This window comes from Methyloversatilis sp. NSM2, from assembly GCF_038066675.1.
GTDB classification, from domain to species: Bacteria; Pseudomonadota; Gammaproteobacteria; order Burkholderiales; family Rhodocyclaceae; genus Methyloversatilis; species Methyloversatilis discipulorum_A.
Map to the genome: position 1 here is coordinate 1,201,171 of NZ_JBBUKV010000001.1, position 114,902 is coordinate 1,316,072.

Annotated in this window: 105 protein-coding genes (2 of these 105 only partly in view); 54 read left to right on the forward strand and 51 right to left on the reverse strand. The window is 66.4% G+C overall.

Annotated elements, in window-relative coordinates; all coding sequences use genetic code 11:
• The 10 genes from WJU27_RS05455 to WJU27_RS05500 form a co-directional block, all read right to left on the reverse strand.
• On the reverse strand, positions 1–126 hold the beginning of the coding sequence (locus tag WJU27_RS05455) for an EAL domain-containing protein (protein WP_341421378.1). 2,397 nt of this gene lie to the left of the window's left edge; the window shows 126 of its 2,523 coding nt (coding positions 1–126); the start codon lies at positions 124–126; its stop codon lies off the left edge, out of view.
• Positions 127–158: 32 nt separating this feature from the next.
• The gene (locus WJU27_RS05460) at positions 159–374 is read right to left on the reverse strand and encodes a hypothetical protein (RefSeq protein WP_157278169.1); all 216 of its coding nucleotides are present in this window, start codon (positions 372–374) and stop codon (positions 159–161) included.
• Positions 375–531: 157 nt separating this feature from the next.
• Positions 532–732 (reverse strand): CsbD family protein, encoded by a 201-nt coding sequence (locus tag WJU27_RS05465; protein WP_341421379.1) that lies wholly within the window; start codon positions 730–732, stop codon positions 532–534.
• A gap of 124 nt (positions 733–856) precedes the next feature.
• The gene (locus WJU27_RS05470) at positions 857–9,703 is read right to left on the reverse strand and encodes a GH36-type glycosyl hydrolase domain-containing protein (protein ID WP_341421380.1); all 8,847 of its coding nucleotides are present in this window, start codon (positions 9,701–9,703) and stop codon (positions 857–859) included.
• Between the two features lie 109 nt (positions 9,704–9,812).
• Entirely contained in the window at positions 9,813–10,127 is a 315-nt protein-coding gene (locus tag WJU27_RS05475) for a BON domain-containing protein (protein ID WP_341421381.1), read from the reverse strand.
• 314 nt (positions 10,128–10,441) lie between these two features.
• Positions 10,442–12,814: a phosphoketolase family protein gene (locus tag WJU27_RS05480; RefSeq protein ID WP_341421382.1), complete on the reverse strand. Its 2,373-nt coding sequence runs from the start codon at positions 12,812–12,814 to the stop codon at positions 10,442–10,444.
• A gap of 108 nt (positions 12,815–12,922) precedes the next feature.
• A complete protein-coding gene (locus WJU27_RS05485; protein ID WP_341421383.1) occupies positions 12,923–13,225 on the reverse strand; it encodes a glycine zipper domain-containing protein in 303 nt (100 codons plus the stop codon).
• A 61-nt stretch (positions 13,226–13,286) separates the two neighbouring features.
• The gene (locus tag WJU27_RS05490; protein ID WP_304003688.1) at positions 13,287–13,448 is read right to left on the reverse strand and encodes a DUF1328 domain-containing protein; all 162 of its coding nucleotides are present in this window, start codon (positions 13,446–13,448) and stop codon (positions 13,287–13,289) included.
• Positions 13,449–13,759: 311 nt separating this feature from the next.
• Positions 13,760–14,083 carry a hypothetical protein gene (locus WJU27_RS05495; protein ID WP_304003603.1) on the reverse strand — a complete coding sequence of 108 codons (324 nt, stop codon included), beginning with the start codon at positions 14,081–14,083 and terminating at the stop codon, positions 13,760–13,762.
• Complete coding sequence (locus WJU27_RS05500) at positions 14,080–14,259, reverse strand: prenyltransferase (RefSeq protein WP_304003601.1); 180 nt, start codon at positions 14,257–14,259, stop codon at positions 14,080–14,082. The genes WJU27_RS05495 and WJU27_RS05500 overlap by 4 nt, the downstream gene beginning before the upstream one ends.
• Before the next feature lie 374 nt (positions 14,260–14,633).
• Here WJU27_RS05500 and WJU27_RS05505 point away from each other — a divergent pair, with 374 nt between their 5' ends.
• Positions 14,634–15,365, forward strand: coding sequence for a Crp/Fnr family transcriptional regulator (locus WJU27_RS05505; protein WP_341421384.1), 732 nt, complete (start codon positions 14,634–14,636; stop codon positions 15,363–15,365).
• 112 nt (positions 15,366–15,477) lie between these two features.
• On the opposite strand, the gene htpG is transcribed toward WJU27_RS05505, so the two are convergent.
• Positions 15,478–17,406, reverse strand: coding sequence for a molecular chaperone HtpG (htpG, locus tag WJU27_RS05510; protein WP_341421385.1), 1,929 nt, complete (start codon positions 17,404–17,406; stop codon positions 15,478–15,480).
• Positions 17,407–17,521: 115 nt separating this feature from the next.
• On the opposite strand from htpG, the gene WJU27_RS05515 reads away from it, so the two are divergent.
• A complete protein-coding gene (locus WJU27_RS05515; protein ID WP_445928424.1) occupies positions 17,522–19,177 on the forward strand; it encodes a pseudouridine synthase in 1,656 nt (551 codons plus the stop codon).
• Between the two features lie 13 nt (positions 19,178–19,190).
• Here the strand turns inward: WJU27_RS05515 and WJU27_RS05520 are convergent, their stop codons facing one another.
• Positions 19,191–21,008, reverse strand: coding sequence for an EAL domain-containing protein (locus tag WJU27_RS05520; protein ID WP_341421387.1), 1,818 nt, complete (start codon positions 21,006–21,008; stop codon positions 19,191–19,193).
• Between the two features lie 194 nt (positions 21,009–21,202).
• Here WJU27_RS05520 and WJU27_RS05525 point away from each other — a divergent pair, with 194 nt between their 5' ends.
• Positions 21,203–21,817, forward strand: a complete 615-nt coding sequence (locus tag WJU27_RS05525) for a hypothetical protein (RefSeq protein WP_341421388.1) — start codon at positions 21,203–21,205, stop codon at positions 21,815–21,817.
• 133 nt (positions 21,818–21,950) lie between these two features.
• On the opposite strand, the gene WJU27_RS05530 is transcribed toward WJU27_RS05525, so the two are convergent.
• Entirely contained in the window at positions 21,951–23,600 is a 1,650-nt protein-coding gene (locus tag WJU27_RS05530; RefSeq protein ID WP_341421389.1) for an aminotransferase class III-fold pyridoxal phosphate-dependent enzyme, read from the reverse strand.
• A gap of 35 nt (positions 23,601–23,635) precedes the next feature.
• On the opposite strand from WJU27_RS05530, the gene asd reads away from it, so the two are divergent.
• The 4 genes from asd (at position 23,636) to WJU27_RS05550 (ending at position 25,708) form a co-directional block, all read left to right on the forward strand.
• Positions 23,636–24,514, forward strand: a complete 879-nt coding sequence (asd, locus tag WJU27_RS05535) for an archaetidylserine decarboxylase (protein ID WP_341421390.1) — start codon at positions 23,636–23,638, stop codon at positions 24,512–24,514.
• A gap of 109 nt (positions 24,515–24,623) precedes the next feature.
• Complete coding sequence (locus tag WJU27_RS05540) at positions 24,624–24,812, forward strand: hypothetical protein (RefSeq protein WP_296811310.1); 189 nt, start codon at positions 24,624–24,626, stop codon at positions 24,810–24,812.
• 13 nt (positions 24,813–24,825) lie between these two features.
• The gene (locus tag WJU27_RS05545; RefSeq protein WP_296811308.1) at positions 24,826–25,209 is read left to right on the forward strand and encodes a hypothetical protein; all 384 of its coding nucleotides are present in this window, start codon (positions 24,826–24,828) and stop codon (positions 25,207–25,209) included.
• Between the two features lie 121 nt (positions 25,210–25,330).
• Positions 25,331–25,708, forward strand: a complete 378-nt coding sequence (locus tag WJU27_RS05550; RefSeq protein WP_341421391.1) for a hypothetical protein — start codon at positions 25,331–25,333, stop codon at positions 25,706–25,708.
• A 6-nt stretch (positions 25,709–25,714) separates the two neighbouring features.
• On the opposite strand, the gene WJU27_RS05555 is transcribed toward WJU27_RS05550, so the two are convergent.
• Together WJU27_RS05555 and WJU27_RS05560 are read right to left on the reverse strand one after the other, a co-directional pair.
• On the reverse strand, positions 25,715–26,758 hold the full coding sequence (locus WJU27_RS05555) for a response regulator (protein ID WP_341421392.1): 1,044 nt from the start codon (positions 26,756–26,758) through the stop codon (positions 25,715–25,717).
• Positions 26,759–30,094 carry an MHYT domain-containing protein gene (locus tag WJU27_RS05560; protein ID WP_341421393.1) on the reverse strand — a complete coding sequence of 1,112 codons (3,336 nt, stop codon included), beginning with the start codon at positions 30,092–30,094 and terminating at the stop codon, positions 26,759–26,761. It lies immediately after the preceding gene.
• Between the two features lie 156 nt (positions 30,095–30,250).
• Between WJU27_RS05560 and WJU27_RS05565 the strand changes: the two genes are divergently transcribed.
• On the forward strand, positions 30,251–31,144 hold the full coding sequence (locus tag WJU27_RS05565) for a hypothetical protein (RefSeq protein ID WP_341421394.1): 894 nt from the start codon (positions 30,251–30,253) through the stop codon (positions 31,142–31,144).
• 82 nt (positions 31,145–31,226) lie between these two features.
• Here the strand turns inward: WJU27_RS05565 and pqqE are convergent, their stop codons facing one another.
• The 17 genes from pqqE to WJU27_RS05650 all read right to left on the reverse strand — a co-directional run bounded on the left by pqqE (position 31,227) and on the right by WJU27_RS05650 (position 48,361).
• Positions 31,227–32,384, reverse strand: a complete 1,158-nt coding sequence (gene pqqE / locus WJU27_RS05570) for a pyrroloquinoline quinone biosynthesis protein PqqE (protein WP_020164577.1) — start codon at positions 32,382–32,384, stop codon at positions 31,227–31,229.
• Positions 32,381–32,653, reverse strand: coding sequence for a pyrroloquinoline quinone biosynthesis peptide chaperone PqqD (pqqD, locus tag WJU27_RS05575; protein ID WP_341421395.1), 273 nt, complete (start codon positions 32,651–32,653; stop codon positions 32,381–32,383). The genes pqqE and pqqD overlap by 4 nt, the downstream gene beginning before the upstream one ends.
• An 8-nt stretch (positions 32,654–32,661) precedes the next feature.
• Positions 32,662–33,390 (reverse strand): pyrroloquinoline-quinone synthase PqqC, encoded by a 729-nt coding sequence (gene pqqC / locus WJU27_RS05580; RefSeq protein ID WP_296811294.1) that lies wholly within the window; start codon positions 33,388–33,390, stop codon positions 32,662–32,664.
• Positions 33,387–34,304: a pyrroloquinoline quinone biosynthesis protein PqqB gene (gene pqqB, locus WJU27_RS05585; RefSeq protein WP_020164574.1), complete on the reverse strand. Its 918-nt coding sequence runs from the start codon at positions 34,302–34,304 to the stop codon at positions 33,387–33,389. Before pqqB ends, pqqC begins: the two co-directional genes overlap by 4 nt.
• A 141-nt stretch (positions 34,305–34,445) precedes the next feature.
• Entirely contained in the window at positions 34,446–34,520 is a 75-nt protein-coding gene (gene pqqA / locus WJU27_RS05590) for a pyrroloquinoline quinone precursor peptide PqqA (RefSeq protein ID WP_008060142.1), read from the reverse strand.
• A gap of 123 nt (positions 34,521–34,643) precedes the next feature.
• Positions 34,644–35,519, reverse strand: a complete 876-nt coding sequence (locus tag WJU27_RS05595) for a hypothetical protein (protein WP_341421396.1) — start codon at positions 35,517–35,519, stop codon at positions 34,644–34,646.
• A gap of 199 nt (positions 35,520–35,718) precedes the next feature.
• Positions 35,719–36,864 carry a cell division protein ZapE gene (gene zapE, locus WJU27_RS05600; RefSeq protein ID WP_029143678.1) on the reverse strand — a complete coding sequence of 382 codons (1,146 nt, stop codon included), beginning with the start codon at positions 36,862–36,864 and terminating at the stop codon, positions 35,719–35,721.
• Positions 36,865–36,880: 16 nt separating this feature from the next.
• Positions 36,881–38,317 (reverse strand): dihydrolipoyl dehydrogenase, encoded by a 1,437-nt coding sequence (lpdA, locus tag WJU27_RS05605; protein WP_341421397.1) that lies wholly within the window; start codon positions 38,315–38,317, stop codon positions 36,881–36,883.
• Positions 38,318–38,412: 95 nt separating this feature from the next.
• On the reverse strand, positions 38,413–39,702 hold the full coding sequence (gene odhB / locus WJU27_RS05610; protein ID WP_341421398.1) for a 2-oxoglutarate dehydrogenase complex dihydrolipoyllysine-residue succinyltransferase: 1,290 nt from the start codon (positions 39,700–39,702) through the stop codon (positions 38,413–38,415).
• A 28-nt stretch (positions 39,703–39,730) separates the two neighbouring features.
• The gene (locus WJU27_RS05615; protein ID WP_020164569.1) at positions 39,731–42,550 is read right to left on the reverse strand and encodes a 2-oxoglutarate dehydrogenase E1 component; all 2,820 of its coding nucleotides are present in this window, start codon (positions 42,548–42,550) and stop codon (positions 39,731–39,733) included.
• A gap of 185 nt (positions 42,551–42,735) precedes the next feature.
• Positions 42,736–44,028 carry a citrate synthase gene (gltA, locus tag WJU27_RS05620; RefSeq protein ID WP_341421399.1) on the reverse strand — a complete coding sequence of 431 codons (1,293 nt, stop codon included), beginning with the start codon at positions 44,026–44,028 and terminating at the stop codon, positions 42,736–42,738.
• A gap of 50 nt (positions 44,029–44,078) precedes the next feature.
• A complete protein-coding gene (locus tag WJU27_RS05625; RefSeq protein WP_019918352.1) occupies positions 44,079–44,339 on the reverse strand; it encodes an FAD assembly factor SdhE in 261 nt (86 codons plus the stop codon).
• A 2-nt stretch (positions 44,340–44,341) separates the two neighbouring features.
• Positions 44,342–45,052: a succinate dehydrogenase iron-sulfur subunit gene (locus tag WJU27_RS05630; RefSeq protein WP_341421400.1), complete on the reverse strand. Its 711-nt coding sequence runs from the start codon at positions 45,050–45,052 to the stop codon at positions 44,342–44,344.
• A gap of 10 nt (positions 45,053–45,062) precedes the next feature.
• Positions 45,063–46,850, reverse strand: a complete 1,788-nt coding sequence (sdhA, locus tag WJU27_RS05635; RefSeq protein ID WP_296811272.1) for a succinate dehydrogenase flavoprotein subunit — start codon at positions 46,848–46,850, stop codon at positions 45,063–45,065.
• Positions 46,851–47,198, reverse strand: a complete 348-nt coding sequence (gene sdhD, locus WJU27_RS05640) for a succinate dehydrogenase, hydrophobic membrane anchor protein (RefSeq protein ID WP_020164565.1) — start codon at positions 47,196–47,198, stop codon at positions 46,851–46,853.
• A complete protein-coding gene (gene sdhC / locus WJU27_RS05645) occupies positions 47,192–47,578 on the reverse strand; it encodes a succinate dehydrogenase, cytochrome b556 subunit (RefSeq protein WP_019918356.1) in 387 nt (128 codons plus the stop codon). Before sdhC ends, sdhD begins: the two co-directional genes overlap by 7 nt.
• Positions 47,579–47,632: 54 nt before the next feature.
• Positions 47,633–48,361 carry a GntR family transcriptional regulator gene (locus WJU27_RS05650; protein WP_019918357.1) on the reverse strand — a complete coding sequence of 243 codons (729 nt, stop codon included), beginning with the start codon at positions 48,359–48,361 and terminating at the stop codon, positions 47,633–47,635.
• Between the two features lie 223 nt (positions 48,362–48,584).
• On the opposite strand from WJU27_RS05650, the gene WJU27_RS05655 reads away from it, so the two are divergent.
• The 5 genes from WJU27_RS05655 to WJU27_RS05675 all read left to right on the forward strand — a co-directional run bounded on the left by WJU27_RS05655 (position 48,585) and on the right by WJU27_RS05675 (position 53,593).
• Complete coding sequence (locus WJU27_RS05655) at positions 48,585–49,577, forward strand: malate dehydrogenase (protein WP_020164564.1); 993 nt, start codon at positions 48,585–48,587, stop codon at positions 49,575–49,577.
• A 126-nt stretch (positions 49,578–49,703) separates the two neighbouring features.
• Positions 49,704–50,696 (forward strand): HpcH/HpaI aldolase/citrate lyase family protein, encoded by a 993-nt coding sequence (locus WJU27_RS05660; protein ID WP_341421401.1) that lies wholly within the window; start codon positions 49,704–49,706, stop codon positions 50,694–50,696.
• A gap of 6 nt (positions 50,697–50,702) precedes the next feature.
• Positions 50,703–51,596, forward strand: a complete 894-nt coding sequence (locus WJU27_RS05665) for an adenylate/guanylate cyclase domain-containing protein (RefSeq protein WP_341421402.1) — start codon at positions 50,703–50,705, stop codon at positions 51,594–51,596.
• Between the two features lie 198 nt (positions 51,597–51,794).
• Positions 51,795–52,262: a hypothetical protein gene (locus WJU27_RS05670; protein WP_341421403.1), complete on the forward strand. Its 468-nt coding sequence runs from the start codon at positions 51,795–51,797 to the stop codon at positions 52,260–52,262.
• A 155-nt stretch (positions 52,263–52,417) separates the two neighbouring features.
• Complete coding sequence (locus tag WJU27_RS05675) at positions 52,418–53,593, forward strand: trans-sulfuration enzyme family protein (protein ID WP_341421404.1); 1,176 nt, start codon at positions 52,418–52,420, stop codon at positions 53,591–53,593.
• Positions 53,594–53,652: 59 nt separating this feature from the next.
• On the opposite strand, the gene WJU27_RS05680 is transcribed toward WJU27_RS05675, so the two are convergent.
• The 3 genes from WJU27_RS05680 to WJU27_RS05690 are packed head-to-tail and all read right to left on the reverse strand — an operon-like array spanning position 53,653 to position 56,853.
• Positions 53,653–55,212, reverse strand: coding sequence for a cryptochrome/deoxyribodipyrimidine photo-lyase family protein (locus WJU27_RS05680; protein ID WP_341421405.1), 1,560 nt, complete (start codon positions 55,210–55,212; stop codon positions 53,653–53,655).
• Positions 55,213–55,214: 2 nt separating this feature from the next.
• Positions 55,215–55,664: a DUF3429 domain-containing protein gene (locus WJU27_RS05685; protein ID WP_341421406.1), complete on the reverse strand. Its 450-nt coding sequence runs from the start codon at positions 55,662–55,664 to the stop codon at positions 55,215–55,217.
• Positions 55,665–55,671: 7 nt separating this feature from the next.
• Positions 55,672–56,853: an FAD-binding domain-containing protein gene (locus WJU27_RS05690; RefSeq protein WP_341421407.1), complete on the reverse strand. Its 1,182-nt coding sequence runs from the start codon at positions 56,851–56,853 to the stop codon at positions 55,672–55,674.
• Between the two features lie 198 nt (positions 56,854–57,051).
• Here WJU27_RS05690 and WJU27_RS05695 point away from each other — a divergent pair, with 198 nt between their 5' ends.
• From WJU27_RS05695 to WJU27_RS05770, 16 genes are all read left to right on the forward strand, one after another.
• Positions 57,052–58,059, forward strand: a complete 1,008-nt coding sequence (locus WJU27_RS05695) for a sulfate ABC transporter substrate-binding protein (RefSeq protein WP_341421408.1) — start codon at positions 57,052–57,054, stop codon at positions 58,057–58,059.
• A gap of 18 nt (positions 58,060–58,077) precedes the next feature.
• Positions 58,078–58,671: an NADPH-dependent FMN reductase gene (gene ssuE, locus WJU27_RS05700; RefSeq protein WP_341421409.1), complete on the forward strand. Its 594-nt coding sequence runs from the start codon at positions 58,078–58,080 to the stop codon at positions 58,669–58,671.
• 63 nt (positions 58,672–58,734) lie between these two features.
• Positions 58,735–59,709: a sulfonate ABC transporter substrate-binding protein gene (locus tag WJU27_RS05705; RefSeq protein WP_341421410.1), complete on the forward strand. Its 975-nt coding sequence runs from the start codon at positions 58,735–58,737 to the stop codon at positions 59,707–59,709.
• Between the two features lie 11 nt (positions 59,710–59,720).
• Positions 59,721–60,872: an FMNH2-dependent alkanesulfonate monooxygenase gene (gene ssuD, locus WJU27_RS05710; RefSeq protein ID WP_341421411.1), complete on the forward strand. Its 1,152-nt coding sequence runs from the start codon at positions 59,721–59,723 to the stop codon at positions 60,870–60,872.
• Positions 60,873–61,099: 227 nt separating this feature from the next.
• The gene (locus WJU27_RS05715; RefSeq protein WP_020164551.1) at positions 61,100–62,092 is read left to right on the forward strand and encodes an aliphatic sulfonate ABC transporter substrate-binding protein; all 993 of its coding nucleotides are present in this window, start codon (positions 61,100–61,102) and stop codon (positions 62,090–62,092) included.
• A 4-nt stretch (positions 62,093–62,096) separates the two neighbouring features.
• Entirely contained in the window at positions 62,097–62,936 is an 840-nt protein-coding gene (locus WJU27_RS05720) for an ABC transporter permease (RefSeq protein ID WP_020164550.1), read from the forward strand.
• A gap of 10 nt (positions 62,937–62,946) precedes the next feature.
• Positions 62,947–63,675 (forward strand): ABC transporter ATP-binding protein, encoded by a 729-nt coding sequence (locus tag WJU27_RS05725; protein WP_020164549.1) that lies wholly within the window; start codon positions 62,947–62,949, stop codon positions 63,673–63,675.
• Positions 63,676–63,713: 38 nt separating this feature from the next.
• Positions 63,714–64,685, forward strand: coding sequence for an aliphatic sulfonate ABC transporter substrate-binding protein (locus WJU27_RS05730; RefSeq protein WP_029143676.1), 972 nt, complete (start codon positions 63,714–63,716; stop codon positions 64,683–64,685).
• Positions 64,686–64,695: 10 nt separating this feature from the next.
• On the forward strand, positions 64,696–65,925 hold the full coding sequence (locus WJU27_RS05735) for an acyl-CoA dehydrogenase family protein (protein ID WP_341421412.1): 1,230 nt from the start codon (positions 64,696–64,698) through the stop codon (positions 65,923–65,925).
• Positions 65,926–65,934: 9 nt separating this feature from the next.
• Positions 65,935–66,726, forward strand: coding sequence for an aliphatic sulfonate ABC transporter permease SsuC (gene ssuC, locus WJU27_RS05740; RefSeq protein ID WP_341421413.1), 792 nt, complete (start codon positions 65,935–65,937; stop codon positions 66,724–66,726).
• Positions 66,727–66,737: 11 nt separating this feature from the next.
• On the forward strand, positions 66,738–67,562 hold the full coding sequence (locus WJU27_RS05745) for an ATP-binding cassette domain-containing protein (protein WP_341421414.1): 825 nt from the start codon (positions 66,738–66,740) through the stop codon (positions 67,560–67,562).
• An 11-nt stretch (positions 67,563–67,573) separates the two neighbouring features.
• Entirely contained in the window at positions 67,574–67,795 is a 222-nt protein-coding gene (locus WJU27_RS05750) for a TOBE domain-containing protein (protein WP_304001477.1), read from the forward strand.
• A 19-nt stretch (positions 67,796–67,814) separates the two neighbouring features.
• Positions 67,815–68,483 (forward strand): RBBP9/YdeN family alpha/beta hydrolase, encoded by a 669-nt coding sequence (locus WJU27_RS05755; protein ID WP_341421415.1) that lies wholly within the window; start codon positions 67,815–67,817, stop codon positions 68,481–68,483.
• Between the two features lie 114 nt (positions 68,484–68,597).
• Positions 68,598–69,233, forward strand: a complete 636-nt coding sequence (locus WJU27_RS05760) for a peroxiredoxin (protein WP_020164543.1) — start codon at positions 68,598–68,600, stop codon at positions 69,231–69,233.
• A gap of 180 nt (positions 69,234–69,413) precedes the next feature.
• Positions 69,414–69,695 carry a DUF2325 domain-containing protein gene (locus tag WJU27_RS05765; protein ID WP_020164542.1) on the forward strand — a complete coding sequence of 94 codons (282 nt, stop codon included), beginning with the start codon at positions 69,414–69,416 and terminating at the stop codon, positions 69,693–69,695.
• Between the two features lie 137 nt (positions 69,696–69,832).
• Positions 69,833–71,194, forward strand: coding sequence for an FAD/NAD(P)-binding protein (locus WJU27_RS05770; protein ID WP_341421416.1), 1,362 nt, complete (start codon positions 69,833–69,835; stop codon positions 71,192–71,194).
• Between the two features lie 17 nt (positions 71,195–71,211).
• On the opposite strand, the gene WJU27_RS05775 is transcribed toward WJU27_RS05770, so the two are convergent.
• The 13 genes from WJU27_RS05775 to WJU27_RS05835 form a co-directional block, all read right to left on the reverse strand.
• Entirely contained in the window at positions 71,212–72,168 is a 957-nt protein-coding gene (locus tag WJU27_RS05775; RefSeq protein ID WP_341421417.1) for a PEP-CTERM sorting domain-containing protein, read from the reverse strand.
• A gap of 120 nt (positions 72,169–72,288) precedes the next feature.
• On the reverse strand, positions 72,289–74,067 hold the full coding sequence (locus tag WJU27_RS05780) for an ABC transporter ATP-binding protein (protein WP_341421418.1): 1,779 nt from the start codon (positions 74,065–74,067) through the stop codon (positions 72,289–72,291).
• A gap of 118 nt (positions 74,068–74,185) precedes the next feature.
• A complete protein-coding gene (locus tag WJU27_RS05785) occupies positions 74,186–74,932 on the reverse strand; it encodes an ABC transporter permease (RefSeq protein ID WP_341421419.1) in 747 nt (248 codons plus the stop codon).
• The gene (locus WJU27_RS05790; protein ID WP_341421420.1) at positions 74,932–76,164 is read right to left on the reverse strand and encodes an ABC transporter substrate-binding protein; all 1,233 of its coding nucleotides are present in this window, start codon (positions 76,162–76,164) and stop codon (positions 74,932–74,934) included. The genes WJU27_RS05785 and WJU27_RS05790 overlap by 1 nt, the downstream gene beginning before the upstream one ends.
• Before the next feature lie 28 nt (positions 76,165–76,192).
• Positions 76,193–77,008 (reverse strand): ABC transporter ATP-binding protein, encoded by an 816-nt coding sequence (locus WJU27_RS05795; protein ID WP_341421421.1) that lies wholly within the window; start codon positions 77,006–77,008, stop codon positions 76,193–76,195.
• Positions 77,005–78,102, reverse strand: coding sequence for an acyl-CoA dehydrogenase family protein (locus WJU27_RS05800; RefSeq protein WP_341421422.1), 1,098 nt, complete (start codon positions 78,100–78,102; stop codon positions 77,005–77,007). Before WJU27_RS05800 ends, WJU27_RS05795 begins: the two co-directional genes overlap by 4 nt.
• On the reverse strand, positions 78,099–78,659 hold the full coding sequence (locus WJU27_RS05805) for a carboxymuconolactone decarboxylase family protein (protein WP_341421423.1): 561 nt from the start codon (positions 78,657–78,659) through the stop codon (positions 78,099–78,101). Before WJU27_RS05805 ends, WJU27_RS05800 begins: the two co-directional genes overlap by 4 nt.
• 158 nt (positions 78,660–78,817) lie before the next feature.
• A complete protein-coding gene (locus WJU27_RS05810) occupies positions 78,818–79,168 on the reverse strand; it encodes a thioredoxin family protein (RefSeq protein WP_341421424.1) in 351 nt (116 codons plus the stop codon).
• A 152-nt stretch (positions 79,169–79,320) separates the two neighbouring features.
• Complete coding sequence (locus tag WJU27_RS05815; RefSeq protein ID WP_341421629.1) at positions 79,321–81,222, reverse strand: family 2A encapsulin nanocompartment cargo protein cysteine desulfurase; 1,902 nt, start codon at positions 81,220–81,222, stop codon at positions 79,321–79,323.
• A 1-nt stretch (position 81,223) separates the two neighbouring features.
• Complete coding sequence (locus WJU27_RS05820) at positions 81,224–82,153, reverse strand: family 2A encapsulin nanocompartment shell protein (RefSeq protein WP_019918395.1); 930 nt, start codon at positions 82,151–82,153, stop codon at positions 81,224–81,226.
• Between the two features lie 115 nt (positions 82,154–82,268).
• Positions 82,269–82,562, reverse strand: coding sequence for a helix-turn-helix domain-containing protein (locus WJU27_RS05825; RefSeq protein WP_020164531.1), 294 nt, complete (start codon positions 82,560–82,562; stop codon positions 82,269–82,271).
• Positions 82,559–83,524 carry a serine O-acetyltransferase EpsC gene (epsC, locus tag WJU27_RS05830; RefSeq protein WP_020164530.1) on the reverse strand — a complete coding sequence of 322 codons (966 nt, stop codon included), beginning with the start codon at positions 83,522–83,524 and terminating at the stop codon, positions 82,559–82,561. The genes WJU27_RS05825 and epsC overlap by 4 nt, the downstream gene beginning before the upstream one ends.
• A gap of 55 nt (positions 83,525–83,579) precedes the next feature.
• Positions 83,580–84,074, reverse strand: a complete 495-nt coding sequence (locus WJU27_RS05835) for a rhodanese-like domain-containing protein (protein ID WP_029143669.1) — start codon at positions 84,072–84,074, stop codon at positions 83,580–83,582.
• A 257-nt stretch (positions 84,075–84,331) separates the two neighbouring features.
• On the opposite strand from WJU27_RS05835, the gene WJU27_RS05840 reads away from it, so the two are divergent.
• The 4 genes from WJU27_RS05840 (at position 84,332) to WJU27_RS05855 (ending at position 87,567) form a co-directional block, all read left to right on the forward strand.
• On the forward strand, positions 84,332–84,481 hold the full coding sequence (locus WJU27_RS05840) for a hypothetical protein (RefSeq protein WP_198291211.1): 150 nt from the start codon (positions 84,332–84,334) through the stop codon (positions 84,479–84,481).
• Positions 84,482–84,516: 35 nt separating this feature from the next.
• On the forward strand, positions 84,517–85,347 hold the full coding sequence (locus WJU27_RS05845) for an EAL domain-containing protein (RefSeq protein ID WP_020164527.1): 831 nt from the start codon (positions 84,517–84,519) through the stop codon (positions 85,345–85,347).
• Between the two features lie 79 nt (positions 85,348–85,426).
• Positions 85,427–86,431, forward strand: a complete 1,005-nt coding sequence (locus tag WJU27_RS05850) for a sulfate ABC transporter substrate-binding protein (protein ID WP_020164526.1) — start codon at positions 85,427–85,429, stop codon at positions 86,429–86,431.
• A 20-nt stretch (positions 86,432–86,451) separates the two neighbouring features.
• Positions 86,452–87,567: a sigma-54 interaction domain-containing protein gene (locus tag WJU27_RS05855; protein WP_020164525.1), complete on the forward strand. Its 1,116-nt coding sequence runs from the start codon at positions 86,452–86,454 to the stop codon at positions 87,565–87,567.
• Positions 87,568–87,581: 14 nt separating this feature from the next.
• On the opposite strand, the gene WJU27_RS05860 is transcribed toward WJU27_RS05855, so the two are convergent.
• Both WJU27_RS05860 and WJU27_RS05865 read right to left on the reverse strand, forming a co-directional pair.
• A complete protein-coding gene (locus WJU27_RS05860; RefSeq protein ID WP_020164524.1) occupies positions 87,582–88,988 on the reverse strand; it encodes a heavy metal sensor histidine kinase in 1,407 nt (468 codons plus the stop codon).
• Complete coding sequence (locus WJU27_RS05865; protein ID WP_020164523.1) at positions 88,985–89,662, reverse strand: heavy metal response regulator transcription factor; 678 nt, start codon at positions 89,660–89,662, stop codon at positions 88,985–88,987. The genes WJU27_RS05860 and WJU27_RS05865 overlap by 4 nt, the downstream gene beginning before the upstream one ends.
• Before the next feature lie 148 nt (positions 89,663–89,810).
• Here WJU27_RS05865 and WJU27_RS05870 point away from each other — a divergent pair, with 148 nt between their 5' ends.
• The 17 genes from WJU27_RS05870 (at position 89,811) to WJU27_RS05950 (ending at position 110,093) form a co-directional block, all read left to right on the forward strand.
• Entirely contained in the window at positions 89,811–90,437 is a 627-nt protein-coding gene (locus WJU27_RS05870; RefSeq protein ID WP_020164522.1) for a c-type cytochrome, read from the forward strand.
• A 39-nt stretch (positions 90,438–90,476) separates the two neighbouring features.
• Positions 90,477–91,760, forward strand: a complete 1,284-nt coding sequence (locus WJU27_RS05875) for a TolC family protein (RefSeq protein WP_043363837.1) — start codon at positions 90,477–90,479, stop codon at positions 91,758–91,760.
• A complete protein-coding gene (locus WJU27_RS05880) occupies positions 91,757–93,349 on the forward strand; it encodes an efflux RND transporter periplasmic adaptor subunit (RefSeq protein ID WP_020164520.1) in 1,593 nt (530 codons plus the stop codon). The genes WJU27_RS05875 and WJU27_RS05880 overlap by 4 nt, the downstream gene beginning before the upstream one ends.
• A gap of 22 nt (positions 93,350–93,371) precedes the next feature.
• Positions 93,372–96,524, forward strand: a complete 3,153-nt coding sequence (locus WJU27_RS05885) for an efflux RND transporter permease subunit (RefSeq protein ID WP_020164519.1) — start codon at positions 93,372–93,374, stop codon at positions 96,522–96,524.
• A gap of 110 nt (positions 96,525–96,634) precedes the next feature.
• The gene (locus WJU27_RS05890; RefSeq protein ID WP_020164518.1) at positions 96,635–96,895 is read left to right on the forward strand and encodes a hypothetical protein; all 261 of its coding nucleotides are present in this window, start codon (positions 96,635–96,637) and stop codon (positions 96,893–96,895) included.
• A gap of 86 nt (positions 96,896–96,981) precedes the next feature.
• Positions 96,982–97,458 carry a hypothetical protein gene (locus WJU27_RS05895; RefSeq protein WP_341421425.1) on the forward strand — a complete coding sequence of 159 codons (477 nt, stop codon included), beginning with the start codon at positions 96,982–96,984 and terminating at the stop codon, positions 97,456–97,458.
• 23 nt (positions 97,459–97,481) lie between these two features.
• Positions 97,482–97,742, forward strand: a complete 261-nt coding sequence (locus WJU27_RS05900; RefSeq protein ID WP_157257293.1) for a DUF2933 domain-containing protein — start codon at positions 97,482–97,484, stop codon at positions 97,740–97,742.
• A 10-nt stretch (positions 97,743–97,752) separates the two neighbouring features.
• Entirely contained in the window at positions 97,753–98,412 is a 660-nt protein-coding gene (locus WJU27_RS05905) for a methyltransferase family protein (protein ID WP_020164515.1), read from the forward strand.
• Positions 98,413–98,460: 48 nt separating this feature from the next.
• Positions 98,461–98,751: a heavy-metal-associated domain-containing protein gene (locus tag WJU27_RS05910; RefSeq protein WP_081629086.1), complete on the forward strand. Its 291-nt coding sequence runs from the start codon at positions 98,461–98,463 to the stop codon at positions 98,749–98,751.
• 73 nt (positions 98,752–98,824) lie between these two features.
• On the forward strand, positions 98,825–101,200 hold the full coding sequence (locus WJU27_RS05915; RefSeq protein ID WP_081629085.1) for a heavy metal translocating P-type ATPase: 2,376 nt from the start codon (positions 98,825–98,827) through the stop codon (positions 101,198–101,200).
• Positions 101,201–101,558: 358 nt separating this feature from the next.
• Positions 101,559–103,751: a pyruvate kinase gene (locus tag WJU27_RS05920; protein WP_341421426.1), complete on the forward strand. Its 2,193-nt coding sequence runs from the start codon at positions 101,559–101,561 to the stop codon at positions 103,749–103,751.
• Positions 103,748–104,719: a sulfotransferase family protein gene (locus WJU27_RS05925; protein WP_341421427.1), complete on the forward strand. Its 972-nt coding sequence runs from the start codon at positions 103,748–103,750 to the stop codon at positions 104,717–104,719. The genes WJU27_RS05920 and WJU27_RS05925 overlap by 4 nt, the downstream gene beginning before the upstream one ends.
• Positions 104,716–105,447, forward strand: coding sequence for a TSUP family transporter (locus WJU27_RS05930; protein WP_020164511.1), 732 nt, complete (start codon positions 104,716–104,718; stop codon positions 105,445–105,447). The genes WJU27_RS05925 and WJU27_RS05930 overlap by 4 nt, the downstream gene beginning before the upstream one ends.
• A gap of 12 nt (positions 105,448–105,459) precedes the next feature.
• Positions 105,460–106,071 (forward strand): HD domain-containing protein, encoded by a 612-nt coding sequence (locus tag WJU27_RS05935; protein ID WP_341421428.1) that lies wholly within the window; start codon positions 105,460–105,462, stop codon positions 106,069–106,071.
• A 2-nt stretch (positions 106,072–106,073) separates the two neighbouring features.
• Positions 106,074–107,012, forward strand: coding sequence for a hypothetical protein (locus WJU27_RS05940; protein WP_020164509.1), 939 nt, complete (start codon positions 106,074–106,076; stop codon positions 107,010–107,012).
• A 386-nt stretch (positions 107,013–107,398) separates the two neighbouring features.
• On the forward strand, positions 107,399–109,522 hold the full coding sequence (locus WJU27_RS05945; protein ID WP_341421429.1) for a carboxy terminal-processing peptidase: 2,124 nt from the start codon (positions 107,399–107,401) through the stop codon (positions 109,520–109,522).
• 31 nt (positions 109,523–109,553) lie between these two features.
• Positions 109,554–110,093 (forward strand): RBBP9/YdeN family alpha/beta hydrolase, encoded by a 540-nt coding sequence (locus WJU27_RS05950; RefSeq protein WP_341421430.1) that lies wholly within the window; start codon positions 109,554–109,556, stop codon positions 110,091–110,093.
• 12 nt (positions 110,094–110,105) lie between these two features.
• Here WJU27_RS05950 and WJU27_RS05955 read toward each other — a convergent pair whose 3' ends face one another.
• Positions 110,106–111,113, reverse strand: a complete 1,008-nt coding sequence (locus WJU27_RS05955) for a methyl-accepting chemotaxis protein (protein ID WP_341421431.1) — start codon at positions 111,111–111,113, stop codon at positions 110,106–110,108.
• 288 nt (positions 111,114–111,401) lie between these two features.
• On the opposite strand from WJU27_RS05955, the gene cysT reads away from it, so the two are divergent.
• From cysT to WJU27_RS05975, 4 genes are all read left to right on the forward strand, one after another.
• Complete coding sequence (gene cysT, locus WJU27_RS05960; RefSeq protein WP_020164505.1) at positions 111,402–112,235, forward strand: sulfate ABC transporter permease subunit CysT; 834 nt, start codon at positions 111,402–111,404, stop codon at positions 112,233–112,235.
• A complete protein-coding gene (gene cysW / locus WJU27_RS05965; RefSeq protein ID WP_020164504.1) occupies positions 112,235–113,110 on the forward strand; it encodes a sulfate ABC transporter permease subunit CysW in 876 nt (291 codons plus the stop codon). Before cysT ends, cysW begins: the two co-directional genes overlap by 1 nt.
• Before the next feature lie 231 nt (positions 113,111–113,341).
• The gene (locus WJU27_RS05970; protein WP_296811225.1) at positions 113,342–114,406 is read left to right on the forward strand and encodes a sulfate/molybdate ABC transporter ATP-binding protein; all 1,065 of its coding nucleotides are present in this window, start codon (positions 113,342–113,344) and stop codon (positions 114,404–114,406) included.
• Between the two features lie 39 nt (positions 114,407–114,445).
• Positions 114,446–114,902: the start of a CysB family HTH-type transcriptional regulator gene (locus WJU27_RS05975; RefSeq protein WP_020164502.1), read on the forward strand. Its footprint extends 476 nt past the window's final position; only the first 457 of its 933 coding nucleotides appear in the window; the start codon lies at positions 114,446–114,448; its stop codon lies beyond the right edge, outside the window.

Here is a 114,902-nt window from a genome sequence, read left to right on the forward strand (position 1 = left end):
CGGGCGTCCGGTCATCGCGTGCGCCTCTCCACCCTCCAGCGCACTGCGCAGCCGCTCCGCATCCTGCGGATCGGCGTCGACGATCAGTACCCGGGTTCGAGCGGCATCCATGTCATGTGCGTCCATCGAGCGCTCCCGGATCAGGCTGGGCAGAGGTTTCAGGGCAGGCGCTTGAGGCGCACATTGCCTTCCCAGATGCAGCTCATCGAGCCGCAGCGGTAGCGGTGGACGGACACGAACATGTTGATGAACAGATCCATGAAATTGCGTTGTACGCGGTAGGCGGCGCGCCCACAGCGAGGGCACGGGATGCCTTTCGCGTAATGGCCGGAATCGTCGCTGCGTCCGGCCCGGCCGATAGCGGGTGTGTTCATCGGAATCTCCGTCTCGTCTCGAGTGCCGACGGTGGCCCGGTTGGCCGAACCGACCGCCGGCTGCGAAATCGCCGATTCGCCGTCCTCACGGCGCTTCTTCTCCATCACGCCAGTCGGCGCGGCGAAGCTCGGCCCCGGAGGACGATTTTCCCGGCGCTTACTTGTGCAGGATTTCGAAGCGTTCGATCTGCCGTTCCGCCTGCTCCTTGGTAAGGCCGTAGGCCTCCTGGATGCGGCCCGACAGTTCCATGCGCTTGCCGGCAATCACGTCGAGCTCATCGTCGGTGAGCTTGCCCCAGCGCGCCTTGACGGTGCCCTTGAATTGCTTCCAGTTGCCTTCAATAGTGTCCCAGTTCATATCGGATACCCTCTCTCTGATTGACACACCTGCGAAATCGCCGGTGCATGACACGAAGATTAGGACTTCGTGTGCGAAGGGTCGGTACGCTGTCGTACATAGATGCGACATGCCGACGGACGGGTCAGCCCGGCAGGCTCACCTCGACGCGGTGGGGCTGCCGGTCGTCGACCAGCACCACCGCGCCGTCGCGACAGTAGGCGCCATCCAGCGTGACCAGGCTGTCCGGCCGCTCGCCATCTGCCACCGAGCGCTCCACCACGATGTGGTACGCGGTTTCGCCGAAGCGGTAATCGATGACGAAGTCGCGCCACTCCGGCGGCATGCAGGGCTGGATGCGCAGCGTGTCGCCCGTGCGTGTGAAACCGAGCAGCGATTCGAGCAGGAGCCGGTACATCCAGCCGGCGGAGCCGGTGTACCAGCTCCAGCCACCGCGGCCGGTGTGCGGGTCCGCCGCGTAAACGTCGGCGGCCATCACGTAGGGTTCGACGCGATAGATCGCCACGGCCTCCGGCGACAGCGCGTGATTGACCGGATTGATCATGTCGGCGACGGCCCACGCGCGCTCGCCGTCGCCGAGCGCGGCGAAGGCCATCGCCGCCCAGATGGCGCCGTGCGTGTACTGGCCGCCGTTCTCGCGCACACCCGGCACGTAGCCGCGGATGTAGCCTGGATCGAGACCGGCCGTGTCGAACGGCGGGTCGAGCAGCTGCACCAGCGCGTCAGCGCGTCGGACCAGCCGGGCATCGACCGACTGCATGGCACGCCGCGCACGGCTGTGGTCGCCCTCGTCGCCGCCGGACAGCACCGACCAGCTCTGCGAGATCGAATCGATGCTGCATTCGGCATTGGCCGCCGAACCCAGCGGCGTGCCGTCGTCGAACCAGGCGCGGCGGTACCAGGCGCCGTCCCAGGCGTGCTTCTCGATATTGCGGCGCAGACGCACGCGCTCGCTCAGGCACAGGTCGACGACCTCGGCATCGTCGCGTTCCCGTGCCAGGACGGCGAACTGCTGCAGCACCTCGCACAGGAAGAAGGCCAGCCAGACGCTTTCACCGCGCCCCCTGATGCCGACCCGGTTCATGCCGTCGTTCCAGTCGCCGGAGCCCATCAGCGGCAGTCCGTGCGTGCCGAAGTGCAGCCCGTGGCGGATGGCCCGCACGCAGTGCGCATACAGGCTGTCGGCATCGGCCGAACGCGCCGGCAGGTCGTAATAGGCGTCGTCCTCGGCATGTACCGGGCGACCTTCGATGAAGGCGACCTCCTCGTCCAGCACCGCTGTGTCGCCGGTGCTCTGCACATAGCGGCACACGGCCAGCGGCAACCAAAGGTAGTCGTCGGAACAGCGGGTACGCACGCCGCGCCCCGACGGCGGATGCCACCAGTGCTGCACGTCGCCCTCGGCGAACTGGCGGCTGGCACTCAGCAGCAGATGCGCACGCGCACGCTGCGGTTCGGCATGCACCAGCGCCATCATGTCCTGCAGCTGGTCGCGGAAGCCGAAGGCGCCGCCTGACTGGTAGTAGCCGCTGCGCGCCCAGACGCGGCAGGCCAGCGTCTGATACACCAGCCAGCCATTGACCAGCAAGTCGAGCGCGCGGTCGGGCGTGCGCACCTGTACCGTACCGAGCGTGTGCTGCCAGTGCGCACGCACGGCGTCCAGCGCCGCCTGCGCCGCCGACGCGCCGCGGAAGCGCTGCACCAGGCGGCCGGCATCCTCGAGGTCGTGCCCGCTGCCGAGGCGGAACACGAGCTCGCGCGTCTGCCCTTCCTCAAGATCGACACTCACCTGGATGGCCGCGCACGGGTCCAGACCGGCGCCCACCCGACCCGACAGGCGCTGTCGCCGCATCGCGGCCGGCGCGCGCAGACTGCCGTTGCGACCGATGAACTCGGTGCGGTCCGCGGTCACGGTGCGCGCCGTGTCGTCGACGTCGAAGAAGGCGACCCGCTCGGCGAACTCCATGCTGTAGTGGTTGCGCGCGTAGAGCGCACCGCTGCGCGGCACCGTTTCGGTGACCACGTGCATGGCGGATTTCTCCCGCAGATCGCCCAGCACCCAGTCGACATAGCCGGTGGCCGACAGGCTGCGTGGCCGACCGGACACATTGCGCAGGCGGAGCAGCGAGAACTTGACCGGGGCGTCGATGGCGACGAACACCCAAAGCTCCGACTGGATGCCGTCGCAGACGGTTTCGAACACGCTGTAGCCGAAACCGTGCCGTATGGTGAAGGCGCTCGTCGCCGGCACCGGCAGTGGTGTCGGCGACCAGTAGCGTCCGCTTTCCTCGTCGCGGATATACAGCGCCTCACCACCGGTGTCGCTGACCGGATCGTTGTGCCAGGGCGACAGGCGGAACTCGTGTGCGTTGTCGCACCAGGTGTAGGCGCTGCCGCACTCCGACACCACGGTGCCGAAATGCGGATTGGCCAGTACGTTCGCCCACGGCGCCGGCGTGACCTGGCCAGGCGCCAGCGTAACGACATACTCCCGCCCGTTGGCGGAAAACCCGCCGAGGCCGTTGAAATGCGAACGCCCTGCCGCGTCCCCGGCGACGCTGTCCGGCACTGCGGGCGCCTGCACATCGGCGGGCCGGGCCACCAGTCCGGGTACCCTTGCCGGCGCGATGGCTCGCCGTTCGATCTGCTCGGCCAGCGACCCGCCGCTGTCGGATATGACGATGCGCGCGACCGACAGCAGCAGCACCCGGTCCTCGCCCGAAATCTGTTCCGCCTGGCGGACGAAGATGCCACCCGGCCGGTCGATCACGCTGGCTTCGATGCCGGAGGCGATCAGGCCGGTGATCTGGTCCTGCAGCATCTGCCGGTAGCCGGCGTGGTCCTCATTCCAGATCACCAGATCGACCGCCAGCCCCTTCAGCCGCCAGTAGGCGTGCGCCTGCACCATCTGGCGCACAAGATCGATGTTGGCGGCGTCGGCGATCTGCAGCAGCACGATGGGCAGGTCGCCGGAAATGGCGTAGCCCCAAAGCCCCGACTGCCCGCGCCGGTTGCGCATCAGCACCGCCGGGTCGGCGCGCAGCGACGGGTTGGCGAACAGCACCGACGCCGCGAGGCGCGCGTGCAGCTGGGCGTCGGCCTCGGTCGCGTTGAGCTGACGCAGCACCACCTGACCGTGCGTCCAGGTCAGATCGATCACGCGATCGGACAGGTGGCGGTCGCGATACTTGTCGACCAGCGCCAGCGCGATGTCGCGGCTGTCCGCCACGCCGGTCACGATGTCCAGCGTGACCGCCTGACCGGCGTCGAGCGTGAGCACGCTGCGAATGGCGACCACCGGATCGAGCACCGCGCCATCGGTGCCCGACAGCGTGGCCGTGTCCATCGCCCGTGCATCGGCGCAGGTACGGGTACGGCCGATGAAACGCATGCGGTCGGTTTCGCACGACACCTGCTCGGCATCGACGCCATGCACCGCCATCAGGTGCAGCATCCACGGTGATTGCTCGCCGGCCGAGCGCGGCCGCCGGGTGCACAGGATGGCCGGCCGGTCGCGCAGGATTTCGGTCTGCACGAAAAGATTGCTGAACGCCGGGTGCAGTGCGTCGGAGGCCGCCGGGGCGATCACCACCTCGGCATAGCTGGTGACGTCGATGCGCCGGCGTGTCGAGGTCCGGTTGGTGATGCGCACGCGGCGCAGTTCGATGTCGTCCTCGGGCGACACGACGATTTCGGTATGCGTCTCGAACTCGCCTTCGCCGTCGGCGCTGGCATCGCGGCGGCGGAACTCCGCCCTGCCTTCGGAGAAGATCGCCTCATAGGACAGCGCGCGCCCCTGCACCGGCTGGTGCGCGGCAGACCACATGTTCGGCGCGCCGTCGGCGACATCCAGCTCGCGCACGTAACAGAAGCTGCCGCGGTCGTCGCAGGTGCCGTCCTCGCGCCAGCGCGTGACCGCCAGATCCTTCCAGCGGCTGTAGCCGCCGCCGGCCTGGGTCACCATGACGTGATAGCGGCCGTTGGACAGCAGCTGCACCTCGGGCATCGGCGTGTCCGGCGTGTCGAACACGCGGATCGGCGTCTGCGATGTCATTGGCGTCGAGCGCAGCGCGTGCAGCTGTGCCGTGTGCTCGAACAGTGCGGTGGCCTTGGGAATGCGTTCGTGCAGCAGCAGCATGACCGACTGGAACAGCCGGTCGGACGCGAAACGGCGCTGCATCGGTCGGTCGAGCAGCAGCGACGCCAGCGCCAGCAGGCTCATGCCCTGGTGGTGCGCCATGAAGGCCCGCACGACGACGCGCGTCTGGCCGCGCCGCTGGCGGGTCGGCGTGTAGTCGATGGCCTCGAAGAAGCCGTAGCGCCCGACGAAGCCCTCCCCGGCCATCCGCTGCAGGTTGGCGCAGGCCTCTTCCGGCGCCACCAGCAAGGCAAGCACCGACGCATAGGGCGCGACCACCAGATCGTCGGCCAGACCGCGCTTGAGACCCAGGCCCGGCACACCGAAGGCGCGGTACTGGTAGTTCAGGTGCACATCGACCGTGTTGTAGCCGGACTCCGAGATGCCCCAGGGCACGCCGCGCTGCCGTCCGTACTCGATCTGCCGTGCCACCGCGGCGCGGCAGGTCTGGTCGAGCAGCGTGCCGTCGAAGGACGGCATCACCAGCATCGGCATCAGGTACTCGAACATCGACCCGCTCCAGGACAGCAGCACCGGCTCGCCGCCGGCAGCCGTGAGCAGGCGTCCGAGCGCAAACCAGCCCTCCTGCGGCAACTGTCCCTGGGCGATGGCGACGAAGCTGCACAGACGCGCCTCGGACGCCAGCAGATCGTAATAGCTGCTGTCGGCGCGGCGCTCCGGCACGTTGTAGCCGATGGTCAGCAGATGGCGCGAGCTGTCATACAGGAAGTCGTAATCCATGCGCGCCAGAGCGGCCGCCTGGGCGGCCAGCGCGTCGAGCCGCGCCAGTCGTTCGCGCGCCCGGCGGCCGCCCTCGTCCAGATGGTGCAGCAGCATGTTCAGCCAGGCCCGCTGTTCCACCGAGCACTCGTATTCGCCCAACTGGGTGCGGGCGGCAAGCCGGCGCCCGATGTCGGCACCGAGCGTGCGATCCAGGCCGGCCAGCGCCGCCAGCGTCGACATCGCCCCGGGCGACGGCAACAGATCGGTCAGGCCACCCGTCGTCTGGTGCGCCATCGACAGCCAGGGCACCAGCAACGCCAGTTCGTCGAGGGCGGCGGCGCACTGGCGGCGCATTGCTGCAGCCCACGTAGCGGCCTCGGACTCAGCGGCGTCGCCGCCTGGCGCGGGCGGCAGATCCAGCTCGCCGATCAGCACCTGCAGGCGTCGCAGGGCGGTGGCGACGGCGATCAGGCTGTCCGGCGGCGCAACGCACAGCGCCTGCAGTTCGCCGCGCAGCACGGTCACACGCCGTGCTGCGTCGACGTCGACCGCTTCGGCGAGCAGCGCTGCGGTGTCGTCAAGACCGGCGAACAGGCGGACCGGCAGCAGCGGCTGATCGGCCATCGCTGCGAGGCCGGCGCGCAGCGTCAGCAGATGGCCGGCCAGATTGCCGCTGTCGACCGACGACACGTAGAGCGGCGGCATGGGCAGCAGCGTCTGCGTGTCGTACCAGTTGTAGAAGTGGCCGCGGTAGCGTTCCAGCCCCGCCATCGTGCGCAGTGTCGATGCGGTGCGTTCCAGCATCGGTCCGGCGCACAGATAGCCGAAGTCCCAGGCCGACAGGTTGGCCAGCAGCGCCAGCCCCATATTGGTCGGCGAGGTGCGGTGGGCGATGGCGGCGACGCGGTACTCCTGATAGTTGTCCGGCGGCAGCCCGTGGTCGTCGCTGCCGACCAGGTTGTCAAAGTAGGCCCAGGTGCGGCGTGCCAGGCCGCGCAGGAAATCGGTCTGCGCCGCCGTCAGCCGTACTGCGCGCCGTCTGAGCGGCTGGCTTACCCACCAGGCGATCGCCGGCGAGGCGGCCCAGAGCAGGAGCACCGGCGCGGCGGCCAGCAGCAACTGCGGCGCGGCGACGCCCAGGTGCAGCGCCGTCGTTGCCGCCAGCGCCGGCCCGATCCACATCGCCTTCAGGAGGCCGGCGGGCGTGCTGCGCCGGGCCGCCTGACGATCCACCTCGCCGGACGGATTCCATTCCAGCATGCGCCGGTGCGACACCCGCATGCGCCACAGCGTGCGCGCGATCGCGTCCAGGCTGTAGAGCGCCTGATGCGGCAGGCAGGCCAGTTCGAAAGCGGCCAGCCGGAGGTGGCGCAGCGCACCGCGTCCGACCATGGACAGGTGCTGGTGCAGCAGCACGTCGGACGGTTTGCGCAGCAGATCGGTCAGACTCGCGCACAGCGCCGGCAGCAGCACGACGGCGAGCGCGGCGGCGGTCCACATCCAGGCGGAGGACAGCAGCGTCCAGCCGAGCAGCAGCATCAGCACGAGCGACAGCGGTACCAGGCTGCGGCGCAGATTGTCGAACAGCTTCCATTGCGCCAGCAGTGACAGCGGGTTGGGCTGCAGGCGTGTTCCTTCCGCGGCGTCGCACAGGCACATGCAGGGCACGCGGCGCTTCAGCCAGCCGGCAAGCTGCCAGTCGCCGCGTATCCAGCGGTGCCGGCGAGCGACGTCGGCGCCGTACTGCGCCGGATGGTCCTCGAACAGCTGTACGTCGCTGAGCAGCCCGGCGCGTGCGTAACAGCCTTCCAGCAGGTCGTGACTGAGGATGCGGTTCGGCACGAAGCGCCCGCCGAGCGACTGTTCGAAGGCATCGACCTCGTAGATGCCCTTGCCGATGAAGGAGCCCTCGCCGAACACGTCCTGATAGACGTCGGACACCGCCCGCGTGTACGGATCGATGCCCGGCTCGCCGCCGTGCATGCGCGCGAAGCGCGACCGACCGGCAGCCGGGAGGCTGGTCGCCACCCGCGGCTGCAGGATGCCGTAGCCCTCGACCACGCGTCGCTTCACCGGGTCGTAGCGCGGCCGGTTCAGCGGATGGGCCATGGCGCCGACCAGCTGGCGGGCGGCGTCGCGCGGAAGCTGGGTGTCGGTATCCAGCGTGATCACATAGGTCACGTCGCGCAGCGGCGCGGTATTGCCGACGACCAGCGAGAAGACGTCGCCGTCCAGTTCGGGCAGGCGGCCGCGCAGCAGCGCATTCAGCTCCGCCAGCTTGCCGCGCTTGCGTTCATGGCCCATCCAGACGCCCTGCTGCGGATTCCAGCGTCGTGCGCGGTGGAACAGGAAGAAGCGGTCGCCGCTCAGCGGCGCACACGCGTCGCGATACTTCGCGTTCAGTTCCTCGATCCGCAGTCGGGCCAGCGCCAGCAGGGCGGCATCGCCCGGCTGTGTGGCCTCCGGCGCGTCGGCGAAGTCGGTGAGCAGCCCGAAGTGCAGGCGCGGGTCGCGGTTGGCGAGAAAGCGCACCTCCAGCGCTTCCACCAGCGATTCGACGGCCGCCTCGCCGGTGATCATCGTCGGCACCACGACCAGCGTACGGGCACCCTCTTCCACGCCCGCCGAATAATCCATGCGCGGCAGAGGGTGCGCCGTCACAAGCAGCGTCACCAGCCAGTTCACCAGCGAAAGTGCGAGCTGGCTCACGCCCGGCAGCAACAGCAGTCCGAGTGCGTAAAGCGCCAGTCCGCCCGCCCAGCTGGGCACGCGATCGAGCGGTACGCCGGCCAGCAGCCAGGCTTCGACCAGCGCGGTCAGCAGCGCAATGCTGCCAAGATAGGGCAGCAGCGGCACGCGCCCGACGGCCCGGCCCAGCGCGCGGAGGGCCGACAGGCGGATACCGAGCGCGCGCTCCAGTTCGGGCAGTCCGCGGTCGGCCAGGTAGAAGCCGACGTGGCCGATGCGCCCGGGCTGGACCGCGGCACCGGCACTCGCCAGTTCGAGCGCCTTCAGGGCGACATCGCTCTCGCTCACGCCGCCGCGTCGCGCGATGGCTTCGGCGGCATGGCGGTAGTGATCGCGGCTGCAGAAATCCATCCGGCCGTAGATGCCATCCGGGTCCCGGCGCAGGATCTGCTCGACCACGCTGAGGCTTTCGACGAAGTCGCGCCAGTCTGCGGCCCCGAGCACGCGCAGGCTGCCGATGCTGTTGCTGATCGACAGCTGGTCGGCCGCCTGCTGCTGGTTCTCCTGTTGCACGAGCTGTTCGATCGTCAGCGCGGACTCGGACAGATACTGTTCGATCCAGGTCAGCGGCAGCGCCAGCGCCGGACCGCGCCCCTGCAGCCTGCGCGCCAGTTCGGCAACGAAGGCGCCCACCATGGGCGGCTTCGAATGCGCCATGTCGGCGATGACGAGGATCAGTCCGGCCGGGTTGCGCTCGACCGCCTCCGTCATGCGGTCGGCCCAGACGCCGGCCAGCGTGCGCTGATTCCAGCAGGCGGCCACGTGCGCGCCCACCCGGCGCAGATTCTCGATCAGCGCCAGACGCAGCATGATGGGCACCGCCCACAGTTCGCCTATCGTCAGCGGCGATACGGTCTGGTAGGCGGCCACGAAGCGGCCCAGACTTTCAGTGTCGACGCGGCCGTCGCCGTGCGCCACGGCAGCCAGCGCGATGTCGTACACGCGCGGATGCCCGGCCGACGGGCCGCGCGCGAGGCGCGGCAGTTCGCGGCTGTAGCCCTTGGGCAGATGCCGTTCGGCGGCGCGGATGTGCTCTTCGATCAGGTAGAAATTGTCGAGCAGCCAGTCGGCCGCCGGCGTGATGCGCCGGCTTTCGGTCGCCGCCTCGGCCAGCAGGGCGCTGACGCCCGCGAGCACGACTTCGTTCTCGGCCAGTCGCGCCAGCAGGCGGTCCGGCAGGCGAGCGGCGGTCAGTGTGTGCGAAGCGGCCAGTTCCTTGCCGTGCTGCGCCATCTGTTCGGCGCTGAACAAGCCACCGCGCAGCGGCGTTTCGTCGTCGGGCGCGCGCTCAACGCGGCGCGCGTCGTGGCGGCGTCTTCTCCATGCGCGCCATCGCGCGCCGGCAGACAGTTGGGCATTCACGGCTGTGACCTTGCGCCGGCCGCAGCGGCGCCCGCAGGTGCGGGCTGAAGTGTGTATCCGGCCATCGGCCGGACCCTTTTCGGGCCGACGGACTGCAGTCGGCGACCACTCACTTGATGCGCATGTCGTTCTTGACCGACTTCACACCGCCGACTGCGCGTGTCACCGCGACCGCCTTGTCCATCATGGCCTGCGTGCTGACGAAACCGCTCAGCTGCACGACGCCCTTGAAGGTTTCGACGTTGATCTCGGCCACCTTCAGCGTAGGTTCATTGAGGATGGCCGCCTTGACCTTGGTGGTGATGACGGTGTCGTCGACATACTCACCGGTGCCCTCCTGCTTCGAGGTGGATGCGCAGCCGACAGCCGTTGCCAGTGCCACGGCAAGGAAGACTGCCGAGAGGTATTTGCCTGCTTGTTTCATGATGGAATTCTCCTGATGAGGGATGGGGTCGATGGCCTGACGGCACACCGAAGAGACGTCTCTGCACCGTGCAACGCGGGTGCGACGCACGGTGCCGGCAAACTGCAGGCGTGCACCGGTGGCCCGGTCAGCCGGACGCGCCCGATGCGAAAGTCATCGGCGAGATCATCGATGAAGCCCTTCTGCCATAACGGATCCGGAAGAACCCGATACAGCACGAAGAGCATAGCGAGTGGCTGCGCCGGGGTATGTACGGCAGCGCACACAACATGTTTTCAGGCAGGGGCGAGCACTGCGCCCGGACCGACAGACACTCAGGCGAGCGGCGGCGTCGGCCACTGCCAGTTGCGGATCTCCGGCATGTCTTCGCCATGCTCGAGGATGTACTGGCGGTGGGCGTTCAGACGGTCGCGCATGCGCTGCTTGATGTGGGCGGCCTGCGGCTGCAGCATCGGCACGCGGCTGGCGACGTCCATGACGAGATGGAAGCGGTCGAGCATGTTCAGCACCACCATGTCGAAGGGGGTGGTGGTGGTGCCCTCCTCCTTGTAGCCGCGCACATGCAGGTTGCCGTGGTTGCTGCGCCGGTAGGTCAGGCGGTGGATGAGCCAGGGGTAGCCGTGATAGGCGAACAGGATGGGCACGTCGGGCCGGAACAGCGACACGAACTCGTCGTCCGACAGGCCGTGCGGATGCTCTTCGCGCGGCTGCAGCGTCATCAGGTCGACCACGTTGATGAAGCGCACCTTGAGCGTCGGCGCCAGTTCCCGGAGCAGGTCGATGGCGGCCAGCATTTCCAGCGTCGGTACGTCGCCCGCGGCGGCGAGCACCACGTCGGGCTCGCCCGCGCTGTCGCTGCACGCCCACTCCCACATGCCGATGCCGGCCTCGGCATGATCGACTGCGGCGTCCATCGACAGCCACTGCCGTTCCGGATGCTTGCCGGCAACGATGACATTCACCCGGTCGCGGCTGCGCAGACAGGCGTCGGTCACATAGAGCAGCGTGTTGGCGTCCGGCGGCAGATAGACACGGATGATGTCGGCCTTCTTGTTCACCACGTGGTCGATGAAGCCGGGATCCTGGTGCGAGAAGCCATTGTGATCCTGGCGCCAGACGTGCGAAGTGAGCAGGATGTTGAGCGAGGCGACCGGGCGACGCCACGGTATGCCGCGGCACACCTTGAGCCACTTGGCGTGCTGGTTGAACATCGAATCGACGATGTGGATGAAGGCTTCGTAGCAGCTGAACAGGCCGTGCCGTCCGCTCAGCAGATAGCCCTCCAGCCAGCCCTGGCAGGCATGCTCCGACAGCATTTCCATCACCCGGCCATCGGGCGCCAGATGGTCGTCGGCATCGAAGCGCTGCGCCATCCAGGTGCGGTCGGTCACTTCGAACACGGCGCCCAGCCGGTTGGACGCGGTCTCGTCCGGACCGAACAGGCGGAAGCTGTGCGGGTTGTCGCGCATCACGTCGCGCAGGAAGCCGCCCATCACCCGCGTCGACTCGGCCAGTGTCGCGCCGGGCGCCGGCACGTCGATCGCGTGGCTCCGGAAGTTCGGCAGGCGCAGGTCGCGCAGCAGCGTGCCGCCGTTGGCGTGCGGATTGGCGCCCATGCGGCGCGTTCCGTGCGGCGCCAGGGCGAGCAGTTCCGGTCGGGGCGCGCCATTGGCGTCGAACAGTTCGTCCGGCCGGTAGGATTGCATCCACTCTTCCAGCAGGCGCAGATGGTCCGGATTGTCCATGTCGCCGAAAGGCACCTGGTGCGAACGCCAGCTGCCTTCGGTCTTCAGGCCATCGACCTCCTTCGGACCGGTCCAGCCCTTGGGCGAGCGCAGCACGATCATCGGCCACTGCGGCCGGCTCATGTAGGTCCCCTGGCGCGCGCGGTGCTGGATGTCGCGGATGGCGCTGATCGCCTTGCCGACCGCCTTCGCCATCAGATCGTGCATCAGCACCGGATCGTCACCCTCTACGAAGATGGGTGCGTGGCCGTAACCGATCAGCAGGCTTTCCAGCTCGGCGTGACTGATGCGGGCCAGCAGGGTCGGGCTGGCGATCTTGTAGCCGTTCAGGTGCAGCACCGGCAGCACGGCGCCGTCGGTGCGCGGGTTCAGGAACTTGTTCGAATGCCACGAGGTGGCCAGCGGCCCGGTTTCGGCCTCGCCGTCACCGACCACGCAGCAGGCGATCAGGTCCGGGTTGTCGAATACCGCGCCGTAGGCGTGCAGCAGCGCATAGCCGAGTTCGCCGCCTTCGTGAATGGAACCGGGCGTCTCCGGTGCGGCGTGGCTCGGGATGCCGCCAGGGAAGGAGAACTGGCGGAACAGCCGGCGCATGCCTTCGGCGTCCTGCGTCACGTCCGGGTAGAACGCGCTGTAACTGCCTTCCAGCCAGGTATTCGCGACCACCGCGGGACCGCCGTGACCAGGACCGGCGACGAAGATCATGTCGAGGTCGTGGTGGCGGATCGCCCTGTTCATGTGGGCGTAGATGAAGTTCAGCCCCGGGGTCGTCCCCCAGTGTCCGAGCAGGCGCGGCTTGATGTGAGCGCGCTGCAGCGGCTGTCTGAGCAGCGGATTGTCGAGCAGGTAGATCTGTCCGACCGACAGATAGTTGGCGGCACGCCACCACGCGTCCAGCCGCCGCAGGTCGTCCGCGTCGGGCAGCGCCGAAGGCTGGGTCATGTCCTCTCTCCTGGTCATCGCCTGCGCGAAGTCACCGCGAGCGCCCGGGTTCGCCGGCGCCTCGCGGTAGGCCGCTGACCGGACCCGTCCGAATGGATTGAAGATGGCTCAGTGACGCCGGATGAGCAAGGCGGCAAGCAGCCCGGCGGTGGCCGCGAGCGCAATGGCCTTCCACGGATGTTCGGTCACGTAGCCCTGCGTGGCGTCGGCAGCGCGGCGCGTCGTGTCGGCGAGCGCCACGCGTGCCTCGTGCAGGCGGGACTTCGCATCGATCAGATGTGCCTCGACCCGGGCCTGCACGGCGGCGCGGTCTCCCTCGCCGAGGTCGGCATCGGGCGTTCGCCAGTCCTTCACGGTGCTGTCCTTCTTGCCGTCCAGCGGGGAATGCAGCGGATTCGTTTCGATGTTCATCGGGATTCCTTTCACAAGCACGTCCGGACAACCGCGCCCGTGACGGGCGCGGCAAAGAAGTTCAGCGTCGCATCAGTCCCATGATCAGGGTGACGCCGAATACGACCAGAAAGACGAAGAAAAGTATCTTCGCGATATCGGTGGCGCCCGCCGCAATGCCGCCGAAACCGAACACGGCTGCGACGATGGCGATGACGAAGAATATGACGGCCCATCTCAACATGGTGATCTCCTTCCCGGGGGCGGCGATCTGCAACTTTCCCCGAATCAGACTGCAAATCGGGTCCGGCGACGCCGGCCCCGCGACGGCGCGGAACGGCGGCCGCCTTGCGGGCCGTCCATCGGTAAGCGCGTAAGTCCATCGTGTGCCGCGACCGCTGACCCGTCTGTACGCCACCGTACCAATGTGCCGCACGAGGCGTGCCGGCCGGCGCACGACCGAATTCGCGGTCGCGCCTGCTCGACACCAGAGGCGATCGAACGGGCGTCGCACCGCATCGGATGCCTGTGCGTGGTCCATCGGCTGCGCACCCACTACTTTCCGGCCGCGTCCTGGATCTTCTCGCCAGCCCTCTCGATGCTCTCGCCGGCTTTCCGTGTCGCGTCGTCGACATTGTCGCCAGCGCGATCGGCGGCGCGATCCACATCCCGTGATACCTTGTCGCCGGCTTCATCAATGTTCCTGCCGGCGCTTTCCATCGGGCCTTCCTCCTTCTGGCAACCCGACAGCAGGGCAAGGCAGGCCGCCAGCATCCATACGCGGCCGATGCCCTCATGTGCGTTCTTCATCTGTATCTCCTCTCCGGATTCGTGCATGCAGACAGAATGCGCGACCTTCACCGGCCGCGCATCGCTCACTTCTTGTCCTTGCCGACCTCGTGTCCGATGATGCCGCCCACGGCCGCGCCGCCTACTGCGCCGGCCGCACTGCCGCCGGTCAGTACCGCACCGCCCACGGCGCCGGCACCGGCGCCGATGGCCGTACTCCTGTCCTGCGCCGACATGCCGGAGCAGGCCCCGAGCAGAAGCAGCATCGCTGCCGCCACGCTCACCCGGGTACATCCCCGGGTACATCGATTCATCATTTCCATGGTGTCACCTCGTCTGTTCGATCGTGCCTGCCGATCTGCTGCGGGGTCCGGAACGGCTCGGGATCTGCGGCGTCGCGCCGCTTTCGACCGATTCGAAGCGGTCATCCCCGGCGCCACCTGCATGGGTGTCGCGCCCCGGAAACACAATGGAGCCGCAGTCCTTGCCCGTCTGTCTGCTGGCGTACCGAAGCCTCGCGGCAGCGCGTATCGCACAGGCATCCCCTCCGATCGCACTGTGTGCGCTACCGCCCCGACCGCTCGTCGATCGCCGCGTATGCTTGCACTGGCCGGAATTACCCGACGCCAGGAAGGTCGCCGTGCCCACTCACTCCACTGCATCAGCCGGCAACAGCTTCATCGCCGCGCTGCCGCGCCGGGAACGCCAGCATTTGCTGGCCAGTTGCGACACCGTTGAACTTGTCCTGTCCGACGTGCTGGCCGAACCGGGTCAGCGCATACGTCAGGTCCACTTTCCGATCGACAGCTTCATTTCACTGATCACGCCGGTCGACGCCACCGCCAGCATCGAGGTCGGGCTGGTGGGCAACGAAGGGATGCTGGGTGCGACCCTGCTGTTCGGGGTCGATGTATCGCCGCTGCACGCACTGGTGCAGGGCGCAGGGCCGGCGCTGTCCATGGACGCCAGGCGTTTCCGCAACGAACTCGAGTCGGTGCCTGCGTTGCAGCGCGCGCTCGGGCGTTACCTCTACGTGACCATGGCGCAGCTTGCACAGACCGCAGCCTGCCCGCGCTTTCACCTTGTCGAAGCCCGTCTTGCGCGCTGGTTGCTGATGACGCAGGACCGCGCGCACTCTCCGCACTTCCACCTGACGCACGAGTTTCTCGCCTACATGCTGGGCGTCAGGCGCGTCGGCGTGACACACGCGGCCACCGCGCTGCAGACGCGCAAGCTGATCAGTTACCGCCGCGGCAACATCACCGTACTCGACCGCGCGGGTCTGGAGGCCGCGTCGTGCAGCTGCTACGGCGCCAACAATGCCGTCTGGGACAGCGTGATGGGGCGACGCGCGCAGCAGCGCGCCGGTTAGGCCCGCCGACAGCCGCAGATGTAAGAACGGCGCAGTGCGATACCTGCGCCGTTCGTCATGACCTGCACCGAAGCCGCCGCACCGGTCGTCCGGTCGCGGCGGCCTGGCCGGGTCAGCTGCGTTCGCCGGCCATCGCCAGCATGAGCTGGTTCATCCGGCGCACGAAGCTGGCCGGATCTTCGAGCGCGCCACCTTCGGCCAGCAGGGCCTGATCGAACAGCACGCCCGCCCAGTCATCGAAGTGCGCTTCTTCACCGCGCAGCCGCTGCACCACCGGGTGCTGCGGATTGATTTCGAGGATGGGTTTGGACAGCGGCGCTTCCTGCCCGGCCGACTTCAGGATGCGGGCGAGGTTGCCGCCGATGTCGAATTCGTCCGACACCAGGCAGGCCGGCGACTCGGTCAGGCGATGCGTGATGCGCACCTCCTTCACCCGCTCGACCAGACTGGCCTGAAGCTTGTCGACCAGCGGCTTGAACTCGCCCTCGTCGCGCTCCAGCGCCTTCTTCTCTTCCTCGTCGGCGAGCGCGCCGAGGTCGAGGCCCCCCTTGGCGACCGACACCAGCTGCTTGCCGTCGAAGTCGTTCATGTTGCCGACCACCCACTCGTCGATGCGGTCGGACAGCAGCAGCACCTCGATGCCCTTCTTGCGGAACACTTCGAGGTGCGGGCTGTTCTTCGCCGCCTTGAAGGTTTCGGCGGTGACGTAGTAGATCTTGTCCTGACCTTCCTTCATGCGGCCGATGTAGTCGGCGAAGGACACCGACTGCTCCTCGGTATCGAGATGGGTCGAGGCGAAGCGCAGCAGGCCCGCCACCTTTTCGCGGTTGGCCTGGTCCTCGCCCACGCCTTCCTTCAGCACACGGCCGAATTCCTTCCAGAAGGTGGCGTACTTTTCTTTCTGGTTCTCGGCCAGGTCTTCCAGCACCGACAGGATCTTCTTTGCGCAGCCGGAGCGTATGGTGTCGATGTCACGGCTTTCCTGCAGGATTTCGCGCGACACATTGAGCGGCAGGTCGGCCGAATCGACCACGCCGCGCACGAAGCGCAGATAGGCCGGCAACAGCTTCTCGGCGTCGTCCATGATGAACACGCGGCGCACGTAGAGCTTGAGGCCGTGGCTGGCGTTGCGGTCCCACATGTCGAACGGTGCGCGCGACGGGATGTAGAGCAGCTGCGTGTATTCGTGGCGGCCCTCGACGCGGGTGTGGGTCCACGCCAGCGGGTCGCTGAAGTCATGGGCGACGTGCTTGTAGAACTCGACATACTGCTCGTCGCTGATGTCCGACTTCGATCGGGTCCACAGCGCGCTGGCCTGGTTGACCGTTTCGTCCTCGTCGGTCACGACCTGCTTGTGTTCGCCATCAACGTCCTTCCACTCCTCCTTCTTCATCACCACCGGCTGCAGGATGTGGTCGGAATACTCGCGGATGATGGAGCGCAGCTTGAAGCCGGACAGCAGCTCGTCCTGGTCCTCACGCAGGTGCAGCACGATTTCGGTGCCGCGGTCCGCCTTGGTGATGGATTCCACCGAATACTCGCCGGCGGTATCGCCGGTCATCGAGCAGGACCAGCGCACACCCTGGTCAGCCGGCAGACCGGCGCGGCGGGTGTTCACGGTGACGGTGTCGGCGACGATGAAGGCGGAGTAGAAACCGACGCCGAACTGGCCGATCAGGTTGGCGTCCTTCTTCTGGTCGCCGGTCAGGCTGGAGAAGAACTCCTTGGTGCCGCTGCGGGCGATGGTGCCCAGATGGGCGATCGCGTCGTCACGCGACATGCCGATGCCGTTGTCGGTAATGGTGATCGTGCGCGCCGCCTTGTCGTAGGCGACACGGATCTTCAGGTCGGCATCGGATTCGAACAATGCCGGGTTGGCGATGGCTTCGAAGCGCAGCTTGTCGCAGGCGTCTGACGCATTGCTCACCAGTTCGCGCAGGAAGATGTCGCGATTGCTGTACAGCGAGTGGATCATCAGGTGCAGCAGCTGCTTCACCTCGGCCTGGAAATTCATGGTCTGGGCGGTTGCGGTGTCCGACATGACAACTCCGAATCAGTAGACGTGGGGTGGGATGACAACGGCGGGATATGGAGACTTCCCCCCGGCATTTCAAGACCCCGCTATGCTGTCGGGTCCACAGAATGTTTTCACGCCGATGACCACCCGCACCAAACTGGGTTTGCCGCGCAAATCCGACGACGACACGCCGACCGACCGCAATCCGGCCCGCAAGCCGGTACGCAACAGTACGGCCAAGTCACGCACGCTGAGCCGCAACACGACGCAGGTCGCACCGGCCGCCAAGTCCTACGCCAAACCCGCCCCCAAGGACGCTCCCGCGCGCAAGCCGCGTGCCACCCGTCCAGACGGCGACCGCCCGCCGCGCCCGGCCGGCGAGAAGCGCGAGTGGACACCGCGCCCGGACCGCGAAGCCCGCCCGCCGCGCGCCGATTCCGGCGAGCGCAAGCCGTGGGAAAACCGCGAACGACCGGCGCGCAGCGAATCAGGCGGCAGTTCCGGCGACCGCCCGCCGCGCAAGGAATTCGGTGACCGCCCGCCGCGCCCCGCTGGCGAGAAGCGCGAGTGGACACCGCGCCCGGACCGCGACGCCCGTCCGCCGCGCACCGATTCGGGCGAGCGCAAGCCGTGGGAGAACCGCGAGCGCCCGGCCCGCAGCGAAACGGGCGGAAATTCCGGCGAGCGTCCGCCGCGCAAGGAGTTCGGCGACCGTCCGCCACGCCCGGCCGGCGAAAAGCACGAGTGGACACCGCGCCCGGACCGCGACGCCCGCCCGCCGCGCACCGATTCCGGTGAGCGCAAGCCTTGGGAGAACCGCGAGCGCCCGGCCCGCAGCGAATCAGGCGGAAATTCCGGCGATCGTCCGCCGCGTCGCACTGAGGGCGACAGCCGCCCCGCGCGCGCCGGCGGCGATTTCAAGCCGCGTCCGCCCAAGGCGGCGCCAGTGCGTCCGGCCAAGGCCTGGGACGAACGTGAAACCGACAAGCTGGGCCGCGTGCAGGCCGACAAGGGCGAGGACGGCGACGACGCGAAGGACGGCATCCGCGTGTCGCGCTGGCTGGCCGACCGTGGTGCCGCGTCGCGCCGCGAGGCGGACGACTGGATCGCCCGCGGCTGGGTCACCGTCGATGGCGAGGTGGCGCTGCTGGGCCAACGCGTGCTGCCGCATCAGAAGGTCGAGGTGCACAAGCAGGCGCGCGCCGATCAGGCACTGCGCGTGACCGTGCTGATGCACAAGCCGGTCGGCTATGTGAGCGGTCAGGCCGAGGACGGCCACGAGCCGGCCAGCGTGCTCTTCCTGCCCGAGAACCAGTGGGCCGGCGACCGTTCCGGTCTGAAGTTCAATCGCAACCATCTGCGTGGCCTGGCGCCGGCCGGTCGTCTCGACATCGATTCGCACGGTCTTCTGGTGCTGACCCAGGACGGTCGCGTCGCGCGCCAGTTGATCGGCGAGGACTCGACCATAGAGAAGGAGTACCTGGTCCGCGTCAGGGCGACCAAGCCCTTCGGCCGCGGCGCGCTGTCCGAGGATTTCCCCGAGGAATCGCTGAAGCTGCTGAACCACGGGCTGGAGCTGGACGGCGAGGCACTGAAGCCGGCCAAGGTAAGCTGGCAGAACGAGGAACAGCTGCGCTTCGTGTTGCGCGAGGGCAAGAAGCGCCAGATCCGCCGCATGTGCGAACTGGTCGGCCTCGAAGTCGTCGCACTGAAGCGCGTGCGCATCGGCCGCGTTCCGCTGGCCGACCTGCCGGTCGGCAAGTGGCGTTACCTGCGCAAGGACGAGCTGTTCTGAGCGCCTGACGGTCTCACGCGACGTCGAGCGCCGGCACCTCCGGCGCCGCGTCGTTGGCGCTGCAACCGGCGGTCTGCACATGCAGACCGCCTCCGCTGGCCTTGGCCTGCCGTTTGGCGCTGGCTGCGGCCGAAGCGACCTCCTCGGCCGTACGGAAGCCGCCGCCCTGCCCCAGCACCACGCCGGCACACAGCGTGGTGAGCGGAAAGCGCGTGCGGTTGCCCTTGCGGTCCTCGCCCTCCATGTAACCGCTGGCCAGTTCCTCCGCATTGAACAGTCCGCGCGCCTCGGCGTTGAAGCGGGCGATGATGCGCTCGCAGCGCGCCTGCCAGTCCTCGCTCTGAAACAGCACGATGAAGTCATCGCCGCCGACGTGGCCGACGAAGTCGCGCAGCGGGTCCGCCTCATGCTGGATGCTGCGCGCCGCAAGCTTGATCATTTCGTCGCCGCGGTAATAGCCGTAGAGGTCGTTGAAGGGCTTGAAGTTGTTCAGGTCGAAGTAGGACGCCGCGTAGCTGGCCCGCCCCGCCATCAGCCGCTGAAGGTGCTCGGTGATCGGAATATTGCCCGGCAGGAAGGTGAGCGGATTGGCGTGCCGCGCCGCCTCGATGCGCATTTCGGTCACCGCGCGCACCAGGCTTTCGCCGGTCGCCACACCGACGTAACGACCGTGCTCGGTGACCACGAAGCCGTCATACAGATAGCGCTGGTCCTCGCCGGCCAGCACGGTGCTCATCGATTCCAGCGGTGTGCTGCGCTCGACGCGCAGCGGGTTCGGATTCATGAACAGCGCGCATGGCCGCTTGCCGTACACCTCCTTGTGATACGGCTGGGTGTACAGGTCCATGAAGCTGCGCCGGTTGATCAGCCCGACCGGAATGCCCTGCTCCAGCACCGGCAGCGCCAGCAGTTCCGGGTGATCCGCGAACACCTGCACCACCGTCAGATTCGGCGTATCCGGCTCGACCGCGGGCGCCGAGATCGCCAGCCGGCTTACCGTGCCGGTGCTCATGTCGCGATGCGGTGTGTCGGGCAGCACCGCGATCTGCCGCGACTGCATCAGCGCGATCACCGCCGGCCGCATGTGACTGACCGTCTGTCCCTGTGGTCGTCCGAGCAGATAGCCCTGACCGAAGTGCACGCCGAGATCGCGCAGCACCGCCAGTTCGGCCTCATGCTCAATGCCCTCGGCCACCAGTTCGGCGCCGAAGGAGCGCGCCAGCTGCACCGCGGCACGCACGGCTTCGACGCGCCGGCTGTCGGTGTGGATGCCGTGCGTGAAGTAGCGGTCCAGCTTCACCCGCGGCGGCGCCAGTTCGGCCCACAGACGGAGGCTGGAACGACCGTCGCCAAAGTCGTCGAGCGCGACCACGATGCCCAGCGCCGAAAGTCGGGCCTGACTGATGCGCAGCGAATCGACGTCGGTCACCCGTTCGTGCTCGGTCAGTTCCAGCACCAGGCGCGACGGCGACAGCGCGTGCTCGGCCAGCAGTGACAGCAGGCCGACGCAGCCCTCCGAGCCAAGATGACGGATGGTGCCGGCGCTGCAATTGACGTAAAGCTGGCCCGGCGTCGCCGGATCGAACTGGCGCACCGCCGCCTCGACGCAGGCGATCTCGAGTTCGGCTTCGAGGCCGATGGCGCGCGCCGTGGCGAACAGCACCGCCGGCAGGTGCAGCGCGCCGCCCTCGGGGCCACGCACCAGCGCTTCGTGGGCCACGACGGCAGCGTCATCGAGGCGGACGATGGGCTGGAACACCATGCCCAGCGCGCGGCCATCGATCAATGCGCGCAGCGCGGTCTGGTTCAGCTTGTCGGAAGAGGTGTGCATGTCTGTCTGTTGTATTCATGGACCCGAGTGCCTATCGGCAGCGACGCCGCCAGCTTTCGTGAAGCTTCGGTGAAGCTTTCGCTACGTGCAGTGCTTCCGGATCGCGATGCGGATCTGTCACCAATTCTTAGACGAACTGCATTCCGGCCGTAACCCTGTCTTCCTAGTCTTGCCACACTCACAGGAGGACTTACATGCATTCCTTTTTCGAAGAACTGCGCACCCAACGCTGGGACGATCATCGCTACTACCACCACAGCCGCATCAATCAGGCACTTCATCTGCTCAGCGCGCTGAGCTTTCTGTGTGCCTACGTCATGCTTCTCGTCGACCCGGTGATCGCGGCACTGCTGAGCTGGGGCGTGGCCATGGTGTCGCGCCAGGCCGGACACTTCTTCTTCGAGTCCAAGGGCTACGATCACGTCAATCAGGCGACGCACGAGCACAAGGAAGACATCAAGGTCGGCTACAACCTCCGCCGCAAGGTGGTGCTGATGGCGATCTGGGCGGCGTCGCCGCTGGCCCTCTACATCGATCCGACGCTGTTCGGCCTGTTCGAGGCGCACACCGACGCGCGCGGCTTCCTGTACAACATGTCGGTCACGTGGATTGCCATCGGCATCGGCGGCCTCATCTTCCGCACGCTGCACCTGTTCCACCTGCAGGGCGTGCAGACCGGTCTGGTGTGGGCGACCAAGATCGCCACCGATCCCTTCCACGACGTGAAGCTCTACCACCGCGCGCCGCTGGCGCTGCTGCGTGGCGAACTGATCGATCCGATGCACGCGCAGCACGCAGCAAAGGCCTGAATTGCGCGCGGACTTTCTGTTCGGGGACATACGGGGAAGGGCGCTGCCCTTCCCCGTTTTCATCTGCACGGTCAGGATCCTGTGCGCCCAGCAAGGTTGCACCGGACCGGGAGCGAGCCGGTCCCGGGACGGTTCAGCGCTTCCGCGTCAGCATCTCGCGCAGGATGCGTCGGCGTATGCCCTTGTTGCTGGCGCCGGGCGGCGTCCACCACCAGCCATCGGCTTCCATTGTCTTCGCCGCGGCCACGAAGCGTTCGCACACCGCATCGAACTCGGCCTCGCCGTAATTCAGACTGAAGATAAAGCGGCCGGTGCCGACCCAGCTCAATGCCAGGCCTTCCGCGCGCAGGTAGTACTGCAGCATCCAGTTGTAGCGCGACGGCACGGTGTAGGTCACCGTCCAGATCGACTGCATGTGCGCCACACGCACCGGCAGTCCTTCGATACGCAAGCGCTCGTTCAGTCGATCTGCGCGCGCGGTCCAGACTGCGTCGGCGTTGCGGTAAATCTCTTCGATTTCCGGCGTGTCGAGCAGCTTCAGGAATTCGTTCATCGCTGCCATCACGTGCGGATGCGAATTGAAGGTGCCGCGGGCGAAGCAGATGTCGGCCGGCCGGTCGTCGCGGTAGCGCTTCATCAACCGATGCGGGCCGCAGACGACGCCGACGGGGTAGCCGCCGCCCAGCGTCTTGCCGTAGGTGACCAGATCGGCGCGTACGCCGAAGTAGTCCTGCGCACCGCCCTTGGCCAGCCGGAAGCCGAGGAACACCTCGTCGAAGATGAGCACGATGCCGCGCGCCGTGCACACCTCGCGCAACTGCTGCAGCCAGGTGGTATAGGCAGCCCGGTCGTAGCCGGCACGGCGGCCGCCATCCACCAGCGACGAGTCGCCCGGTGCGCCGGCGTTCGGGTGCAGCGCCTGCAGCGGATTGACCAGCACGCAGGCGATGTCCCGGCGGGTGCGCAGCACGCGCAAGGTGTCCTCGTGCATGTCCTTCAGCGTATAGGTGTGCTCGGCCGCGGTCGGATTGCCGACGCCCGGCTGCACGTCGCCCCACCAGCCATGGTAGGCGCCGCAGAAGCGCACCAGATGACTGCGGCCGGTGTGGTAGCGCGCCAGCCGCACCGCCTGCATCACGGCTTCGGTACCCGACATGTGGAAGGACACTTCTTCCATGCCCGAGATCGCGCAGAGCCGCTTCACGTTGTCGGCCAGCAGCGGATGGTAGGCGCCGAGCACCGGACCGAGCGCCTCGACCGCCGCCGCGCCGCGCGCCATGCAGCCCTTGTAGACGTCGTAGCCGAACACATTCACGCCGTAGGAGCCGGCGAGGTCGTAGAACACGTTGCCGTCGAGGTCGGTCAGCGTGACGCCGGCCGACGACTGGACGAAGGAACCGGCCTTCAGATGGCCGCGCACATGGCGGCTGAACTGGAAGGGCACGCGGTAGCTGCCGGTGAACTGCATGTCCGACACCATGGACTGCGTGTCGTCGGTCAGCGCGCGGGTACGCGCGAAACGCTGCGCGTACAGCGCGGCCAGTGCCTCGAAGCCGTTGCGACGCCGGGCGGCCACGTCGTCCGGCGCGCCGTCGGCGATGTAGACACCCGTTTCGTCGAATTCATAGAAGGGCAGCAGCTTCGCCACCCGCCGCGACATTTTCGAGTGGCCGGCGAGGGAGCGGTGCTTGGCCCGCGAAAGCTGGAGCCGGCGGTGCAGCCGCGGCAACAGCGCTGCCAGCGCCGCAGCGCCGGCCACATAGAGAGGAAGGGATTCGTTCATATGTTGCACATGTATCAGCGCGAGGTTACGCAACCGTGACTGCACGCACCCTGTTCCAGCGCCTGCTGGCCAACGACGCGCTGAACTTCGCGCTGACTAACCGCATCCCGCGCGCGGCACTCACCCGCTTCTTCGGCTGGTTCAGCAAGATCGAGCATCCGTGGGTGCGCGACGCGTCGATTGCGCTGTGGAAGGCCTTCGGCGAGGTCGATCTGTCGGAGGCGAAGAAGACGCGCTTCGCCAGCCTGCACGACGCCTTCATCCGCGAACTGCACGACGGCGCCCGACCGATCGACCCGCGGCCCGACACGCTGGTGAGCCCCTGTGACGCCATCGTCGGCGCGCTCGGCCGCATCGACGGCGACACGCTGCTGCAGGCCAAGGGCATGCGCTACTCGCTGGGCGAGCTGCTGGGCGACGAATCACTGGCGGCGCAGCTGCGCGACGGGCACTACGTGACACTGCGCATCACGGCTTCGATGTACCACCGCTTCCACGCGCCGACGGATTGCCGCGTCGAGCAGGTGCACTACTTTCCGGGCGATACCTGGAACGTGAATCCGCCGGCGCTCGATCGCGTCGAGCGGCTCTACTGCCGCAACGAGCGGGCAGTGCTGACGGCACGGATGCGCGACGGCACGCCGCTGGTCATGGTGCCGGTGGCCGCCATCCTGGTCGCCAGCCTGCGCCTGCACTGCATCGACCTGACGCTGCACGCACGCTACGCCGGGCCGCACCGACTGCGCTGCGATTCGACCGTCAGCCGGGGCGAGGAAATGGGCTGGTTCGAGCACGGTTCGACCATCATCGTGCTGCTGCCGGCGCACGCAGCGCTGGCGCCGCAGGTCCGCACCGGCGAGCGTATCCGGATGGGTCAGGCGCTGTTCGCGCCGCCGCCGGCAGACGGCATGTAGGACAGCCCCGACACGCTGCAGCGCGGCGCACCGACGGAACTTTCAGTGCCGGATGCAGAAGATGCTGGGGCGGCGCACGTGCGCCGACCATCACAACAGGGAGCCCGACATGAACATCCATCGCACCGTAGCTGCCACCCTCGTCGCCGTCTTTGCCGTTGCGCTGGCCGCCTGCGAGCAGGAAGGACCGGCCGAACGCGCCGGCAAGGCACTCGACAACGCGGTCGAGCAGGCTGGCGACAAGATCGAGAACGCCGGCGACAAGGCCAAGGACGCGCTGGACGAAGCGCGCAAGTAAGACGCACACCGCCATGCACGCCGCGCCGATCACCCTCGCCGTGCTGTCCGGACTGCTGCTCGGAGCGTGCACGCGCCCGTCCGACACCGCCGCGATCGCCGACAGCCGTACCGCCGAGGCGGCGATGATCGCGGCGGCCACGCCATGGTCCTACGGCGTCGAAAGCCCGTATGGCGAGATCGTCCGTATCGACATGTTGTGGCCGCTGGTCGAGCAGCCGCTGGAGCCGCACTCGGCCGATACGCCGAAGCAGGATGGCGCAGCACCGCCCGGGCGCTACAGCATCAGCATCATGCTGGAGAGCGGCGAACTGCGTACCGTCGTACGTCCGAACCTGGGCAATCTGCGCGTCGGCGACCGGGTGCGGCTGTTCGGCGAGGTAATGCTGCGCAGCTAGGGTCCGGCAGCTGTGCCGCGACTTAACGCATGGACACAAATCAGACATCGGCAGAGAGCATTCCGCCACGGTAAGCGCGCGCGGGATGAATAGAATCCGTCATCCGACCTTCTGACGGACGATGTTCGTGTCCTGCTTCCGCCACGCTCTGCCGCTACTGCTGTGCTCGCTGCTCGCCGGCTTTTCCACAAGTGCCTTGGCCGCCGATCGCCGGGGCTATGCGGACGCACTGCGGCGCGCCGACATCGAGCGCTCACGCACTGACCACGAGTGCGAGCGCGTCGTAGCCGAACTCAAGGACGACTGTCTTGCGCGCAGCAGGATGCGGTACGAAGCGACGCTCGATCAGGCGCGCAAGCTTTTCCCGGGCGAGGCGATGACGCCACTGCAGCCCGACGAGGCGGCGGCTTACGAGGCGGAACTGGCGGCCTGCGGCACGCTCGGCAACAAGGACAGATCGGGCTGCGTGCTCGACGTGAAGCGGCGCTTCAGGCGCTGAACGCGCTCAAGCGGCGTCCGCTACTCGTTCGGGCCAGCGCTGCTTGATTTCCAGCACCTGCGGCAGGCAATCAAGGAAGAGATCGACCAGCAGCGGCTCAAAGTGACGCCCCTTCTGTTCGATCAGCAGCGCACAGGCATCCTCGACCGACCATGCCTTCTTGTAGGGCCGCTCCGAGGTCAGCGCATCGAACACGTCGGCAACCGCAACGATGCGCGCCTCGATCGGGATCGCGGTCTCGCGCAGGCCTTGCGGATAGCCCGAACCGTCCCACTTCTCGTGGTGCCCGCTGACGATGCGCCGGGCCACGGCGAGCAGGCCGCTGTCGTGCTCGCCGATGATGCGCACGCCGATATCGACGTGGCTCTTCATGATTTCCCACTCGGCGTCGTCGAACTTGCCCGGCTTGCGCAGAATGTGGTCGGGAATGCCGATCTTGCCGATGTCGTGCATCGGTGCCGCATGCAGCAGTTCCTGAGCGCGCTGCTCGCTCCAGCCGGCGGCGCGCGCAAGAATGCATGCGTAGTGGCTCATCCTGATGACGTGCAGACCGGTCTCGTTGTCCTTGTATTCGGCGGCCAGACCGAGCCGCTGTATCACCTGCAGGCGCGTCTCGATCAGTTCGCTCACGCTGACCAGCGACAGATGGGTGCGTACGCGCGCACGAACGATGGCTGGACTGACCGGCTTGCAGATGTAATCGACGGCACCAAGTTCCAGTCCGCGCGCCTCGTCCTCGACATCGCTCAGCGCGGTGACGAAGATGACCGGCACGCGCGCCAGGCGCTCGTCCGCCTTCAGCGTGCGGCACACCGCGTGACCGTCCATGTCCGGCATCATCACGTCGAGCAGAATGAGATCAGGCCGCTCGACCTGCGCCAGTTCGATCGCCCGCCGCCCGTCGCGCGCGAACAGCAGACGGTAGTCACCCTGCAGTATCTGCTTGAGCACCTGCAGATTGGATGGTTCGTCGTCGACGCAGAGCACGGTCTGACGTGCGTCGCCTGCGCCGGCGGGGGCATCGGTCGTCAGGGGTTCAAGCCTGTCCATTCAGGCCTCCGCCTCGTGCAGCCGTGTGGCGTCCATCGCCTGCATGCGGGCGATCAAGGTGCGCAGATGCGTCATGGCGAGCGCTCCGTCGAAGTTCTCGATCGCTTCGGCAAGCGGACCGAGCAGCGTGCTTGCGGAATGGCCGCCGACCGCGGCCAGCAGGCGCGCCAGCGTGAGGTCGTCGAACTCGCCCCGCTCCAGCGCCTTCAGCAGCGTGTCGGCGTGATGCAGGACGGCCTGCGTGTCGCATCGTGCTGCCGCCCCTTTCGCCACCGGCCGCTCGACCGAACCCTGCCAACCGGCGACTTCGCTGCGCAAAGCCGACAGCGCGCCCCCGACTTCGGCGATGCGCGCCGTCAGTGCCAGCGGCGCTTCCGTTGTCGCGGCGTCTTCCAGGCCGGCCAGCGTGGCAGCCAGTTGCACGGCCCCCAGATTGGCCGCCACGCCCCGCACGCGGTGCGCCAGCGCACGCAGCCCGTCACGCGCCGACAGCGCGGCGAGACGATCCAGTTCCTGCGTCAGTCCGGCGTTCTCGTCGAGCAGCCGCTGCATGCCCCGTTCGACACGCTCACGGGTTCGCCACAGCGCAAGCGCGCGCTTCATGTCGATCGCCGGGTCATCGGCGCGGTCATCGGCGCCGGCCTTCGTGCTTGCGGTCTGTATGCCGAGCACGCGTGCGATCTCGACCAGCAGTGCTTCGAGATCGATCGGCTTGGTCGCGAACCCGTTCATGCCTGCCGCGCGCGCAGCCTCGCGATCCTCGTCGAGCACGCTGGCGGTCAGCGCGATCACCGGCACCGGCGGTCGGCCGGTACGCAGCTCGGCGGCGCGGATGGCACGCGTTGCGTCGAGGCCGCTCATGCCGGGCATGTGGAGGTCCATCAGGACGAGATCGAAACGTTCGGCGCCGGCCCGAACCACCGATTCGGTCGCCTCGGTGCAGGGCGTCACCTCGTGTCCGTCGCGCGCCAGCAGGGACGCCAGCAGTTCGACGTTCTGGTCGACGTCATCGACCACCAGCACCCGCATCGGCGGCAGTGCCATCGGCGATGGCAACGCGACGACCGGCGCGCTGCCGGGCCGCAACGGCAGCGTGAAGTGGAAGGTGCTGCCCTCTCCCGGCGTGCTGCGGGCGCCGATCCGGCCACCCATCAGTTCGACCAGCTGCCTGCAGATCGACGTACCGAGACCGGTACCGCCGAAGCGGCGGCTCATCGACGCATCGGCCTGGGTAAAGGGTTCGAAGATGGCGTCGAGCCGTTCCGGTGCGATGCCGATGCCGGTATCGCTGACCGCGAAATGCACGCCGTCTGCCTGCGTCCGCACGGTCACCACGACCCCGCCGCGCTCGGTGAACTTGACCGCGTTGCCGATCAGATTGGTCAGTACCTGACGGATGCGCAGCGAGTCGCCGCGATAGTAGCGGCCGACCCCGCGGTCGATGTCGACGCGCAGCGTCAGCCCCTTGTCGGCCGCCTGCACGTTCAGCGTCATCACCAGCTGGTTCAGCAGCTCGGGCAGGTCGAAATCGAGCACTTCGAGTTCGACCGCACCGCGTTCGAGTCGGGCGGTATCGAGGATGTCGTTCAGCAGGCGCAGCAGCGAGCGCGCGGAGTTGCCGACGATTTCCAGCGGACGCCGGTGCTCGGCCGGCAGCTCCCGACCGAGCAGCACGTCGGTAAAGCCGATGATGGCGTTCATCGGCGTGCGTATTTCGTGGCTCATGTTGGCGAGGAAGGCCGACTTCGAGGCGGCGGCCTGTTCGGCGCGCTCCTTCGCCGCGCGCAACTCCTGCTCGATCTCGCGCCGCTCGGTGATGTCGAGGATTACGCCATCTATCCACTTGATGTCGCCATCCTCGTTACGCACCGCCGAGCCGTGTTCCCACATCCAGCGGACGGAGCCGTCGGCGTGGGCGATGCGGTACTCGACGATGAAGGGCCGGTGGTCGCGGATCGACGCCTCGACCACCTTCCAGGTGTGGGCGACATCGTCCGGGTGCGTGATGTCGTTGAAGTTGCGAATGGCGTTCTCACCGACGAAGTCGGAACTCGGGTAACCGGTCAGGGTCAGCGTAGCGTCGCTCATGAAGAGCATGGTCCATTGCGCGTCCATCAGGCAGCGATAGGCCACGCCCGGAATGTTGCCGATCAGCGAACGCAGCTGCGCTTCGCTTTCGCGCACCGCACGCGCCATTTCCTTGAAGCTGGAAATGTCGGCGATGTAGCAGACGAACATGTCGCCCTCGCGCAGGCTGGCGTGGCCGATCGACACATGCATCGGCAGTTCGCTGCCGTCGCGTCGACGACCGGTGATTTCTCGCCTGCGGCCGGACAGCGCAGGCACGCGCGTGCGCCTGAACTCGGCCAGGTAGGCCGCGTAGGTTTCACTCTCGTCGGGCGCCAGCAGCAGACCGAAGTCGCGCCCGCGCATTTCCGACTCGCGCCAGCCGAACATCTGTTCGGCGGTCGGGTTCATCGTCTGCACGATGCCTTCCGCGTCGAGCATGACGACGCCGTCGACCGGCGTGGCGAGCAGCGCGCGCATGCGCGCCTCGCTCGCGCTGAGCTGATCGACCAGCTGCCGGTAGCGCAGCAGCGCATTGGTGCCCATCTCGAAACCGGTCAGACCGATAGTGCCGATCACGACGAGAATGCCGAGCACCAGGGTGTCGACATGCGGCGCACTTTCGGCGACGCCAGTGAAGCGTGCGGCCGCCATGCCTGCGTAGTGCATGCCCGCGATCGCCAGTCCCATCACCGTTCCACTGACCGCCAGGCGAAGCCGGCGACCGGAAATGGGCACGAAGAACTTCACCCACAGCGCCAGCGTCGCCAGCACCACCGCCACCGCGATCGACACCCCGAACATGAAGGGGTCGTAGCGAAGCTGTGCTTCCATGTGCATGGCCTGCATTCCGGTGTAGTGCATCAGGCCGATGCCACCGCCCATCAGCACGCCGCCCGCCAGCAGTTCGCGCGGCGTCAGCGAGGAGCGCGTCATCAGCTGTATGGTTGCCAGCGCGGCGAGCAGGCTGGGCAGCATGGAGGCGAGCGTGATCCACGGGTCGTAGCGCACGGTCACGCACAGGTCCAGCGCCAGCATCCCGATGAAATGCATGGCCCACACGCCGCCGCCCAGCGCCACGCTGCAGCCGAGCTTGATCAGCCACGCCATGCGCTGATCAGGTGTCTGCTCCGATTGACTGACCGTATGAAGGGCAACGATCGAGGTGAGGACGGCCACCAGCAGCGACAGCGCAACCAGCGCCGGATCGTGCGTCAACGGCAGGATCAGCGCAGCGTCGTCGGTGCCGGAGGTGAAGAAGTTCTGCATCGTGCCGAAAGTGACGTATGGTGGGCATTGCCGCTCAGCACGGCATCTCTGTCACTTACGGCGGTTTCGCCTCACGCCTTGATGTTCCGACCCGCTTTTTTTCCGTACTCCGAGGAAGATCGTCACCGTTTGCCCGAAGGGCGCGCCGTCCAGCGCGTGTTCAGACGGCTGAAGCGTTCTCTGCTGCTGCTCGCGGCAGTGACGCTTGCTGCGCAGGCGGACGACCGGCTGTCCTTCGCCGTCTGGGGCGACATGCCGTACAGCCGGGTCGAGCGCGAACTGGCGGTTGACCTGCTGACCGAGCAGTCACGTCAGCCGCTCGCCTTCTCCTTGCACATCGGTGACCTGAAGAGCGGCAACCAGCCCTGCGACGACGCGCTCTTCGCCGACCGGCAGGCGCTGCTGGCGCATTCGCGCCACCCCTTGGTGCTGCTGCCTGGCGACAACGACTGGCTGGACTGCGCTCGGCCGTCGGCCGGCGGCCATGATCCGTTTGAGCGGCTGCAGGCGCTGCGACGGCGCTTCTTCTCGGCGCCTGCCTCGCTTCCGCTTCAACGACAGGAGGGAGCGCCGGAGAACGTCCGCTGGATAAGGAACGGAGTGCTGTTCATCGCGGTGAACCTGCCGGGCAGTCCGCTGCCGGACAACGCAGCTGGACGCGCACTGCGCCGCAATGTGCTCGACTGGCTGGACGAGAGTGCCGCACAAGCCGATCCGCAGACGGTCCGTGCGACGGTGATCGCCTTCCACGCCCATCCGGGCTTCGCGGCGCACGGGCGTGGCGGGGTGTCAGTGCGCCACGCCTGGTTCCTCGACCGGCTGGTGGCCTGGGCGAAACATGACCGGCGACCGCTGCTGCTGATACACGGCGATACGCATACCTACCGGGCCGATAAACCTCTGGTCGATCCGGCCACCGGCGAGCGCTTCGAGCACGTGACGCGGCTTGAATCGCACGGATCGCCGTGGCTGGGCTGGACACGGGTGGATGTGGACAGCGCTGCGCCCGCCCCTTTCCGCTTCCAGCCCTACCGCCTGTCCCGCGACTGACGCGACGCCGCCCTGGCGCCTGAATGAAAAAGGGCGCATCCGGATGGATGCGCCCACAGCGGCGACCTGCGTCGACGCGGGATCAGAACGGTCTGTCGAGCTGCAGCGATTCCTTCGGGCCGCGGTAGATCAGCGGCTTCACCTGCTGCGGATTGCCCGGAATCTGCGCCTGCTCCACCGCGGCGACGATCTTGTGGTGGAAGGGCGACTTGTCGCACACCGGGTCGGCAGCGGCCGGGTCGTTGGCGATCATGTAGGCTTGGCAGCGGCAGCCGCCGTAATCCTTCTCCTTCTCGGGGCAGCTGGAACAGGGCTCCTTCATCCAGCCGGTACCGCGGTAGCGGTTGAATCCTTCCGACTCGTACCACACCTCGCGGATGCCCATCTCGCGCACGTCCGGAAATTCCAGCCCCGGCAGCATGCGCGCAGTGTGACAGGGCAGCGCCTTACCGTCCGGCGTGATGGTCAGGAAGATGTTGCCCCAGCCGTTCATGCACTTCTTCGGGCGGTTCTCGTAGTAGTCGGGCACGACGAAGAACAGCTTCATCTTGTTGCCGTGCTTCTCGCGCCATTCGTTGGTGATCCGCTCCGCGCGTTCCAGCTGTTCGCGCGACGGCAGCAGCTGGTCGCGGTTTACCTGCGCCCAGCCGTAGTACTGCGTGTTGGCCAGTTCGACGTACTCGGCGTCAATGTCGTCCGCGAGCTGCAGGATGGCTTCGATGTGGTCGATGTTGTGGCGGTGGATGGTGCAGTTCATCACCATCGGGTAGCCGCGCGACTTGATCAAATCGGCAGCCCGGCGCTTCAGGTCGAAGGTGCGGGTGGACGACAGGAAGTCGTTCATTTCGCGGGTCGAGTCCTGGAAGGACAGCTGGATGTGGTCCAACCCCGCTTCCTTCAGAGCGTCGATGCGCTTCTCGTTCAGGCCCACACCCGAGGTGAGCAGGTTGGTGTAGTAGCCCAGCCGGTGCGCCTCGGCCACCAGCAATTCGAGGTCGTCACGCAGCATGGGCTCGCCGCCGGAGAAGCCGCACTGCACCGAACCGAGCGCGCGCGCTTCGCGCAGCACCTTGAACCACTCCTCGGTCGTCAGCTCGTCTTCATGCTTGGCGAAGTCGACCGGGTTGTAGCAGTAGACGCAGTGCAGCGGGCAACGATAGGTCACCTCGGCCAGCAGCCACAGCGGTGGCCCTATCGTCGCCGCTTCCTGAGCGGCTTTCGCTTCGGCGAGATCGGTCATGTCGTTTCCACCCACTTCTGTTGCAGCGCCAGCTCGACGAAGTTGATCACGTCCTGTTGCAGGCCCTGCGCATTGAAGGTCTTCTCCAGATCGGCGGTGATGTCGGCCACGCTGGCGTCGCCGGAACAGCGCTTGAGGATTTCGCCCGCGCTCTGGTTCAGCTTCACCATGCCCTCCGGATACAGCAGCACATAGGCCTTCTGCGCCTCTTCCCACTGGATGCGGAAGTGGCGGCCTATCTTCGGTACCGACGCGGTCGTCACGGTCATCACGGCACTCACTTGTTCACGCCGTAGGCGTTGGCCATCGCGTCGTTCATCGCCCACAGCACGTCGAGCTTGAACTGCAGGATGTTCAGCGCGCGTTCCTGCATTTCGCGCGTGTTGAAGTAGTTCAGCGTCACCGCCAGACCCTGCTCGACGTCGCGGCGTGCCTGCGACACGCGGTTGCGGAAGTACTGCAGACCGGTCGACTCGATCCACGGGTAGTGCTCGGGCCAGTTGGCGAGGCGCTCCTTGTGGATCTTCGGCGCGAACAGTTCGGTCAGCGACGAACACACTGCTTCCTGCCACGGGCGCTGACGGGCGAAATTGATGTAGGCGTCGACCGCGAAGCGCACGCCGGGCACGACGTGGCGCAGGTCGACGATTTCCTCGCGCGTCAGGCCGGTGGCGATGCCCAGCTTGATCCACGCCTCGATGCCACCCTCGTCGCGCACCACCGAGCCGTCCGGCCCGGTGATCTCGTAGCCGTCGTGATCGAGGATGCGCTGTATCCACTGACGACGGATTTCGCGGTCCGGCGTGTTCGACATGATGGCCGCGTCCTTCACCGGGATCGCGATCTGGTAGTAGAAGCGGTTGGCCACCCAGCCGCGGATCTGTTCCGGCGTCGCCTTGCCGGAATTGAGCATCACGTTGAACGGATGGAAGATGTGATAGGCGGCGCCCTTGTCGCGCAGCTTGGCTTCGAATTCCTCGTGGTTCCAGGGCTGTTGCGTGCTCATAGCGTGATGTCCATTCCGTCGTACGAAACTTCGATGCCGTGTGCGTCCAGCTCGCGGCGCTGCGGGCTGTCCTCGTTCAGGATCGGGTTGGTGTTGTTGATGTGGATGAGGATCTTGCGTGTCGTAGCCGGCAGCTTGTCCAGCCACTCGATCATGCCGCCCGGGCCGCTCTGCGCCAGATGGCCCATGTCGCGCGAGCGCTTCTTCGACGCGCCGAGCGCGATCATTTCGTCGTCGCTCCAACAGGTGCCATCGACCAGCACCACGTCGGCCGCCTGCATCGCCGCCCACACCTGCGGTTCGATCTCGACCAGGCCGGGGGCGTAGTAGATCTTCTTCCCGCTCTTCGCGTCCTCGATGGTGACGCCGACGTTGTCGCCGGGCACCGGCTTGTCACGGCGCGGCGAGTAAGGCGGTGCATTGCTGCGCAGCGCGTGCGCGCGAAACTTCAGGCCAGGCGCGCCAGCGATGGTGAATTCGGTGTCGTCTATGCCGAGCTCGTTCCACTCGATGCCGCAGTAGTGGCCGAGCAGCTTGAACAGCGGATTGCCTTCGGTCAGGTCCTGGCGCACCGGCGCCGTGGACCAGATCTGGTGCGGCTGGCGATGCTCGCGCAGCATGTAGAGGCCGGTCGTGTGGTCGATCTGGCCGTCGATCAGCACGATGGCCCTGACTGCCGTGTCGCGCAGCGCGCGCGCCGGCTGCAGCTCGGGAAACTGCTGGAACTGGGTCAAGATGTCGGGCGAAGCGTTGAACAGCACCCAGTTCTCGTTGTCGCCACTGACCGTGATCGACGACTGGGTGCGTGCGCGCGCCTTGATGGTGCCGCGGCGCAGACCGTCGCAGTTGGGGCAGTTGCAGTTCCACTGCGGAAAACCGCCGCCCGCGCCGGAACCGAGTACGTGCAGTCGCATGCTTCTCCTCCAGAGGCCATCGAGGGCCTGATTTCTTGTGCCGACGGCCGTGCCGGGCGTCGGTTGATTCAGGGCCCACGCCGCAGCGGGGCCGGAAAGACGGGATGCCCGGCAGGGCGAACCTGCCGGGCGATCGCAACCTTAGCGGTTGGCGACGTACATCGTGATTTCAAAGCCAAAACGCAGGTCGGTTGCCTTCGGGGTTTCCCAGCTCATGGTTTTCTCCTGACAGTCGGTTTAAGAATGTGCGTCGTCATCCAACGCACCTCCAGTATCACCACCCGCCCCGCCGCCCGCGTCGCCGGCGGATTGAAGCGCGGCTAGGGAAATTCATGAAGGTCATTGCACGACATCGACCTTCACCCAGATGCGCCGCTGCGACTGCGCGTCGCGTGTGCCGTAGCGGGTCACGCCGCGCTCGCTCACCTGTTCGTCGTGGCCGGAACTGCCCAGTTCCATCCATTCGCCGAGCCGGCCGCGCACCGTGCTCACCAGCCGCGCCGAGCGCACCTCGCCGTACTGGGTGTCGGACAACGATTCCTTCTGCGGCGAGATGTCGAGCGTCACCTGCTCGCCATTGACGCGCGGCATCGCGTAGAAGCCGCTCGAAATGTCGCGGTACTGCGTGCCCTGGCTGACCACCGCGCCGCGTGGCCCCACCACCATCTGCGTGAAAGGAATAGGCGTCGAGCTGCCGGCCTGGATGAAGGCGGCGCCGCCTTCGACCACCTGCACGCGCTGCGACAGGCGGTCTGCCGCGTCGCCGCGGGTGGACCACACCCGCGTCTGCACCCGGCTGTCGCCGCTGCGGCCCTCGATCACGGTTCCCTCTCGGCCACCATCGGACGCGCGGACACCGGCGTTGCCAGCACGGATGTCGCCGGATATGGCAACGCCGTCGCGGCCGATTGAATCATCGTTGTCCTGTCGTACCGAAATCATCAGGCTGCGCAGAGGCGTGTCGAGAGCGTCGATGGCCTGCTTCACCGCCGCGCGCGTTGCTGCATCTGCGCGGATGAAGATACGGTTGTTGGCGCCGGACAGTGCGGCCTCGTCACCGACCAGAGGGCGCAGCGCCGGCATCACCTGGTCGGGTGTGCGGTGCTTCAGCGGAATGATGTCGAGCTTGACCTGGGCTGCCGCGGCGAACGGCCACAGCAGGCAGAGCACAAGCAGTTGTCGGCACAGCGGGCGAAACAAGGCGGGAATGAACATCGGGCACCTGCAGCAAGGAATCTGTATGCAAGTGTAGACGTCCGCCGGCCGGGAAAGCTCCGGTCATGAGGACAAGGCGGGGACTGCGGCAGCTTGGCGAGAGACGGTGTTCGGTCGCAGGCCCTGTCGCGGTCAGAAGACCGCTCCTACAGGGGGTGACGCGGTCTGTCGGCCTTGCGACCAGGACCGCGACGGCGAATCAGGCGGCGACGGTGGACATGCTGCCGGCGAAATCGACGCGGTGCGCCGACGCCAGGTACTCGCGCGTGCGCATTTCGATCAGGCGGCTCACCGTGCGGGTGAATTCGTTGGCGTGCGGGCCGTCGGTGTAGAGATCCTGCGCCTCGACCTCGGCCGATACGATGAGCTTCACGCGGAAGTCGTACAGCACGTCCACCAGCCAGGTGAAGCGGCGTGCCTCGTTGGCCTGGTCGCGGCCCATCTTCGGCACGTTGGAAATCAGGATGGAGTGATAGCGGCGCGCCAGTTCGAGGTAATCGTTCTGCGACCGAGGGCCGCCACAGATGTCGTCGAAGTCGAACCAGGCGGCGCCGAGCGAGCGGTCGCGCGTCTTCAGCGTGCGGCCGAGGATTTCCAGCGGCCCCGGCGGGCAGGGTTCACCGCAGATCTGGCGGAAGTCATCGGCCAGCTTGGCATCGGCGTCCTGGCCGCCCGGCACCATGAAGATGTCCATCCGTTCGAGCGAGCGCAGGCGGTAGTCGATACCGGCGTCGAGCTCGAACACTTCTAGCCGCTTCTTCAGCAGTTCGATCGTGGGCAGGAAGTTCTGCCGCTGCAGGCCGTTCGGGTACAGCCCGTCCGGCGGATAGTTGGAGGTCGCGACGAACACGACGCCGCGCTCGAACAGCGCCTCGACCAGACGGCCGAGAATCATCGCGTCGGCGATGTCGGATACGTGGAACTCGTCGAAGCACAGCAGGCGGGTCGCCCGCGCGATTTCGTCGGCCACCTGCGCCAGCGGATCGGCTTCGTTCTTGTGCTTTTTCAGCGCCTCGTGGATCTGCTGCATGAAGGCGTGGAAATGCACGCGCTTCTTGCGACGATAGGGCACGGCGTCGTAGAAGCAGTCCATCAGGAAGCTCTTGCCGCGCCCCACACCACCCCAGAACCAGACTCCGCGCGGCGGCTGCGCACGCGACAGCAGCTTGCGCAGCTGGGTGCGGCGGGCTGCCTTGAAATCGAGCAGCTCGCCGTACAGCTTCTGCAGCCGCTCGGCGGCAGCGCGTTGCGACGCGTCGGCGGTGTAACCGCGCACCTTGAGCTGGGCCTCGAAGGTGTCCAGCATGCCCCGCTCGGGAACGTTCAGTATCTTGTGCGGAGGCATGGTGCGCGGGTCCGGGTCAGAAGTGCAGCGGACGCTTGTCGCAGGCCAGCGCGGCTTCGTGCATCACTTCCGACAGCGTCGGATGTGCGTGGCAGATGCGCGCGATGTCTTCCGAGCAGGCACCGAATTCCATCGCCACGACCGCCTCGGCAATCAGTTCCGACGCGTTGTTGCCGATCACGTGCACGCCGAGGATGCGGTCGGTCTTGGCGCAGGCATACATGCGCACGAAACCGGTGGTGTCACCCTGCCCCAGCGCGCGGCCGTTGGCGGCGAACGGGATCTGGCCGGCCTTGTACTCGATGCCCTCGGCCTTCAGCTGGGCCTCGGTCTTGCCGACCCAGGCGATTTCCGGATGGGTGTAGATGACCCAGGGCACGGTGTCGTGATTGACGTGTCCGTGCTGACCGGCGATGCACTCGGCCACCATGACGCCCTCTTCCATGCCCTTGTGCGCCAGCATCGGGCCCGGTACGACGTCGCCGACCGCCCACACATTGGCGAGGTTGGTACGCCCCTGTGCGTCGACCTCGATGAAACCGCGCTCGCTGATCTTCAGGCCGACCGATTCGCCGCCCAGACCGTCGGTATTGGGCACCCGACCGACCGACACGATGAGGCGTTCGCATTCGAGCACGTGCTGCTCGTCCTTGTGCTCGTACTCGACGCGCACGCCGGCGTCGGTGCGTTCGACCTTGCCGATCTTGGCACCGAGCTTGATGCCCAGTTTCTGCTTGGCGGTGAAGGTCTTCCAGGCTTCCTTGGTGATCGCCGCATCGGCGGCCGACAGGAATTCCGGTGCGGCTTCGAGGATGGTCACTTCGGCGCCGAGGCGCTTCCACACGCTGCCCAGTTCCAGGCCGATCACGCCGGCGCCGATCACGCCCAGCTTCTTCGGTGCGCCGTCGAAGGCGAGCGCGCCCTCGTTGTCGCAGATCACCTTGTTGTCGACCTCGATGCCCGGCAGATGACGGGCACGCGAACCGGTGGCGATGATCACGTGCTTGGCCAGCACGTGTTCGGTGGCGCCGTTGCGGGTGACCGCAATCTTCCACTTCTCGTTCTCGCGGCCGGCGAAGCTGCCCAGACCGGACAGCAGCGTCACGTTGTTCTTCTTGAACAGGCCGCGGATGCCGGTGGTGAGCTGACCGACGATGTTGTCCTTGCGCTTCATCATCACCGACACGTCCATCTTCGGCGACTCGACCGAAATGCCGTGCATGACGAAGCTGTGGTTGGCCTGTTCGAACAGTTCGGACGACTGCAGCAGCGCCTTCGACGGGATGCAGCCGACGTTCAGGCAGGTGCCGCCGAGGCGCACTTCGCCCTTCGGGTCGGCGTAGCTGTTGTACTCGATGCAGGCCGCGCTCAGACCCAGCTGGGCGGCACGGATGGCGGCGACATAGCCGCCGGGGCCGGCACCGATCACAACGACATCAAATTCCTTGGACATCTTAATTGCTCCGGAAAAAGAAGCAGTCTTGGTCCGGCGCGCCACCCGGCCCTCTCTCCGGGCGGCGCGCAGACGTCAACATGCAATGAGAGGGTTTATACGTCGAACAGCAGGCGGGCCGGATCTTCCAGCGCCTCCTTCATGGTCACCAGGCCGAGCACCGCTTCGCGTCCGTCGATGATGCGGTGGTCGTAGGACATCGCCAGATAGTTGATCGGGCGGATCACGATCTGGCCGTTCTCGACCACCGGACGATCCTTGGTCGCGTGGATGCCGAGGATGGCCGACTGCGGCGGGTTGATGATGGGCGTCGACAGCATCGAGCCGAACACGCCGCCGTTGGAGATCGAGAACGTACCGCCGGTCAGTTCCTCGATCGACAGCTTGCCGTCCTTGGCCTTCTGGCCGAACTCGGCGATTTTCTGCTCGATGTCGGCAAAGCTCATCTGGTCAGCGTCACGCAGGATGGGCACCACCAGACCGCGCGGGCTGCCGACCGCGATGCCGATGTCGAAGAAGCCGTGATAGACGATGTCGTTGCCGTCGACCGACGCGTTCAGCACCGGGAACTTGCGCAGCGCCTGCAGGGCCGCCTTGACGAAGAAGGACATGAAGCCGAGCTTGACGCCGTGCGTCTTCTCGAACTTCTCGGCGTACTTCTTGCGCAGTTCCATCAGCGGGCCCATGTTCACTTCGTTGAACGTGGTCAGGATGGCGTTCTGCGCCTGCGACTGCAGCAGACGTTCGGCGACGCGGGCTCGCAGGCGCGACATCGGAACGCGCTGCTGCGGGCGATCGGCCAGCAGTTCTTCGAGACGGACCGGCACCGGCGGCTGCGGCAGCGCAGGCGCCGCTGCGGCGGACTGGGCGGCGGTCGGTGCCGGACGCGCGACGGCGGCAGACGGCACTGCCGGGGCGGGCGCTGCCGGTTGCGGTGCGCCCGCGGCATCCGGCTTGGTGATGCGGCCACCGCGGCCGGTACCCTGCACATCGCCGGCCGACAGGCCACGTTCATCCATGATCTTGCGCGCCGCCGGACTGGCCGGACCGGAGACCGCAGCCGACGTGCTCGCGCTGGCGACGGCGGCCGGCGCCGCGGCCGGTGCGGCAGCAGGCGCAGCGGCCGGGACGGCCGCCGAAGCCTTGGCGTCGGTGTCGATCTGGGCGATCAGCTCGCCGCTGGTGACCGAAGCGCCATCCTGCTTGATGATCGCCACCAGTACGCCGGCATCCGGCGCCGGCGTTTCGAGTACGACCTTGTCGGTCTCGATGTCGATCAGGTTTTCATCTCGCGACACCGCCTCGCCGACCTTCTTGTGCCAGCGCACGAGCGTGGCTTCGGCCACCGATTCGGACAGCTGGGGAACCTTCACTTCGATAAGCATTTGATTCTTTCTCCCTGTCGGAGGCGCCTCAGCGCCCCACTCCTTCGAACGCTGCTTCGATGACCGCCTTCTGTTGCGCCAGATGCTTGGCGGCGTAGCCGACCGCCGGCGACGCCGAGGCCGGACGCGACACCAGTTCCAGTTTCAGATCGCCCAGTGCCTTGCCAAGGAAGGCACGCGAGATCAGCCAGTACCACATGCCCTGGTTGCGCGGCTCTTCCTGTACCCAGGTCACGCCCTTGGCATTCGGATAGCGCACCAGCTGCGCCGACAGCTCCGCCCCGGGGAAGGGGTAGGCCTGTTCGAGACGCAGGATGGCGACGTTCTTGATGTCCTGGGCACGGCGATGAGCCAGCAGCTCGTAGTAGATCTTGCCGCTGCACAGGATGACGCGTTCGACGTCCTTCTCCTGCAGCGCGTCGACCTCCGGGATCACCGGCTGGAAGCGCCCGTTGGACAGTTCGTCCAGCGAGGACACGGCGTCCTTGTGACGCAGCAGCGACTTCGGCGTGATGATGACCAGCGGCTTGCGCACCTTGCGCAGCATCTGACGGCGCAGCAGGTGGAAGATCTGCGCCGGCGTGGTCGGAATGGTGACCTGCCAGTTGTTCTCGGCCGACAGCTGCATGTAGCGTTCGATGCGCGCCGACGAGTGCTCGGGGCCCTGCCCTTCGTAGCCGTGCGGCAGCATCATGGTGAGGCCGCACAGGCGGCCCCACTTGGCTTCACCGGAGGCGATGAACTGGTCGAACACGACCTGGGCGCCGTTGGCGAAATCGCCGAACTGCGCTTCCCACACCACCAGTTCGTTCGGCTCGGTGGTCGCGTAGCCGTACTCGAAGGCCAGCACGGCTTCTTCCGACAGCACCGAGTCGATCACGACGCACGGCGCCTGGTTGTCCTGCAGGTGCTGCAGCGGCATGTAATTGCCGCTGTCCCACTTCTCACGCTTCTGGTCGTGCAGCACGGCGTGACGGTGGAAGAAGGTGCCGCGGCCGCAGTCCTCGCCGGACACGCGAACGCCATAACCTTCGACCAGCAGCGTCGCGTAGGCCAGGTTCTCACCCATGCCCCAGTCGACCGGCTGCGTACCGGCGGCCATGCCGCGCCGGTCGTCGATGATCTTCTGCACGCGCGAATGCAGCGAGAAGCCTTCCGGAAGCGTCGTGAGGCGCTCGCCCAGACGCGCCAGTTCCTCGCGCGGCACGCGGGTGTCGCAGTCGTCGGTATAGGGCTGCTTCAGGAAGGGCGTCCAGTCCACCGCGAAACGACGTTGGTGATTGGTGAGCACCGGGTTGCTGGCCAGACGACCTTCGTCCAGTGCCGCGCGGTAGTCGGCGATCATGCGCTCGGGGGCGGCTTCGTCGATGATGCCGGCGGAGATCAGGCGGTCGGCGTACAGCTTGCGCGTGCCCGGGTGGGCGGCGATCTTCTTGTACATCAGCGGCTGCGTCACCATCGGCTCGTCCTGCTCGTTGTGACCGAGCTTGCGGTAGCAGATGATGTCGATCACCACGTCCTTCTTGAACTCGGCGCGGAATTCCATCGCCATCTTGGTGACGAAAGCCACAGCCTCCGGGTCGTCACCATTCACGTGGAAGATCGGCGCCTCGACCATCTTGAAGATGTCGGTGCAGTACAGCGAGGAGCGGTAGTCGCGCGGATCGGAGGTGGTGAAACCGATCTGGTTATTCACGATGATGTGAACGGTGCCGCCGACGCCGTAGCCGCGCGTCTGCGAGAAGTTCAGCATTTCCTGGTTCACGCCCTGACCGGCGACGGCCGCGTCACCGTGCAGGATGACCGGCACGACCTGGGTACCGGTCTTGTCGCCGCGGCGGCGCTGGCGCGCGTACACCGAGCCAACCACCACCGGATTCACGATTTCCAGGTGCGACGGGTTGAAGGCCAGGGTCAGGTGCACCGGACCGGCCGGCGTGCTCACGTCGGACGAGAAGCCCATGTGGTACTTCACGTCGCCGGCCGACAGGTCGGATGCCGCCTTGCCTTCGAACTCGGAGAACAGCATCGAGGGCGCCTTGCCCAGCGTGTTCACCAGCACGTTCAGGCGACCGCGGTGGGCCATGCCGATGACGATTTCCTGCGCGCCCTGCCCTGCGGCTACACGCACCAGTTCGTCCATCGCGACGATGGTCGATTCGCCGCCTTCGAGCGAGAAGCGCTTCTGGCCGACGTACTTGGTATGCAGGTAGCGTTCCAGCGTTTCCGCCGCGGTGGTGCGCTCGAGGAAGCGCTTGCGGTCGTCGGCGCTGTAGCCGTAGTTGCCGCGCATCGGCTCCAGGCGCGACTGGATCCAGCGCTTCTGGGCGATGTCGGCCATGTACATGTATTCGGCGCCGATGCTGCCGCAATACACCTGCCGGACCGCTTCGAGGATTTCGCGCAGGCTGGCGCGGTCTTCGGGCGGGAAGCGGAAGGAGCCGGTGCTGAAGCTGTCGTTCAGGTCGGCTTCGGTGAAACCGTAGTGCGACGGCTCGAGTTCGGAAATGTCCGGCCGCTCTGCGCGCTTGAGCGGATCGAGCTGGGCCCAGCGGTTACCGAGGAAGCGGTAGGCATTGATCATCTGCAGCACGCCGACCTGACGCTTGTCGTCGCCACTGGCGGCCGCGATGCGGACCGGGCCGCGCTTGGCCAGTTCGGCGAACGACGCGACGACCGGGGCGTGCGCCACGTCACTGGCGGCGCCGGGCAGATGCTGGAGGGATTCGAAATAGGTACGCCACGCGTCCGGCACTGAACCGGGGTTGGCGAGATAGGACTCGTACAGTTCCTCGACGAAGGGCGCGTTGCCCCCGAAGAGGTAGGAATGGCTCAACATGTGCATCATGACTCGCTCCTCCGCCCGGGGATGCCCGGGTTTGTTGTCGCGTCTTTCCGCGCGGTCGGGGAACGTGGCGCCAGTCGTGCCGCGCCCCCTTCCGTCTCGCGGAAATTCGAGAAGGCCTGCTGCATGCGGTATTGATTTTTACCCCGCGGCGTCCGCCAGGCCGCGGGGCTCTCTGCTGCGGTGAATCAGCGCTGTTCGACGGGCTTCACGTCACGGCGGTTCGGGCCGATGTAGAGCTGACGCGGACGGCCGATCTTGTACTCGGAATCGGTGATCATTTCGTTCCACTGCGTGATCCAGCCGATGGTACGCGCCAGCGCGAAAATGCAGGTGAACATCGAGGTCGGGATGCCGAGCGCCTTTTGCACGATGCCGGAATAGAAGTCGACGTTGGGGTAGAGCTTCTTCTCGATGAAGTACTCGTCTTCCAGCGCGATGCGCTCCAGTTCCATCGCCAGCTTGAACAGGCGGTCGTTTTCCAGGCCCAGTTCGGTCAGCACTTCGTAGCAGGTCTGGCGCATCAGCTTGGCGCGCGGATCGAAGTTCTTGTAGACGCGGTGACCGAAGCCCATCAGCTTGAAGCTGTCGTTCTTGTCCTTGGCGCGCTTGATGTACTCGGGCACGCGCGACACGTCACCGATCTCTTCCAGCATCTGCAGGCAGGCTTCGTTCGCGCCACCGTGCGCCGGACCCCACAGGCAGGCGATGCCGGCCGCGATGACCGCGTACGGGTTGGCGCCCGACGAACCGGCCAGACGCACGGTCGAGGTCGATGCATTCTGCTCGTGATCGGCATGCAGCGTCAGGATGCGGTCGAGCGCCTTTTCCAGCACCGGGTTCGGCTTGTATTCCTCGCACGGCGTGCCGAACATCATGTACATGAAGTTGCCGGCATAGCTCAGGTCGTTGCGCGGGTACATGAAGGGCTGGCCGACCGAGTACTTGTAGGCCATGGCCGTGATGGTCGGCATCTTGGCGATCAGGCGATTGATCGAGATGTCGCGATGAGCCTGGTCCGAAATGTCCATGCCGTCGTGGTAGAAGGCGGACAGCGCGCCGACCACACCGGCCATGATGGCCATCGGGTGAGCGTCGCGACGGAAGCCTGCGTAGAAGCGGGCCAGCTGCTCGTGCACCAGCGTGTGGCGCTTGATCTGGCTGACGTACTCTGTCTTTTCGGCTGCGGTCGGCAGTTCGCTGTTCTTCAGCAGGTAGCACACGTCGAGGAAGTCGCAGTTCTCTGCGAGCTGCTCGATCGGGTAACCGCGATACCACAGCTCGCCCTTGTCACCATCGATGTAGGTGATCGACGACTTGCAGCTGGCGGTGGAGAGGTAACCGGTGTCGTAAGTGAACATGCCGGTCTTGCCGTACATCGTACGGATATCAACCACGTCAGGTCCGACCGTCCCGCTCATGATCGGGAATTCGGTGGTCTGTCCATCGATGGTCAGCGTGGCGGTGCGTTGATTTGTCATGTCTAACCTCTTCACTTCCTCAAAAAAGCCCGGGCCGAAACCAGTGCGCGTCAGACTGCGCGCAGCAGATCGACCATCCCCTTCAGGCGCGGCTCCTCACATTCTTCGCGCCCGCTGACAATCGCCAACAAGGTGATGTCGTCGTAATGGAGCAGTTCGAACAGCTCTGCTCTCTGTTGTTCACTCAACTCCTCCAGCAACCCTCCCTCGACGACGCGCTGCAGGACCAGGTCGAGTTCGAGCAGCCCGCGCCGGCAGTGCCAGCGCAGACGCCCCATATTGACCTGCTGGTCATTGGCCGCGTCGTCCATGATCAGACTGCCCTGCGGACCATCATGTCCTTGATCTTGCCGATGGCGCGCGTCGGGTTCAGACCCTTCGGGCACACATCGACGCAGTTCATGATGGTGTGGCAGCGGAACAGGCGATACGGATCTTCCAGGTTGTCCAGACGTTCGCTGGTGGCCTGGTCGCGCGTATCGGCGATGAAACGGTAGGCGGCCAGCAGACCGGCCGGGCCGACGAACTTGTCCGGGTTCCACCAGAACGACGGGCAGGAGGTCGAGCAGCAGGCACAGAGAATGCACTCGTACAGGCCGTTCAGTTCCTCGCGGTCTTCCGGCGACTGCAGACGCTCGCGCTCGGGCGGATGTTCGTCGTTGATCAGGTAAGGCTTGATCGAGTGGTACTGCTTGAAGAACTGGGTCATGTCGACGATGAGGTCGCGCACGACCGGCAGGCCGGGCAGCGGACGCAGCACCACCGGCGACTGCAGGTCCTTCATGTCGGTCAGACAGGCCAGACCGTTCTTGCCATTGATGTTCATCGCGTCCGAACCGCACACGCCCTCACGGCAGGAGCGGCGGAAGGACAGCGAGTCGTCCTTGTCCTTCAGCTTGACCAGCGCGTCGAGCAGCTTGCGTTCGGTGCCGTCGAGCTCGATCGAGATCGACTGCATGTAGGGCTTTTCGTCGCGGTCCGGGTCGAAGCGGTAGATACTGAATTCGACAGTACGGGCAGTCATGCTGTGATCCTCAGTAGGCGCGCTTCTTCAGCGCGATGGTGTCAACCGTGAGCGGCTTCATGTTCACCGGCTTGTACTCGAGCTTGTTGCCCTCGCGGTGCCACAGCGTGTGCTTGAGCCAGTTCACATCGTCACGGCCGTCAGGACGTTCGGGGGTGTCGGTCGCGTCGTCGCGCACGTGGGCGCCGCGCGATTCGGTGCGCGCATTGGCCGACACGATGGTCGCCTTGGCCACCTCGATCAGGTTGTCCAGTTCCAGCGCCTCCAGGCGGGCGGTGTTGAACACCTTGGACTTGTCCTTGATTTCGGTCGCGGCAACCATCTTCTCGATGTCGAGAATCTTGCTCACGCCTTCGGCCAGCATGTCCTTGAAGCGGAACACGCCACAGTGCGCCTGCATCGTGCGCTGCATGGCCAGACGGGTGGCGCCGACCGCGGTGCCGCCGGTCTGCGTGTCCAGACGGTTGATGCGCGACAGCGAGTAATCGGCAGCATTGGCGGGCAACGGCTTGTGCGCGGCGGGTTGAGCCTTGATGTACTCGACCATCGACTCGCCGGCCGACTTGCCGAACACCAGCAGGTCGAGCAGCGAGTTGGTGCCCAGGCGGTTGGCGCCATGCACCGAAGCACAGGCACATTCGCCGGCGGCGTAGAAGCCGGGTACCGGCGTGCTCGGGTTGCCGTCCTTCGGCACCACGACTTCACCGTTGTAATTGGTCGGGATGCCGCCCATCTGGTAATGGCAGGTCGGCACCACCGGCAGCGGTTCCTTGATCGCGTCGACGCCGGCGAACTGGATGCCGATCTCGCGGATGCCCGGCAGGCGCTTCATGATGGTGGCCGGGTCGAGGTGGGTGATGTCCAGCATCACGTGGTCCTTGTTCGGACCGCAGCCGCGACCTTCGTTGATTTCGGTCACCATCGCGCGCGACACCACGTCGCGCGAAGCCAGGTCCTTGGCGTTCGGAGCGTAGCGTTCCATGAAGCGCTCGCCGGAAGCATTGCGCAGGATGCCGCCTTCGCCGCGCACGCCTTCGGTGATCAGCACGCCTGCACCGGCCACGCCGGTCGGATGGAACTGCCAGAACTCCATGTCTTCCAGCGGGATGCCGGCACGCGCCGCCATGCCCACACCGTCACCGGTGTTGATGAAGGCGTTGGTCGAGCTGTAATAGATGCGTCCGGCACCGCCGGTCGCGAACAGTACGGCCTTGGCGTGGAACACGAACACTTCGCCCGTTTCCATCTCCATCGCGGTCACGCCGACCACGTCGCCCGCTTCGTCGCGGATCAGGTCCAGCGCCATCCACTCGATGAAGAACTGGGTGTTGGCCTTGACGTTGCGCTGGTACATCGCGTGCAGCATCGCGTGACCGGTACGGTCGGCGGCGGCACAGGAGCGACGGACCGGCTTTTCGCCGAAGTTCGACATGTGGCCGCCGAACGGGCGCTGGTAGATCTTGCCGCTATCGAGGCGGTCGAAAGGCATGCCGTAGTGTTCGAGCTCGATCACCACCTCGTTGGCCTTGCGGCACATGAATTCGATCGCGTCCTGGTCGCCGAGCCAGTCGGAGCCCTTGACGGTGTCGTACATATGCCAGTGCCAGTGGTCCTCTTCCGAGTTGCCGAGCGAGGCGGCCACGCCGCCCTGCGCCGCAACGGTGTGCGAGCGGGTCGGGAACACCTTGGAAATCACTGCGGTGCGCAGGCCGGCCTCGGACAGCTGGATGGCGGCGCGCAGACCGGCGCCACCGGCGCCGACGATGACTGCATCAAACTTGCGGACAGGTACGCTCACTTACAGTCTCCAGAGAACTTGGGCTGCCCAGCCCAGATAGCCGATCAGGGCAAGCAAGGTCACCGCATGCAGCACGACGCGCACGCCGGTGGGCTTGATGTAGTCCATGTAGATGTCGCGCACGCCAACCCAGGCGTGGTACATCAGCGACGCGAAGAACAGGAAGGTCGCGAAGCGCATGAACCCACCTGCGAACAGACCGTGCCAGTTCTCGTAGTTCAATTCGCCCATCGACAGCGCGCCGACCGCGAAGATGAGCGTGTAGACCGCCATCACGACCGCCGTGATGCGTTGGCCCAGCCAGTCCTTCAGCCCGTAGTGGGCACCGACAACGACACGATTCACCACAGTTTCACCCCCAGAATCACGGTAAGCGTCAGGCTCACGACCAGCACGGCGACCGAACTCTTGCGCGCGGTGGCAAGTTCGAGGCCCTTGTGCATGTCCAGCAGCAGGAAGCGGACGCCGGCACAGAAGTGATGCAGGTAGGCCCACATCAGGCCGAGCAGCAGAAGTTTGGCCAGCGGATGACCGACCACCGCGCTGAACGATTCGAAGGTGTCCGGCGAGCCCAGGCTGGCGTCGAACAGCCACAGCAGCAGCGGCAGACAGAGGAAAAGGCCGGCACCGCTGATGCGGTGGAGGATGGACACGATGCCCGGCAACGGCAGGCGTATCGCCGTCAGTTGGAGGTGCTTCGGTCTGGTCTTGCTGGCTGTATTGGCCATCTGGCTCGCTCTCCTGGAAAAAGTCGTGTCACACGCCGGTCGTCGCCGGTTCCGTCAATTCAGGTTGTTCAGGTAGTAGTGGTCTGCGGTCGAACACAGACCGCGGCGCCATTCAACCGGCTTGTCGTCATAGGTGTAGGCCACACGCTCGACCGACAGCAAAGGGCTGCCTTCCTGCACCTCGAGGTAATCGGCGCTCTGGCGATCCGCCGCGACCGCGCGCAGACGCTCCTCGGCGCGCACCATGCGCACGCCGAAACGGGTTTCGAAGAAGGAATAGAGCGAGCCCTGCTGCTCCTTGAGGACGTCGAGATTGAGCCCCGGGAACAGGTCGCCGCGCAGATAGATCTCGTCGATCACCACCGGCTTGCCGGCGAACTTCAGCAGGCGGCGCACGATGATGATCTGCGACCCGACCTCGACGTCCAGCGTGCGCGCCACTTCCTGGCCGGCGCGCGCGCGCCAGCATTCGAGCGGCACGCTCTGCGAGGTTTCGATCGTGCCGTTGATCGGCGCGAGACGGAGAAAACGGAAGAATGCGCGGGGATCGTGATGCGTCGCAACAAAGGTACCCTTACCCTGTTTGCGTACCAGCAGGTTGTCCGCCGCCATCTCGTCGATGGCCTTGCGCACCGTACCCTGACTCACGTTGAAGCGCTGGGCGAGTTCGGTTTCGCTCGGGATCGCCTCACCCGGACGCCATTCGCCACTCTGCAATGCCTGCGTGAGCAAGCCGCGTATCTGTCGATACAGCGGGCTGAAGGTGGGGGATTCCTGTGCCATGCAACAATTTCAGCACAGAAATCCTGTCACGTCTACATCGTGTCTGATGTCTTATATATGATATAAATTGATGCCGTGCAAAAACGCACTTTCCGGCCGGCCAGCCCCGGTTGCGAACGCCGATTTTTGTGCTGTGTGTCAAAACTGCCGCGGGTCGACCATAATTCGGCCCGCGCACAACGCACTGATAACGCCCCGTCCCATCCTCAGACAGGAGACCACCATGTCAAAGACGCCTCTTCGCGTCGCGGTGACCGGCGCTGCCGGTCAAATCGGCTACGCCCTGCTGTTCCGTATCGCCAGCGGCGAAATGCTCGGCAAGGACCAGCCGGTCATTCTTCAACTGCTCGACCTGCCGCAGGCCCAGAAGGCGCTGACCGGTGTGATGATGGAACTGGACGACTGCGCCTTCCCGCTGCTCGCCGGCATGATCGCCACCGATGACCCGAACGTCGCGTTCAAGGACGCTGACTTCGCGCTGCTGGTCGGCGCCCGTCCGCGCGGCCCCGGCATGGAGCGCAAGGACCTGCTGACCGAAAACGCCAAGATCTTCACCGTGCAGGGCGCGGCCATCGGCCAGAACGCCAGCCCGAACTGCAAGATCCTGGTGGTCGGCAACCCCTGCAACACCAACGCCTACATCGCGATGAAGACCGCCGCCAAGGCCGGTGGCCGCGTGCCGGCGAAGAACTTCACCGCCATGCTGCGTCTGGACCACAACCGCGCGCTGTCGCAGCTGTCGGCCAAGATCGGCCGCCCGGTGTCGTCGTTCAAGACGATGACCGTGTGGGGCAACCACAGCCCGACGATGTACGCCGACTACCGCTTCGCCACCTCGAACGGTGACAGCGTCGCCAAGCTGGTGAACGACCAGGAGTGGAACGCCAAGACCTTCCTGCCGACCGTCGGCAAGCGTGGCGCCGCCATCATCGAGGCCCGTGGCCTGTCGTCGGCAGCTTCGGCCGCCAACGCTGCGATCGACCACATGCGTGACTGGCACCTCGGCTCCAACGGTGACTGGGTGACCATGGGCGTGCCGTCCGACGGCTCCTACGGCATCCCGGAAGGCCTGGTGTTCGGCTTCCCCTGCATCTGCGCCAATGGCGAGTACACCATCGTCAAGGGCCTGGAGATCGACGAGTTCTCGAAGCCCTACGTCGCCAAGACGCTGGCCGAACTGGAAGAGGAGCGCGCCGGCGTCGCCGACCTGCTCTGATCTGCCGGTCATGTGCGCCCGTTACGGATCACCCCGCTCTGCCGGGTCGGTCCGGCGGCGTACAGGCTTGAATCGAAAGAAGCGGCCCGGTAACGTGGCCGCTTTTTTTATGCCGGAGTTGTCCGCATGAATGCTGCCGTCCATCCGCGCGAGGTGCTGTACAAGGGCGACAAGCCCTTCCCCATCCTGCCCGCCGTCGACCATTACGCCGGCTCGGAAAAGCTGATGCGCAAGGCGCTCGCGCTGCAGGCCGAACTGGGCCCCATCTTCGACGTCACCTGCGATTGCGAGGACGGCGCGGCCGCCGGCAAGGAGGTCGAACACCGCAAGCTGTGCGCGTCCGTAATCGCCGGTGAGGACAACCGCTACAACCGCGTCGGCGTGCGCATCCACGACGTGACGCATGCGCACTGGAAGGCCGACATGGATGTGATCGTCGGCGAAGCCGGCGACAAGCTTGCCTTCATCACGCTACCCAAGGCGCGCTCGGCCGACGACGTGCGCGTGCAGCTCGACTGGCTGCGCACCTGCGAAACGATGGCCGGCCTGAAGCGCAGCATTCCGGTGCACGTGCTGATCGAAAGTCACGGTGCGCTGCGCGAGGTGTGGAACATCGCTGCGATGGAACGCGTGGAATCGATCGACCTCGGACTGATGGACTTCGTCAGCGCCCACCACGGCGCGCTGCCGGGCGACGCGATGAAGAGCCCGACCCAGTTCGAACACCCCATCATCGTGCGCACCAAGTGCGAAATCGCCGCCGCGGCGCACGGCTGCGGTGTGGTGCCGACGCACAACGTCACCACCGAAATCCGCGACGTCGACTTCATCCGCAACGACGCCCGCCTGGCACGTCGTCAGTTCGGTTTCATGCGCATGTGGAGCATCCATCCGAACCAGATCCTGCCCATCGTCGAAGAGATGCGGCCGGACTTCAGCGAAGTCGAGGACGCGATCGCCATCCTCTGCGGCGCACAGGACGCGAGCTGGGGCCCGACGCGGCACCACGATACGCTGCACGACCGCGCCTCCTATCGCTACTATTGGGAACTGCTCGCCCGCGCACACGCCACCGGCGTCGCCCTGCCCGACGACGTGCGCAGCCGCTTCTTCGCATAAGGAATCATGGCCCGCGTACCGCCCGTATCGAAGGAATGCGCCGTGCTGTTCGCCGATCTGGTGGGCAGCACGCAGCTCTATGAGCGCATGGGCGACACCGCCGCCTTCGCGCTGATCGACCGCTGCCTGCGCACCATGCGCGACTCGGTCATCGGCAGTTCCGGTCGCGTGATCAAGATGACAGGTGACGGCCTGCTCGCCACCTTCCGCGCCTGCGACCACGCCGCCGACACCGCGCTGGCCATCCACCGCGACATCAGTGGCCTGCCGCTGGCCACGCATTTTTCGCTCGGCGTGCGCACCGGTTTCCACTACGGTCCGGTCATCGAGACTGGTGACGACATCTATGGCGAATCGGTGAACATCGCTGCCCGCCTGTCGGAACTGGGCAGCCATGGCCGTGCCATCGTGTCGACCGAAGCCGCGGTGCGCCTCAGTGAACATTTTCAGCACATGGTGCGGCCGATGCCGCCGCGCGTCGTCAAGGGCGTCGCGCGCTCGGTCGAAATGTGCGAACTGCGCTGCGAGCACTCGGAGCACGTCACCCATGTCGGCGGACTGAACTTCAGCAGCGGCAAGCTGGAAATGCGCGTCTACCACGGTGGCCGCGTCTGGCTGCTCGGCGCAGAACACCCGCGCCTGCGCATGGGGCGCGACGCCGGCGTTGACATCCTGGTCAAGGACGCCCGCGCCTCGCGCCAGCACTGCGACCTCGAATTCCGCCGCGACCGCTTCGTGCTGACCGACCGCTCCAGCAACGGCACCTTCGTCACCATCGAGGGTCGCCACGAATTCGCACTGACGCGCGAGGAAGTCGTCATCGACGGCCACGGCTGGCTCGCCTTCGGCTCGCCGCGCAGCGCAGCGAGCGACGTGGTCGAGTTCTTCTGCCTGGGCTGAACATCGCTGATTCGAGCTCGCCGACCGACCCTGGCGGCGCATACATTCGCGCTCGCGAATCGTAAAATTTTGTCATTCAAGGATGACAGGGCCATTCACCCTCTATAGTCCGCGCGCCCCGCAAAATTCGATTCTTTTTGCATATAACTAAAGTCGTACTCTACAACTGGCGGGGCATTTCACCATGAGGCCCCTCTCTTGAAGACCACCGTTCCTTTGCTGATTCTGAGCGCGTCGCTGTTCGGCGGCTGCTCGACCATTACCTCCAGCGAAATGCAGACCGTCACGCTCAGTGCGCGCACCCAGGGCGGCGATGCGGTCGACCAGACCAAGTGCACGCTGAAGAACGACAAGGGCAGCTGGACAGCGACCGCCCCCGGTAACGTCATGATCCGTCGCTCGGCGGAAGACCTGAATGTCGAATGCAAGAAGGACGGCATGAGCGACGGCTTCCTGCGCGCCATCTCGCGCTCGGCCGGAAGCATGTGGGGCAACATCATATTCGGCGGTGGCATCGGCGCCATCATCGACCACAACAAGGGCACCGGTTACGACTATCCGAACGACCTCCGTGTCCTGATGGGAGAATCGGTCACCATCGACCGTCGCGACGAGAAGACGGCACCGGTGGAGCAGACCGCAGCCAAGTCGCCGGCCGCCTACTGACATGTCCGAGCGCAAGTTCGCGACGAACAGCGTGCGTGAGCTTGCAGCGCTCGTCTACATACCGGGAGGCCGGATCGGCCAGCCGCGCTGATCCGGAGACACCGCCAACATGGGCGGCGTATCCTTCGGTCCTCAGTCCGCAAGGAAAGCCGCCCATGTCCAGCAGCAAGCACACACGCCTCGCCACTCGCGCAATTCACGGTCACACGACCGGTGACGCCTATGGCAGCCCCTACCCGCCGGTCTACAACACCACCACTTTCGGTTTCGATTCGACCGCCGATCTGCTCGAGGTGATCGACGGCCGCAGGCGTGGTGGGTTGTACACGCGCTACGGTCTGAATCCGACGATTCAGGCGGTCGAGGAAACGCTGGCCGGTCTGGAGTCGGCCGAGGCGGCCTGGGTGTTCTCGTCCGGCATGGCAGCCCTCAGTGCGCTTTTCCTGACGCACGGCCGCAAGGGCATCGTCTGCGTCGGAGATGCCTATGGCGGCACGCTGGAACTGCTCGAACAGCAGCTGCCGGACCTCGGCCTGCGCACGCACTGCATTCTCGGCAGCGAGTCCGACAGGCTCGACGCGCTGCTGGCCGATGGCGTCGGGCTGGTGTTCTTCGAGACGCCGACCAACCCCACGCTGGACATCGTCGACATCCGCGCGCTTGCCGACAGGGCGCATGCGCACGGCGCGCTGGTGGCCATCGACAACACCTTCGCTTCGCCGGTGAACCAGCGGCCGCTCGAACTGGGCGCCGACATCGTCATGCACAGCGCGACCAAGTATCTGGGTGGTCACAGCGATCTGACCGCCGGTGCACTGATGGCCAGCAAAGCCTTGCTGGAGCCGATTCAGGCTTGGCGCAAGAATCTAGGCACCGTGCCGTCGCCGGAAACCGCCGCGCTGCTGTCGCGCAGCCTGCGCACGCTGGTCGTGCGCGTGCGTCAGCACAATGCCAACGCGCAGGCGGTGGCCGAGGCGATGTCGCGCCACCCCAAGATCGCGCGCGTTCACTATCCGGGTCTGCCGGACGCGCCGGGCCACGCGCTGGCAAAGGCTCAGATGGATGGCTTCGGCGGCATGCTGAGCATCGTCGTGCGCGGCGACGGCGCCGACGCCACCCGCGTCGCCGACCGGCTGCGCCTGATCAAGCTGGCGCCCAGTCTGGGCGGCGTCGAAAGCCTCGTCACCCAGCCCTGCACCACGACCCACCACGGCATCGCGCCGGAAGAACGCGCGCGGCGCGGCATTCCGGATTCGATGCTGCGCCTGTCGATCGGCATCGAGGACGCCGATGACCTGATCGCGGATCTGGTGCAGGCACTCGGGGACTAGAGGGGTCAGGGGTCAGGGGTCAGGGGTCAGGGGTCAGGGGTCAGGGGTCAGGGGGGCGGTCAGAAGCCGAAGCCCATCTGGCCGCCGTCGTCAGCTTTCGTCTTCACCTTGCGCCCTGGGCGCCGCCGCCCTTCCCTGTCCGGATTCCGACTGCCGTGCTGCACCAGCACGCGTCGCGCCTCGGCGGCCGCTTCCGGCTTCTTCCTGACGGCCCAGACGGCGTCGCGCGCATGGCGCGCGGCGACGATGTGGTCGACAACCGGTGCCGGGTAGTCGCGGCCGATCAGGCATCCCGCTTCGCGCTGCTGCGCGACGCTCATCAGCCAGGGTTCGGCCAGCAGCGACAGCGGCACGCGCGCCAGTTCGGGCAGCCACCGGCGCACGAAAATGCCCTTCGGGTCCTGGTCCAGCTGCTGTTTAACCGGGTTGTAGATGCGCAGCGTGTTGATACCGGTGACGCCCGACTGCATCTGCACCTGCGGCCAGTGGATGCCCGGTTCGAAGTCGGTGAACATCCTTGCCAGATGTAGGCCGGGCTCGCGCCAGTGGTTCCACAGCTGGTAGGACGAGAAGGCGACCAGCATCGCGCGCATGCGGAAGTTGATCCAGCCGGTCGCGTTCAGCGCCCGCATGCAGGCGTCGATGAAGGGGTAGCCTGTTTCGCCGCGGCACCATGCACGCTGCCGCTCGATCGAGAAATCGGCTTCGCGCAGACCGTCGTACAAGCGGTTCACCGCGCGCAGTTCGATCTGCGGCTCCGACTCCAGCTTCTGGATGAAGTGGCAGTGCCAGTGCAGCCGGCTCTCGAACGACTTCAGGCCGGCGAGCACCGCCTGCGCGTGCGCGCCCGGCGGCAGCGCAAGCCAGCGGGCGCGTTCGCGCCACACCGCATGCACGACCTCGCGCAGCGACAGCGTGCCGAAGGCGAGATGCGGCGACAGGCGCGAACAGTCGTGCGCGCCGCTGAGCGGGCTCGACATGCCGCGCCGGTAGCGCGTCACGCGGTGCGCGAGGAAGTCGCCCAGTATCTGCCGCGCCTGCGCCCTGCCTGCCGACTGGCGCGCTTCGATGTCGGTCGAGCGCAGGCCCAGTTCGGCCGCAGTCGGCGCGCGCTGCAGGCCAGCGAGCGGCAGGCGCGCCGCCGTGATGCGCGGCGGTGGGGGCAGCGGCGCGGGTGTCATGCGGCGCATCCAGCGATCCGACCAGGTGTCGCGGTCGCTCAGCCGACGCACTACGCCGCCCGTCGGCAGTTCGCGCCAGGCCACGCCGTGCTGCCGGCACCAGGCGGCAACCGCGCGGTCGCGCTCGAAGCTGGCCAGATTGCCGGTCTCCTCGTGGCTCCACAGTCCGTCGATCCGCACCGTCGCATGCAGCCGGTCGAGCAGCGCCGGCATGTCGCCGTGCAGGCGCAGCAGCGGCAGGCCGAGCGCGTGCAGCCGACGCTCGAAATCGTCCAGCGCCTCGTTCAGGAAGCCGATGTGGCGCGCGTCGACGTCCGGCTCGGCAAGCAGGCGCGGCTCATAGACGTAGAGGGCCAGAACCGGCCCCGCCGCCGCCGCGGCACACAGCGGCGCGTGGTCGGCGACGCGGAGGTCGCGCTTGAACCAGACCACGTGCATGGTCAGGCCATCGCCAGCGCAGACAGCAACAGACAGATCGTCACGATGGCACTGAGCAGCGTGCGCAGCTGCATGAACCACGGCTCCAGCGACAGCGCACGCGACAGCAGCGCATCCATCCACCAGCAGGCGGGCACCAGCGCCGCCAGCACCCACAATCCGGTCGGCAGCGGCAGCAGCAAGGCGCACCAGGCGACCAGCGAGGGCATCACTCCCCAGCCGAGGGCGCGCCACTGCGCCGTCGCATCGAGCGCGGCGTCGCGCATCGCCAGCCCCCAGTGCAGCGCGCCGATGAAGCTGACGATGGTGGCGCCGTAGGCGAGCTGTGCGTGCGCAAGCGATGCGCGCTGCGCGTCCAGCGCGTGAATGGCGACGGTCAGTCCGACGAATGGAATCAGGCCGGCCAGCCCGAGCAGCCGGGCGGGATGGCGAGCGGCGTCGTTCAGTGTCATGGAATCCTCAGCGATGCCAAGGCTGCGTAGTCGCCGCCTGCGGCGCCACTGTCTGCCAGAAGCGGGTGAAGGACGGCATGGGCTGCGCTGGGTCGTCGAACTGCCGTGCCACCGGCTCGCACAGCACGCCGGCAGCGTGCATCGCCTCGGCATAACCCGGATTCAGCGTCTGCATCGACGCCAGCCGGACCTCGCCCAGCCGTTCGCGCAGTGCGCGCGCATCGCCGACGACGATGCCGTCGCAGGCGGCACGCATGCGCGTGAGCACGAAGTTCCAGCGCTTTTCGCTCCACGGGAAGCGCGCGTGGAAGGACGGCTCCAGCCAGCCGATCACCCGGCCCTGCGGCGGCGCGCCCAGCGCCCACGGATGCATGATCCAGCACTCGCGACGGTCGTCGCGCAGGCCCCAGATATCCGGGTCGGGCACCACGCCCGGCGCCGGTTCGACCACGCCCGGTGCGTGCCCGGGTTCCGGACCACAGTCCGGCGACTGCCGTGCGATGCGGTCGAGCACCTCGTAACCGGCGTCGATCACCGTACCCGGACTGGCCAGATCGGGCGCGTAGCGGGCGACGTTCTCCGCATTGAACAGATAAGGCTTTCCGGTCAGCGTGCCGGCCACCCACTGCCAGGACAGCGCGTTCGACGCCAGATCGCCGTCGAGCAGATGGCGGTACATCCAGTCGGCGCCGACGCGCCAGTGCGTCTTGCGCAGGTGTACGACATAGCTGGCCAGCCACATGCGCGCGTGATTGTGCAGATAGCCGGTGTCGTACAAGGTGCGGACCGCGCCGTCGATCACCGGCACGCCGGTGCGCGCCGCGCGCACGTCGTCCGGTACGGCTGCGGCGTAGCCCGAGGCCGGCGGCGGCCGGCGCGGCTCGAAAATGCCTTCGCCCCAGTGGCGCCAGAGATGGTGGAAGTACTCGCGCCAGGCCAGTTCGAACACGATCTTGTCGTCCGCCGACAGTGCGACGCGCTGCGACAGCCGCTCGATCACCTGCGGTACATCGATGAAGCCGTGCGTCAGATAGGGCGACAGCCGCGTCACCGCGCCGTCGAGGTGATTGCGCGTACGCGCATAGACGCCCGGGCGGACGGCGTCGATACGCGCCAGCGCGGCCCGCGGTGTCGGTTCGAAATCGTGGTCGGCCGCGTCGCGCGCGAGTGGGGTGAAGAGGTCGTTCATCGGCAGCATCCTTTCGTGCCACAGACCACTGCCACGCCGGAAAAATCCCGCGCAGGTTCGCACGGTCGCTTCCCACTCCGCTGCAAATGCTTTGCAGGAATCCGCTGCAAAGCAGCGCAGTTTTAATTGGTTCGCTTCGCACGGCCCGCTGCCTAGAGTGCGCTCCATCGCATGTTTCCCAACACGGAGCCACACAAAATGAAAACGACCCTGCGCACCCTCGCCGCCAGCCTGCTGCTCGGCACCACGCTTGTCGCCAATTCCTTCGCCGCCGACATCACGCTGCTGAACGTGTCCTACGACCCGACGCGCGAGCTCTATCAGGACTTCAACAGCGCCTTCGCCAAGCACTGGAAGGCCAAGACCGGCGACAACGTCACCATCAAGCAGTCGCACGGCGGCTCCGGCAAGCAGGCGCGCTCGGTCATCGACGGCCTCGAAGCCGACGTGGTGACGCTGGCGCTGGCCTACGACGTCGATGCACTGCATCAGAACGGCAAGCTCATCCCCGCCGACTGGCAGAAGCGGCTGCAGCACAACGCCTCACCCTACACCTCGACCATCGTGTTCCTGGTGCGCAAGGGCAACCCCAAGGGCCTGAAGGACTGGAGCGACCTGGTCAAGCCGGGCGTCGAAGTGATCACGCCGAATCCGAAGACCTCGGGCGGTGCCCGCTGGAACTACCTGGCCGCCTGGGCCTACGCGCTGAAGCAGCCGGGCGGCTCGGACGCCACCGCCAAGGACTTCATCAAGAAACTGTTCGCCAACGTGAAGGTGCTCGATTCCGGCGCGCGCGGCTCGACCACCACCTTCGTCGAGCGCGGCATCGGCGACGTGCTGATCGCCTGGGAAAACGAAGCCTATCTGGCAGTGAAGGAACTGGGTCCGGACAAGTTCGAAATCGTCACGCCTTCGCTGTCCATCCTCGCCGAACCGCCGGTCAGCGTGGTCGACAAGGTAGTCGACAAGCGCGGCACCCGCGCCGTGGCGACTGCCTATCTTGAATACCTGTACAGCCCGGAAGGCCAGGAAATCGCTGCACAGAACTACTACCGCCCGATCGACCCCAAGGTCGCTGCGAAGTACGCCAAGACCTTCGCACCGGTAAAGCTCTTCACCATCGACGACGAATTCGGCGGCTGGACCAAGGCGCAGAAGACCCACTTCGCCGACGGCGGCGTGTTCGACCAGATCAGCGTGCGCTGAGCACCGCCAGGAACCTCAATGTCCATCCTGTTCATTCAGGGCAGCCCGGTCGAGCCTTCGCGCTCGGCCGCGTTGTCGGGATTCGTCGCGGCGGAGATCCAGCGCCGCGGCATCGACAACAGTCGCCTGAAGCTCACTGACCTGCCGGCCCAGGCGTTGCTTAACGCGAAATTCGGCGACCCGCAGATCCGCATCGCCAGTGATCGCGTAGCCGGCGCCACCGCCATCGTCATTGCGACGCCCGTCTATAAGGCGGCCTACAGCGGACTGCTCAAGAGCTTCCTCGACCTGCTGCCGCAGAACGGACTCGAAGGCAAGGTGGTGCTGCCGCTGGCAACCGCCGGTAGTCCGCACCACGCGCTGGCGCTCGATTACGCGCTGCGCCCGGTGCTGCAGTCGATGTCGCCTTCGCTTGTGCTGCCCGGTGTGCATGCTACCGACGCCACGGTGGGCAAATCGGACAAGGGCGACTACCTGCTGTCGCCCGAGATCATCGACCGGCTCGCCCAGGCGACCGACCGGCTTGTTTATGAGTATCGAGCACTGCTGGCTCGCCGCCCGGAACCCGCGGCCGATCCGGTGCCCTTCGATCGGGTCCGCTGCAGCGTCTGAGCCGGCGCACCGCCCGCCCAGTCCCGCCCAGGCCCCGCCTGAACCACGCAAAGGAATCCATCGATGCCCTCCTCCCTGTCGTTCATTTCGCGCCGCAAGGCGCTCGCCTGGCTGACCGGCGGCGTGCTCGCCGCATCGGCCGCCCTCGTCGCCCCGCACGCCGGGGCAGCGCAGCCACTGCGCATCGGCTACCAGAAATCGGCCAGCCTGCTCACGCTGCTCAAGGCCCAGGGATCGCTCGAAAAACGCCTGGCGCCGCTCGGTGTCGAGGTGAAATGGGTCGAGTTCCCGGCCGGTCCGCAACTGCTCGAAGGCCTCAATGTCGGCGCGGTCGACGTCGGTGCGGTCGGCGAGGCACCGCCCATCTTCGCCCAGGCGGCCGGCGCCAACTTCATCTACGCGGGCTACGACCCGGCCTCGCCGGAGGCCGAAGCCATCGTCGTGCCGAAGGATTCGACGATCCGTTCAGTGGCCGAACTGAAGGGCAAGCGCGTCGCGCTGAACAAGGGCTCGAACGTGCATTACCTGCTGGTGAAGCTGCTGGAAAAGCACGGCCTGAAATACGCCGACATCCAGGTGGTGTTCCTGCCGCCGGCCGATGCCCGCGCCGCATTCGAGCGTGGCGCAGTCGATGCGTGGGCGATCTGGGACCCCTTCCTCGCCGCCACCGAGAAGCAGATCGGCGCCCGCGTGCTGGCCGATGGCAGTGGCGTCGTGAACAACTTCTTCTACTACCTCGCCGCCCGCGACTATGCGAAAGCCAATGGCAAGGTGCTTGACGCACTGTTCGACGAGATCAACAGCAACGCGGTCTGGCTGAAGGCCAACATCAAGGAGGCCGCCGCCCGCATCGCGCCGGAACAGGGGCTGGCGCCGGAGGTGGTCGAACTGGCATTGCGCCGCTACCAGTTCAATGCGAAGCCGGTGACCGACGCCATCCTCGCCGAACAGCAGAAACTCGCCGACACCTTCTTCGAACTGAAGCTGATTCCGAAACGCATCGAGGTCCGCCAGGCCTCGGTACTTGCCACCCGCTGAAGGTCCGCATCATGAATGTGTTCTGGTTCATCCCCACCCACGGCGACAGCCGCTATCTGGGCACCGCCGAGGGCGGACGCCAGGTCAGCCTCGACTACATGAAGCAGGTGGCGATCGCTGCCGACACGCTGGGTTACGACGGCGTGCTGCTGCCGACCGGCCGCTCCTGCGAGGACGCATGGGTCACCGCATCGGCGCTGATCGGCTTCACCCAGCGCCTGAAATTCCTGGTGGCGCTGCGCCCGGGCCTGACGGCGCCGTCGGCCGCCGCGCGCATGGCCGCCACCTTCGACCGCCTGTCCGGCGGCCGCCTGCTGATCAATGTGGTGACCGGCGGGGATCCGACCGAGCTGGACGGCGACGGCATCTTCAACACGCACGACGAGCGCTACGAGATCACCGACGAGTTCCTGCGCATCTGGCGCGGCATCCTGGCGAGCGCACACACAGGCGAGACCATCGACTTCGACGGCAAGCACCTGTCGGTCAAGGGCGGCAAGCAGCTCTACCCCACCGTTCAGCGGCCGCATCCGCCGCTGTGGTTCGGTGGCTCCTCACCCGCCGCGCACGAACTGGCGGCCGAACAGGTCGATGTCTACCTGACCTGGGGGGAACCGCCGGCCGCGGTGGCCGAGAAGATCGCCGACATGCGCCGCCGCGCCGCCGCCCACGGCCGCACGCTGCGCTTCGGCATCCGCCTGCACGTGATCGCCCGTGAAACGACGGAGCGGGCGTGGCAGGCGGCGGAAGACCTGATCCGTCATCTCGATGACGCCACCATCGCCGCTGCGCAGAAGAAGTTCGCGCAGATGGATTCCGAAGGTCAGCGCCGCATGGCCGCGCTGCACGGTGGTCGTCGCGACAAGCTGGAAGTCAGCCCTAACCTGTGGGCGGGGGTCGGCCTGGTGCGCGGTGGCGCCGGCACGGCGCTGGTCGGCGACGGCCCGACCATTGCCGAACGGATGAAGGAATACGCCGAGCTCGGCATCGAAACCTTCATCCTGTCCGGTTACCCGCATCTCGAAGAGGCTTACAACTTCGCCGAGCAGGTGTTTCCCCACCTGCCGCGCGTACAGAAGGAGGGGCTGCCGGGCTTCAGCCTGTCCGGGCCCTTCGGCGAGATCGTCGCCAACCATTACGTACCTGCTGCATCCGCGAGTTGACACCCTGCGTCGCAGCACCTTGAAGGCCATCGTCCCCTAACGGGCGATGGCCTTTTTCTTTGCTCCGGTGCCGATCCGCTTATCACTCGAACGGCAAAGCTCCGCAGCGCGCCTGCGCAAATGCAGCGCAGATTTAATTGGTTTGAGTGCGCATCCCCCACCCCTAGGATGACCTTCAGACGCGCGACACAGCGCGACCATCCTCCGGACCGCACAAAAGGAAAACCATGAGCACCACGCATTCCCGCAACCGCCGCCTGCTGGTCACCAGTCTGCTCGCCGCCACGCTGCCGCTGACCGGCTTCGCCGCCGGCGACGCGCCGAAGGAAATCCGCCTCGACTACGCCTACTACTCGCCGACCAGCCTGGTATTGAAGCGCTTCGGCTGGCTGGAAGAGGCCGTAAAGCCGGCCGGCATCGAGGTGAAATGGACGCTGAGCCAGGGCAGCAATCGCGCACTGGAATTCCTCAACAGCGGAGCCATCGACTTCGGCAGCACCGCCGGCCTGGCCGCCGTGCTGAGCCGCGCCAACGGCAATCCGATCCGTTCGGTCTATGTGTATTCGCGACCGGAGTGGACCGCACTCGCAGTACCGAAGGATTCGACCATCAGATCGGTGGCCGAGCTGAAGGGCAAGCGCGTCGCCGCCACGAAGGGCACCGACCCCTATCTGTTCCTGCTGCGCTCGCTGCAGGAGGCCGGTCTGTCGCGCAACGACGTCGAGATCGTCCACCTGCAGCATCCGGACGGCCGCGTCGCGCTTGAACAGAAGCGCGTCGACGCCTGGGCCGGCCTCGATCCGCACCTCGCTGCGAGCGAACTGGAGGCTGGTTCGAAGCTCATCTACCGCAATGTGAACTTCAACACCTACGGCTTCCTGAACGTGTCGGAGAAATTCCTGAAGGCACACCCGCAGCAGGTGAAGACGGTGATCGCTGCCTACGAGCGCGCCCGCCGCTGGGTCATCGCCAATCCGGACGACGCCGCGAAGCTGCTGGCCGAGGAAGCAAAGCTGAACCTGGCCGTGGCCCAGGCGCAACTGAAGCGCACCGATTTTTCGAACCCGCGCATCGGCCGCGAACACCACGACGCGCTGCGCGCCGCAGCACCCATCCTGGTCGAGGAGGAACTGGTGCGCAAAGGCACCGACGTCGCCAAGGTGGTGACCGAACTGATCGACCCGACCCATGCCGCCGCCGTGGTCGCGGCCAAGGACTGATGCCATGAACACCGCTGCCCGCACCTCCTCCCTTCAGGCGACGGTGTCGTCCGCGCGGCCGGCCGTCCCCGCCGGTCGCGCCGGGCGTCCCCACCCGGCCCTGGGCTGGGTCCTGCCCGCACTCGCGCTGCTCGCCTTCGAGGTGCTGGTGCGCAGCGGCGTGCTGGCCGCCCACCTGTTCCCTGCGCCGAGCGAGATCGTGCGCACGCTGTTCGACCTGGGCAGCGGCCTCGCATCGCATATCGGCGTCAGCATTGCCCGCGTCGCCGGTGGTTTCGCGATCGGCGCCTCGCTGGCGGTGGTTGCCGCCGTCGTGGTCGGGCTGGACCGTCGCGCCGAAGCGCTGCTCGATCCGACCTTCCAGGCACTGCGCGCCGTGCCCAGTCTGGCCTGGGTGCCGCTGCTGCTGCTGTGGCTGGGCATAGACGAAACGCCCAAGATCACGCTGATCGCGATCGGCGCCTTCTTTCCGGTCTATCTGAATCTGCTGTCGGGCCTGCGCAATGTCGACCGCAAGCTGGTGGAACTGGGCGAGGTATATGGCCTGAGCCGCTCCGCGCTGGTGCGTCGCATCCTGCTGCCGGCTTCGCTGCCCAGCCTCTACACCGGCCTGCGCGTCGGCCTGAGCCTGGCCTGGATGTTCCTGGTCGCCGCCGAACTGATCGCCGCCACCCGCGGCCTGGGTTACCTGCTGACGGACGGCCGTGAAACCTCACGACCGGACATCGTGCTCGCCGCCATCCTGCTGCTGGCCGTACTCGGCAAGCTGTCGGACAGCGTCCTCAAATCACTCGAGAGGCGCGCGCTGGCCTGGCGCGACGCGCTAGAGAGCCGGCTGGCCTGAGGAGCGCACGATGACTGCATTGCTCGATGTGCATGTGCGTGCCAAACGCTTCGGCGACCGGCTCGTGCTGGACAACTTCTCGCTCGAACTGGAGGCCGGCGAAATCGTCAGCCTGGTCGGCGCCAGCGGCTGCGGCAAGAGCACGCTGCTGCGCATCGTCGCCGGCCTGGACCGCGAACACGATGGACAGGTGCGGCTCGACGGTCAGGCGCAGCACGGCATCCACCGCGACATCGGTTTCATTTTCCAGGAGCCGCGACTGCTGCCCTGGCTCACCGTCGCGCAGAACGTCGGTTTCGACGCCGACGCCCGGCGCGCCAGTGACCCGCACGTGTTCACGCTGCTGGAGGAAGTAGGCCTTGCACAGGTGGCCGACGCGCTGCCGAAGGCGCTGTCCGGCGGCATGGCGCAGCGGGTGGCGATCGCCCGCGGTCTGTTCAACCGGCCGCGCCTGCTGTTGCTCGACGAGCCCTTCAGCGCGGTCGATGCCTTCACGCGGATGAAGCTGCAGGAGCTGCTGCTGGCCATCGCCCGCGAACACGGAACCACGCTGCTGCTGGTGACGCACGACGTCGACGAGGCAGCCTGGCTGTCCGACCGCGTCGTGGTGATGGGCAACGGCCGCGCGCTGGACGAAGTGACGATCACGGAACAACGACCGCGCCACCGCCGCTCACCGGCGCTGGCCGATGCCCGCAACACGATTCTCGAAATTCTCGAAGGCGCTCACGTCGTCTGACGTGCGCCACACCCCACACACAGAAAGAGGGCTTCGCCATGAGCACACGTTTCACTCTTCGCCGTAACGCCTTGAAGGCATTCATCGCCCTGCTGCCGGCGCTTGCACTCGGCAGCGCCGCCGCACAGGACAAGCCGACTACCGTACGCATCGGCTACCAGAAGTCATCGACACTGATCACCGTGCTGAAGACCCGCAGCACGCTGGAACAGAAGCTTGCGCCGCTGGGCGTCAAGGTGAGCTGGCACGAGTTCGCCAGCGGTCTTCCGCTGCTCGAGGCGCTGAACGTCGGCAGCGTCGACGTGTCGGCCGACGTCGCAGACACCGTGCCGGTGTTCGCACTGGCCGCCGGTGCCAACCTGACCTATGTCGCGCAGGAGGCGCCCTCGCCCACCGCGCAGGCCATCGTGGTCAAGGCCGATTCGCCGATCAAGAGCGTGGCCGACCTGAAGGGCAAGCGCGTCGCCTTCGCCAAGGCCGCCGGCGTGCACTACCTGCTGATCGCCGCGCTGGAGAAGAACGGACTGAGCTTCAAGGACATCCAGCCCGCCTATCTCGCGCCGGCCGACGGCCGCGCCGCCTTCGAACGCGACAGCGTCGACGCCTGGGTGGTGTGGGACCCCTTCCTGTCCGCGGTGCAGCGCCAGGCCAAGGTGCGCGTGCTGGCCGACGGCACGAATCTGGCGCAGTACCAGCGTTACTACCTCGCCTCCACGCCCTTCGCGCAGGCGCGGCCGGACGTGATCAAGGTGATTCACGACGCGCTCACCGAAACCGGCAAATGGGTCAAGCAGAGCCCAAAGGACGCTGCCGCCCTGCTGGCGCCGGTGTGGGGTCTGGATGAAGCCACGGTCGAACAGGCCAACGGCCGTCGCAGCTACGACGTGCGTCTGGTGCAGCCGGAGCGGCTGCAGGAGCAGCAGGCCATCGCCGACACCTTCACCCGCGAGGGCCTGCTGCCGCGCAAGGTGAATGCCACTGCGGTGCCGGTCTGGAAACCGTCTCTGTAAGGCGACCACAATGAATGCTCCGGACACCACACGCCAGCTCGAACGCCGCGAGGCCGCGCACCTGTTCGACCGCGACTTCGGCCACCATACCGACGCGGTCGAGCGCACCGCACGCAGGCTCGAAGCCACCGCCGCCGAGCGAGACCGCGCCGGCGGTACCGCCTGGGCCGAACGCCAGCTGCTGCGCGACAGCGGCCTGCTCACGCTCGCGGTACCGGCGGAATTCGGCGGCGCCGAACTGCCCTGGCCGCAGATCTACGCCATCATCCGCCGCTTTGCCGAAGCCGACAGTTCGCTCGCCCACCTGTTCGGCTTCCAGCACCTGCAAGTGGCCAGCGTGCGGCTGTTCGCCAACCCGGCGCAGCAGGCGCGCCTGCTCGGCGACACGGTGGAGAAAGGCTGGTTCTGGGGCAATGCCACCAACGGTCTGGACACCCGCATCCGGCTCACGCCGGAGGGCGACCACTTCGTGCTCAACGGCGTGAAGTCCTTCTGCTCCGGTGCCACCGGCGCCGACATGCTGAACGTGACCGCACCGCGCGGCGATGACCCGGCCGACCGGGTGTTCATCAGTCTGCCGTCCGACCGCGCCGGCATCACGGTGCACGACGACTGGGACAACCTCGGCCAGCGCCAGACCGACAGCGGCACCGTCACCTTCGATAACGTGCGCGTCGAGGCGGACGAGATACTCGGGCCGCCGGGCACCCGCGGCACGCCGCGGGCGACGCTGCGCACGCTGGTGTCGCAGCTCATCCTGACCGAGATCTATCTCGGCAACACGCAGGGTGCGCTGCGCGCCGCGTGGAACTACGTGCAGTACGAAGCGCGCCCCTGGTTCTCCAGCGGCGTGGCCCGCGCCGCCGACGACCCCTACGGCCAAGTGCGCTTCGCTGAACTGTGGATCGCCTATCGCGGCGCGCTGGCGCTGACCGTCCAGGCGGAGCAGGCGCTGCAGCAGGCATGGGAACGTGGCGACGCACTGACCGCGCGCGAACGCGGCGAGGTCGCGCTGCTGATCTGGCAGGCCAAGATCGCCGCCGGCCGCGCCGCACTCGACGTGACGTCGCGCGTGTTCGAGCTGATGGGCGCACGCGCCACCGCCGCCCGCTACGGCCACGACCGCTACTGGCGCAACGTGCGCGTGCACACGCTGCACGACAACCTCGACTACAAGCTGCAGGACATCGGCCGCTGGGTGCTGGACGACCGCGTGCCCGAGCCCTCCATCTATTCCTGAAGACATGACATGAGTATCCGGAAAAATACCTCGCTGCCGCATCTGCGGCAGAAACTGCTGCCGTGGAGCCTGCCGCTCGCGCTGGTCGTGCTGTGGCAGATCGCTGCGCAGACTGGCTGGCTGTCCAGCCGCGTGCTGCCGGCGCCGCTCGACGTGCTGAAGGCCTTCTGGACGCTGGCGGTCAGCGGCGAACTGTGGCGCCACGTGCTGGTGAGCGCGCAGCGTGCTCTGAGCGGCTTCGCCATCGGCGGCGGCCTGGGCCTGCTGCTTGGCCTCGCCACCGGCTCGTGGAAACGGGTCGAAACCCTGCTCGACACCACCGTGCAGATGATCCGCAACATCCCGCCGCTGGCGCTGATCCCGCTGGTCATTCTGTGGTTCGGCATCGACGAGACGGCCAAACTTTTCCTGGTGTCGCTGGGCGTGTTCTTCCCGGTCTATATCAACACCTTCCACGGCATCCGCTCGGTGGACGCCGGTCTGATCGAGATGGGCCGCTCCTACGGTCTGCGCGGATGGGCGCTTTACCGCGACATCATCCTGCCGGGCGCGCTGCCCTCCATCCTGGTTGGTGTGCGGTTCTCTCTCGGTTTCATGTGGGTCATCCTGATCGTGGCGGAAACCATTTCGGCGCAGGAAGGCATCGGCTACATGACGATGAATGCGCGTGAATTCCTGATGACCGACGTGGTGCTGGTGGGCATCCTGCTGTACGCCCTGCTCGGCAAGCTGGCCGACCTGCTGGCCCGCTCGCTGGAACGCGTATGGCTGTCCTGGCACCCGAACTACCAGACGCGCTGAGGAGGCCGACCATGTACTTCTCACCGGAAGAGAACAGCGAAGTGAGCGCCGCCGAACGCGTGATCAACGGCGCGGCGGTCACGCTGCGCGGCATCGGCAAGGCCTTCGGCGACCGCCAGGTGCTGCACGGCATAGACCTCGATATCCGTCCGGGCGAATTCGTCGCCATCGTCGGCCGCAGCGGCTGCGGCAAGAGCACGCTGCTGCGCCTGCTGGCCGGCCTCGACCAGGCCAGCGAAGGCGAACTGTCGATAGACGGCAGCGCTGACGACGTGCGCATCATGTTCCAGGAAGCACGCCTGCTGCCGTGGAAGCGCGTGCTCGACAACGTGTCGCTGGGCCTCACACCGGCCTTCCGCCGCCGTGCCCGCGAAGTGCTGGCGCGTGTCGGCCTGGCCGACCGCGAACGCGACTGGCCGTCCCAGCTGTCCGGCGGCCAGCGCCAGCGTATCGCGCTGTCCCGCGCACTGGTGCATTCGCCGCGCCTGCTGCTGCTCGATGAACCGCTGGGCGCGCTCGACGCGCTCACTCGCATCGAGATGCAGCAATTGATCGAGTCGCTGTGGCTGGAACAAGGCTTCACCGCCATCCTGGTCACGCACGACGTGCAGGAGGCGGTGGCGCTGGCCGACCGCGTGCTGCTGATCGAGGACGGCGCCATCGCGCTCGACCTTGACGTCCGTCTCGCCCGCCCGCGCGAGCGCGCCAGCAACGGCTTCTCTGCCTACGAGGCGCGCATCCTGTCGCGCGTGCTCAGTGCGCCGCCCATTGAATCCTCCGCGGCGTCGACCGACGCCTGGACACCGGGCATTGCCCATATTTCGTTCGCAATCTGAAAGGAAACAGCATGGCCATCACCGCAATCAACGTACGCAACCAGTTCAAGGGAAAGGTAAGGGAGATCGTCCGCGGCGACGTGGTCAGCGAGGTCGATGTCGACACGCCGGCCGGCATCGTCACCTCGGTCATCACCACCCGTTCGGTCGATGAGTTGGGCCTGAAGCCGGGCGTCGAAGTGGTCGCGCTGGTGAAATCCACCGAAGTGTCGATCGCCCGCATCGGCAGCTGATCGCGAGCAGCGCATCGCCATGACGTCCACCGTCCTCATTATTCCCGGGCTTCAGGGCATGCCACCGGGACACTGGCTGTCATGGCTCGAAGGCGAACTGCCGGAGGCGCGCCGCGTGCCGCACGACGAGTGGAGTTCGCCGGTGCTGGCACACCGGACGGGTCGCGTGAAGCAGGCAATCGCCCACTCGGCCGGCCCGGTCTGGCTCATCGCGCATGGCTTCGGTTGCCTTGCCGCCATCATGGCCGCCTCCGACCGGACCGATCGCGTCGCCGGCGCGCTGCTGGTGACACCCGCCGACCCCGAACGCTACGGTGCCGACGGTCCGCTGATCGAGGGTGAAGAGACGATACCCCGCAAGCCGTCGATCTCGGGACTGCTGCCGCAGACAACATTGGGCTTCACCTCGTTGGTGATCGCCAGCGCCGACGATCCGGACATGCGTCTGGTCACCGCCAGCCAGTGGGCCGACAGGTGGGGCAGCCGACTGCTGCTGACCAGCGCACTGGGCAATATCGACCCGACCGTTCATCAGGGCGCCTGGCCGCAATGCCTGCGCCTGTTCCGACTGATGCATCATGCACAACGTGACCTTCCGCTGGGCAGCTTCGCGGAAGGAAACGAACCGGCCCCGCGCCGGCACGGCTGGTTGGCAAAGCTTCGACGCCAGTCGCGGGCGACGCTCTGATGCCGCTGCACGCCGAAGTATCCGGACTAGCATTGATGCTCGCTGTCCCCCGACGACCGCGACAGACTCCCGACGCCAGCAGACCCTGCACTTCTTGAATGAAAGGACCACATCATGACTCTCAGACTGGGCGACATCGCCCCCGACTTCGAACAGGACTCCAGCGCGGGCCGCATTCGTTTTCATGAATGGCTCGGCAACAGCTGGGGTGTGCTGTTCTCGCATCCGGCGGACTTCACGCCCGTATGCACCACCGAACTGGGCCTCACCGCCAAGCTCAAGAGCGAATTCGACAAGCGCGGCGTCAAGGCCATCGCACTGTCGGTCGACCCGGTGGAATCGCACACGCGCTGGATCGCCGACATCAACGACACGCAGAACACCACGGTGAACTTCCCCATCATCGCCGACGGCGACCGCAAGGTGAGCGAGCTGTACGACATGATCCATCCGAACGCAAATGCCACGCTGACCGTGCGCTCGCTGTTCATCATCGATCCGAACAAGAAGGTGCGCCTCATCATCACCTACCCGGCGAGCACCGGTCGCAACTTCGACGAGGTGCTGCGCGTGATCGATTCGCTGCAGCTTACCGACAAGCACTCGGTCGCTACGCCGGGCAACTGGAAGCACGGCGACGACGTGGTCATCGTGCCCTCGCTGCAGGACCCGGACGAGATCGCGCGCCGCTTCCCCGCCGGGTACAAGGCCGTACGGCCCTATCTGCGCCTGACGCCGCAGCCGAAGTAAACAAACGGCCACGCCGGCATCGAAACGCCCGGCTCCGGCCGGGCTTTTTTTCGTCCACCGTCGGGCTGCACATAGGCTTCATCCGGCAAAGCTGTGCAGAAGAAGCTGCGCAGAACAATTCAGTTCCCCCGGCTGCGGGCAGTCCGTAAGGTCGAGCCATCGCAATCCGGAGTACATCAGATGGCCATCCTTGTCGTCGGCGGTGATCACCCCAACCAGTTCGCTGACTCGGCACGCGAGGCCGGCATAGACCGCCTGCATCACTGGAGCGGCCGACGCGCCGCCGACCACCATCAACCGCTGCCGCGCGACCTGCGCGGCATCGTGCTGCTGATCGATCACGTCAATCACGGCATGGCCGCGCGCGTGCGCAGGCTTGCCAGCCAGCACGGACTGCCGGTCGTCTACAGCGCGCGCAGCCGCTCGCAGATACGCAACGCACTGTCGCAGCTGGCGGCCTGAGCCCGGTCGGGAACTGCATCACGGCCGCGGCCTGCGCCGCGGTTCCGAGTCACGGAAACGCAAGGCGGCGGACGCTATAGTCGCCGGGTACGCCGGAGCATCCATCTGCTTCGGCCCTCCTGGTGAAAGGTTTCCGCGTGCGCACGCTCGTCATCATCGGTGCCGGCTTCAGCGGCACGGCCTGCGCCTGTCAGTTCCTCGCCCGCTGCGGCGATGGCTGGCAGGTCAGCCTGATCAACGCCTCCGGTCCGGTCGCCCGTGGTCTGGCCTACGGCACCCGTTCGCCGCTGCACCTGCTCAACGTGCCGGCCGGCCGCCTCGGCATGGATCCGGCGCAGGAAGGCGATTTCGTCCGCTACCTCGACGAGACGGGGCATCGCTACCGCGCCAGCGCCTTCGTGCCGCGCATGCTGTACGGCGAGTATCTGGAACAGCGCCTGCGCCAGGCGGCCGACGCCCATCCGGGCCGCCTCGACATCCGAACGGCGCGGGTCGATGCCATCGAGCGGCGCCTTGCCGGCGGCTTCCGTCTTCACCTGTCAGGCGACGCGACGCTGGATGCCGATGCCGTCATCCTCGCGATGGGACACCTGAGTCCGGTCGCACCACTGCCGGGTCTGGATGCGCTGGGCGCCGCCTACATCAACGACCCGTGGTCGGGCGCCGTCGAGCACATCGGCACCGACGAGCGCGTGCTGATACTCGGCAGCGGCCTGACCATGCTCGATGTGGTGGTCGACCTCGCGCGGCGCGGCCATCGCGGTCCGATCACCGCGCTGTCGCGCCGCGGCCTGCTGCCGCGCTCGCACCGCGCGCAGGACGCACCTCCGGCCACCATCCCGCTCGACCGCGAAGCGCTGCTGCAGGCGCGCAGTGCGCGTGCGCTCACTCGCCTGGTGCGCGCCGCGGTCGCCCAGGCCGAGCGAGCCTGCGTCGACTGGCGCGACGTGATCGGCTCGCTGCGTGCCCTGACGCCGGCGCTGTGGCAGAGCCTCGACGAGCGCGAGAAGCGGCGCTTCGTGCGCCACGTACGGCCGCACTGGGAGGTGCTGCGCCACCGCACCGCTCCCGAGCCCTTCAACGCGATGAACGCGCTGCTGCAGGACGGTCGCCTCACCGTCGGCGCCGGGCGGCTGCGCGCGGCCGCAGCTGATGAGGGCGGAGTGACCGTACGCTGGGATGACGCCCGCCGCGGTCCGCAGGCACAGCAGTTCGACCGCGTCGTCAACTGCACCGGCCCGGGTCACCGCATCGACGCCCAGCGCGCACCGTTGCTGCACCGTCTGCTGGAAAGCGGTCTGATGACGCAGGACCCGCTCAAGCTCGGCCTGATGGTCGACGCCCGCTGCCGGGCCATCGACGCGCGCGGCCGCAGCGTGGACGGGCTGTACTACGTCGGACCGCTGCTGCGAGCCCAGTTCTGGGAAGCCACCGCGATCCCCGAGTTGCGCAAGCACGCCGCGGTGGCAGTGGACAGCCTGCTCGCCGCTGGCGGTTGAGCGTCAGCCGCGATCGATCAGTCGACTTCCCGGCGGCGCACGCGGCCGAGGGCTGCCACCATTCCCAGTCCCGCCGCCATCAGCGTCCAGACATCAGGTTCCGGCACCGGGCCGACGACCGCGCGTCCGCCGCTGCCATAGAGCGCGGCACCGGCCTCCGGTGTCCAGGTGGAACGGAAGGAATTGAATGAATCGAAGAACTGACCGTCGGGCGTGCCGTAGACGTAGGCGGACATGAACAGATCCTCCCTCAGGTCCACGCCCTGGGTGGCGGTCGTGAAACTGAGGTCATAGGCGAAGTTGTACACGCCGTCCTGATCGTCGTCCTCCCACACCAGATTGAACAAGGGATTGAACACCGGCTGGCCGGACGGCCCAGCAATCATCAGCGGTTCCAGCGCCGACTGCCCGGTCACCAGATTTTCGGTGGAGAACGCGCCATAGGGGGCCAGCGGCCCCTCACCCTGTTGCACCGCGAAGTGGAAACTGTGGAAGGCGCCTGCCGACCACAGTGCGTAGGACACGCTGAAATTGGCGCTGCCCGCGGTGAACTGCCCGTCCTGGTGCAGATTCACGGTGAAGGACGCCGCGGAGGGCACGGCCGTTCCGCACGCATCGGCATCGCAGACGAAACCCTGATCGCGATAGAACAGTTCGGAGTAGACATGGCCATTGACCGGCGACCGGGCACTGACCTCGATCTTCGCCGCGAGCTGGCCATTCTCGAAACCGATCTGCGAACGCGCGTAGCTGTCGGCGTCGAGCCAGGCCGAGCTGGCGCCGCTCCACAAGGCGGTATCGCCGTTCCACGGCTGGCCATCGGACAGCAGGCCGCCACCGGGCAGGCTCACATAGCTCCAGCTGCGGAAGGTATCGTTCGGGACCGCCTGAGCAGCGCCGCTCAGACAGGCGGTACCCAGCAGCGCAGCGAGGCTGGCACGGATGCGGAACGGGACAGGGTGTTTGGACGTCATGACAGGCTCCATCGACAGTGGACCGGATCACGGCCTCGCATGCGGCCGTGACGGGCGGTGCATCAGCGCACCACCTGTCGTCTTTCTATGCCTGCCGTGGCCGGTTCGATCTGACCTCGATCAAGGAAGCCGGCAGGCCCGCCGCTCCCCGGTCTGCAGCCGCCACAGCGAGGCGTAGATGCCGTCGAGCGCAAGCAGCTGGTCGTGCGTGCCGGATTCCACGATGCGTCCGCCGTCGATCACGTGGATGGTGTCGGCGTGGCGCACCGTGGACAGCCGGTGCGCCACGATGAGCGTCGTGCGGCCGACCACCAGACGCTCCAGCGAGCGCTGGATGGCTGCCTCGGTTTCGTTGTCCACCGCCGAAGTCGCCTCGTCCAGAACCAGTATCGGCGGGTCCTTCAGGATCGCGCGCGCCAGCGCCAGCCGCTGCCGCTGGCCGCCCGACAGACGCAGGCCGCGCTCGCCGACCGGCGTGTCGTAACCCTGCGGAAGTGCAACGATGAAGTCGTGCGCCTCGGCCGATTTCGCCGCCTCGATCACCGCCTCGCGTGTGGCGTCCGGCATGCCGTAGGCGATGTTCTGTGCGACCGAGGCGTCGGCGAGGAAGGTGTCCTGCGCGACATAGCCAATGGCGCGGCGCAGGTCCTGCAGGTTCAGTTCACCGATCGGCATGCCGTCGAGCAGCACCCTGCCCTGCTGCGGCTCGTAGAAGCGCAGCAGCAGCTTGATCAGCGTGCTCTTGCCGCCACCGGTGCTGCCGACGAAGGCCGCGCTGCGGCCGGCGTCGATGCGCAAGGCGACGCGATCCAGCGCCGGCCGGGTCGTTCCGTCGTAGGCAAAGGACACCTCGTCAAAAACCAGTTCGCCGCGCACCTCGGCGCGCGGCAGCGCCCGCCCTTCGTAGGCGATGTTCACCGGCGTCTGCAGCAGGTTCATCACCCGCTCGATCGACGACATCGAGCGCTGATACAGATCGGTCAGGTCGGCCAGCCGCGTCAGCGGCCAGAGCAGGCGCTGGGTCAGATACACCAGCACCGAATAGCTGCCGACGCCGATGTCGCCGTTCAGCGCCATGAAGCCACCATACAGCAGGGTCACCGTGAAGCCAGCCAGGATGGCCATGCGGATGACCGGCGTGATCGCCGCCGACAGCCGGATCGCCTCGCCGTTGCGTGCGCGGTAGTCATCCGACCCCTGTTCGATGTGGCCGGCCTCGTAATCCTCGGCGGCGTAGGCCTTCACCGTGGCGATGCCCTGGATGTTGTTGTTCAGCCGAGCCGCCAGCGCGCCGGCCGCCTCGCGCACCGCGCCGTAGCGCGGTGCCAGTCGGCGCTGAAACCAGAAAGCGCCGTACAGGATGAGCGGCACCGGCACCAGCGCGAGGAAGGCCAGCTCGTGCGTCAGCACGAAGAACACGCCGCCCACCATCAGCGAACCGACGAACACCTGGATCAGGTCGTTGGCGCCGCCGTTCAGGAAGCGCTCCATCTGGTTGATGTCCTCGTTCAGCACCGCCAGCAGATTGCCGCTGCGGTTGCGCTCGAAATAGGCCATGTCCAGCTTCTGCACGTGGCGGTAGGCCTCCATGCGCAGGTCGTGCTGCAGGTTCTGCGCAAGGTCGCGCCAGCGCACGTCGTACAGGTACTGGAACAGCGATTCGCCGACCCACACGACGACCGTGATCAGCGCCAGCAGCACCAGCTGGTCCTTCGGATCGACGATGCCGACGCGCGCGAGGAAGCTGGCTTTCTGGTTCACGACCACATCGACCGCGACGCCGATCAGCACCTCCGGCAGCACGTCGAAGAACTTGTTGAGGACGGAATACAGCGAGGCGATGCGCACGTCACGGCGGTAGTTGCGCGCGTGCGAGAACAGGCGGGAAAGCGGATGCATGGCGGGCTCGGGGAAGATTTCGGGCGGGCCGCTCATCGATGCCGGCGGCGTGCCGCCATCATGACAGACAGCCGCCCCTCCGGGCGGCCGCAGGTGTACGGCACAGCACCGCGTGTGCTCAGCGGTGCAGCCAGCGGGCGTGCGCGCTGCGCGCCAGGTGATCGAGCGCGTAACCGAGCGCACCGACCAGCACGATGACGGCCATCAGCTCCGAGTAGGCGAGGCGGTCGCGTGTGTCGAGGATGAAATAGCCGAGCCCGGCCGACACGCCCAGCATTTCGGCCGGCACCAGCACGATCCAGATGATGCCGATCGCCAGTCGCACGCCAGTCAGGATGTGCGCGGTGATGCCGGGCAGCACCACGCGCAGCACCGTCTCGCGCCGGGTGGCCGACAGGCTGCGTGCCAGCAGCAGCCAGTTCGGATCGAGCTGCGCGACGCCGGACGCGGTATTGAGCAGGATGGGCCACACCGCGGCGAAGGCGAGCAGGAAGTACACCGGCGCGTCGCCCACGCCCAGCACCATCACCGCGAGCGGCATCCAGGACAGCGGCGACACCATGCGCAGGAACTGGAACAGCGGTGTCGTGCCCTGGGCGAAACGGCGCGACAGCCCGGTCAGCACACCCAGCGGCACACCGATGGCAATGGCCAACAGCAGGCCGACCGCGACCCGCTTCAGGCTCACCAGCACGTGCGGCCACAGCTCGCCGCTGCCGAGCAGCTGCCACAGCGCGTCGGCCGACGGCGCCGGCGCGAAATCGGCCGCGATCGGCATGCCGTGCGCCAGCCAGGCCGAACCGGCCAGCCACAGCAGCAGCGCGCCCAGCAGGCCGGCCAGCGGGAGGATGAAACGCGCGCCCATCACACCCGCACGACTTCCTTGCGCCGCAGGTCGGCCGGCAGGCCGAACACCGACGGCCCACCGACCAGGTCGATGGCCCGGCGCACGAAGCGGTCATCGACCAGGTCGCGCGCGACGAAGGCCGGATCGAGCGCATCGAGGAACTTCGTGTCGCCCTCGACCCGGGTCTGCTTCACCGCGCGCACCAGCTCTTCGGTGTAGGACGGGAAGGGATAGGGCTGGAAGTCGATGCGGCGCTGGTACCAGCCCTTGTTCTTCACCACGCCCGACGCTTCGTAGCTGGCGTAGTCGGTCGCCGCCAGCACCTTGGAAAGAACCGGCAGCGCGTGCGGTGTGTACTTGCCCTCGCCTGCCGCCGACAGCAGCTTGGCGGTATCCAGCTGGTTGCTGCGCGTCCACAGCTGGGCACGCACGATGGCGTTGGTAACGCGCTGCGCCCACTCCGGCCGCTCGCTGGTGTCGCGCTCGGACAGGAAGGTGACGCAGCACGCGTGGTTCTGCCACACGTCACCTGAGAAGCGCAGCACCTTGCCCACGCCCTTGGTTTCGGCCAGCGCGTTGAACGGGTCGGCCACGATGTAGCCGGCGATGGACTTGCCGGCCAGTGCCGACACCATTTCGGCAGGCGGCAGCACGATGAGGTTCACTTCGTTCGCGGCCAGCTGCGCCTCCTTGGCCTTGGTCACCGCCGTCAGACCGTTCGCGCGCAGCACCTGCTGCAGCAGGATGTTGTGGATCGAGTACCAGAAGGGCACGGCCACCGTGCGACCGCCGAGATCGGCGACGGTCGAAACCGACGGATCGACAGTCAGCGCTGAGCCGTTCACATGGTTCCAGGCGACGATCTTCGCCGGGAATTTCGAGCCGTAGCGCACCCACAGCGCGGCCGGCGTCAGCAGGTGGATCACGTTCACCTGCCCGGCAACGAAGGCCTCGACGATCTGCGCCCAGCTGCGGAACAGCCGTGGCGACTCGGTCCTCAAGCCTTCCGCCTCGAACAGCTTGCGCGCGTGCGCCACCAGCAGCGGTGTCGCATCGGTGATCGGCAGGTAACCGATCTTCACCGGCTGGTCGTCGCCCTTGAAGGCCTGCGCACGCGCGTCACCCGCACGCAGCAGCGGCGCCGCCACGCCGGCCAGCGTCAGTGCACCCAGCTTCAGCATGTCGCGGCGCGTCAGCCCGCAACCGCAATCGGACGAAGCGCAGATATGCAGCTTCCCATCCTTGTTCATGTCATGTCCTCTTCTGATGGTCTTGGTTTCAATGCGCGCGCAGCACCTGCAGCGCGTTCAGGATGTCCAGCCGCAAGGCGGTCACGGCCGCAGGCTGCGCCTCACGCGGGCGCTCGATATCCACTGTCCATTCGCGGACGATGCGGCCAGGCGTGCCGCCCATCAGCAGGATGCGGTCGGCCACCAGGATGGCTTCGTCGATGTCGTGCGTAACCAGCAGCGCCGCGGTGTGCCAGCGATGCACCAGCTCCACCAGCAGCGCCTGCATTTCGGCACGCGTGATGGCGTCGAGTGCGGAGAACGGTTCGTCGGCAAACAGCAGCTGCGGCTCGCGCGCCAGCGCGCGGGCAAGGGCCACGCGCTGCGCCATGCCGCCGGACAGCTGTGCCGGATAGCGATGTCCGTGTCCCGCCAGCCCCACCGCGGACAGCGCATGCTCGACGCGCGCGGCGCGCTCGCTGCGCGCCAGTCGAGGTTGATGCTCGAAGTCGAGACCGAAACCGACATTGCCCGCCGCATCAAGCCAGGGCAGCAGCCCCGGCTGCTGGAAAACGAGTGCGGCGCGCGGATGCGGCGCCCGCAGCGGCTCGCCGAGGAAGTGAATGTCACCCGAGGCGGGCGCCTCCAGCCGTGCCAGCACGCGCAGCAAAGAAGACTTGCCGCACCCGCTGCCACCCAGCAGGCAGACGATCTCGCGCGGCCGGACCTCGAGCGACACGCCGCTGAACACCGGCCCGCCACCGTCATAGGCGTAGGCCAGATCACGTGCCAGCAGCGTGGACACAGGCGCGGCGAGCGCCGCCGGTTCCGGGCGCAGCAGCGCCCTGGGCACCGCTGCGTTCACGCCGCCCTCGCCTGCGCCTGTGCGCGCTTCAGCAATTCGCCCTGCAGTTGGGTGACGCTGGGCGTGATGACCGGCACGAAGGCCGATTCCTGGAGGCGGCGCGCGAAACCGAACTGCGGATCGACCAGGTAGGCGCGACCGCCGCTCGCCTGCAGTTCGAGCTGCACCGCGCGCTGCACCGTATCGGCCAGCGCGATGCGCAGCCGGAACAGCGCCGCCGCGTCGCTGACGAAGCGCTGTGCGGCCAGTCCATCGAGCAGCGCCACCACCTGCTTGGCCAGCGCGTCGCCAACCGCGTCGAGTTCGTCCTGCAGCGTTGCGCGGGCGCTGTTGCAGCGCGCCTGCGCGGCGGCCAGTGCGGCGCGCGCCAAGCCGATGGACAGGCCGCACTGCAGGCCGAGAAAGCCGGGGCGCACGCGCGGCAACCAGTCACGCGCGTCCGGCGCGATCACGTCGGACGCGTCGATCAGCGCACCGTCTATGTTCAGCGCCGCGGTATTGCTGCCGCGCATCGCGATCAGGTCGAGATCGGCCGTACGCGATACGCCGGCGTGGCGACCGTCGAGCGCAACGATGAAGGGCGGCTCGCCTTCGCGCGACGACACCGCCGCCGCGAACACGAAGCCCGACTTGCGCAGATTGGTCACCCAGGGCAGCTTGCCGTCCAGACGCCAGCCCTCGCCGGTGCGGCTGGACTCGATCTGCAGCGATTCAATGCCGCAAAGGAATTTCATCGCGTTCGACAGGCCAGTCGCGCCGGCGTGCTCGCCGGCCAGCAAGGCCGGCAGCCTACGTTCGCGCAGCGCCGCGTTCGGGCTGGCGAGCAGGTATTCGATGAAGGCGCGGTGACCCCAGAACACGAAGGCGGCCGCCAGCGAATGCTCGGCCACCGCGGCGATGGCCTCGACCGCATCGCCGGTGCTGCCACCGGTTCCGCCCATCGACTGCGGCACGCCGATGGCGAACAGTCCGGCGGTGGCCAGCGCGGGCAGCAGCGCCTCGTCGTCGGAGCTGCCGTCGTTCAGTGCCGGCGCCTGTTGCTGCAGCCAGTCGCGCAGGCCGTCCGGCAGCCGTTCGTGAGTGTTCGTGTTCATGCCGTCAGCACACCGGCACGGAAGGGTTCGAGCTGCGGATTGACCGGGCTCTGCGCCAGATTGTTGGCGAAGTTGCACAGCGTCGCCAGGCTGATACCGAGGATGACTTCGAGCGCCTGCGCGGGCAGGAAACCGGCACCGGTGAACTCCGCCAGCGCGCCGTCACTGACGGCGCCGCGAGTGGCGATGACCTCTCGCGCAAACGCCGCCAGCGCATCGAGCCGTCCATCGCCGACCGGACGCCCGTGCTGCAACGCGACCACCGCCGCCTTGTCGAAGCCGGCCTTCTTCAGCGCAATGGCGCTGTGTCCGGCCACGCAGAAGTCGCAGCCGTGAATGCTGGCGGCCGTGATCTGCACCACCTCGCGTTCGGCCAGCGAAAGGCTGGCACGCCCGTTGATCTCGCCGACCGTCAGATAGGTTTCGAGCGCGACCGGCGCGTTCGACAGCGCGGCGATCAGGTTGGGCAGGAAGCCGTTGTTGGCGATCACGCGCTCGACGAGGGCACGGCTTCCTTCGGGTGCGGTATCGGCGGTGTGCAGGGTGAGGCGGGTCATATTGATTCTGCGGAACGCAGGCTGTTGCAATCCGCAGAATCTATGTGTCACACCGCCCCAAACCAACCAACTTAATCTGCAAAGCTTTGCATCATCGAGAACAGCAATCGATGGGCAAGCAGACTTCTCGATGCATGCCGAGCATCGAGAACGGAAGGTCAGCCGTCCGTAAGCGCTGAGACAAGAGCAGGCGCCCGTGACACAAGTACGTCGCCCGGGTCGGCACGAAGAACGCCCTCGTCTGCGGTCCGACACAGGCGCATCGCGACGTCGAGGAAGGGCGCGATCGGCCCGGCAAAGCGGACCTCACTGTCTTCGTCAACAATGATCAGGGTTGGCAGGCTCTCGATCTCGATATCCAGACGGGCAAGCAACTCGTCATGCACCTCGATATCCACCCACCGGCATTGGTCGGCGGCACGCTTCGCACCGACTTCGTCGAAGAACGCGCGAAAGTCGCGGCAGGTGCCGCACCACTCGGCGCACAAACAGAGAACGGTGAGGCTCATCGCTACATCCTGTCGTCAGGACGGAAACGCGCACGATACGATGCTCGAGCCAGGATCCGGAAGAACGTGCATGCATGGAACGATAACCCGCCTTACTGGGGTGGGTGCGTGAATTCACGCACCCACCGTCCGGTGCATTCGATTCGCCGGGTTCACCGCCTGCGTTGCCCCGCCAGCCGCCGGACAACGGTGGCGAAGCGGTCGACTTCCTCGCAGGTGTTGTAGAAGGCCAGCGAGGGACGCACCGTGGTTTCCAGACCGAAGCGACGCAGGATGGGCTGCGCGCAATGGTGACCGGTTCGCACCGCGATGCCTTCCTCGTTCAGCGCCTGGCCGACTTCGTCGGTGGTGTAGCCCTTCAGCACGAAGGACAGCACGCTCGCCTTGTCGGCCGCGGTGCCGATCAGCCGCACGCCCGGTATGTCGCGGATCGCGTGCGTGGCATAGACCAGCAGGTCATGCTCGTAGCGCGCGATGTTCTCGATGCCGACGCGATCGACATAATCCAGCGCCGCACCCAGCCCCACCGCGTCGGCGATGTTGCCGGTACCGGCCTCGAAACGCGCCGGCGGCGGATGGAATACGGTGCGCTCGAAAGTGACGTCCTGGATCATGTTGCCGCCGCCCTGCCAGGGCGGCATGTCTTCCAGCACGTCGCGCTTGCCGTACACCACGCCGATGCCGGTGGGGCCGAAGATCTTGTGGCCGGAGAACACGAAGAAGTCGGTGTCCAGCGCACGCACGTTCACCCGCATGTGCGACACCGACTGCGCGCCATCCACCAGCGTCTTCGCACCGGCACGATGCGCCAGCTCGACGATCTCCTGCACCGGCACGACGCTGCCCAGCGCATTCGACACCTGGGTCACCGCGACCAGCTTGGTACGCTCGTTCAACAGGCGCTTGTATTCCTCGAGCAGGACCTGACCGCTGTCGTCGACCGGGATCACGCGGATCTTCGCGCCCTTCTCGGCCGCCAGCTGCTGCCAGGGCACGATGTTGGCGTGGTGTTCCAGGTGCGACACAATGATTTCGTCGCCGGCGCCGATATTCTTCGCACCCCAGCTCTTGGCCACCAGATTGATCGCCTCGGTCGCGCCGCGCACGAAGATGATTTCCTCGACCGAACCTGCGCCAATGAAGCGCGCCACCTTCTGCCGCGCCGCCTCGTAGGCATCAGTCGCCCGGGCGGCCAGTTCGTGCGCCGCGCGGTGAATGTTCGAGTTCTCGTGCGCGTAGAAGTACGCCAGCCGGTCGATCACCGCCTGTGGCTTCTGCGTTGTCGCGGCGTTGTCGAACCACACCAGCGGCCTGCCATTCACCCGCTCGGCGAGTATCGGAAAGTCCCGCCGTACCGCATTGACATCGAAAGGCGGATGACGGCCGGCGTCGGCATTCGGCACCCGGCCGGCGTGACCGACCGTGGGCGCCGCCTGGCTGTCGACGAAATAGTAGGCCGGCGCCGAGGGCGCGGCCGGCTGCACCTCGCGTGACGGCTCGGCCAGCAGCCCGCGCAGCGCGTCGTCGCCGGGCAGGCCGAAGGAACGGGCACTGACGCGGTCATCGACATGTGCAGGCGCCGACTGCAGCGCACTCGATTCGCCGAGGAAATAGTACGGCGACGAGGGCGCCGAAGCACCGCCCGGCTGCGGGAAGGCGGACGCGCCACCAAGCGGCGGCAGCGCTGCCGCGTAGGCCTCGGGCACGCCCTGCGCAACGCCCGCGCGCGGCGAGCCGACCGGGTAGGCGTCGGCCGCCACGTCGGGCACATGATTCTGCGCGGTCGCGTGCGGTACCAGCTTGGGCGACGAGGCGCCCAGCGACAGACCATGCTGCGGTGCGACCGGCGCGGCCGCCGCAACCGTGCTCGACGGCGCGCTGGCCGGGACCGGCGGCACCGGCGATTGCGGTGTCGGCGCCGGCGCAACCGCCAGCGGTGCATCGAACGAAGGCGGCGTCTGCCCGGGCAGCGCAGCGAACAGCTCGCTGGCCAGGCGCGACAGCACCGACGCGTCGGGCGCGCCGGGCGGCAGCGGAGAGCTCAGACCGCTCACGTTACTGCTTGTAGGTGTCGGGATACTCATGGTACTTGCCGATCTCCACGTCATCGAGCACAGCCAGCGCGTCTTCGGTCAGCACGGCCAGAGAGCAATACAGCGAGATCAGGTAGGACGCGATCGCGTTGCGGTTGATGCCCATGAAACGGACCGACAGGCCCGGGCTCTGTTCACCGGCCAGACCCGGCTGGAACAGGCCGACCACGCCCTGGCGCTTCTCGCCGGTGCGCAGCAGGATGATCTTGGTCTTGCCGTCCTCGACCGGCACCTTGTCCGACGGAATCAGCGGCAGGCCGCGCCAGGTCAGGAACTGCGAACCGAACAGGCTCACGGTGGGCGGCGGCACACCGCGGCGGGTGCATTCGCGGCCGAAAGCGGCGATCGCCAGCGGATGGGTCAGGAAGAAGCCGGGCTCCTTCCACACCTTGCCGATCAGGTCGTCCAGATCGTCCGGGGTCGGCGCGCCGGTCAGCGTCGAAATGCGCTGGTCGTCGTGTACGTTCGCCAGCAGGCCGTATTCGGGGTTGTTGATCAGTTCGCTTTCCTGCCGCTCCTTGATCGTTTCGATGGTCAGACGCAGCTGCTCCTTGATCTGGTCGTGCGGGCTGCTGTACAGGTCGGACACGCGGGTGTGCACGTCGAGCACGGTGGTGACCGCATTCAGGAAGTACTCGCGCGGCTGCTCGTCGTAGTCGACGAAGATCTGCGGCAGTTCCGCTTCGTCGCGCTGCGAGCACGCGACACGCACGTCCTGCGGGTTCTTCACACGGTTCACGCGGTAGATGCCCGCCTCGACCGGCAGCCACTGCAGCAGATGAACCAGCCAACGCGGCGTGATGGTCGATAGCTGCGGGACGGTCTTGGTGGCGTTGGCAAGCTGGCGGGCGGCGTTGTCGCCAAGCGCCAGCTGTTCGGGTGTGTCGGCCATGAAAGGCTCCTAGCAAGGGGAGGTTGTTTATGCGAAAAACTGCTAAGCAAATATCTATTTCTTCTATGCGGCATTCAACCGGCTATAGCCACCAATCGGTTCGTCGTCCGTCCGTTCAGGCGATCGTGTGCTGCACGGCAGCTGGCAGCTCGTCCATGCGTTCGCAGCCGTCGAGCAGATCGCCGGCCGGCAATTCGAGCGCCAGCGCGAGCTTGACCACCGTGGCGAGCGAGGGCATCGCGCTGCCGCGCTCGACCTCGCCGAGGTAGGAGCGATTGAGTTCGGCGCGCTCAGCCAGTACCTCCTGCGACCAGCCGCGCAATTCGCGCGTCCGCCGCACCGCACGGCCGAAGCGGCGCGTCAGCGCCTCGGCCAGAGGTGGCGTCGGCCTTCCGTGCCGGGCTGTCATGGCTCGACCAGTTCCGCCGCGACCGGCACGTTCTGTGAATTGGCCTGCGTGACCTGGCTGCCGGGCGGCACGCTGCGCGTGAGCCACACATTGCCGCCTATCGTGGAACCGCGTCCTATCGTGACGCGGCCCAGTATCGTGGCCCCGGCGTAGATGACCACGTCGTCCTCGACCACCGGATGACGCGGCAGCCCTTTCTGCAACGTGCCGACCTCGTCTGCCGGGAAGCGCTTGGCGCCCAGCGTGACCGCCTGGTAGAGCCGCACGCGCTCGCCGATTACCGCGGTTTCGCCGATCACGACACCGGTGCCGTGATCGATGAAGAAGCCGGCGCCAATCTGCGCTCCCGGGTGGATGTCGATGCCGGTGCTCGAGTGCGCCGCCTCGGAAATGATGCGTGCGACCAGCGGCACGCCCAGCGCGTACAGCTTGTGCGCGATGCGGTGATGGATGACTGCGAGCACGCCGGGGTAGCACAGCAGCACCTCGTCGACACTGCGCGCCGCCGGGTCGCCCTGGTAGGCGGCCAGCACATCGGTGTCGAGCAGCGCGCGCAGGCCGGGCAGCGACAGTGCGAATTCGGCGACGATGGCTCGCGCCAGCAGGTCGACGTCAGCCTGCGGCGATGCCGCGCGGCGCGCGTCGTAGCGCAGTTCCAGCCGCACCTGGTGCAGCAGGGCGTTGAGCGCGGCGTCCAGCGTGTAGCCGATGTAGAAATCCTCGCTCTCCTGATGCAGATCGGACGGGCCGAGCCGCATCGGGAACAGCGCGCCGCACAGCGCCTCGGCGATGTCGCGCAAGGCCTCGCGCGACGGAAATTCGCGCGCGCCGCATTCGGTCGTACGCTGCTGCGCGCCGCGCCAGCGTGTGCGGATGTCACGCAGCTCGGACACGATGCGGTCCAGCTGCCACGCGCCTTCAGATTCCGTGGCCCTCGTGAGGCCGCCCTTCTTCAAAGTCATTCGGGATCTCCGTTGCGGGGATGAAGAAGGCGGCCGCGACGGCGACCGCCGCGCATCAGTCCTGCTGCCAGGGCAGGCCGCTGACCACCCAGCCGCCGCTGTTGCGCCGCTGGCCGTCGGTGCTCAGTTCGCCCTCGAAACCTTCGAGCACGTTGAACACATGACGGAAGCCGGCTTTCGCTGCCGCCTCGGCGGCGGCGGCCGAACGCTTGCCGCTGCGGCACAACAGAAGGAGGACGGCGTCTTTGCCGACCTTGGCTTCCAGTTCCTTCACGAAGCGCGGATTGCGCGTCATCGATGTACCGGTCGCCCACGCCACGTGGACGCTGCCCGGTACGTGGCCGACGAACTTGCGTTCCTCCGCCGTGCGGACATCCACCAGTACGGCGTCGCCGGCCGATACCAGCGCCCAGGCCTGGTCCGGCGTGATGCCGCCGGCGTACAGGAGCGCGTCGTGCTCCGCACGTTCGCGGGCAATCGAGAGCGGCGGTGCGTCGAGCACAGCAGCACGGGGTGAGGACGCAAGGGCGTCCGCGGTCGCAGCAGTCATGATTATTTCCTCCTCGGCGTGACGACACCGGCGATGCGCCGCCTCCCAGGCGGTCCCGGCATCGGCCGGCGCCGGGCCGACGCAAGGGCGTCGCTCCCGGTGACGCCAATCTATCGGCCGGCCGGGCACCCACAAACCAATTGAATTTCAGATCGAATGCAGGGAATGCTTTGCGCGAAATCCGCTAAGGCGGCGCGCATAAGCTCTGCAGGATTAATTGGTTGGATGTGGCGGGCGCGCCCCCTAGATTGGTCGCCATGAATGCCCCCGGACCCCGCCGGCTGCGCCGGCCCGAAAAGCGCCCCGACCGCCACGAACCGCTTCCGCTCGGCGACAAGCTGCTGGCAGCGGTCGTGTTCGCCTTCGGCCTCGCCCTGCTCTATCGCACCTGGCTGTTGCTCGAATGAGCCTGACGCGCCTGTCGCCCCTCACGGAGAAACACATGAACACCGTCGACGCCAGCCGCTCGGCGCTCGAGCGCTACCTGCATACCCTACCCCGCGATGCCGACGGGCATCACCCCTTGTGGACGACGCCCGACGGTCACGTCGCCGGGCGTTTCATGCACAGCAGCCTGTCTTCGGTTTTCCAGCCGGTACAAAGGCTGGACGACGGCACGCGGATCGGCCACGAAGCCTTCATCCGTTCCTTCGACGCCACCGGCGGCGACCTGTCGCCGTGGAACCTGTTCGCCAACGCCGCCGGCGACGATGCGCTGATCGAACTCGACCGGCTGTGCCGCACGCTGCACGTGCTGAACTACTTCGGCCGTGCCGACGAGACCGGAAGTCTCTTCCTGAACGTCCATGGCCGCCTGATGCTGGCCGTCGGCGAGGACCACGGCAGCGCCTTCGGACGCGTGCTGTCGGCACTGAACATCGAGCGCCGCAAGGTGGTGATCGAATCACCGGACGCGATGACCAGTGACTTCGCCATGCTGGCCTACGTGATGCTCAACTACCGCTACAACGGATACCGCATCGGCGTGAACCTGCTGAACGCAGGCCAGCTGGACGAACTGGTGCGTCACGTACGGCCGGACTTCGTCAAGCTCGACGCCGGCCGCGACGACACGCTGCGCGACCTGGCGCAGCACGCGAAGACCTGCGCCCGTCATGGCATCGAACTCATCGTGCAGCGCATCGGCAGCGAGGCGGCACTGGCCCGGGTACGCGCAGCCGGGGTTCGCCTCGGCCAGGGCTACGCGCTCGGCCACCCCGTCGCGCCGGCCGCGCGACGAGCGACCGGCAGGACGGCATTCCCGAATCCCTGATAAGCACATCGTTTCTTGTTGGTTCACGCGCCCGGCCCGACTGCCTAGGCTGCGTGCCTTCGATCCCAACGGAGCCATCATGCACACCCGCCTCACCCACCTGATTTCCGCCGCCCTGCTCGCCCTCGCCGCCGTCGTACTGCCGGCGCAGGCGCAGACCACGCTGCTCAACGTGAGCTACGACGTGTCGCGCGAACTGTACAAGGACATCAACCCGGCCTTCGCCGCACACTGGAAAACGCTGTCGGGCGAAACGCTGACGCTGAACCAGTCGCACGGCGGATCGAGCAAGCAGGCCGGCGCCGTGATCGGCGGGCTGGAAGCCGACGTGGTGACGATGAACCAGTCGCCGGACATCGACATCCTGGTGAAGAACAGCCTGGTGTCGGCCGACTGGCGCAAGCGCCTGCCGAACGACGCCACGCCCTACACGACCACCACCGTTTTCCTGGTGCGCAAGGGCAATCCGAAGGCGATCAAGGACTGGTCCGATCTCACCCGCGCCGGTCTGCAGGTGATCGTGCCCAACCCGAAAACCTCGGGCAACGGCCGCTACACCTACCTCGCCGCCTGGGGCTATGCACTGAACAAGGCGAACGACGAGGCGGCGGCGAAGGACTTCGTCAGCAAGCTGTTCGCCAACGTGCCGGTGCTCGACGGCGGTGGCCGCGGCGCCACCACCACCTTCACCCAGCGCGGCATCGGCGACGTTCTGGTCACCTTCGAGAACGAGGCGGTGCTGCTGGACAAGGAACTCGGCGGCGACCAGTTCGACATCGTCTATCCGTCGCTGTCAATCGAGGCGGCCGCCCCGGTGGCCGTGGTCGACAAGGTGGTCGACAAGCGCGCCACCCGCAGGCAGGCGGAGGCCTATCTGCAGTACCTGTACTCGGCCGAAGGCCAGGACATCATTGCCCGTCACCACTTCCGCCCGCGCAGCGAGGCGGCGCTGAAGAAGTACGCCAAGCGGTTCCCGCCGGTGAACACATTCACGGTCGAGGCGAAGCTGGGCGGCTGGGATGCGGTGCAGAAGACGCACTTCGCCGACGGCGGCATCTACGACCAGATCGTCACCCGCCGCTGAATCCGACCACGCCCTGCCCGATGAGCCAGAACGCCGCACTGCAGAACGGAAAGCGCCTCACCTTCGCTCGACCGGAGGAGATGGCGCTGTCCATACGTGCCACCGCGCTGGTGTTCGAGGACCCGGCGTCGACCGCGCTGCTGTCCGACATCGAGCTGATCGCGGCACGCGAAGTGACGGCGATGATCATCGGCGAGACCGGCACCGGCAAGGAACTGGTGGCACGACACATTCACGCGGTCAGCGGTCGCGCCGGTCCCTTCGTCGCCGTCAACTGCGGCGCGCTGAGCGAAGCACTGATCGACGCCGAACTGTTCGGGCACGAGGCCGGTGCCTACACCGGCGCCACGCATGCACGGGCCGGCTGGTTCGAGGCGGCAGACGGCGGCACCCTGTTCCTCGACGAGATCGGAGACATGCCGTCCGCGCTGCAGGTGAAGCTGCTGCGCGTGCTGCAGGAACGGCAGGTGGTGCGTCTCGGTTCACGCACCCCGGTACCAGTGGATGTGCGGCTGATCGCCGCCACCAACGTGGACCTGTGGCGTGCGGTGAACGCCGGCCGCTTCCGCGCCGACCTGTACTACCGGCTTAACGTGGCGCCGATCAGGTTGCCCCCGCTGCGCGAGCGGCGCGGAGACATCCCGCCCCTGGTAGACCACTTCGCTGCGCAGTACGCGCGCCGGCTGGACATCGCCGACGTGAACTTCACCCCGCGCGCCCGCGAGGCGCTGGTGGCACACGACTGGCCCGGCAATATCCGAGAGCTGGAAAACGTCGTCCACTACGCGCTCATCGTCAGCCGCGACGGCCGTGTCGACATCGACGACCTGCGCCTCGCCAACGCCTCGCTGGCACCGGCTGCGCAGCCCCCGGTCGCACTGCCGGCCGACACCCCTGCACAGCTGTTCGAGCGCATCGCGGGCGACCTGCGGCGCCTGATCGAACTGCACGTACCCGAACTTCACGACACGATGGAGCGGATTCTGGTATCGACCGCCTTCGAGTCCTGCAGGAGAAACCAGGTCCATACGGCAGAGGCCCTGTCCGTGTCGCGCTATGTATTGCGCACCCAACTCAAGCGACACGACCTGCTCGACACTGCGCGCCAAGGCATTACGGCCCCGCAGGCGTCCTGAACTGTGCGCCGGCGTCAGGGCTGGGGGCGGTGCGTTGGCAGAGTGGCTTTGAGCGTGACGTGATCCTGCCCTGAAACGGCAGAGATCTCTCCTCCATGGGCACGAACGATGGCTTTCGATATCGCCAGACCGAGACCCGCGCCGTCACTGAACCTCCTGCGTGACGCATCCACGCGGTAGAAGCGCTCGAAGATCCGTGACAGGTCATCCTCAGGAATTGCGTCACCGGTGTTCTCCACACTGAGCTCGACGCAGTCCGCGTCTGCCGGCCGTACGTCGATCGTGATCCGGCCATGAGCCTGCGTATGCCGCACCGCGTTCGAGAGCAGGTTGTTAACGAGACGGCGCAGCATCAGCCGATCTCCGGATACCCGGGCCGCACCGGTGAAAGTGAGATCGATCGATTTCTCATCAATCAGCGGTTCGTAGAACTCGATGACGCTATCGATCTCGGCTCGCAGATCCACGTCTTCACGCTGCGGTACAAGCAGCTGGTTGTCCGACTTCGCGAGGAAGAGCATGTCGGCGATCATTCGCGACAGACGTTCGAACTCCTCGGCGTTCGAGGCAAGGACATCCTGGTACTCCTCTATCGAGCGCGCGCGCGACAGTGTCACCTGGGTCTGCGTCAGCACATTGCTGACGGGAGTGCGTATCTCGTGAGCGAGGTCAGAAGAGAAATCGGCAAGCCGGTGGAAGGATGCTTCCAGCCGGGCAAGCATGTCGTTCAGGTTACTGACGACATCGGCGAGTTCGGCGGGAATGGACGCCACCGGAAGCCGTTGATCCAGGTGATCCGCAGTGATGCTGGCGGCGCGCCGGCTGATCTCGCGAAGGGGATGCAGACCGCGGCGGGCAGCGATCCAGCCCAGTCCTCCGGACATCAGGGCTGCAAGACCGACCAGGGACCATAGTGCCCACTCGAACGAACGCATGAACAGCTCGTGCTGCGTCATATCCACCGCGATACCGAGGACGGCCGGGGCAAGCCCCTCGATCGCCGTCGGCGCCTGGACCGCCAGGCCCCGGTAATGCCGCCCGGCACCGTCCTCCCAAAGGCGGTACGGGTCTGTCGGGCGCTGCCCCACCGCAAGTACTTCGGATGGAAATGACCCGTCCGCCGATCGATAGATCGTCTGGCCGTCGGGAGCCCGGACGATGACGATCAGTCCGTGATGCCCGACCAGGGCGTGATCCAGCTGCTCCGGAAGAGCCTTCAGTTCGTCCTCGTTGCGCACTCTCCGCAGCGCCTGCGTAAGGAGTTCGACCTTGCCACCGATGAGCGCCCTGTCGATCTCCTCGAAATGCCGCTCGACCAGGACCCCGATCAGCAGTCCCAGGACCAGCAGCACCGACGTCGACAGGACCGCGAAAAGCAGTGTCAGACGCAAGGTCATCGACCGCCGCAGCAATGCGCTCACGCGTCGACCTCCAGCACATAGCCCATGCCGCGCACGGTATGAATCAGCTTCCGATCGAATCCTTCGTCCACCTTTGCACGCAAGCGGCGCACCGCGACTTCGATGACGTTGGTATCGCTATCGAAGTTCATGTCCCACACCTGTGACGCGATGAGCGAGCGCGGCAGCACCTCGCCTTGCCGTCGAAGCAGCAGCTCGAGCAGCGCAAATTCTTTTGCCGTGAGATCGATTCTGACGCCGGAGCGGGTCACGCGGCGGCGCATCAGGTCGAGCTCCAGGTCGGCCGCGCGCAGTTGGCCGGACTCCATGCTCGCGCCGCCCCGGCGCAACAGCGTGCGGACCCGGGCCAGCAGCTCGGAGAACGCAAAGGGCTTCACCAGATAGTCGTCGGCGCCCGCCTCCAGCCCCTTAACCCGGTCATCCACGGCGTCGCGCGCAGTCAGGAACAGGACCGGCATGTTCTTACCTGCACCGCGAATGCCCTGCAGTATCTGCCAGCCGTCAATCCCGGGAAGCATCACGTCCAGTATGGCCAGATCGTAGCTCTCGGTCAGGGCAAGGTGCAGGCCGTCCAGGCCGTCGCGCGCGAGATCCACGACAAAGCTCGCTTCCACCAGGCCCTGCCGCAGATAGTCACCGGTCTTGGGTTCGTCTTCGACAACGAGAATCTTCATGGCAGCGCTCTCATCATTTTCCTGAACCGTCATCCTGCACAGTTGAGGGCGACGTATCCGCGAGATTACGGAAATGTAATCGGAGAGTCAGGGTCCCGTTACCCCGGCCGGGGAAGAATCACGCCACCGGATAACTCGGACTGGGCAGATGAAGAACATCCTTGTCGGCGCGCTGATCGTGCTCATTTTGATGGCACTTTCCGCGCTGGCCGCCATACAGCTCGGTCTCCCCGATTTCGCCGCGGACCGCCCGCACGGCGAAACCACCTACGAGCTCATCGCATGGGCGCGCGAGCGCTCCGTGGCTGTCCGCTCAGCCCGGGTGGCCCCTCCCGCCGACCTCGATGATCCGGAACGGGCCCGTCGCGCAGCCGGTAACTACGACGCCATGTGCGTCGGCTGTCATCTGTCTCCAGGGCAGGAGGAAGGCGAGCTGCGGCGCGGGCTCTATCCCGCCCCGCCGGATCTTTCCAAGCCTCGGGAGGGCGTTCGAGACGAGGACGCACGCAGTTTCTGGATCATCAAACACGGCATCAAGGGATCCGGAATGCCGGCCTGGTCAAAGGGCGGCATGGAGGATGCAGCGATCTGGGACCTGGTGGCGTTCCTGCGCGTGCTGCCCGGCCTGTCGGCAGACGGTTATCGGCGCGCCGTCGCTGCCAGCGACGGGCATTCGCATCGCGGCATCAATCACTCGACGTCACCCCATGAGCTCGAGACGGGACCCGTCGCGCCACCAGAGCATGACCATGGCACGCACGACCATCGGCATTGATGGCTGCCGAGCGACGGCACGCTGCGGAGAACAGAACGTATGAATACCTGGCGCAGACAGATCGGGAGGCTTTCTACGGCACTGATGATCGCGTGCAGCACATCGCTGCTGGCCGCCCCGTCCGCCGCGGACGTACCTGGCGCGAGCGTTGACAGCCTTCTGCGCCTTGCTCGCGAGCAGAACCCCGAATACCTCGCCATGCTTTATGAAGCGGAGGCCGCAGCGGAGCGGGTGACGCCCGCAGGCGCACTGCCGGACCCGAGGCTGAGAACCGAATTTCGCGACATCACGCGCATGGGTGAACGGAGTCCGACCCTCATTCCCGGCCAGGTCGGCAGCACCCGCTATCTGGTGATGCAGGACGTTCCCTGGTTCGGCAAGCGCGACCTGAAGAAGCAGGTCGCAGAATTCGAGGCCGAGGGCGCGCGCGGACGGGCACTCGTCAGCTGGAACGACGTGGCCGCGCGCATCAAGACGAGCTTTGCGCAACGGTATTTCGTACATCGGAATGCGCGCCTGACCGACGAGATCCTGGAACTGGCGAAGCGCCTTGAACATCTGGCACTTACCCGGTACGCGAATGGTCTGGCACCCCAGCAGGACGTCATCCGCGCGCAGATCGAACAGACAGGGCTGCACAACGAGAGACGGGTGCTGGTTGCGGAGCAGCAGCAGCTGGAAGCCCGGATCAACGCGCTTGCCGCGCGTCCTGCCCGGGCGCCTCTCGCCGACCCGGATCACCTGCGCCCCCTGCCCGACCCCTCGCGGCTCGAAGCGGGCGCTCTGGAAGGCCGGGCACGCCGGTCCAACCCGCTGCTTTCCGTGGAGATCGCCCGTCTTCAGGCGGCGGAAAAAAGCCGGGAGCTGGCCTATCGCAATCGCTATCCGGATTTCACCTTCGGCGTCTCGCCCATTCAGTACGACAACGCGGTGAAGGAGTGGGAGGTGATGGTCGAACTGAACATTCCCCTTCAACAGGACACGCGCCGGGCACAGGAACGCGAATCGGAAGCGATGGTTTCCGCCGCACGCGCAAGACAGCTGTCGGCCGAGAACCTGTTGATGGGCGAGATCGCGGAAGCCACCGCAGCGCTGGACAGTGCCCGCCGTACGGAGGAGCTGACGCGCGGCACGCTGTTGCCGCAGGCCGAACTGACGTTCCGTTCGGCACTGGCCGGATACGAAGCAGGCCGCGTCGACTTCTCGACCCTGATCGACGCGCTACGGCAGATCCGTCAGGCACGACAGAGCCTGATCCGCGCGCAGGCCGAGGGACAGGCGCGGCTCGCGGACGTGGAACGCATGATCGGAGAAGAACTGTGAGCACGCTGTCACTGCGCAGGGTGCTGCCCGCCATCCTGCTGGTCGGTGTCGCGGCCGGCGCAGGCTACTGGCTTGGCAGCACAGCCCCCCACAGCACGAAGGAAGCCGCAAGCGCCGACGCCACGCCGAAGCAGCGCACGCCGCTCTACTACCGCAATCCGATGGGCTTGCCCGATACCTCTCCGGTACCCAAAAAGGATCCGATGGGAATGGACTACGTCCCTGTGTTCGCCGACGATGAGAAAAGTGCGGATGGCGTCACGGGCGAAGTCGTCGTGAGCAGCGAAAAGGTGCAGATGCTGGGCGTGCGGACCGAGGCTGTCTCCCGCCGCATGCTGGAGCGACAGATTCGCGCGGCGGCGAGGATTGAAGCGGACGAGCGCCGCACGTACGCGATATCGCCGAAGTTCGAAGGCTATATCGAGCGTCTGCACGTGAATGCCGTGGGTCAGGCCGTCCGCAAGGGGCAGGCGCTGTTCGAGGCCTACAGCCCGGAACTGCTGTCGGCACAGAGCGAGTACGCCATCGCCGCCGAAGGAGTACGTGCGCTCGAGGAAAGCAGCGCCGAAACGCAGACGGGCATGCGACGGCTCGCGGAATCGAGCCTTGCACGTCTTCGCAACTGGGATGTCTCCGACGACCAGATCCGTTCGCTCTCCGGCTCTGGCGCAGTGCGCCGGACGCTCACCTTCCGTTCTCCCGCCACCGGCATAGTCACCGAGAAGAGAGCGCTGCAGGGCATGCGTTTCATGCCCGGCGACCCGCTGTACCAAGTGTCGGATCTGTCCACGGTGTGGGTAATGGCGGATCTCTTCGAGCAGGACATCGGCCTGGTCAGACCCGGTGCGCATGTCAGCGTGACGGCGAATGCCTATCCGGAGCAGACGTTCGGCGGCACCGTGTCCTTCATCTACCCGACGGTGAACACCGACACGCGCACCACCCCGGTCAGGATCGAGTTGCCCAATCGCTCGGGCCTGCTCAAACCGGGCATGTACGCGGACGTCACACTCACGGTGGCCGGTCGGGCCCCGGTTCTGACGGTACCGTCGTCCGCCATCCTGGACAGTGGCACCCGACGTGTGGTTCTGGTCGAACGTTCGCCCGGGCGCTTCGAACCCCGGGAAGTGACTCTGGGCGCGCGTGCCGGCGACAGGACTGAAGTGCTCCGGGGCCTCCGCGACGGGGAGCCGGTCGTCGTGGCCGCAAACTTCCTGATCGACGCGGAGAGCAACCTCAAGGCGGCCCTTGGCAGCTTCGGCCAGGCACCCCACGAGGAGGCGCAAGCAGCAGGCACGCGCCGCACGTCCGGGCATCAGGCGCAGGGGAGACTGGAGCGCATGGACAGCTCGGCAGCGGTGGTCACGATCAACCATGGTCCGGTCGACAGCCTGGGCTGGCCGGCAATGAGCATGGATTTCAAGCTCGCGAACCCCGCTGTGACGAAAGATGTGCGCAGCGGCGATCTGATCGCGTTCGAATTCGTCGAGCGCGCGGCGGGCGAATGGGTGGTGACCTCGATGAAAAGGCGAACTGCCTCCGCGCCGGCGCAGCCGTCGCCGGAACACGCTTCGCACGACCGTCACTGATCGCCGAGAGGAACGCATCCCGATGCTTGCCCGACTCATCGACTGGTCCGGTCGTAACCGCTTCCTCGTACTGCTCGCCACCTTCTTAGTCATCGTCGCCGGCGTACTCGCGGTAATGAGAATACCGCTCGATGCGCTGCCCGATCTGTCCGACGCACAGGTGATCGTCTACACCGAATACCCCGGTCAGGCACCGCAGGTGGTGGAGGACCAGGTTACCTACCCGCTCACCACCGCGATGCTGTCGGTTCCGCAGTCACGGGTGGTGCGGGGCTTCTCGTTCTTCGGTGCATCCTTCGTCTACGTGATCTTCGCCGACGGTACCGACATCTACTGGGCCCGCTCGCGCGTACTTGAATCGCTCAGCGCGGCTGCCGGCCGCATGCCCGAGGGCGTCACGCCGCAGATGGGGCCTGATGCAACCGGTGTCGGCTGGGTCTTCCAGTACGTCGTACTGGCCAAGGACAGAACCCTTGCGGAGTTGCGCACCCTCCAGGACTGGTACCTGAGATATCCGCTGACGAAGGCTGGTGGCATTGCCGAGGTCGCATCGATCGGTGGATTCGTGCAGACCTACCAGGTCACGGTCGATCCGGTCAGGCTCCGTGCATACGGCATTCCGCTGTCCGCCGTTACGCGCGTCGTTCGCGAATCGAACCGGGACGTCGGCGGGCGGGTGGTCGAGATGGCCGAGACCGAGTACATGGTGCGCGGCCGGGGATATCTCCGCGACATCGACGACATCGCCAGTCTCATCGTGAAAGCCGATGGCGGTACCCCGGTGCTCGTTCGGGACATCGCCCGGGTGGAACGCGTTCCGGACGAACGCCGGGGTATCGCCGAACTGAACGGAGAAGGTGAGGTCGTGTCGGGCATCGCGATGGCGCGCTACGGCCAGAATGCACTCGAAGTCATCCACAACCTGAAGGACACGCTCGCCGAGGTGTCATCCGGACTGCCCGCAGGCGTGAGCATCCTGCCGGTGTACGACCGCTCTGAACTGATACATCGCGCCATTGAAACGCTGCGCAACACGCTGATCGAGGAAAGCCTGATCGTCGCCCTCGTATGCATGGTGTTCCTGCTGCATCTGCGCTCCGCACTGGTTGCCATCCTGATGCTTCCGGTGGGCGTTCTGATCGCGTTCATCGCCATGCATCTGCTGGGCATGAACTCCAACCTGATGAGTCTGGGCGGCATTGCCATCGCCATCGGCGCAATGATCGACGCCGCCATCGTCATGATCGAGAACGCGCACAAGCATCTGGAGCGTCTCGACGAGGGGGAGTCCCGGGCAGAGGCCATACTCCTCGCGTGCAAGGAGGTCGGACCGGCACTGTTCTTCTCCTTGCTCATCATCACCGTCTCCTTCCTGCCGGTGTTCACGCTCGAATCGCAGGAAGGCCGGCTGTTCTCGCCGCTGGCTTACACCAAGACCTTCGCGATGGCAGGCGCCGCACTGCTGTCGGTCACGCTGGTTCCGGTGCTGATGATGCTGTTCATCCGTGGCCGCATCCTGCCCGAGGCTCGCAACCCTGTTAACAGACTGCTGATCTGGCTCTATCGCCCAGTCATTTCAGGCGTGCTGCGCTGGAAGGGGCTCACCATCCTGCTCGCCGTGCTGGCGATGGCGGTCTCGATCTACCCGGCAAGCAGGCTGGGCTCCGAATTCATGCCTGCCCTGAACGAGGGCACCCTGCTCTACATGCCCGCCTCGCTGCCCGGCATGTCGATCACCAAGGCGGGCGAACTCCTTCAGACGCAGAACAAGATCATCAAGAGCTTTCCGGAAGTGGCTTCGGTTTACGGGAAGGCGGGACGTGCAGCCACGGCCACCGACCCCGCGCCGACCGAGATGTTCGAGACGGTGATCAACCTCAAACCGGAATCGGAATGGCGGCCCGGCATGACCCAGGACAGGCTGATCGCCGAGATGGATGCGGCGCTGCAGTTTCCCGGTGTAGCAAACGCGTGGACCATGCCCATCAAGGCGAGGATAGACATGCTGGCCACCGGAATCCGTACTCCGATCGGAATCAAGGTATTTGGCAAGGACCTGCGCGAGATGGAACGCGTGGCACGCGAGATAGAGACTGTCGTGAAGGCGGTTCCGGGAACGTCGTCCGCCTTCGCGGAACGCATTACAGGCGGCTTCTATCTGGACATCGAGCCGGATCGCGCCCAACTCGCCCGCTACGGTCTGGCCGTCGGCGATCTGCAGGAGGTGATCGGCACGGCGCTCGGCGGCGAAAGAGTAACGACGACGGTGGAAGGGCGTGAGCGCTACGCGGTTGCAGTGCGCTATCCACGGGAACTGCGCAGCGACCCGGACCGGATCGCGCGCGAAGTGCTGGTACCCACGATGAACGGCATGATGATTCCGCTCGGGCAGCTCGCGCACGTCTCGATTTCCCGGGGCGCCCCCGCGATCCGCACGGAGAATGCCCTGTTGTCCGCGTACATCTTCGTGGATATCCGGGACCGCGACATCGGAAGTTATGTTGCCGAAGCACGCGCAGCGGTAGACGAGCGCGTGAAGTTTCCACCCGGCTACTACGCGACGTGGAGCGGGCAGTTTGAATCGATGGAGCGCGCGATCAGGAAGATGAAGGTCGTCGTACCGCTCACGCTCCTCATCATCTTCCTGCTGCTCTACCTGAACTTCCGGCGCCTGACCGAAACGCTGATCGTCATGCTGTCCGTACCCTTCGCACTGGTTGGCGGCGTCTGGCTGATGTGGTTGCTCGATTACAACCTCTCGGTCGCGGTCGCAGTCGGCTTCATCGCGCTCGCCGGGGTGGCGGCCGAAACCGGGGTGGTGATGCTGATCTACCTCGACCACGCGTGGGAAGCCGCCAGGAAGCGCTGCGAAGCGTCGGCGGTGACGCCCACCGCCGCCAATCTCCACGCCTCGATCATGGAAGGTGCAGTCGAGCGGGTGCGGCCGAAGATGATGACGGTAGTCGCGATCATGGCCGGCCTGCTGCCCATCATGTGGGGTAGTGGCGCCGGCTCTGAGGTGATGCGTCGGATCGCCGCCCCCATGGTGGGGGGTATGGTCTCCTCGACGCTACTCACATTGCTCGTCATCCCGGCGCTCTACGCCTTGATCAAACAGCGGCAGCTGTCCCGCTCGCGTGACGCCGCCGGCGCGCGTCACGCAACGGCTTCCTGACAGAAATGTAATCGCCGGGTCATCGAGGAGACGGGCGCCGGAACACAGACTGTGGAGCGTCAAGGCAGCACTGCCCGGACGCCCTCTACCGACCCTTCAGGAGATCTGACATGAAACTGCTCAACGCTCTTGCCACCACCGCTGCCACCATTCTCACGCTGGCGTTCCCGGCGCACGCCGCCGAGACGGACCGTCCGGCCACGCCGTCCGACGCGAAGATCGAGAAGGACAAGAGAAAGGTGACCCCCCACTCGCATTCGCCGGACAAATCGGGGGTTCCGATGCCCGCAACGGCACCGACGGTCACGGACTCGAACAAAGCCGATCCGGCGACCGACATGACCAAACATCATCATCCGCGTGATCGCTGATACCGACCGGGATGTCCCCGCTCGCGCCCGGGCCTCCCGTCGATGTGCTTGCTGTCCCCGAAACACCTGATAGAAAGGAATCGATCATGAACACGCTTCGCACCGCTGCACTGTCCGTGGGATTTGCGCTCATTGCCGGCCTTGCCTCGAACGTCCAGGCGCAGGCCCAGTCGCCTGCCGAGCATGAGGGCCACCATCCGGAGGGAAGCGCCTCCGTCCCGGCCCGGTCTCCCGAGCCTGCCGCACGAAGTGCAATGGGAGATATGGATCGCCACATGCAGAAAATGCAGGCAATGCACGAGAAGATGATGGCGGCGAAGACGCCCGAGCAACGTCAGGCGCTGATGAGCGAGCACATGAAGCTCATGCGCGAGGGCATGGCCATGATGAAGGGAATGCGCGGCGGGATGGGGATGGGCAATGACGGCAAAAGGACTGCCGGCATGAAGAACGGCGGCAGCATGGAGGATCGCCACCGGATGATGGAGAAGCGCATGGACATGATGGAAGGCATGATGCAGATGATGATGGACCGCATGCCTCCGGCCGATTCACCCCGCTGAGAGAGGCCGCTGCGATGACCTCCATGCATCCAAACGATGACGGGCGCCCGCCGGGATTCTGGCGCTCCCGTCACGCGGCCGGTTTCCTCGTGATCGGCGCGGTCGCGGCGTATTACCTGCTCACCGAGCACCTTGCGCACGTCCTGGGAGCTCTGCCCTATCTGCTCCTGCTGGTCTGTCCGGTCATGCACATATTCATGCATCGCGGCCACGGCCACGGTCACGGTCACGGGAACAGGCGGCCGGCGTCGAGCGGACCGGAGCGACCCGAGGAAGGACAATAGGAGATCAACCATGGCGCAATCAGGACCTGCCTACAACCTCTGGTTACTCGTCATCGCGAACTCGGCGATCTTCATCATGTTCGCCTTCAGCTTCTTCAAGCCCGCGACCGCGAGGGACTGGCGTACCTTCGGCACCTTCTCAGCCTTCATCGTCGCCCTCTTCGTCGAGATGTACGGATTTCCACTCACCGTCTACGTTCTGTCCGGTTGGCTGCAGACCCGTTATCCGGGCCTGGACATCCTGACTCATGATGCCGGCCATCTGTGGTCCACCCTGCTCGGACAGACAGGTGATCCGCATTTCAGTCCGCTGCACATCGCCAGCTACGTGCTGATCGGCTACGGTTTCTACCTGCTGTCGAGTGCGTGGCATGTTCTCTATCACGCCCAGCGCCGCGGTTCGCTCGCGACCGCCGGGCCCTACGCGCGCATCCGCCATCCGCAGTACGTCGCCTTCGTAATGATCCTGCTGGGCTTCCTGCTGCAGTGGCCGACATTGCTTACGCTGGCCATGTTCCCGGTACTGGTGCTGATGTACGGACGGCTCGCACGCACCGAAGAAGGCGAGATGCAGAAGCGGTTCGGGCAGGAGTTTGACGACTACGCATCACGGACGCCGCGTTTCATTCCCCGCTTCGGAGCGGGGAATGCCGACACCGCCCGGCGGTGACTGCCGCAGGCATTCCCCGATTGAGCGATTGACGACCTGGAGACCGAAATGAATTCGATCGATCTGAAAGTGGGTGGCATGACGTGCGGCTCATGCGTTTCGCATGTCAGGACGGCATTGAGCGATGTCGAGGGCGTGCAGGCCGTCGAGGTCGATCTGGCGTCCGGTCACGTACGCGTGCGCGGGGAAGCGCTGCCGGCGCTCGACGTGATGCTCCACGCGTTGGCAGCGGCAGGCTACGCCGGCGCAGCGGCGCAAGCTGGCGAATCCCCGGGTTCGCCAGACGCCGCAACGAATATGAAGCCTGGCCCGACCGGTGGAGGTTGTTGCTGCAGATAGCACTGCCTTCATCCAGGCACACGCATCCACTCCGCGCCCCCGGCTGCGCGATCACACTGGACCTGATCTGACCATGCATGACCACTCGACAGAATCCCGCCCGGACGCCGCCTCGTTCGAAGACCCCGTTTGCGGAATGAAGGTGATCGAGGGTTCGGCTCACCACCTGGTTCATGCAGGGCAGACCTATCGCTTCTGCAGTGCCCGGTGCCTGAACGAGTTCAGAGCCCATCCCGCGCGCTACCAGCGGCCGTCGACTGTGGCGTCGCACACGGCCGCTCGTGATCTTTCCGCGAAGGACAGCGCTCCGGGCGATCGGTCGGATCTCCACACACCGTCGGCGCCGCCCGGCACCATCTACACCTGCCCGATGCACCCGGAGATCCGCCAGGAGCACCCAGGGACCTGCCCGAAATGCGGCATGACGCTTGAACCGCTGATTCCCGAACTCGACGAGGACGACAACCCCGAACTGAAGGATTTCAGCAGACGCTTCTGGCTCACATTGCCTCTGACCGTCGTCGTCACCGTCCTCGCCATGTTCGGGCACCTGGTGGACCGGCTCGACGCAGGCACCCGTACCTGGATGGAGCTGGTGCTGTCGCTGCCCATCGTGCTGTGGGGCGGTGCACCGTTCTTCGTCCGGGGCGCGCAGTCCGTGCTGAACCGCAGCCCGAACATGTGGACCCTTATCGGCCTGGGTACGGGCGCTGCCTTCCTCTATAGCGTAGTCGCGACAGTAGCGCCGGACGCCTTTCCCGCTTCGTTCCGCTCCATGGGGCGTATTGGCGTGTATTTCGAGGCGGCCGCAGTCATCATTTCGCTCACCCTGCTCGGGCAGCTGCTCGAGCTACGGGCACGCTCCCAGACCTCGGCGGCAATCAAATCCCTGCTCGGTCTGGCGCCGAAGACAGCCCGGCGTCTCACCGATGACGGCGGCGAGGAGGACGTGCCGCTGACCCACGTCCATGTCGGGGACCGGCTGCGCGTCCGTCCGGGCGAGAAAGTGCCCGTCGACGGCGAGGTCCTCGATGGCAGCAGCGCGGTCGACGAGTCGATGATCACCGGCGAGCCCGTGCCGGTCATGAAGAGGGTCGGCGACAAGCTGATCGGAGCCACGCTGAATACCCACGGCGCTCTCGTCATGAAATCGGAGCGCGTGGGGGCGGCAACCGTGCTTTCCCAGATCGTGCAGATGGTGGCCCAGGCCCAGCGATCGAAAGCCCCCATGCAGCGGATGGCAGACATCGTGGCGGGCTATTTCGTGGTGACGGTCGTTGCGATCGCACTGCTGACGCTGTTCGCCTGGGGGCTCTTCGGACCCGAGCCGAGCTGGGTGTTCGGTCTGATCAACGCGGTGTCCGTGCTCATCATCGCCTGCCCGTGCGCGCTCGGTCTTGCAACCCCGATGTCCATCATGGTGGCGACCGGCAGGGGCGCGACGCAGGGCGTGCTCTTTCGTGACGCCGCTGCCATCGAGAATCTGCGGAAGGTCGACACCCTGATCATCGACAAGACAGGCACCCTCACCCAGGGAAAGCCCGCCTTCGACAGGGCGATTGCGGCGCCCGGCTTCTCGGAGGAAGAAGTCCTTCGTCTGGCCGCGAGCCTCGACCAGGGAAGCGAGCACCCGCTCGCCGACGCGATCGTACGGGCAGCCCGCGAACGGGGTCTCGCTCTCGAAGAGCCGGAAACCTTCGAATCCGGCTCGGGCATCGGTGTACGCGGCGTACTTTCCGGCCGCGCACTGGCCCTGGGCAACACCGCGCTGATGCAGCAGATCGGCGTTGCAGTCGAGTCATTGAAGGATCAGGCCGAAGCCCTCAGAGCCGAGGGCGCAAGCGTCATGCACTGCGCTGTCGACGGCAGGCTGGCCGGCCTCCTCGCAGTGTCGGATCCGATCAAGGAAAGCACGCCTGAGGCGCTGGCCTCGCTGAAGGCGGCCGGACTCCGCATCGTCATGGCGACCGGCGACGGCCTCACCACGGCACGGGCAGTCGGCGCACGTCTCGGCATCGAGGAGGTTCATGGCGAGGTCAAGCCCGAAGACAAGCTGCAGCTTGTGGATGCACTGCAGCGGCAGGGCGCTGTCGTCGCCATGGCTGGCGACGGCATCAACGACGCGCCAGCCCTCGCCAAGGCGAACGTGGGCATCGCCATGGGAACCGGAACTGACGTGGCGATGAACAGCGCCCAGCTCACGCTCGTGAAAGGCGATCTTCGCGGAATAGCCGTCGCCCGCGACCTGTCCGAGGCAACCGTGGGCAACATGAAGCAGAACCTGCTTTTTGCCTTCCTCTATAACGCACTGGGTGTTCCGGTAGCCGCAGGCGTGCTGTACCCGATCACCGGCTGGCTTCTCTCCCCTCTTATCGCCGCCCTTGCAATGAGCCTGAGCTCAGCCTCCGTAATAGGCAACGCACTGCGCCTGCGGCGTTTCGGTCGATAGCGCAGTCCCGGCAGGTCTGAAGGATGAAACCGCTGCTTCAGCGGTTCTGAACGCACGGCCGCATTCTCCGTGTGAGCGTTTGCACGTCCGTCGCCCGCGTCCGCGCGGGCACGGAAATGCCGTCCGCATCGACGTTGCGTGACACCGGCAGCACCGTGAGCGACACGAGTGTGGAGATTTCACCAGCTGCACCCGCACCGCTGGGCGGAACCGCACAGCCGCGGCGTAAAAGCGTGCAGGACATCTTCGCAAATACGCAAATCCGTCACGAAAACGTCATTGCGATGGTGTGGCACGGCTCCTGCTAATCAGCGGTCAGGGCCGCATCTTCGGCCACTGCACGAGACAGGACATCGACATGAGCACCACCGACAAGGAAATCCTCTGCACCCTCGGCCCGGCATCGCTGAACGACCGCGTGCTCGCACGGCTGGAAGAACTGGGCGTCAATCTCTTCCGCATCAACCTGTCGCACACCAAGCTGCAGGACCTGCCGCGCGTGATCGACTACATCCGCAGCCGCACCTCAGTGCCGATCTGCCTCGACACCGAGGGCGCGCAGATCCGCACAGGCGACATGCTGAACGGCGAGATCGCCGTACGCGAGAACAGCGTCGTGCATGCGCACAAGCTGCGCGTACCCGGCGACGCATTCAACTTCAACCTCTACCCGGAAGACGTGATCGACAAGCTGGAAGTCGGCGACTTCATCAGTATCGACTTCAATTCGGTGCTGGTGCAGGTGATCTCGCGCGACGACGCCAAGGTGACGATGCGCGTGCTGCACGGCGGCGTGATCGGCCAGAACAAGGCGGTCACCGTCGAGCGTGACATCCCGCTCGACACGCTGACGGCCAAGGACATCGCGGCGCTCGAATACGGCCGCTCGGTCGGCATCCGCCACGTGGCGCTGTCGTTCGCCAATCGCGGTTCGGACGTCGTCCAGGTGCGGGCGCTGGTCGGCGACGATACCTTCCTCATTTCCAAGATCGAATGCCGCAACGGCCTGATCAATCTTGACGAGATCGCCGAAAAGTCGAACGCGCTGCTGATCGACCGCGGCGACCTGTCGCGCCAGGAGCCGATCGAGCGCATTCCGCGGCTGCAGAAGCTCATCATCGCGCGCGGTCAGGCGCGCAAGCGCAAGGTGTATGTCGCCACCAATCTGCTCGAATCGATGATCACCGCCCCCAAGCCCACGCGGGCCGAGGTGAACGACGTGGTCAACACCTTGCTCGACGGCGCCGACGGACTGGTACTGGCGGCGGAGACCGCGATCGGCAAGGACCCGGTCGGCTGCGTGGCGATGATCGTCAAGCTCATCCGCGAATTCCGCGTGCTGAACGAGCGTCTGCCGGCGGCGCACAAGGACACACTGGTCTATACGCCCACCGATCCGACCTCGCTGCTGATCGAGCCGCACGGCGGCGTGCTGGTCAATCGCGTCAGTGCGGCAGCGGCCATCGACGATCTTGCCGCGCTGCCGCGGCTGGGGGTGCGCGACACCGAACTGCTCGACTGCCAGCAGATCGGCGTCGGCACCTTCTCGCCGCTGACCGGCTTCATGGACCGCGATACGCTGCACAGCGTGCTGCATCGCAACCGCCTACCCGACGGCACGGCGTGGACGGTGCCGCTCATCCTGCAGGTCGACGAGGCGCAGGCACGTCGGCTGTCGCCGGGCCAGCGCGTGGTGCTCACCGACGACCGGGGCGACTCCCACGCGGTGCTCGACGTGACGCAGATCTACCGCTACGACCTTGCCGAACTGTCGCAGCTCGCCTTCGGCACCACCTCGTCCGCCCACCCGGGTGTGGCGCGCGTGCTGCGCAACGGCGACTGGTTCGTCGGCGGCGACATCACGCTGATCGAGGAGCGTCCGTCGCCCTGGCGAGAATTCGAACTGACGCCGCGGCAAAGCCGCTTCATCTTTGCGCACAAGGGCTGGAGCAAGGTAGTGGCCTTCCACGGCCGCAACATCAGCCACCGCGTGCACGAACACCTGCAGCTGGAAGCGCTGGAGCGCACCAATGCCGACGGCCTGTTCATCAACCCGGTGGTCGGGCCGAAGAAGCCGGGCGACTTCCTGCCGCGCCCGCTGATCCGCAGCTACCAGATGCTGATCGACTTCGGCATCTACCCCAACGGCAAGGTGCTGCTCGGCGCACTCGCCACCTACCCGCGCTATGCCGGCCCGCGCGAGGCAGTGTTCAATGCCCTGTGCCGCAAGAACATCGGCTGCAGCCACTTCATCGTCGGCCGCAACCACGCTGGCGTCGGCGACTTCTACGACGACCGCAGCTATCGCGCACTGTTCGACGAACTGGGCGACACCGGTGTCACGCCGGTGTTCTTCGACGCCATCGGCTACAACCCGGCCACCGGCGCCTACGAAAGCGGCGTGACCGACGACGCCCACTCGATCAGCGGAACCCGCGTGCGCGATTCGCTGCTGCGCGGCGAACCGCTGCCGGACTGGTATGTACGCGGCATCGTGCAGGACATGATCAGCGCCGAGCTGAAAGCGGGCCAGCCGCTGTTTCACGCATGAGCAGGCGGGCAACTGACGCGATGGGACAGTTCTGGCTCAAGGTGGACAAGACGGTCCGCCATCACGCGAAGAAGACGCTGACCGACCTGCGCGGCGCCTGGTGGGACCGCACCCGGCTGCGCGCCGAGCGGCCGGTGTTCGTCGTCAGCGGCAGCCGCTCCGGCACGCAGATGCTTTACAAGACGCTGACCGAATCGTCGGCCATCGGCTCGCTGAACCGGGAAATCTATGCCGTATGGGACTCTCTTCACCACCCGTCCGACAGGAACTGGGAAAGCCACGTGCTGGAGGCGGCCGATGCGACGGACGCCGACCGCGACCTGATCACCCGCTACTTCTATGCGCATACCGGGCGCACCCGCTTCGTCGACAAGAACAACCAGCATGGTCTGGCCGTGCCCTATCTGCACGCGCTGTTCCCGGACGCTACTTTCGTCTACATCAAGCGCAATCCGGGTGACACGCTGAACTCGATGATCGAGGGCTGGGGCATGCCGGAACGCTTCGGCAGCTGGGCACGCGATCTGCCGGCCAAGGTCGCGGTCGACGACGGCCGCTACACGCGCTGGTGCCACTACCTGCCGCGCGGCTGGCGCAATTACCTGAAGGCGCCGGTCGAGGAGGTATGCGCCTTCCAGTACGAAGCCATCCATCGCGCCATTCTCGACGCAAAGAGGCAGATCCCGGCTGACCAGTGGATAGAGGTGTTCTACGAGGACATCGTGCGTGAGCCGACCGAGGGCATCTTCGAAATCTTCGACCGGCTCGAACTGCCCTTCGATGCACGCATCGAGCGACACGCGAAAGCGCTGCTCGACAAGCCCTACGACCCGCTGTTCGAGATCCGTCTCGAAAAATGGCGGCAGCACGCGCACTGCGAACGCATCGAACGCGTGCTGCCCTCGCTGCGGAGCATTGCCCGCGACATGGGCTATCCGGAAACCTTTACTGCGGACAAGGCAGCATGAATACGATCGAACCACTGCTGTTCATCCCCATCGTTGCCGTCGCGCTGGTGCAGTCGGTGTTCGGCGTGGGCGTGCTGCTGTTCGGCACGCCCATCCTCATCGTGATGGGCTATGACTACCCGACGGTGCTGGCCACGCTGTTGCCGATCTCGATCGGCATCAGCCTGTCGCAGATCGTGCGCGATGCGCGCAGCGTCGACCTGCACTTCATCCGCGGCATCCTGTTATGGACCGTACCGTGCATCGTGCTCTTCCTCATCGTCGCGCTGCGCGCCGGCCAGAGCTTCGGCCTGCTGATCGCCGGTCTGCTTCTTCTGTTCGCGCTGAAGAACCAGTGGCCTGCCCTGCGCGTCGCGATCGACCGCACCGCACGCTTCGAGCGCACCTGGCTGGTGTGCATAGGCGTGATGCATGGCCTCACCAATCTGGGCGGCTCGCTGCTCAGCATGCGCGTGCAGCAGATGAATCATGGCAAGGAGGTGGCGCGCGCAACCATCGCGGCCGCATACGTGCTGTTCGCCGCCTTCCAGCTGGCGACGCTCACCATCACGCGCCCCGAATCCCGCGCACAGCTGGGCAACAGCCTGATCTACGCCGCCGCCGGTGTCGCGGTGTATCTGTTCGCCAACGAATTCATCTTCAAGCGGATCAGCAATCAGGGCTACGCGAAAGCCTTCAACGGCTTTCTGCTGTGCTCGGGCCTGCTGGTCGCGTTCAAATCGATCTGAGGGCACGCATCCATGGACTTTCAGCCCCCGCTCCCCCGACTGTTCGCCGCGCTGAACTTCGCCGCGCTCAAGCACAGCGGTCAGCTGCGCAAGAGTGCCGACATGTCGCCCTACATCAACCATCCGATTTCGGTGGCTGACATCCTCGCCCGCGAAGGCGGCGTCGCTGACCCGGATACGCTGGTCGCCGCGCTGCTGCACGACACGCTGGAGGACACCGACACCGTTGTCAGCGAGCTGGAAGGCCTGTTCGGCGCACAGGTTGCCGCCGTCGTGGCCGAACTGACGGACGACATGACGCTGCCCAAGCCCGAACGCAAGGCTCTGCAGATCCTGCTTGCACGCGACTACAGCGAGCGCGCGCGGCTCGTACGCCTGGCCGACAAGATCGCCAACGTGCGAGATGTCACGCACAACCCGCCGGCTCACTGGTCGCTCGAACGGCGTCTGCGTTACCTGCTGTGGGCGGGCGAAGTAGTCGGCTCTCTGCGCGGCGTGCACGCCGTGCTGGAAAGCCTTTTCGACGAAGCGCTCGAACAGGGCTTCGCCCGGCTGACCGCACTGGCTGAGATCGAAGCCTCCACTTCGTCGGCATCGGCTGCCAACGCACTGACCGGATCCTGACCATGCCTTCACTCCGCGACGCTTCCAGCGCCTACACCGCCCCCGTCCGTGACGACGCACGTACGCTGGTTTCGGGTCTCGCGCGCCGCCTGTCGCGCATCACGCCCGAGCGCCTGCTGCGCCACGGCAACATCCAGCTGGAACGGGCCGGCAAACGTATTGCCCGCACGCTCACGCTGCATCCGGTGCGCACGAAGCGGCCGGTGTTCATCAGTGGCTCGAACCGCTCGGGCACGCAGATGGTATGCCGCGCGATCGGCAACTCGCCGCACGGCTGGGACTACCCGGAAGCAGATTTCTCGATCGCCTTCGAACGCTATTCGCTGCGCTCGCACGCTGTAATCGAACGGCTGATCGACTTCGCGCCGGCGCCCTACGTGAGCTTCGGCAGCATTCTCGATTCGCAGTTCACCGACGCCCTGCTCGACCGCTTCGACAATTCGCGCGCGATCTGGGTGTACCGCCGCTACGAGGACGCGGTGAATTCGTCGATCCGCAGCTGGGGCAGCCACCAGAAGAACATGATGCGACTGGTGTCGCAGGGCAAGCTGTCCCACCTCGGGCCGCGCGGCCTGCGCATTGCCGACGACACGGTCGCACTGATCCGCAGGCTGTACAGCGAATCGCTGAGCGACGAGGAGTGTGGCTGCCTGTACTGGTACATGCGCAACCGCGTGTTCTTCGACCTCGGCCTGGACCGCGACCCGAGGGTGATCGCGCTGCAGTACGAGGACGCGGTACTGCACCCGGAGCGCAGCTTCCGCTCGGTGTTCCGCTTTCTCGGCGGGCCGTACCACGCCTCGGTGGTGTCCGATGTGTTCGCCACCTCGGTCGGCAAGCAGGGCTGGCGCGGCGTATCGGCCGAGATCCGTGATCTGTGCGACGCACTGAAGGCGCGCCTCGACGCCGAACACGCACACACGCTTGGCGGCTGGGGCTGAACGGCATCGGTCGCGGCGGCGCGAACGAGCTGCGGCATCGATAAGCATTTCACCGGCAGAGATATAAGCTCAGCAGATCTTCGTGGTTCGCGCCGCAACGGCGCCTGTCTAGAGTGGCGCCGTCCATGCACGCAGACGGAGGCCACACGATGAAATCCAGCTTCAACTCGCAGCCGTACCGGCCGCGACAGGCCGCGACGGGCCGCCGTGCCCGCTTCGGCATTGGCGCCCAACACTGAGGCGCCAGCGCCCCGCGCGCGCCAGACGAGGATGAAAAAGCGCCCCGACCCGGACACTTTCACACCGGTCGCCGAACAAAAGGCCGCTGTTCGAGGTCGATGGCACATACTTACTTCCTTATTTGCGCACGCGCCGGAGCACGTCTGATGAAACTGAAATCCCTCTGCCTGTTGATCGGCATCGTCGTATCGACCAGTTCGACGTTGCACGCTGCAACACCTGCAGCCCCCGCACCGCTGCTGCGCCCGGTCGAAGCGCACGCACTGGCGGCCCAGGCCAGCGCCGAACTGCTGTCGCGCTTTCATTACCAGAACGTGCCGCTGGACGACGCCATGTCGTCGAGAATCCTCGACCGCTACCTGAAGACGCTGGACCCGGACCGCGTGTACTTCATGCAGTCGGACATCGACACCTTCAACTCGGTACGCCTGCTGCTCGACGACGCCATCCGCCAGCAGAACCTGGCCGCGCCGTTCGCCATCTACGCCCGCTACTCGCAGCGCCTGCGCGACCGTCTGACCGAAGCGCGCGCGCTGCTCGACAAGGGTTTCGACTTCGAACAGAACGAGAGCTATCGCTATGTGCGCACCGACGTGCCGTGGGCGAAGTCGGAAGACGAGCTGCGCGACATCTGGCGCAAGCGGGTCAAGAACGACTGGCTGCGCCTGAAACTGGCCGGCAAGGACGACGCGGCGATCCGCGAAACGCTGGGCAAGCGCTACGACCTGGCGCTGACCAATCTGAACCGGGCAAAGAGCGACGACGTGTTCCAGCTCTTCATGAACGCCTACGCCGAGTCGATCGAACCGCATACCAGCTACCTCGGACCGCGCGCGGCCGAGGATTTCGCGATCAACATGAAGCTGTCGCTGGTCGGCATAGGCGCCGTGCTGCAGGAACGCGACGAATACGTGACCATCCGCGAACTGGTGGCCGGCGGACCGGCTGCACGCTCGGAACAGATCAAGATCGGCGACCGCATCGTCGGCGTCGCCAAGGACGAGGCCACGCCAATGGCCGACGTGCTCGGCTGGCGCGTCGATGACGTGGTCACGCTGATCCGCGGCACCAAGGACACCACGGTCGTGCTCGACATCCTGCCGGCCGACGCCGGCCCGGACGTGAAGCCCAACCGGATCAAGCTGGTGCGCGACACCATCAAGCTGGAAAAGCAGGCGGCGGCCAAATCGGTGATCGACGCTGGCAGCCAGAAGGTGGGCGTCATCACGCTGCCGACCTTCTATCAGGACGTCGAAGCCAAATCTCGCGCCGATGCCGACTACCGCAGCGCCAGCCGCGACGTGGCGAAGCTGCTGGCCGAACTGAAGGCGGAAAAGGTCGGCGCGGTGCTGATCGACCTGCGCAACAACGGCGGCGGTTCGCTCGACGAGGCGATCCGGCTGACCGGCCTGTTCATCGACAGCGGCCCGGTGGTGCAGCAGCGCAATCCGAAGGGGCAGATCCGGGTCGAGAAGGACAACGACGCCGGCGTTGCCTGGGACGGCCCGGTCGGCGTACTGATCAACCGCGCCTCGGCCTCGGCCTCGGAAATCTTCGCCGCCGCGATCCAGGATTACGGCCGCGGCGTCGTGATCGGCGAAACCAGCTTCGGCAAGGGCACGGTGCAGACCCTGCTCGACATGGACGATATGGCCAAGAGCGAAAAACCGACCTACGGCGAACTGAAAATGACGGTCGCCCAGTTCTTCCGCGTCAATGGCGGCACCACGCAGTTGCGCGGTGTCACGCCGGACATCCCGCTGGCACAGACGATGGACCACGAGCGCATTGGCGAGTCGAGCTACGACAACCCGCTGCCGTGGACGCAGATCGCACCGGCCGATTTCCGCCCGGCTGGCAAGCCGCAGGAACTGCTGCCGCTGCTGTCCGCCCGCCATCAGGCGCGCGTGTCCCAGGACAAGGGCTATCGCGAACTGCTGGAAGACCTCGCCGAGAACGAGGCGCTGCGCAAGCGCACCGAAATTTCGCTGAACGCGGCCGAGCGGAAGAAGGAGCGCGAAGCGCAGGAAGCGCGCCTGAAGGCACGCACGCAGTCGCGCGAAGGCGCCGACGCCGAACCGATACGCGACGACGGCCTGCAGGCCGGCGAGCGCGCGCTCGGCGCCGAACTGGCGGCCGAACAGTCACGCAAGGCCGCGCGCGACGTGCTGCTCGACGAAGCGGCCCGCATCATGGGCGACGTGGTCGACATCCTGCGCACCGACACCGAATTGGCGCGCCGCACTGCCGGCGTCGCAGTAACGCGCTGAGCGCATATTCAAAGAGGCAGCGGATTACCGAATGGACAGCGTACTGGTGGTGCCCGGCCTGAACGGCAGCGGCCCCGAACACTGGCAGAGCTGGATCGAGCCGCTGCTCGGCGCCACCCGCGTCGAGCAGGCGGACTGGTCGCAGCCGGACATCGATCTATGGTCTGCGCGCGTCGCCGACGCGGTGCGGCAGGCGCCGGGCCGCGTCTGGCTGGTCGCCCACAGCTTCGGCTGCCTCGCCTCGGCGGTCGCTGCGCAGTCCGTCGGCGAGCGCATCGCGGGCGCGCTGTTCGTTGCGCCGGCCAGCCCGGACAAGTTCGGCATCACGGCCCGCATTCCGGCCGCGCCCTTCCCCTTCCCGGCCGTTGTCGCCGCCAGTCGCAACGACCCGTGGATGAAGTTCCTGGCGGCCGCCAGCTGGGCGGAGCGCTGGGGCGCACAGCTGGTCGATCTGGGCAACGCCGGCCACGTGAACACCGAATCCGGCCACGGCGCCTGGCCGGAAGGACTCGAACTGTTCCGCCGGCTGCAGCAGAGCGCCAGCCTGATCGCCGGCACCATGCAGGCCTGACGCCGTCCGGCTTCAGCTCTCGGCGCCGCTCAGCGCGCGCTGGGTTTCCGCCATCTTGACGATTTCGCTGGTCGCGTTCGACGTCTGCAGGGCCAGCTTGGCCACCTCTTCCGCCACCACGGCGAAGCCGCGCCCCACCTCACCGGCGCGCGCCGCCTCGATGCTGGCATTGAGCGCCAGCAGATTGGTGCGCTTCGATATCTCGTTGATGACGCCGGAGATGGACAGGATCTGCTGCATGCTGTCCTCCATCTTCGCGCGCTGGTCGCGCTGCAGTTCCTGCGCCTGCTTCTCGTCCGAAATGTCGCGCAGCGCGCCAGCCGACTGCAGCGCTCGACCATTGGCGTCGCGTACCGTGGCGGCGCGCTCGCGGAACCAGATGTAGCCGCGCGTGCGGTGACGCAGGCGGTATTCGCATACATAGGGCGTGCGGCCGCTGCTGTCGGTCAGGTGGGCGTTGAAGGCGTCGATCACACGCGTCTTGTCGTCCGGGTGCAGCACGGCAAGCCAGCTGTCCCAGGTGTCCGGAAATTCGCTGCGGCTGGCGCCGAGCAGGCCACGCAGCTGGTCGGACCAGCGCACGCGATTGTCGGCGTGGTCGGGGTCGCCATCGACGATGTCGTAGGTCCAGGTGCCTTCGGTCAGCGCCGACTGCGCCAGATCGCGCTGCGCCATGTCGGCTTTCAGCGCATCGGCCTGTGCACGCGCCCGTGCGGCTTCGTCGCGCAGAGCGTCGGCGTCGCGGGCTGCGCGCTCCGCCTCGGCGCGCGCCTGTCCGGTCTGGGCTTCCTGCGCGGAGAGTGCGTCGCGCATCTGCGCGAGCTGCCCGGGCAAGGTGCGCAGTGCGTCAAGCTCCGTCTGCAGGCGGGCTTCTCGTTCAGCCATCGCGCGCAGCGTGGCGACCAGAGGCTCCGGCAGACCGGCCGGCGGACTGGCCAGTGCGCGGTTGCTGTCGCGACACGCTGCGATCAGTGCGGACAGCGATTCGAAGGCCTTGCGGGAGCGGTTCAGACCGAACATGGGCAGCTTCCTTCTTGAAGGGGAATGAACACCTTCTCGGCCTGCGCCACGCCGCCTTTAGACTTTGTATGAAAAAAAGTTGCATGCGGCGTCGATGCACTTTGCCCGTGCGCTGCGCTGCACCACGGGCGTGCCGCGACGCGCTCGTTAATTCAGATCTACGCTAAGCAAATCACTTCTTATTATTTCCAGTAATTTAATCCACTCCCTAAGCTCTCGCCTCGACAACATTCTTCCGGGGCGATCCATGTCACCACCTTCACGTCAGTCACTGCAGGAGCGACTCGCATGAGCCGGCGTTCCTTCCAGGTGCTGCCCGGTTTCAATCTGACGCTGGGTTACACGCTGTTCTACCTGTCCATCATCGTGCTGATCCCGCTGTCGGCGGTGTTCATCAAGACGGCCAGCCTCGGTCTGGCACAGTTCTGGGACGTGGTGACGACGCCGCGCGTGCTCGCCTCGTACCGGCTGTCCTTTGGCGCCTCGCTGCTGGCCGCCGCCATCAATGCGGTATTCGGGCTGGCGCTGGCCTGGGCGCTGGTGCGCTACTCCTTCCCGGGCAAGAAGCTGGTCGATGCGCTGATCGACCTGCCCTTCGCGCTGCCGACCGCCGTGGCCGGCATCGCGCTGACCGCGCTGTACGCGCCGAACGGCTGGCTCGGGTCGGCGCTGGAGCCGCTCGGCATCAAGGTCGCGTTCACCCCGCTGGGCGTGCTGGTGGCACTGGTGTTCATCGGTCTGCCCTTCGTCGTGCGCACCGTGCAGCCCATCCTGGAAGACCTCGACACTGAACTGGAAGAAGCCGCCGCCAGCCTGGGCGCGCGCCGCTGGCAGACCTTCCGCTACGTGACGCTGCCGATACTGCTGCCGGCTCTGCTGACCGGCTTTGCGCTGGCCTTCGCGCGGGCGGTCGGCGAATACGGCTCGGTCATCTTCATCGCCGGCAACATTCCGATGGTGTCGGAAATCACCCCGCTGATGATCATCACCAAGCTGGAGCAGTACGACTACGCCGGCGCCACCGCAATCGCGGTCGTGATGCTGCTGTTCTCATTCGTGCTGCTGCTGGCCATCAACGGCCTGCAGGCCTGGACCGAGAAAGCCACCGGGAGGAACCGCTGATGGCCGCCGCCACCACACTGCACGCCGCCGGCGACGTCGCGGCGCGCTTCGAAGGCCGGGCCGCCACGCGCGAGCCGGCCTGGGTCAAATGGACGATCATCGCCGTCTCGCTCACCTTCTTCGTCCTCTTCCTGCTGATGCCGCTGATCGCGGTGTTCGTCGAGGCGCTGCGCAAGGGTTGGGACACCTATCTGGCCGCGCTGGTCGAGCCGGACGCGCTGTCGGCGATCAAGCTCACGCTGATCGCCGCGGTGATCGCGGTGCCGCTGAATCTGACCTTCGGCGTGTCGGCCGCGTGGGCGATCACCAAGTTCAACTTCCGCGGCAAGCACTTCCTGATCACGCTGATCGACCTGCCCTTCTCGGTGTCACCGGTGGTCGCCGGCCTGATCTACGTGCTGGTGTTCGGCGCGCAGGGCTGGTTCGGACCCTGGCTGCAGGAACATGACCTGAAGATCATCTTCGCCGTGCCGGGCATCGTGCTGGCCACCGTCTTTGTCACCTTCCCCTTCATCGCCCGCGAGCTGATTCCGCTGATGCAGGCGCAGGGCAAGGAAGAGGAGGAAGCCGCGGTGGTGCTGGGTGCCAACGGCTGGCAGACCTTCTGGCACGTCACCCTGCCCAACATCAAGTGGGGCCTGCTGTACGGCGTCATCCTGACCAATGCGCGGGCGATGGGCGAGTTCGGCGCCGTGTCGGTGGTGTCCGGCCACATCAGGGGCCTGACCAACACGATGCCGCTGCATGTCGAAATTCTCTACAACGAATACCAGTTCGCAGCCGCCTTCGCCGTCGCGTCGCTGCTCGCCCTGCTGGCGCTGGTGACCCTGGGCGTCAAGACCTGGATCGAACACCAGGCAAGGAGGGACTCGTGACACGGGTTCGATGGGCGCGTTGCACGCGCGCCGCCAGCTGTCGATCCCGACGCAACGACGTGCGTGCGCGCGCGCAACCCTTCGGGCGTGGCAGCTGGAGCGTCCCGGCCTGCGTTGAATCTCCTTGCCTGACAGCCAGTCGGGCTGCGTCGATCCGCCTTGTCCGGAACGCTCCAGCCACCACGCGCGCGCATCGAACCCGAATCACGAGCCCCTCTTGAAGGAAGAAGAATGAGCATCCAGGTCCAGAACATCCACAAGGCCTTCGGCGACTTCGTCGCGCTGGGCGACGTGTCACTCGACTTCCCGACCGGCGAGCTGGTCGCGCTGCTGGGCCCGTCCGGCTGCGGCAAGACCACGCTGCTGCGCATCATCGCCGGGCTCGAGTCGGCGGACAGCGGCCGCGTGCTGCTCGACGGCGAGGACGCCTCCGACACCCATGTGCGCGAACGCCACGTCGGCTTCGTGTTCCAGCACTACGCGCTGTTCCGCCACATGAGCGTGTTCGACAACGTGGCTTTCGGCCTGCGCATGAAGCCGCGCAGCCAGCGGCCGTCGGAAAAGGTCATCCGTACCAAGGTGCACGACCTGCTGAAGCTGGTGCAGCTGGACTGGCTGGCCGACCGCTTCCCGGCCCAGCTGTCGGGCGGTCAGCGCCAGCGCATCGCGCTGGCCCGCGCGCTCGCGGTCGAGCCGCGCGTGCTGCTGCTGGACGAGCCCTTCGGCGCGCTCGACGCCAAGGTGCGCAAGGAACTGCGCCGCTGGCTGCGCCGGCTGCACGACGAACTGCACATCACCTCCATCTTCGTCACCCACGACCAGGAGGAGGCGCTCGAAGTGGCCGACCGCGTGGTGCTGATGGACCATGGCAAGGTGGAGCAGATCGGCACGCCGGAAGAGGTATACCGCCATCCGGCCACGCCTTTCGTCTATGGCTTCCTCGGCGCGGTGAACCCCTTCCACGGCCACGTGGAGGGTGACGCGCTGCGCGTCGGCGACGAGCGGCTGCCGCACGTCGCCGACGGCTTCGCGCACGGCGACAAGGTGATCGCCTTCGCCCGGCCGCACGAGCTGGACATCCTGACCGACGCCGCCGCGACCGACGGCGTGCCGGCGCGGATCAGTCGCGTGCTGTCCTTCGGCGTCACCGCCCGGGTCGAGCTGGACGGACTGAATGGCGCCAGCGGCCAGCATTTCGAAGTGGAACTGACGCGCGAGCGCGTCGCCGCACTGGCGCTGGCTGAAGGCCAGACCGTACGCCTGCAGCCGTCGCGGCTACGCGTGTTCGCACGCTGAACGCGCCCGACCGCAGGCCGTGAAACCGAAAGAAAAGACATGAATTTCCAGCAGCTCCGCATCATTCGCGAAACCGTCAGGCGCCAGTTCAACCTGACCGAAGTCGCCAACGCGCTGTTCACGTCGCAGTCCGGCGTGAGCAAGCACATCAAGGACCTGGAGGACGAACTGGGCGTCGAGCTCTTCGTCCGCAAGGGCAAGCGTCTGCTCGGCCTGACCGAGCCAGGCAGCGAACTGGTCGAGATCGTCGAGCGCATGCTGCTCGATGCCGGCAACATCAAGCGGCTGGCCGAACAGTTCGCCCGTCGCGACGAGGGTCAGCTGCGCATCGCCACCACGCACACCCAGGCGCGCTACGCACTGCCGCGCGTGGTGACCGAGTTCAAGCGCCTCTTCCCCAAGGTGCACCTGGTGCTGCTGCAGGCCAGCCCGACCGAAATCGTCGATCTGCTGAACGACGGCGAAGCGGACATCGGCATCGCGACCGAAACGCTGT

Coding starts and splice junctions, on each gene's coding strand:
- WJU27_RS05745 (WP_341421414.1), top strand. CDS start 66,738: ATGTACTTCTCACCGGAAGAGAACAGCGAAGTGAGCGCCGCCGAACGC.
- WJU27_RS05850 (WP_020164526.1), top strand. CDS start 85,427: ATGCACACCCGCCTCACCCACCTGATTTCCGCCGCCCTGCTCGCCCTC.
- WJU27_RS05910 (WP_081629086.1), top strand. CDS start 98,461: ATGAATTCGATCGATCTGAAAGTGGGTGGCATGACGTGCGGCTCATGC.
- WJU27_RS05485 (WP_341421383.1), bottom strand. CDS start 13,225: ATGAACATCGAAACGAATCCGCTGCATTCCCCGCTGGACGGCAAGAAG.
- WJU27_RS05695 (WP_341421408.1), top strand. CDS start 57,052: ATGAAAACGACCCTGCGCACCCTCGCCGCCAGCCTGCTGCTCGGCACC.
- WJU27_RS05725 (WP_020164549.1), top strand. CDS start 62,947: ATGACTGCATTGCTCGATGTGCATGTGCGTGCCAAACGCTTCGGCGAC.
- WJU27_RS05715 (WP_020164551.1), top strand. CDS start 61,100: ATGAGCACCACGCATTCCCGCAACCGCCGCCTGCTGGTCACCAGTCTG.
- WJU27_RS05755 (WP_341421415.1), top strand. CDS start 67,815: ATGACGTCCACCGTCCTCATTATTCCCGGGCTTCAGGGCATGCCACCG.
- WJU27_RS05660 (WP_341421401.1), top strand. CDS start 49,704: ATGAATGCTGCCGTCCATCCGCGCGAGGTGCTGTACAAGGGCGACAAG.
- WJU27_RS05950 (WP_341421430.1), top strand. CDS start 109,554: ATGGACAGCGTACTGGTGGTGCCCGGCCTGAACGGCAGCGGCCCCGAA.
- WJU27_RS05840 (WP_198291211.1), top strand. CDS start 84,332: ATGAATGCCCCCGGACCCCGCCGGCTGCGCCGGCCCGAAAAGCGCCCC.
- WJU27_RS05935 (WP_341421428.1), top strand. CDS start 105,460: ATGGACTTTCAGCCCCCGCTCCCCCGACTGTTCGCCGCGCTGAACTTC.
- WJU27_RS05685 (WP_341421406.1), bottom strand. CDS start 55,664: ATGACACTGAACGACGCCGCTCGCCATCCCGCCCGGCTGCTCGGGCTG.
- WJU27_RS05665 (WP_341421402.1), top strand. CDS start 50,703: ATGGCCCGCGTACCGCCCGTATCGAAGGAATGCGCCGTGCTGTTCGCC.
- WJU27_RS05765 (WP_020164542.1), top strand. CDS start 69,414: ATGGCCATCCTTGTCGTCGGCGGTGATCACCCCAACCAGTTCGCTGAC.
- cysW (WP_020164504.1), top strand. CDS start 112,235: ATGGCCGCCGCCACCACACTGCACGCCGCCGGCGACGTCGCGGCGCGC.
- WJU27_RS05530 (WP_341421389.1), bottom strand. CDS start 23,600: ATGAACGAATCCCTTCCTCTCTATGTGGCCGGCGCTGCGGCGCTGGCA.
- odhB (WP_341421398.1), bottom strand. CDS start 39,702: ATGCTTATCGAAGTGAAGGTTCCCCAGCTGTCCGAATCGGTGGCCGAA.
- pqqE (WP_020164577.1), bottom strand. CDS start 32,384: ATGACCGATCTCGCCGAAGCGAAAGCCGCTCAGGAAGCGGCGACGATA.
- WJU27_RS05895 (WP_341421425.1), top strand. CDS start 96,982: ATGAACACGCTTCGCACCGCTGCACTGTCCGTGGGATTTGCGCTCATT.
- WJU27_RS05555 (WP_341421392.1), bottom strand. CDS start 26,758: ATGGACAGGCTTGAACCCCTGACGACCGATGCCCCCGCCGGCGCAGGC.
- WJU27_RS05940 (WP_020164509.1), top strand. CDS start 106,074: ATGCCTTCACTCCGCGACGCTTCCAGCGCCTACACCGCCCCCGTCCGT.
- WJU27_RS05480 (WP_341421382.1), bottom strand. CDS start 12,814: ATGACCCAGCCTTCGGCGCTGCCCGACGCGGACGACCTGCGGCGGCTG.
- WJU27_RS05630 (WP_341421400.1), bottom strand. CDS start 45,052: ATGACTGCCCGTACTGTCGAATTCAGTATCTACCGCTTCGACCCGGAC.
- sdhC (WP_019918356.1), bottom strand. CDS start 47,578: ATGGCCAATACAGCCAGCAAGACCAGACCGAAGCACCTCCAACTGACG.
- WJU27_RS05730 (WP_029143676.1), top strand. CDS start 63,714: ATGAGCACACGTTTCACTCTTCGCCGTAACGCCTTGAAGGCATTCATC.
- WJU27_RS05650 (WP_019918357.1), bottom strand. CDS start 48,361: ATGGCACAGGAATCCCCCACCTTCAGCCCGCTGTATCGACAGATACGC.
- cysT (WP_020164505.1), top strand. CDS start 111,402: ATGAGCCGGCGTTCCTTCCAGGTGCTGCCCGGTTTCAATCTGACGCTG.
- WJU27_RS05760 (WP_020164543.1), top strand. CDS start 68,598: ATGACTCTCAGACTGGGCGACATCGCCCCCGACTTCGAACAGGACTCC.
- WJU27_RS05790 (WP_341421420.1), bottom strand. CDS start 76,164: ATGAACAAGGATGGGAAGCTGCATATCTGCGCTTCGTCCGATTGCGGT.
- WJU27_RS05690 (WP_341421407.1), bottom strand. CDS start 56,853: ATGAACGACCTCTTCACCCCACTCGCGCGCGACGCGGCCGACCACGAT.
- WJU27_RS05890 (WP_020164518.1), top strand. CDS start 96,635: ATGAAACTGCTCAACGCTCTTGCCACCACCGCTGCCACCATTCTCACG.
- gltA (WP_341421399.1), bottom strand. CDS start 44,028: ATGACAAATCAACGCACCGCCACGCTGACCATCGATGGACAGACCACC.
- WJU27_RS05655 (WP_020164564.1), top strand. CDS start 48,585: ATGTCAAAGACGCCTCTTCGCGTCGCGGTGACCGGCGCTGCCGGTCAA.
- WJU27_RS05705 (WP_341421410.1), top strand. CDS start 58,735: ATGCCCTCCTCCCTGTCGTTCATTTCGCGCCGCAAGGCGCTCGCCTGG.
- zapE (WP_029143678.1), bottom strand. CDS start 36,864: ATGCCTCCGCACAAGATACTGAACGTTCCCGAGCGGGGCATGCTGGAC.
- WJU27_RS05875 (WP_043363837.1), top strand. CDS start 90,477: ATGAATACCTGGCGCAGACAGATCGGGAGGCTTTCTACGGCACTGATG.
- WJU27_RS05500 (WP_304003601.1), bottom strand. CDS start 14,259: ATGCTGCTTCTGCTCGGGGCCTGCTCCGGCATGTCGGCGCAGGACAGG.
- WJU27_RS05945 (WP_341421429.1), top strand. CDS start 107,399: ATGAAACTGAAATCCCTCTGCCTGTTGATCGGCATCGTCGTATCGACC.
- pqqD (WP_341421395.1), bottom strand. CDS start 32,653: ATGACCGTGACGACCGCGTCGGTACCGAAGATAGGCCGCCACTTCCGC.
- WJU27_RS05595 (WP_341421396.1), bottom strand. CDS start 35,519: ATGTTCATTCCCGCCTTGTTTCGCCCGCTGTGCCGACAACTGCTTGTG.
- WJU27_RS05810 (WP_341421424.1), bottom strand. CDS start 79,168: ATGAGCCTCACCGTTCTCTGTTTGTGCGCCGAGTGGTGCGGCACCTGC.
- WJU27_RS05625 (WP_019918352.1), bottom strand. CDS start 44,339: ATGGACGACGCGGCCAATGACCAGCAGGTCAATATGGGGCGTCTGCGC.
- WJU27_RS05870 (WP_020164522.1), top strand. CDS start 89,811: ATGAAGAACATCCTTGTCGGCGCGCTGATCGTGCTCATTTTGATGGCA.
- WJU27_RS05475 (WP_341421381.1), bottom strand. CDS start 10,127: ATGAAACAAGCAGGCAAATACCTCTCGGCAGTCTTCCTTGCCGTGGCA.
- WJU27_RS05905 (WP_020164515.1), top strand. CDS start 97,753: ATGGCGCAATCAGGACCTGCCTACAACCTCTGGTTACTCGTCATCGCG.
- WJU27_RS05825 (WP_020164531.1), bottom strand. CDS start 82,562: ATGACAGCCCGGCACGGAAGGCCGACGCCACCTCTGGCCGAGGCGCTG.
- WJU27_RS05460 (WP_157278169.1), bottom strand. CDS start 374: ATGAACACACCCGCTATCGGCCGGGCCGGACGCAGCGACGATTCCGGC.
- WJU27_RS05680 (WP_341421405.1), bottom strand. CDS start 55,212: ATGCACGTGGTCTGGTTCAAGCGCGACCTCCGCGTCGCCGACCACGCG.
- WJU27_RS05735 (WP_341421412.1), top strand. CDS start 64,696: ATGAATGCTCCGGACACCACACGCCAGCTCGAACGCCGCGAGGCCGCG.
- WJU27_RS05540 (WP_296811310.1), top strand. CDS start 24,624: ATGAACATCCATCGCACCGTAGCTGCCACCCTCGTCGCCGTCTTTGCC.
- lpdA (WP_341421397.1), bottom strand. CDS start 38,317: ATGTCCAAGGAATTTGATGTCGTTGTGATCGGTGCCGGCCCCGGCGGC.
- WJU27_RS05515 (WP_445928424.1), top strand. CDS start 17,522: ATGACCACCCGCACCAAACTGGGTTTGCCGCGCAAATCCGACGACGAC.
- WJU27_RS05955 (WP_341421431.1), bottom strand. CDS start 111,113: ATGTTCGGTCTGAACCGCTCCCGCAAGGCCTTCGAATCGCTGTCCGCA.
- WJU27_RS05560 (WP_341421393.1), bottom strand. CDS start 30,094: ATGCAGAACTTCTTCACCTCCGGCACCGACGACGCTGCGCTGATCCTG.
- WJU27_RS05855 (WP_020164525.1), top strand. CDS start 86,452: ATGAGCCAGAACGCCGCACTGCAGAACGGAAAGCGCCTCACCTTCGCT.
- WJU27_RS05775 (WP_341421417.1), bottom strand. CDS start 72,168: ATGACGTCCAAACACCCTGTCCCGTTCCGCATCCGTGCCAGCCTCGCT.
- WJU27_RS05550 (WP_341421391.1), top strand. CDS start 25,331: ATGTTCGTGTCCTGCTTCCGCCACGCTCTGCCGCTACTGCTGTGCTCG.
- pqqC (WP_296811294.1), bottom strand. CDS start 33,390: ATGAGCACGCAACAGCCCTGGAACCACGAGGAATTCGAAGCCAAGCTG.
- WJU27_RS05970 (WP_296811225.1), top strand. CDS start 113,342: ATGAGCATCCAGGTCCAGAACATCCACAAGGCCTTCGGCGACTTCGTC.
- WJU27_RS05900 (WP_157257293.1), top strand. CDS start 97,482: ATGCATCCAAACGATGACGGGCGCCCGCCGGGATTCTGGCGCTCCCGT.
- WJU27_RS05915 (WP_081629085.1), top strand. CDS start 98,825: ATGCATGACCACTCGACAGAATCCCGCCCGGACGCCGCCTCGTTCGAA.
- WJU27_RS05465 (WP_341421379.1), bottom strand. CDS start 732: ATGAACTGGGACACTATTGAAGGCAACTGGAAGCAATTCAAGGGCACC.
- WJU27_RS05800 (WP_341421422.1), bottom strand. CDS start 78,102: ATGAACACGAACACTCACGAACGGCTGCCGGACGGCCTGCGCGACTGG.
- epsC (WP_020164530.1), bottom strand. CDS start 83,524: ATGACTTTGAAGAAGGGCGGCCTCACGAGGGCCACGGAATCTGAAGGC.
- ssuC (WP_341421413.1), top strand. CDS start 65,935: ATGAGTATCCGGAAAAATACCTCGCTGCCGCATCTGCGGCAGAAACTG.
- WJU27_RS05780 (WP_341421418.1), bottom strand. CDS start 74,067: ATGCATCCGCTTTCCCGCCTGTTCTCGCACGCGCGCAACTACCGCCGT.
- WJU27_RS05925 (WP_341421427.1), top strand. CDS start 103,748: ATGAGCAGGCGGGCAACTGACGCGATGGGACAGTTCTGGCTCAAGGTG.
- WJU27_RS05865 (WP_020164523.1), bottom strand. CDS start 89,662: ATGAAGATTCTCGTTGTCGAAGACGAACCCAAGACCGGTGACTATCTG.
- WJU27_RS05835 (WP_029143669.1), bottom strand. CDS start 84,074: ATGACTGCTGCGACCGCGGACGCCCTTGCGTCCTCACCCCGTGCTGCT.
- WJU27_RS05490 (WP_304003688.1), bottom strand. CDS start 13,448: ATGTTGAGATGGGCCGTCATATTCTTCGTCATCGCCATCGTCGCAGCC.
- WJU27_RS05820 (WP_019918395.1), bottom strand. CDS start 82,153: ATGGCCGACACACCCGAACAGCTGGCGCTTGGCGACAACGCCGCCCGC.
- WJU27_RS05920 (WP_341421426.1), top strand. CDS start 101,559: ATGAGCACCACCGACAAGGAAATCCTCTGCACCCTCGGCCCGGCATCG.
- WJU27_RS05525 (WP_341421388.1), top strand. CDS start 21,203: ATGCATTCCTTTTTCGAAGAACTGCGCACCCAACGCTGGGACGATCAT.
- WJU27_RS05805 (WP_341421423.1), bottom strand. CDS start 78,659: ATGACCCGCCTCACCCTGCACACCGCCGATACCGCACCCGAAGGAAGC.
- pqqB (WP_020164574.1), bottom strand. CDS start 34,304: ATGCGACTGCACGTACTCGGTTCCGGCGCGGGCGGCGGTTTTCCGCAG.
- WJU27_RS05675 (WP_341421404.1), top strand. CDS start 52,418: ATGTCCAGCAGCAAGCACACACGCCTCGCCACTCGCGCAATTCACGGT.
- ssuE (WP_341421409.1), top strand. CDS start 58,078: ATGTCCATCCTGTTCATTCAGGGCAGCCCGGTCGAGCCTTCGCGCTCG.
- WJU27_RS05885 (WP_020164519.1), top strand. CDS start 93,372: ATGCTTGCCCGACTCATCGACTGGTCCGGTCGTAACCGCTTCCTCGTA.
- ssuD (WP_341421411.1), top strand. CDS start 59,721: ATGAATGTGTTCTGGTTCATCCCCACCCACGGCGACAGCCGCTATCTG.
- WJU27_RS05750 (WP_304001477.1), top strand. CDS start 67,574: ATGGCCATCACCGCAATCAACGTACGCAACCAGTTCAAGGGAAAGGTA.
- WJU27_RS05720 (WP_020164550.1), top strand. CDS start 62,097: ATGAACACCGCTGCCCGCACCTCCTCCCTTCAGGCGACGGTGTCGTCC.
- htpG (WP_341421385.1), bottom strand. CDS start 17,406: ATGTCGGACACCGCAACCGCCCAGACCATGAATTTCCAGGCCGAGGTG.
- WJU27_RS05520 (WP_341421387.1), bottom strand. CDS start 21,008: ATGCACACCTCTTCCGACAAGCTGAACCAGACCGCGCTGCGCGCATTG.
- WJU27_RS05930 (WP_020164511.1), top strand. CDS start 104,716: ATGAATACGATCGAACCACTGCTGTTCATCCCCATCGTTGCCGTCGCG.
- WJU27_RS05845 (WP_020164527.1), top strand. CDS start 84,517: ATGAACACCGTCGACGCCAGCCGCTCGGCGCTCGAGCGCTACCTGCAT.
- WJU27_RS05785 (WP_341421419.1), bottom strand. CDS start 74,932: ATGGGCGCGCGTTTCATCCTCCCGCTGGCCGGCCTGCTGGGCGCGCTG.
- WJU27_RS05545 (WP_296811308.1), top strand. CDS start 24,826: ATGCACGCCGCGCCGATCACCCTCGCCGTGCTGTCCGGACTGCTGCTC.
- WJU27_RS05615 (WP_020164569.1), bottom strand. CDS start 42,550: ATGATGCACATGTTGAGCCATTCCTACCTCTTCGGGGGCAACGCGCCC.